The following is a 102,953-nucleotide window of genomic DNA, read 5'->3' as shown; positions in this document are numbered from 1 at the left end:
CTGCGGGTCGTTAGCTCAGTTGGTAGAGCAGTTGACTTTTAATCAATTGGTCGCAGGTTCGAATCCCGCACGACCCACCATTTCAGATAAAACATTAAGCGCCGAGAGGCGTTTTTTTGTTTTTGTACTCCGCATAAAATTCGTGTGGGATGAGAACCTGCCGCAGGTTCGAGTCGAACGAAGATACTTATCCCCTCTCCATCTTTCCTAAACTCTCCGTTTCATAGCTTCATATCACCATATCCATATCATCACCCCCAACAAAACGAGAATTCCTACAAACATAACCCAGCCTGACGAGCGCGCAGGCGTACGCATTCCCGTAGGCAACCATTCTTGCGGGATAATGCCAAACAGTGGCTTAGGGTCGATTACCGAGGTTATTTTGTTATCAGACTCGTCAGGCTTCACATTCACAACCGGGTTTTGCGCAGCCACCGCTAGATAGTTCTCTAAAGGGGAGCGAACCACGTCTGAAGTTTGAGAAGCTGGAGCCAAATTCCCTAATGCTTTATCCAATACTTGATTGACCTGTATCGCATGCTGGATTTCACTTTTACTCATCAGCGCCTTGGCCGTATCGCCAATGACAACCGGTTGATTGCTCTGGATTACCGTCGCCGTCCGCGCAGCCGTGGCCACATCAGGGCGCGTGTTTGGTACCTGATCCACTGGCGGCGTATTTTTTGCACCAGAAGCAAGCTGGCTGAGCAGAGTTCGTTCCTGCTGTAGCGACGTTAACGTTCGAATCAATGTCTCACGCTGTTGAGGCGAAATGTCTTTACGCTCAAGTAAGTTAAGAAGCTGATCAATTTTAACCGTCAGCATCTCCGCGGTGAGTTTTTCTCCCCGCGGAGTCGGTAAGGCGTCAGACCGTGCATTCACCGGAGGTATATTCATTATGCCTGCTTGAGCTTTTCTACGTTGAGCTTTACTAGGGTTTGTTTAGACCTCGAAGAAGTCTCCCTAAACGATTTTACAACAACCATCGTGCTGCTTTATATACATATACGGCAAAATGTGGGCATAACTTTAATCATATTCTCTATCATTAAATTCAATTTCACTTAGGAAAATTAAAATAGAATTTTTCATCCTCACTGAAAGTGTAATTTCACATATATTGGGATGAATCTTATTGCAAAGAAATAAACAAATAGCATCGATTACATAATAATAGCTACCTTGATGGCGTATTACTTTCGGGTAATTCAACCTTAGTACAAACTAAAGCGAATTGTGATTCATCATGCCATGAATACTTACAAACAAATCTATAATTATCATAGAGCAGCGTACTGTCTTTACCCGATGTCACGGTTGAAATTAATGAATTGGAGATTTCTTCACGTCCTTTGGTTTTCGTCAGTAAAGGAAATGAGGGTGCCATTCCATGCCAAAGCACGCCACAGATAAAACAGAGTATGCCAATTGCTACCATCATCCCCCAACGTTTTACGCTTTGATTTTCATTAATAACCGGCAGAGTAGTTTGAACGTTGTCCCTTTTACTTTCATAGTGAGATTGTGTGTTTAATTGCTGGTCTTCACGACTATCATCATGAATTACTGGTTCATGATTAACTGCCGGTTCTAAGGAAAAGAGCTCGGGATGCTCTATTTGATACCCCATCCTAGGTATAGTCTGTATCAGTGTGAAATCTTTATCTCCTAATTTGCGCCGTATCGATTTCATTGTTTGGTTGATCGTCGCATCTGCGCTGTACGTCCCACTCCATACGTGTGAAATGATTTCACGTCGTGTCACACATAACGGCGCGCGTTCTAAAAGCAGGCATAGCATCTGATATTCTTTGCTACGTAATGTGTGTTCTTCGCCATCAGCGGTAACAATTTTATGTGTTATCGTATTGATGGTTATTTTCCCTTGTGCCATATAAAACTCCCGAAAACTCCTCGCATTTTCAATATCTATACATGCAAGATAATTCCTATTTCTGCTGAAGGAAATTTTGTGATTATTTTATTGAATTCATCATATAAAAATAAAACCACATCACTGACCATGCTCATTAAACCATTCAGATTTCCATTATTATTTTACGCAGATAACGTTTTATAACAAGAGAGCAAATGGTCGCTAAACATTAACATCACATGATTATACTTTTTTTCACTCTACTATTAATTCATTGCATGGAATCATTACGCCCATTCCCTCGTTATAGAACAATTAGCTACAGTTAAAGTTTAGAGAATATTCCTAAATGAGCATTTTTGTTACTTACCCAATTCATTTTCCTAAGATTTTATTTATCTATAAATAGCTTAATGATGAAGTGCTTACTTTATTTCTGCCTCCATCGCACCGTAATCAAGTAACAACCGAAAAGGTGTCGTTTGTGATTTATTTAAGACCTCGTTGGGAATACACGATGTTTGCAGCCTATCTCATATTATCGCCCTCCCTGTGTATGGCCGACACGGAAGAAATATCGGCAGACACATTGATGTCATTAGGCGCGCCTACTCTCGCTTGGGAAAAGATCCTCATGACCCAGTCTCAAGAGAATGCATTACAAACAGCCACGATTGCTCAACATCGGCTCAGCCTTTTACTACGTTGGGGCATTGATGAAAGCCGAAACGATAACGGCTCCTTGCGTCTTGTGCCATTAAACAAGGCATTAGTTGAAGAACAGCGCTTTTTGGTCACTCATGGGCAGTCAAACAGCGCTAATCGCGTGCAACAGCAGGTTCTCGGCGATCAGATTGTTGCGCTAAGCGCAAAAGGTGACGCGAAAAACGCGATCATCCGCGCCCATCAGCTAGAACAACTCACTCCCCTTCCAGCCTATGTGAGCGCAGCACGTGGCGACGCATTCATGCAGCTAGAACAGCCAGAAAAAGCGGTAGCCAGCTATGAATATGCATTGGCTCATGCAACGCCGGGAGAAATTGAGCCGATCCCCACGCAGGAAATGCTGTTCTATGCCCTTTTAGACTGCGGGCGCTATGAGCAAGCAGAAGCCTTGCTGGCAAAATTAGAACCCAATACGCCGCAGTGGGTCAGGCTCAGTGCCACGCCGGGATTGGTGAATCAAGATTACGCCACGGTTAAAAAAATGCGCGCTCAGTACACCCTGTACAGTGGAAATGTCACGCAGGGACAGCGGCAAATAGACGCATTGGTCCATACGGCACCGATGAATGATGACCTGCGAACCACTCAGGCTCAGGCTTATTTGCTGCGTGATTTACCCACACATTCTGCACAAGCCTATCGAATTGCCCTAAACCAAGCCCCAGACAGCCTTGAGGCTCGCGCGGGTCTTGCCGAAGCGTCGCTTGCCCGACGAGATTTTGCACTTAGCCATGAGATCTACCAGCAAGTCTCTCAGGGATTTGAAGACGACAATTCTGTGACTCAATTCGTGAGTAATTATCGCTATGAGCAACTGCCTTATTTCACCACCGATGCCAGCGGCGGTCGCGGTAACGGCACGCTCAGCGATTATGATTGGCAAATAGATAGCCAACTTTACTCTTCACCTATTCATCAGAATTGGCGGCTGTTTGCGCACCAATTTACCGGCCAGGGGAAAACAGATGAAGGCGCGCCAAGACGTATACGTAACGGCACCGGCGTCGATTTTCGTGCCGTTGAGTGGCTCGGTTCGATGGAAATCAACCGCAGCAATGGCAATGCGGCGAAAACAGGCTTAGCGGCGCAGGTTAGCTATCTTCCTTCAGACCATTGGCAGTTCGACCTAGGCTACGATAACAGCAGCAACGAGCTTGCTTGGAAGGCCTACGACAGCGGCATTAGCGCTAAGCAAGCCAGTGCCGCGCTGCGCTATCAAACCGACAGCACCGCCTCCACTGAGCTGGCCTATCAAAATCAACGGCTGAGCGATGGAAACCTTAGCCAAACGTGGCAGGCCTCAGCCACAAAACTGTTATGGACACGCCCACGCCAGCAGCTTGATGCCACGCTGTCGCTTTCCACCAGCAGCAATAGCTTACCCGATGCGGAGTATTTCAGCCCTGAACGCGACTATGCGGCAGGTGTCACCCTGCTGCATCAGTGGACACCATGGCAATCAGCGCGGCGTCACTTCACCCAGCGAACCTATCTCACCGCTGGCGAATACCAACAGCGCCATTTTGGCTCAAGCCTCTTTGCTGAACTGAGATTCGAGCACCAGTGGGCGCTGAGTGCCCACTCAGAATTAATTTACGGTATTGGACTGAATAGCCATCGCTACGATGAATCACGCGAAAACCGGACTCTCTTTTATCTGTCACTGACTTTGCCTCTAGGAAGCACGCTATGACGTCTATTTTTCGTTCAATCTTAATTTTTGCTTTCAGCCTACTGTTGCTTCAAGGGGCATTCGCTGCCGGGCAGCCGTTACCGGCTATTGATATTCAACCTCCGGCCGATCCCGACGATGGCCTGACTTTTCGCGTATTGGCATTCCACGATGTACGCGACGATCTGCGTGCCAGCTTTGCCACTTATCCAGATGCCACCGCCATTGATACTAAAACGCTAGCCTCGCTGTTTGCTTGGCTGAAGGAAAATGGCTACCACATGGTATCGGTCGATCAAATCATTGCTGCCCGCCAAGGTGGCAAAAAGCTGCCGCCGCGTTCGGTGCTGCTGAGCTTCGACGATGGATATCGCAGTTTCTATACCCGCGTGTTCCCCCTACTCAAAGCCTATAGATATCCAGCAGTGCAGGCGCTGATCACTGATTGGGTCAATCACCCAGCGAATGAAAAAATAAAAATTAGCGCCACGGTGGAATTACCCGGTGATTACTTCCTTAATTGGCGTGAAGTTGCCGAAATGCAGCGTTCTGGCTTAGTTGAATTCGCTTCTCATACCCACAACCTGCACCACGGAATGTTAGCAAATCCACAGGGGAGCGAATTTCCCGCGGCTGCCGCATTACAGTATTTGGCGGATCAGAAACGTTATGAAACCGAGGCTGAATATCAAATCAGAGTCAAAGAGGATTTGGCCCATAGCTCACGGCTCATTCAGCACTATACCGGCCACGCCCCGCGCATCATGGTTTGGCCTTATGGCGCATACCATCAGCCCGTTCAGGATATAGCCCGCCAGCTCGGCATGCCTATCATGCTGACGCTGGATTCCGGTTCGAATCCGCCCTCGCAGCCGCTGTCAAAAATCACCCGAATTCTGATCGGCTTCGATACTACGACCAGCGTGCTCAAGCAGGAACTCAGAGCACCAGCCAGCTACAGTGGCGATATCTATCCGGTTGAACGCGTGGTTCAGGTCGATTTAGATTACGTTTATGACGCCGATCCTCAGCAGCAAGATAAGAATCTATCCTGCCTGTTAGATCGCATTAAAGATCTTGCCCCGACCACCATTTACTTACAGGCCTTTGCCGATCCCGACGGCAGCGGCCTAGTAAAAGAAGTTTATTTTCCTAACAGCGTATTACCAATGCGCGCCGATCTTTTCAGCCGTGTCTCATGGCAACTACAAACGCGCACCGGCGTAAAAGTGTTCGCTTGGATGCCCGTGCTTAGCATCGCTCTGCCCAAAGATAATCTAGCGGCGGATATGTGGATCACCTCAACCCACAGCGGCGCGCAGCCCAGCACATTTCCCTACCCACGCCTCAGCCCTTTTGAACCCGATGTGCGAGCGGCCATCACTCAGCTCTACCACGATCTTTCTCGTTACACCCCGCTTCAGGGCATTTTATTTCATGACGATGCCGTGCTGAGCGACGACGAAGACACTCGCCCCGCCGCCTTAGCGCAATACCAAGCGTGGGGATTGCCGGGCGATGTGGATAAAATTCGCGCAAATCCTGAGTTATTGCGCAAGTGGACAGACAAAAAAATCGATTTTCTTATTAACTTCACCCACCAACTGGCCACCGAAGTGCAGAAAAATCAGTTTGCCTCCGCAACGCAAATGACCACCCGTAATCTCTACGCCCAGCCCGTTATGGATCCTCAGGCTGAGCAGTGGTATGCGCAAAGTCTACCCAAATTCTTAGCAAACTATGATTACACCGCGTTGATGGCGATGCCCTTTATGGAATCGTCCACTATGCCCGATCGTTGGCTCACCGACCTATATGAAAAAGTGGCAGCTCAGCCATTAGGTATCCAAAAAACTATTTTTGAACTCCAAAGCTACGATTGGGAGAAAAAACGCCCCGTCGACAACGACGTGCTGCTACACCAACTAACGTTGCTGCGCGCGCTCGGTGCCCGTCATTTGGGCTATTACCCAGACGACTTCATCAACAACCAGCCGGATAGCGAAGTGATCCGCCCACTCATGTCGGCACAAAGCAACGTAATCGAACGGAAACCATTGCCTAAATGCGATAGCCGCATGGTGCGCGAAAAACCAAAGCAGTGGAGCACTCAACAATGAGCCACTTTTTTAGCATTGATATTCCAACGCTGCTGTTTGGTTTTGTTTTCTATTACCCCTTCTTTATGGCTTGGCTGTGGATGCTCGGGGGGCTGATCTATTTTGTCGTCTACGAACGTCACGATGATTTCACCCATCCTGATTTCACGCAGGCAGAAACGCCGCGCATTTCCATTATCGTGCCCTGCTATAACGAAGAACCCAACGTGCGCGAAGTGATTGCGCATCTGCAAAACTTAAATTATCCCAACTATGAAGTGCTGGCCGTAAACGATGGCAGCCACGATCGCACCGGCGAAATCCTTAATGAACTGGTCGAGAAATATCCTAGCCTGATGGCTATTCATCAGGATAAAAACCAAGGCAAAGCCGTGGGGTTAAATACCGCGGCGCAGTTAGCTACCGGCGATTTTATTCTTTGCATGGACGGTGACGCACTTCTCGATCCTAACGCGCTGCATTTTTTAGTTAGCCATTTTATTGATAACCCGCAAATGGCTGCGGTAACTGGAAACCCACGTATCCGCAATCGCACTTCATTGCTTGGGCGCATGCAGGTGGGAGAATTCTCTTCAACGGTGGGCTTGATCAAACGCTGCCAGCAGGTCTTTGGTCGGCTATTTACCGTATCTGGCGTTATCGCCTTATTCCGTAAAAGTGCGCTCGAGGAAGTGGGTTATTGGAGCGTCGATATGCTAACCGAAGATATTGATATCAGTTGGAAACTGCAGACTCACGGCTGGGAAATACGCTACGAGCCGCGCGCACTCACGTGGATATTAACGCCGGAAACGTTGATTGGGCTTTATCGTCAGCGGCTTCGCTGGTCCAAAGGCGGAGTACAAACCGTATTCAAATATTTTCCCGCCATGTTCACGCCGCGCAACCGCATGATGCTGCCTCTGTTTTGCGAATACGTGGTGAGTATTTTCTGGGCCTATTGCATGGCCTTTGCCTTTGTCTTGATGTTTGCCGATCTCTTTTTCACGCTGCCCATCAAGTGGCAAATTTCGGTTGTTCCGGTCTGGAATGGCATGGTGCTCGGTGTGACCTGCCTATTGCAGCTATTAGTCAGCTGTCTTATCGACCGACGCTATGACCGAGGGATTATGAAGTGCTATCTCTGGACGATTTGGTATCCATTGATGTTTTGGTTAATTAACGTGGTAACCAGTCTGGTTGCCGTTCCGTCCGTATTGCTTCGCCGACAAGGCGCACGAGCGGTATGGGTTAGTCCTGACAGGGGTATTCAACATGGAAAATCCGATCATCGAAATATCAGCAAAAAGCTTCCTTAACGCCTCCGCGGTGAATAAGCGCCAGCGCATGCTGCTCTACATTTGGTTTGGTTTCGGGCAACCGTTATTGATTATCGGGGTGTGGCTCGCGATTGTCTTTTTCCTTTATCGCTACATGCTTAACAGCCATGACTTGTTAAGCAATCTCAATCGGCTGGGCGATTACAGCCTGATCATCATATCGATGGGGATCATTCTGGCGCTATGGTTTGCACTACGTTATTTATGGCGGGCATTGATGCTGATGCGTAAACATGAACTGCACCAACGCATGGCAGAAACACATCCCGAACAGGCGCACCGAATTGTCAAAGTGCTTCATGATGAAGCGGGCAACATCACGCATATCCAGCCGCAATAAATAAGCATAAGGGCAGTATTTTACTGCCCTTATCGCCGCTGTACTGCGTTTAACTACGTTGACGCTTGAGAGGCTTAACTAAGCCTTCAAGACCTTCAATTTTGATAGCGAGGGTGATCTGCATTAGTTCACCCAGTTTTCCCTGCGGGAACTCATCCTTGCGGGCGAACCACAAAAGATACTCTTCCGGTAAATCAATCAATACGCGACCTTTGTACTTGCCAAACGGCATCACCATATTGGCAATTTCAATCAGGTTTTCTTTTTCCATTACATTTCTGTCCGTCATCTAGCTCCCCTCGATTGAGAGGAGCCGATCGCGTTTTTGTCATTGAAGGTTATCGTAGCGAATACGCATTACAGCCCGAGCAGCCGGATCATCTCGGCTTCATCAATCACTGGAATCCCCAACTCCTGCGCCTTAGCCAGCTTAGAGCCTGCGGCTTCTCCCGCGATAACCATATCGGTTTTCTTAGAAACACTGCCGCTGACTTTGGCGCCCAACGCCGCAAGACGATCTTTCGCTTCATCACGCGGTATCAAGCTCAGCGATCCGGTCAGAACCACGGTTTTACCGGCAAACGGACTGTCGATCTCTTCAGCTACCACCACCTGCGGCGCAGGCCAGTGAATACCAATCTCTGGGCTGATCAGTTCCTCGATCACTTTCTGATTGTGCTCTTCGCTCAGGAAATGGCGCACATGCTTCGCCACCACTTCACCCACGTCCTGCACGGCCTTCAACGCCTCGACGTCGGCCTCACGCAAAGCGTCCAATGAGCCAAAATGCGCAGCCAGATTCGCCGCGGTCGCCTCACCGACTTCACGAATGCCCAGCGCATACAGGAATCGAGCCAGCGTAGTCTCTTTAGATTTTTCTAACGCATTGACCAAATTCGTTGCTGACTTCGGCCCCATGCGATCAAGTCCGGTTAAAATACCGGCGCTCAAGCGATAAAGATCGGCTGGCGTTTTCACATACTCTTTTTCGACCAGCTGTTCGATGATCTTATCGCCCATGCCGTCAACGTCCATCGCACGACGGGAAACAAAATGCTTAAGCGACTCTTTACGCTGCGCACCGCAGATTAATCCACCGGTACAGCGCGCCACGGCTTCACCTTCCACACGCTCAACGTCGGAACCACATACCGGACACTGCAACGGGAAGACGATCTCCTGCGCATTTTCAGGGCGTTCAGCTTCGACCACGCCCACCACCTGGGGAATAACGTCACCGGCGCGGCGCACAATCACGGTATCACCGATACGCAGACCCAGACGGTCGATTTCATCGGCGTTATGCAGCGTCGCATTACTCACGATAACACCGGCAACCAGCACCGGTTCTAAACGCGCCACAGGAGTAATAGCGCCTGTACGCCCAACCTGAAACTCAACGCCGTTAACCGTGGTCATCTGCTCTTGCGCAGGGAATTTAAACGCCGTGGCCCAACGAGGTGCACGCGCCACAAAACCAAGCTGTTCTTGGATCGCGATACTATCAACTTTAATCACCACGCCATCGATATCAAAACCAAGCGTTGGTCGATCCTGCTCAACCTGACGGTAAAATTTCAAGACCTCTTCACTGCCGGTGCACAGTTTCACACGATCGCTGACCGGCAATCCCCACGCTTTAAACTGCTGTAAGCGACCATAGTGGCTGGCTGACAGCTCACCGCCATCCATCAGGCCCACGCCATAGCAGAAGAACGTCAGCGGGCGTTTAGCGGTGATGCGTGGATCGAGCTGACGCAGCGATCCCGCTGCGGCGTTTCGCGGATTGGCAAAAACTTTGCCATCTTTACGGCGCGCTTCTTCGTTCATGGCTTCAAAACCAGCCAACGGCATAAACACCTCACCGCGTACTTCAACACGGCGCGGGATATTATCGCCCTGCAAACGCAGAGGGATCGCGCGGATCGTTTTTACGTTGGCCGTAATATCTTCGCCGGTCGTACCATCACCGCGAGTAGCCCCGCGAACCAATACGCCATCTTCATACAGAAGGCTAACGGCTAAACCATCAAGTTTAAGCTCACAGCAAAAAGTGAGTGGCTCTGCGGTTTTTAAACGGTCATGGACGCGCTTGTCGAAAGCCAAGTAGCTCTCATCGTCAAAGACGTTATCCAGAGAGAGCATCGGAACTTCATGACGAACCTGACTAAACGCAGAGAGCGGAGCCGCCCCCACGCGCTGGGTCGGCGAATCGGGTGTGATAAGTTCGGGGTATTGCTCTTCCAGCGCACGAAGCTCGCGCATCAGGCGATCGTATTCAGCGTCTGGAACTTCAGGGGCATCAAGTACGTGATACTGATACTCATGATGGCGCAACGCGGCTCTAAGCTGTTCGAGTTGTTGTTGGAGTTGGGGTCCAGTCGTTGAGGTCATAATCCACCATGATTGATTAATGATAAAAAACCCCCGATATACGGGGGTTTCATTTTATTCGATTCTATCGCCGTTGCGCTATTTCGCGGTGTTATCCAAAACTTCACGGATACGCGCTTTGTAAATCTCTAGCTTCTGCGGCGTCATCATACGGCGTTCATCATCCAGCACCACACCACCGACATCATCAGCGATTCGCTGAGCAGATTGCAGCATCAGCTTAAAGTTCTGATTCGCATCGCCATAAGAAGGCACCATCATAAAGAAGGAGATCCCCGGCGTGGTGAAATCAGACATGTTGTCAGGATCGAAGTTACCCGGCTTAACCATATTTGCCATGCTAAATAACACGGGGCCACTGCCGGCTGGGTTCAGGTGACGATGGAAAATATTCATCGCACCGAACTGGAAGCCCGATTGCAACACGCTTTGCAGCAGCACTTCACCGCCAATCACGCTGCCGTGGTGTGCAGCAACATGCAGAACCAACACGGTTTCAGTGATTTTCTCAGGCTCAGGCACCACCTCAGAAACTACCTGCGGAGCTTCATCCTCATAGTCATCATCATAAGACGATGCTACGTGAGGAGCTTCAGGCTCATTCTGTTCTTCAGCGTAATGAGCGGGCTGCGGCTTCGGCTGAATAGCAGGCTCTGTAGGCTGAGAGTGACGAACCGGTTTAGTCGGACGACGATAATCATCTTCGTCATCGTCACCGAACAAGGCATCACCCAGTAACGGATCGCTATGTTCACGCTGTTCTGGAACGACAGAGCTTGGTTGCGCTGCAGGGCGTGAAGGTGCACGAGCCGTATCCAACGGATCCGGACGTTCATCCTGTGACGCGCTGAACTGACCAAATGCCGGCTCAACCGGTTTCTGCACGGGGCTGCTAGAACGCTGTACCCGAACTTCGCCCACGCCTTCATCTAGATCAGCCAGAGGCTGTTCGTCACGCTGTTTCTTTGTTTTTTTTGCTGGACGATCGCGAAATAGCGAAGAACGTTCTTTACGACTGGTCCACAAGCCGTGCAGTAACAACGCTATAATGGCGACCGCACCAACAACAATTAATATCAGACGCAAATCCTGCATCATCGCAATCTCTGTTGTTTTAATACTATTGCCGTAATGGCAAACCCTTAACGCATAACTCTATTTGGCTGTTGGTACAAGTGCAAGTCTGGACTGAAATTTACCTTAAGAAAGATGATTTTTCGCACTTTTTTGCTGATTTTTCGGTCGATTCTGAACTGGAAAGCGAATTAACTCATAGTTATGATAGCTGAGATTTTTTTTATTATAACTAACACAGCTAAAAGAGCAGTTATGAAAAACACCCCTATCGGGTCAAATGAAAGAAATATCCCTGCAAAAACCAATGGCGTTCACTACTTTTCTGAAGGCTGGCGTTTAGTTCGTCTGCCGGGAATTAAGCGTTATGTCGTTATGCCATTGTTGGTGAACATCGTTTTGATGGGCTTAGCGTTCTGGTGGCTGTTCCATCAGCTAGGCGCTTGGATCCCAAGTTTGATGAGTTACGTCCCTGACTGGCTACAGTGGCTCAGTTATTTACTCTGGCCGCTGGCCGTTATCTCGATCGTTTTGGTGTTCAGTTATTTATTCAGCACCATTGCTAACTGGATAGCCGCGCCGTTTAACGGCCTACTGGCTGAACAGTTAGAAGGCGTATTAACCGGTAAACCGCTGCCGGATACCAGCATTTGGAGCGTGGTAAAAGACGTACCGAGAATTATGGCGCGTGAATGGAAAAAGCTGGCTTACTATCTGCCGCGCGCTATCGTCTTGCTGATTTTGTATTTTATTCCGGGCGTAGGTCAAACCGTTGCGCCTGTGCTGTGGTTTCTGTTCAGCGCATGGATGATGTCTATTCAGTACTGCGATTACCCGTTTGATAACCACAAGGTGAGCTTCCCAGACATGCGCGACGCTCTGCGCCGCAATAAAGTCGATAACCTACAGTTTGGCGCATTGACCAGCCTGTTTACCATGATCCCTGTTTTAAACCTAGTGATCATGCCGGTTGCCGTCTGTGGCGCGACCGCCATGTGGGTTGATCGTTACCGCGCGGAGTATTCACGCATCCAGCCGTAACCACCGCCACACTCCCCCCAAGAGCAGCTCCGGCTGCTCTGCTTGTTTCTTGCCTCAGCTGAAGTTCAACTTCGTGAAACCTAATCGCATATTGAAATAAGCATATATGATTTCTTTACTTCCCAACGGGTTGTATTCGCGTATGCTCAATTAATGTTCCCTGTATTTCATAGAGTTAAAGGACGTGCTATGAGCAAGATTTTTGAAGACAACTCCCTGACAATCGGTCATTCACCGCTTGTTCGTCTGAATCGTATCGGCAATGGTCGTATTTTGGCGAAAGTGGAATCTCGTAACCCAAGTTTTAGCGTCAAAGACCGTATCGGCGCCAATATGATCTGGGATGCTGAAAAACGTGGCATTTTAAAACCGGGCATTGAGTTGGTTGAACCTACCAGTGGTAACACCGGCATTGCATTGGCCTTTGTGGCCGCCGCACGCGGTTATAAGTTAACGCTCACCATGCCAGAAACCATGAGCCTTGAACGTCGCAAACTGCTCAAAGCCTTAGGCGCTAATCTGGTTCTGACCGAAGGCGCCAAAGGCATGAAGGGCGCGATTGCCAAAGCCGAAGAAATTGTGGCAAGCGATCCAAAACGCTTCGTTCTGCTCCAGCAGTTTAGCAACCCTGCTAACCCAGAAATCCATGAAAAAACCACCGGCCCAGAGATTTGGGAAGATACCGATGGTCAAGTCGATGTGCTGATTTCCGGCGTCGGCACCGGCGGTACCTTAACCGGCACCAGCCGTTATCTGAAAAATACCCAAGGCAAAAAAATCATCACCGTTGCCGTTGAACCGGAAAGCTCGCCGGTTATCACTCAGGCGCTGGCGGGCGAAGAAATCAAGCCGGGCCCACATAAAATTCAAGGCATCGGCGCTGGCTTCATTCCTGAAAACCTCGATTTAAATCTGGTTGACCGCGTGGCGCTGGTTGGCAACGACGAAGCCATTGCGATGGCTCGTCGTCTGATGGAAGAAGAAGGCATCTTGGCTGGGATTTCTTCCGGTGCGGCAGTTGTTGCAGCAGAAAAACTTGCTAACGATCCAGACTTTACTGACAAAACAATTGTGGTTATTCTGCCTTCCTCGGGTGAACGCTATTTAAGCACGGCATTGTTCGCAGATCTGTTCACTGAACAAGAATTGCAGCAGTGATGCTAATGTTCTAATCATGCTAAAAAAGCACCCGATTGGGTGCTTTTTTGTGGCGCAGTTCAAAGTTTTTACCTGCCCAAACTTGCTTTTCCTGCCCGGGTCTAGTATTTAACCAAGCAATTATTTTGAAGCGCGAAATAAAGCGGAGTGTTGCGTCAAGTCAGCTGAATCGATTTACTGATTTGTCCTGAGCATCACGATAGCGGCATAATACGGAAGTTATTGGCGAACGTATTCACGATAGTTTCTATCTTGAACACATTTCCCATAACGCTCAAACTGCTACTGCTCCACGAGTTAGGCGCTAACTGAAAACAGGCTGAAGTTCAGCATTTAAGCTAAACTTTAGCCCCACAACATTAATTCAAAAATAGTTGGGGAAACCTATGTTCCAGCAAGAAGTTACGATTACCGCTCCGAATGGTCTGCACACCCGCCCTGCTGCTCAGTTCGTTAAAGAAGCAAAAGGCTTCACTTCTGACATCACTGTGACCTCTAACGGTAAAAGCGCAAGCGCTAAGAGCCTGTTTAAACTGCAGACTCTGGGTCTGACCCAAGGCACCGTAGTGACTATCGCCGCTGAAGGTGAAGATGAGCAGAAAGCCGTTGAACATTTGGTAAAACTGATGGCAGAACTTGAGTAATCCTCAGGTCCAATCCGTTTAGTTTAACCAGTCAACAGTAAGGTAGGGTTATGATTTCAGGTATCTTAGTATCGCCGGGCATTGCTTTTGGTAAGGCACTCTTACTGAAAGAAGATGAGATTATCATCAACCGGAAAAAAATCGCTGCTGAAGAAGTAGAGCAGGAGATCGCTCGTTTTAAATCTGGTCGTGATAAAGCATCTGTACAGCTTGAAGCCATCAGAGTAAAAGCAAGCGAGACCTTTGGCGAAGAGAAAGCCGCCATCTTCGAAGGCCACATCATGTTATTGGAAGACGAAGAGCTTGAGCAGGAAATCATAGCCCTCATTAAAGACAGCAAAATGACCGCAGACGCTGCGGCTCACGAAGTTGTCGAAGGTCAAGCGAAGGCTCTGGAAGAGCTAGACGACGAATATCTGAAAGAGCGTGCGGCTGACGTACGTGATATCGGTAAACGTCTGCTGATGAACATCCTTGGCATGACTATCGTTGATTTAAGCGCAATCCAGGACGAAGTTATTCTGGTTGCTACCGACCTGACTCCGTCAGAAACCGCACAGCTGAACCTGAACAAAGTTCTCGGCTTCATCACCGATCTGGGCGGCCGTACTTCCCACACCTCTATCATGGCGCGTTCTCTGGAACTGCCAGCGATTGTGGGCACTTCTGACGTGACCAAACAAGTCAAAAACGGCGATTTCCTGATCCTTGACGCCGTTAACAACAAAATCTACGTCAACCCGACGGCAGAAATCGTTGAAGAATTGAAAGCGGTACAGAACCAGTATGTGTCTGAAAAGAACGAACTGGTGAAACTGAAAGACCTGCCAGCCATCACGCTGGACGGACATCAGGTTGAAGTCTGTGCCAACATCGGTACCGTGCGCGATATCGCCGGTGCTGAGCGTAACGGCGCTGAAGGCGTTGGTTTATACCGTACTGAATTCCTGTTCATGGACCGCGATGCGTTCCCAACAGAAGAAGAACAGTTCCAGGCTTATAAAGCCGTAGCTGAAGGTATGGGTTCTCAGGCGGTCATCGTGCGTACGATGGACATCGGCGGCGACAAAGATCTGCCGTATATGGACCTGCCAAAAGAAGAAAACCCATTCTTGGGCTGGCGTGCAATTCGTATCTGTTTAGATCGTAAAGAGATCCTGCATGCTCAGCTGCGCGCTATCCTGCGTGCTTCTGCATTCGGCAAACTGCGCATCATGTTCCCAATGGTTATTTCCGTTGAAGAAGTACGTGAGCTGAAAGCAGAGTTAGAAATGCTGAAAACCCAGCTGCGCGAAGAAGGCAAAGCCTTCGACGAAACCATTGAAGTCGGCGTTATGGTTGAAACTCCAGCAGCTGCCACCATCGCACGTCATTTAGCGAAGGAAGTTGACTTCTTTAGTATTGGGACAAATGACTTAACCCAGTATACTCTAGCGGTAGATCGCGGAAACGAGCTGATTTCTCATCTCTACAACCCTATGGCTCCATCAGTGTTGACCCTAATCAAACAGGTCATCGACGCGTCTCACGCGGAAGGTAAGTGGACCGGTATGTGCGGCGAGCTTGCTGGTGATGAACGTGCTACACTGCTTCTTTTGGGCATGGGGCTGGATGAGTTCAGCATGAGTTCTATCTCTATCCCTCGCATCAAAAAAATCATTCGTAATTCGAATTTTGAAGATGTGAAGGCACTGGCAGATGAAGCTCTGAACCAGCCAACAGCAGAAGATTTAATGAACGTGGTTAACAAGTTCATTGAAGAAAAAACCATCTGCTAATTCATGCGCTGGGCGCCGCCCAACATTACTTGCTTAGGAGAAGATCATGGGTTTGTTTGATAAACTGAAATCTCTGGTTTCAGACGACAAGAAAGACACGAGCAGCATTGAGATTTTTGCTCCGTTGTCTGGTGAAATTGTCAACATTGAAGATGTGCCGGACGTTGTATTTGCAGAGAAGATCGTTGGTGATGGCATCGCTATCAAACCAACAGGCAACAAAATGGTTGCTCCCGTTGATGGAACCATTGGCAAAATCTTTGAAACAAACCATGCATTCTCAATCGAGTCAGATAGCGGCATTGAGCTGTTTGTTCACTTTGGTATCGACACCGTTGAACTGAAAGGCGAAGGCTTCAAACGCATCGCTGAAGAAGGCCAGCGTGTTAAGAAAGGCGACGTTGTGATCGAGTTCGATCTGGCGCTGCTGGAAGAAAAAGCCAAGTCTACCCTGACTCCGGTTGTTATCTCTAACATGGACGAAATCAAAGAGCTGACTAAGCTTTCTGGTACCGTTGTTGTTGGCGAAACCCCTGTTATTCGCATTAAAAAATAATGTGATTTAGCATGAAAAAACGGAGCCTTAGGCTCCGTTTTTTTTTGGAACTTTCTTGCTTGAAATCGCTCTTACAGAACAGGGATCAACCGAACAAGCAGCAAATATGTAGTCCAATTGCTTAAACCGCGCTGCTCCTCTTTTCAGGCGTACCTTCCCTATGGCATGGATTTTTTATGTCTAACGGTTTGTATGCAGTAGCAAAAACGTAGTGATGGAATACTAAAGATGATGAAAAAGGCAATGCTCGCTATGCTCGTTCCAGCCGTTCTTTTCATTGGAGGGTGTGATGACTCGTCAAAAGAAAAGGCCGATCTCGCTGTCAAACAATCCAATGAGCATAGTGCGGCAACTCAACCAAACGCTGAGAAAGGGCAAGCAACTGATGATGTTGATAAGGCCCTAAAAGAAATAGAAGAACGGTCTACGCCAGAAAAAATTGAACAATTCAATAAATTACCAGACAACGACTCCAGCAATCTGAGAGAGATTGTTGTTACGGAAATGAAGAAAAAACTGCCGCTCTTGATTGACGAAGCGACTTTAATGTCTGATGTTTCATTAGATGGAAATACATTCAGCTATAAATACGTCATAAAAGGGATTCCAGCCAACGTGATTGAAGGCGATCAATGGAAAAACAATATGCAGAAAAGCATTGTAAATCGTTACTGCTCTAACAATGCTCAAGTGACTATGTTTAGAGATTTATTTCCTGAAGGCGTCATTTACAACTATTACGTAAGCGAAAAATTGGTATACACATACAAAGCGGTTCCGTCGGTTTGCAACCAATAACCCTCTATAAAATCTGATATAGAAGCCGCTGGAATCCTCATCAGGGCATCTCAACTGCCCTGAATTTGATTTGTTTGTAACTCCATCCAGACGGTCACATCCATTAGCCAAACACGCCTGTCGATAAATAACGGTCGCCTCGGTCACAAATAATCGCTACCACTTTGCTCCCCGGATTTTCCTGCGCCACACGCAGCGCTCCAGCGACAGCACCACCCGAACTCACGCCGCAAAACAGCCCTTCTTCGCGCGCCAAGCGTTTCATGGTTTCTTCCGCCAGCTGCTGCGACATATCCATCACCTCATCCACCAGTTCTGGGCGATAAATTCCCGGCAGATATTCCTGCGGCCAACGGCGGATCCCCGGAATGCTTGAGCTTTCAGAGGGCTGTAGACCGACGATTTTCACCGTATCGCTCTGCTGCTTTAAGAAACGGCCAACGCCGGTAATTGTGCCCGTAGTGCCCATACTCGACACGAAATGCGTCACCTTACCCTGCGTCTGCTGCCAAATCTCAGGCCCGGTGGTGGTAAAATGCGCCAGCGGGTTATCCGCATTATTAAACTGATCGAGGATCATACCTTCACCGCGATCGGCCATTTGCTGGGCCAGATCGCGAGCGCCCTCGATGCCCTGTTCACGGCTAACTAAAATCAGCTCGGCACCGTATGCACGCATCGACGCCTGTCGCTCTTGGCTCATATTCTCCGGCATCAGCAGTTTCATCCGATAGCCTTTCAGCGCTGCAATCATCGCTAACGCAATACCGGTATTACCGCTGGTTGCCTCAATCAGGGTATCGCCCGGTTTAATCTCGCCGCGCAGTTCAGCCTGTTGAATCATTGACAGCGCCGCGCGATCCTTCACCGAGCCAGCCGGATTATTACCTTCCAGTTTGACCCAGACCTCACTCCCCGTGCCCGCAGCCATCCGCTGCAGCTGCACTAAAGGCGTGTTTCCAATACAAGATTCCAGAGAACTCACGGGCGGTTACCTATTTAGCCAAAAAGATGAGAAGTTTAGTGTAATGCAAAAGCAGAGATGTTGAAGGGGCATAACCTAAATCCCCGCCCTTCGAAGAAAAGGACGGGGAGAGGCCAAAGGGTCTAAGCACTTTTAGCCAGCGCTACCGGTTGCAAGGGCGTATCGCCCGCATACAAGCGCGCATTCAGCCCACCCACAAAATATCGACCACCGCGTTTGGGCGCCTGTGCACCGTTGCCTTCCAGCATCACCACGCTGATAGGTTCAGGATGCCAGCCCTGCGGCTGCACGGTAAGCTGCCAATAGTGTCCGCGTGGACTCACTTCCAAGACCTGAACGGGTAACGGACAACGTGCATTAGCCTGCAAGCTGACTTCCATTTCCCACGGGCGCAGGAACATATCGACTTTGCCTTGATGCAACGGCGAAAAGGCCAAAGGCCAATGATGTTCACCGATGTAAATCTGCGAACCACGAATTTCGCCATCGACTTTATTCACTTCGCCTAAAAACTCCAGCACAAATCGGCTGGCAGGTTCACGCCACACGTCGTCAGGCGAGCCAATTTGCTCAATATTCCCTTGGCTCATCACCACGATCTGATCCGCCACTTCCATGGCTTCTTCCTGATCGTGAGTCACAAACACGCTGGTGAATTTCAGCTCTTCATGTAACTGACGTAACCAGCGGCGCAGCTCTTTACGCACCTGTGCATCCAGCGCGCCAAACGGTTCATCCAACAGCAAAATTTCAGGCTCAACGGCTAACGCGCGCGCTAGAGCAACGCGCTGCTTTTGTCCACCGGAGAGCTGGGAAGGAAAACGATCGGCCAGATGGGCAAGCTGAACCATTTCCAGCAACTGTTCCACTTTCTGTTTAATCGCCGCCGTTGACGGACGCTCGCGGCGCGGCAGCACCGTTAAGCCAAAGGCTACGTTATCAAACACGCTCATATGACGAAACAGGGCGTAATGCTGGAAGACAAAACCCACACGACGATCGCGCGCATGCAGACGGCTTACGTCATTACCGTTAAAGCTGAGCTGTCCGCCGCTCTGCCCTTCTAAACCGGCAATAATTCGCAGCAGCGTGGTTTTACCCGACCCCGATGGGCCAAGCAGCGCCACCATCTGGCCAGACGGAATGGTCAGAGAAATGTCGTTCAGGACTTTGGTACGGCCAAAGTATTTGTTGACCTGTTTAATCTCAATGCTCATTTCACGTCCTCCCGCGCAGCGTGAACCACCTGTCGGTTCAAGCGCCATTGCAGCATATTTTTCAAGAACAACGTTACAATCGCCATCAGCGTCAACAGCGCAGCGGCGGTAAACGCCCCGGCGGTGTTGTAATCCTGATGCAGCAATTCAACCTGTAGCGGCAGCGTATAAGTTTCACCACGTATCGAACCTGAAACCACCGACACCGCACCAAATTCACCAATCGCACGCGCGTTAGTCAGCACCACGCCATACAACAGCGCCCAACGGATATTCGGCAGCGTCACACGGCGAAACATCTGCCAGCCAGAAGCCCCCAGCAGCACCGCTGCTTCATCTTCGTGGCTCCCTTGGCTCATCATCACCGGCACCAGCTCGCGAACCACAAACGGACAGGTTACAAATACCGTAACTAACACCATGCCCGGCCACGAGAACATCAGTTGAATGTCATGCGCATCCAACCAGCCACCCAATGGACCGTTCGATCCGTAAAACAGTAAATAGAGCAGCCCCGCCACCACCGGCGAAACCGCAAAAGGAATATCAATCAACGTCAGCAACAGCTGGCGACCAGGAAACACAAAGCGCGTGCACAGCCATGCCAGCAGCGTACCAAACACCAGATTGACCGGAACCGTAATCAAGGCCACCAGCACCGTAAGCCAAATCGCATGCAGCATGTCGGGATCGCTGAGATTCTTCCACACCACGCCAGCGCCTTCAGAAAACGCCAAAGCAAAGATTGAAATCATCGGCACCAGCAACAACAGCACCGAAAGCAGCACGCCGCTGCCGATCAAAAACCATTTCAACCAGTCGATCTTGGGGCGCAGTTGTTGGCTGTTGCCTTGCCATGCAGATAAGTCAGCCATTAATGCCCCCCAATACGTTTGCCGAAGCGGCTTTGCAACGTGTTAATGCTAAACAGCAGCAGCAACGATGCCGCTAAGATCACCGAGGCAATCGCGCTCGCCGCCGGATAATCAAATTCTTGCAGGCGGATAAAAATCATCAGCGACGTCACTTCCGTCTTCCATGCAATATTGCCCGCAATGAAAATCACCGCGCCAAACTCACCGAGGCTACGGGTGAACGACAGCGCGGTTCCCGCTAACAGCGCAGGCGCTACTTCGGGAAACACCACTTTGCGGAAGCTCTGCCAGCGTGAAGCGCCTAGCGTCTGCGCGGCCTCTTCATACTCAGGGCCGAGTTCTTCCAGCACGGGCTGCACGGTACGCACCACAAACGGAATGCTGGTAAACGCCATCGCGACGGCAATGCCGAGCCATGTGAAAGCGACTTTAATATCAATCATCGCCAGCCATTGCCCATACCAACCCGTAGTCGAAAATAAACCTGCCAGCGTTAACCCGGCCACCGCCGTTGGCAAAGCAAACGGCAGATCCATCAGCCCGTCCAACAGGGTTTTCCCAGGGAACTCGTAGCGCGTCAGGATCCATGCCATCAGCATGCCAAATATCGCGTTGAATACGCTGGCAACGCCCGCCGCCAGCAAAGTCACTTTATAGGCGGCCACCACTTGTGGGTTGGTGATCACATCCCAATACTGCTGCCACGTCATCTGCGCGAGCTGCATAACCAGCGCGCTTAACGGCAACAACAAAATTAAACAGGTATACAGCAGGCTACTGCCCAGACTCAGGGTAAAGCCGGGCAAAACCCTTTTCGGTGCAGCGCGAGACAACAACATTACCGGTGCCCTTCTGCTAACAGTTGGTCAAGCTCACCGCCGGTGGCGAAGTGCGTTTGCATCACTTTCGGCCAACTACCAAACTGATCCTCAACGCGGAACAGCTTGGTTTCAGGGAACTGCCCTTTGGCCGCAGCCATCGCCTGTTTGTCATACACGCGGTAGTTGAAGCTGGTGATAATTTTTTGTGCCTCAGGCGAATAGAGATAGTTCAAATAGGCCTTAGCGGCTTTTTCGGTACCGTTACGCTCAACGTTTTTATCCACCCACGCAACGGGGAATTCCGCCAGAATATCGACCGGAGGAACGATCACCTCATAGCCCGCGTCACCGTACTGTTTTTGAATGTTTTTCACTTCCGATTCAAAGCTAATCAGCACGTCGCCCAAATTACGTTCTACAAACGTCGTCGTGGCACCCCGGCCGCCGGTATCAAAAACTTCTACGTTGCCAAGAAAACGTTTCATCCACTCGCGGCTTTTGGCCTGATCGCCACCATCGCTCAAATTCGCCGCGCCCCATGCGGCAAGATAGGTATAACGCCCGTTACCCGAGGTTTTTGGATTAGGGAAGATCAGTTTCACATCGCTGCGCACCAGATCGTTCCAATCATGGATCTGCTTCGGGTTTCCCTTACGCACTAAGAACGCCATGGTGGAATAGAACGGTGAGCTGTTATTCGGCAGGCGTGCCTGCCAGTCTGCGGGGATCAGATTGCCGCGATCGTGCAGGATCTGCACATCGGTCACCTGATTGTAGGTCACAACATCCGCACGCAGCCCCTGCAAGATAGCCAAAGCCTGTTTAGATGAACCCGCATGAGACTGCTTGATGGTCAGCGCAGGATTTCCCTCTTTCTGCCATTGCGTTTCAAAAGCCGGATTGAGCGCGGTAAACAGCTCGCGAGAAACATCATAAGAGCTATTCAGCAGTTCAGCCGCCGACGCTCCGCCAGAAATCAGCAACGTCGCCAGCGTCCATCCTTTGAGCTTATTCAGTTTCATCGTTCACCTTCAGTCAGTCTGTGAAAACGACCACGCATGTCGTCTTTATGACTGTTAGTGTATTTATAACTAGAGGCTAACCTGTAACGGTTTTATATATCGTTTGGGACTCAGAAAGCATCAAATGCTATAAGGCATTTTAGAATGGCGGTGTGAGGGAGAAATTAAGGATGAATGTGAGAGGAATAACCGCCCGCGGAAGCAGGCGGTTTGATATGGATTACAGCGACATCAAGCGATCTAACGACGGCGCAAAGTAGTAGCTACCGGTTACCGCTTTACTAAAGCGCAACAGCTGATCGCGCTTGCCGTCTAAGTCACCAAACATGCTTAGCAGCTGTTTTTCGATATTATGCAAACGGCCACAATACGCGATAAACATCAGACCATGTGCGCCGCTTGCGGTGCCGTATGGCAGGCTTTGACGCAAAATTTTCAGGCCTTTGCCATCTTCGCTCAGGTCAACACGGCTAACGTGTGAGGTATCTGGGCGTGATTCTGGATCGAGCTCTTCGCTGTCGTGCTTGGTACGACCGATAATCTGCTCTTGTTGCTCAGTGCTGAAACGACCCCATTGCTTAAGGTTGTGCTCCCAGCGCTGCACAAATACGTAGCTACCGCCCGCATCGGCGTCGTCATTGCCGATAACGCCCACGATAGGACGCTGCTCGTCTTTCGGGTTTTCGGTGCCGTCAATAAAGCCGCTCAAATCGCGCTCTTCAACCCAGCGGAAACCGTGCACTTCTTCTTCAACGTGAATGCAGTTACCAAAGGCAGCCAGCGCGGCCTGAGCTAAAGAGAAGTTAATATCATGGCGTAAAGACTGAATGTGGATCAGCATGTCACGCTGGGTTGCCGGAGCTAAACCTTTGCCGAGTGGGGTAAAAGGTTTCAGATCTGGAGCGCCAACGCCTGCGGAAAGATCGCGCCAAACATCGTTACCGAAAGCGATAACCGCGCCTAAACGTTCCTGAGGATATTGCGCTTGCAGTTCTTCCAAGCTTTTGACGAAGGTTTTGCATCCTTGACGTACTGCATCAAGATCGCCTTGCACCATGGCTTCAATAAAAATACCAAAACGACAATGCTCTAATAAAATACCGCTTTGTGGCTGAGACATTAAACGTCATCTCCCTTTTTGACTGATTTGCCGCACTCAAAGCTAACGTCGTTCACTTCAGCGCGATTTAATTGCGCGTAGTTTACGCTATGCCGAGGGCGTTGCCTTGCTAAAAAGCAAGAATTCAGAACAAAAAAGAGGTATTTAGTGAGGAAAAGCGCCGGTTTTAAACATTCAAATCGGCGCTTTCAAAAGGCAGGCTGTCACGTAGAACGAGATAATTTAGATCGCGTTGGCGTGCCAAACAATCTGCGTAATCTTCCAATTTTTCAGCGTATCGTCAGACGGCATTAAGCCTTCTGGCCCATGCCATTCACCGCTGAACAGATAGCTCACGTGGCGGCTCTCTTTGGCCACACATTCCACGTCATTGGCGTTATCGCCCTGACCTTTCTGGCACTCGCCATAAGCTTTCTCATAAAGATCGCTAAACGGCGTGCCTATTTTTACGCCCCATGCCGTTTTAATCGCATCGCTCTCAACGTTAACGCGTTTCACGGTGCCTTTGTCGTCGCCGCTGATGGTCATCACCAGCGTGTCGCCGTCCAGCGCCTGATAAAACGAGGTGACGGTTCCGTTACGCGTGCCCATACCAGAACGCAGGCGATAATCATCATATAACGCCTTATTGATATCGGCTTCGTTTAGCGGCGTGCTGGCATTAATTCCCGCAACGCCCATGTCGCTCACCTCTACCGAGCTACCAAACCAGTTTAGCGGTGACAAGCTGGACCATGACATATGACTCATCGTAGAGCAGCCCGTTAATAACAACGGAACTGCCAACAACAGAGGACGAAAATTCATGCGAATGCTCCTTGGTATCGAGTCGTGGTCAGCACGCCCGAAAAAGTTTATCTGGCTGGTTGGAGTGCACATCGAGGAAAAAGTGCCGAAAACTTTTTCCTAATTTCACCTAAACGCGTCATCCGCGCCTAGGTCTCGGGTTTAAATGATTCGCTGATCTTGAAACTATCACTCAGACGGGAATTAAACAGCAAATAGGCCACCGCCAGCAGATCCAACAATAAAATAGCTAAAGAGAGCAACGTGACATCATTGCTGTTGGTCCAGAAAGGCACGGCCTGTAGCCCCATTTGCGCCAGCGTGGTGAGAATTAATACCCAACGCCAGCTTTTCCAAAGGCCTTTCCATAAATGACGTCGCCCGCTCAATAAAAAGCCCAAAGCGGCCGGAAGACCAACCAGCATCCCACTCCAAAATAAACCGCGATCGGGGTAAAACAGCGCCAACAAATCGGCGCCTTGCTGGCGCGATGACCCCGCTACCACAAACAAAAACCAGGTTTTAGCCTGTAATATCAAAACCAGCCAAAACGCCCACGGTAAGCGCAACATGCCGTGGGTATTAAAATCATCAGGGGAATAGGTGCGATGGAGCATAGCCACTCATAAGAAATAAACTAGACGTTTCAGCTCGTTATCGTGTTTTAGCAAAATAACGAGCCCAGCAAGCGCGATCAGTATTCGTGATCTTCAATCAGTCTTTTGCTCAGACACAGCGTGTCCTGCGTTTCGTAGTCCAGCTTCTCATACATGCCGATAACCGCATCATTTTCTTCACTGACCAAGATTTGAATCTTTGGACAGCCACGGGCGATCAACTTTTTCTCTAGGCGACTAATCAGCGCATTGGCAATGCCACGGCCGCGAAAATCAGGGTGAACGCCCAAATAATACGCCGTGCCACGGTGGCCGTCATAACCGCCCATGACGGTCCCCACCACCTCACCGCCGACCTCTGCGACGAGAAACAAATCCGCGTCGTGATTGAGCTTACGCTCAATATCCGTTTCCGGATCGTTCCACGGGCGCAGCAGATCGCAGCGCTCCCATAGAGTAGTAACTTCTTCAAAATCAGCTTGTTTAAAAACGCGGATTTCCATGATTCTGACCGTAATTATTTGTATTAATACCTAATTATCGCCGGAATCCTTCGATACGCAACGAAAAAGTTATCTTACTGTTTCCATGGGCTTATCCGACGGACGCTGGCAAATCGGCGAACCAAACCAGCGAATAGCAATAATGCGGATCGCTGAGCAGGAAATCTGGGCTCACGCTTGGGCTCCATGAATCATCCCCGCCAACGCCCATATGAAAGCCATCAATGTTAACCCACACGCCCTGTTCTTCATGTAATCGGTGCTGATGAGAGGTTTCCATCAGCTGTCTCTGGCTGAATCGGCTTAAGCCAAAATGGAAATTCCCCTGCCATTGCCAGCGCCCAAACTCCAGCTGGCGCGTATGACAGCGCAGTCCATTTTCGCTAGGGAAAATATAAGGGGTATGCAGTTCAGCAAGCGGTAACGTCCAGCGCCCGTGCTGCGCGGCAAGCTGCCGATCAGGGTAGTTTTCGTGTGGGCCAAGCCCCAGCCATGTGGCATCTACCACCACTTCAGCGACCTGACAGCTTAAGCCAATGCGTGCAGGTGCGGGTATGCCGTGGGCCACATCCACCTTCACGGTGATATGCAGCTTGCCCTGACGATCGACAAGATAAGTTTTTCGACTGATAAACAACACCGCTTGCTGGCTGTGGTAAGCATGCTCTGTCGTGATTTGAATGCCTTGAGAAACCACATCCGCAGTCCATTGCAACAAACGAATATCCAATGCGTACATGCCCGCTTTCTTCCAGCGTTCAACCCACGCGTTGGGATCGATGCGCGCCACCTCACTCACGCCAATATCGTTATCCAACGGCGCACGCGTAAAGTTGTCTTGCAGCGGTGTTAACAGCGTGGCTTTGCCAGCCTGCCACCACTGTTCGAGAAAGCCGGTGTGGCGGTTAAACTGCCAGCGCTGATCTTGCCAAATAACGCAATGCTTATCGCCAGACATCTCCAAGCGAGGCGCTATGCCGCACGCTTCATCAGCCGTAGGAAGAGCGAGTGGCTGCGTCAACCGCCACTGATCCCACGCGCAGCGGTGATTTTCCTCAGACCACGGCGTGGCTTCACGCTGACGTACTTCTACGTTAAGCCACAGTTCACCTGAAGACGTTACCTCAGGCATCTCGCCTAACACGATGTGCTGCGAAGCCTCCGCCAACAGATTGAGCGCGATACAGCCCGCCGCCAGAATATTTCCATCCTGCGCGACGTTCCAAAATAGCTGCTCGTTATCGCTGGTTCGAAACAGATATTCGCTGGTAATTTCTACGCTGAGCGGGTTTTGTTCAACCAAACGGAGCTGGAAAAACTGCTGCGCACGCTGGGCTTCAAACAACGCTGGATGCGGCGTTCTGTCGGGGAACACTAAACCATTCAGACAAAACTGGCGATCGTTTGGCGTATCACCAAAGTCTCCCCCGTAGGCCCAATACGCTTCGCCTTTTTCATCCACTTTAGTCAACGCCTGATCGACCCAATCCCACACGAAGCCGCCCTGCAAACGCGGATACTTACGAAATGCCTGCCAATAGCGATCAAACCCACCCAAGCTGTTACCCATCGCGTGGGCATATTCACACAGGATCAGCGGACGCGCTTCGTCCGGCAGCCCCACCCACTTTTTAATTGACCATTTGGGTACGGTTGGGTGCGGCTGATCCTGCTCCACACGCGCATACATCGGGCAAAGAATATCGGTGGCGGCAGTATTGGCACCCCCACCTTCATATTGAACGGGCCGAGTCGGGTCGTTACTTTTTACCCAGCGATAAAGCGCATCATGATGACAGCCGTGGCCAGACTCGTTCCCTAGCGACCAGATAATTATCGATGGATGGTTACGATCGCGCTGCACCATACGCGTCACGCGTTCGCTCATCGCATTGAACCAAACCGGATCGTCACTTAAACGATTCATCGGGATCATGCCGTGCGTTTCGATATTGGCCTCATCCACTACGTACAAGCCATATTGATCACACAGCCGATACCACAGCGGATGATTGGGATAATGGGAACAGCGCACCGCATTAAAATTGTGCTGCTTGAGCAAAATAATATCGCGGCGCATGGTTTCTTCGTCCATCACCTGCCCATGCTCAGGATGGTGCTCATGACGATTGGCGCCGCGTATCAGCAAAGGCTTACCGTTCAGCTTAAGCTGTCCATGGCTGATTTCTATCTGCCGAAACCCAACGTCATAGGCTTCAACGTCAACGATGCCGCCCTGCTCGTCACAGAGTGAAACCACCGCACGATAGAGATGAGGTTCTTCCGCACTCCAGAGCAGAGGTTTATCCACCCGCAAACGCAACGTGGTGCGATCGTCATAGGCTCCGCGCTCATCCACGACATCACTGACGATAGACTGCTGATGTTCGGCAACGCAGCGATCGTTTCGCCACAGCTGCACGCGGGCGCAATAGCTCGGTTCAGGACGATTCAGCCGCACCAAAACCTCAAGATCGGCGTGATAAAAGCCGGCTCCCAAATGCGTACTAATCTGAACATCGCACAGGTGTGTGGCAGGTTTATGCAGCAGCGTCACATCACGAAAAATACCGCTCATGCGCCACATATCCTGATCTTCAAGATAGGTACCGTCGCTCCAACGTAGCACCAACACCGCCAGCCGGTTTTCCCCGGTATGCAATGCATGGGTGAGATCAAACTCGGCGGGCAGGCGGCTATCCTGCGAATAGCCAATCCATTGACCATTACACCAAAGATAAAAAGCAGAATTTACGCCGTCAAAAATAACCCGTGTTTGCCCCTGCTTCAGCCACGCGTCATCCACGCTAAACGCAAGCGAATAACACCCCGTTGGGTTTTGCTGTGGCACAAACGGAGGATTGACCGGGATCGGATAGGTGATGTTGGTATAGATAGGTGCATCATAGCCCGCCATTTGCCAGTTAGACGGCACCTGTAACGCATCAGCCTCGTCTAAATCCGCATGCAGCCAAGACTCTGGCACCTGTTCAGGTTGGTTAAAATAGCTAAATGCCCAGACGCCATTCAGTGAAATCCGCTGCAACGAAGGCCGATCGTTTTGCGCATCCTGCGTGTTGCGCCAGCTATTAAAAGGCGGATGGGCCGGTAAACGTCGATATTGCGTGCAAACAGGGTTTTCCCAGTCACGACGAGAAAGAACAACAGACAGCGAGTTAACAGCGTTATCAGCAGAATTAGATTTCATCGCGATGGCCTATGCATCTTCAATATCGAATAGAACATCAAAATGAATAACAAACACAGCGCTGTAAAGCAGTAAAGTACCGTTCTATGAACAGCCTCAAACAAGGTAACAGTTCGAAATAGTTCTCAACTCGATCATTGCGGCTGCGACGCGTTACTATTCAGCCTCTGTTTGTTATCAATGGCTAATGAATCATTCATCACATGAAGAATTTCTCCCACTTCCGTTTATTGCCTAAATATACTTCCCGTCGTCAGTTCCTCCTGTCTGGATTGGCGGCAATGGCGCTGGCGGGAAGTAAAGTCGACACGGCCTCCGCCAGCAGCACAGCCTTGACGGCAAAACCGGTAAAAAAAGCACCGGGCGCACGCAAGGTCATCATGCTTGATCCGGGTCACGGCGGTATCGACCCTGGAGCGGTGGGGCATCAAGGTGCCAAAGAGAAACATGTGGTGTTAGAGATTGCCCACTACGTGCGCGACCATCTGCGCGAACATGGCAATATTGACGTTAAAATGACGCGTGAAGATGATTTCTTTATTCCGCTGTATAAGCGGGTAGAAATTGCCCATCAGCATCAGGCCGATCTGTTCGTCTCTATCCACGCCGATGGATTTACCAGCCCGACCGCATCGGGCGCATCGGTATTTGCCCTCTCCAACCGCGGCGCAAGCAGCACGATGGCAAAATATATGTCGCAGCGTGAAAACGATGCCGACAAAGTGGCAGGGGCTAAATACGCCGATGAAGATAATAACTATCTTCAGCAGGTGTTATTCGATTTAGTGCAAACCGACACCATCAAGAATAGCCTCACGTTAGGCCGTCACCTGTTAGACCATATTAAACCGGTGCACCATCTGCACAGCCAGCATACCGAACAGGCCGCATTTGCAGTTTTAAAATCACCGTCGATCCCCTCTGTGTTGGTTGAAACCTCGTTTATCACCAATCATCAGGAAGAACAGCTATTAACCTCAACGGCCTTCCGCCAGCAGATCTCGCAGGCTATCGCTAACGGCATCATGAAATACCTCGACTATTTCGATGCCCACGAGCGTCGGCGCCCGAGTTAATTTGGCAAGATAACGTGGGAAGTTAATCCCACAGGAAAGCCCCGTTTTCCGCTATACTGGCGCCCTTATTTGCATCATTAGATGCATTTTATTCCATTGAGCAATGTAGCGGAAAACGTCATGAGCAAGCCTTCTTCTGCGCAGGTAAAAGCTTTTTTGCTGAACCTGCAGGATTCTCTTTGTCAGCAAATTGCTGCCGCCGATGGGCAATCCACGTTTCGTGAGGATAACTGGCAGCGCGAGGCCGGTGGTGGCGGACGCAGCCGCGTGCTGACTCAGGGTGCCGTATTTGAGCAGGCCGGCGTCAATTTTTCCCACGTTACCGGTGGGCAGCTCCCCGCCTCGGCCACCGCACACCGTCCTGAATTAGCCGGACGCAGTTTCGAAGCGATGGGCGTGTCGTTAGTGATTCATCCGCTCAATCCTTATGTGCCTACCAGCCATGCCAACGTGCGTTTTTTTATCGCTGAAAAAGAGGGCGAAGAGCCCGTATGGTGGTTTGGCGGCGGTTTCGATCTCACCCCGTTTTACCCTTTCAAAGAAGACGTACTGCATTGGCACCGCACCGCACGCGATCTGTGTCAGCCGTTTGGCGAAGAGGTTTATCCGCGCTATAAAAAGTGGTGCGATGAGTATTTCTTTATCAAACACCGTCAGGAATCACGCGGCGTGGGTGGCCTGTTCTTTGACGATTTAAATACCCCTGATTTCGATCGCTGCTTTGATTTCATGCAGGCCGTGGGAAACGGTTTTAATGCCGCCTATCTGCCTATTGTGGCCAAACGCAAAGACACCCCTTTCGGTGAACGCGAACGTCAATTCCAGCTGTATCGTCGTGGCCGCTATGTTGAATTCAATTTGGTATGGGATCGCGGTACGCTGTTTGGCCTGCAAACTGGGGGAAGAACCGAGTCTATTTTAATGTCGATGCCGCCGCTGGTTCGCTGGGAATACGATTTCCACCCTGAGCCAAATTCACCAGAGGTCGCGCTTGAGCGTGATTTTTTGCCGGTTCAAGACTGGCTAAAGGAAGAGTAATGTCAGAAGCAAAACAAATTTGGGTCGATGCCGATGCCTGTCCGAACGTGATCAAAGAGGTGCTGTTTCGCGCCGCCGATCGCGTCGGAATTTTTGTCACGCTGGTTGCGAACCAAACCATCCGCACCCCGCCATCGCGCTTTATTCGTAGCCTGCGCGTTGAAGCCGGTTTTGACGTTGCGGATAACGAAATTGTGCGCCGCGTCAATCCCGGTGACCTAGTCATCACCGCAGATATTCCTTTGGCAGCCGAAGTGTTGGAAAAAGGCGGCGTGGCGTTAAATCCTCGCGGCGAGCTTTATACCGAAGCCAACATCAAAGAACGCCTGAACATGCGTGATTTTATGGATACCATGCGCGCCAGCGGTGTACAAACCGGCGGCCCTGCCACGCTGCATCAGCGCGATAGACAAGAATTCGCTAACCAGCTCGATCGCTGGCTGCAAAAACGCTAAGTTCGCAAAAGATATTACAGCCGCGTCACGCCTAGCGCGGCTGCCCGCAGTTTCATATCGGTACAACGCTGATATTCATTCACGGATATTGGGCTAAAGCCGCTAATCAATAAACGTGAACGCACCGCCGCCATCGACGGATCCTCCACCATTTTCTTCAGCGCATGGCGCAAACGCAGCAGACGGGCTTCATTTCCCGCTGCGGTAATCAACGGTAAGCCGGGCGCCGGTGGCGTTTCCCCGATAATTTTCAAACCACTCATGCATTGCGGCTCCGCTTTTTGCAGCAGCGCCAACGTCACGCAGTCAATGGCGGCAATATCGGCGTCGCCCTGTTTAATCGCCAGCAGCGAGGCTCGATGCGATCCCGTCTGTAACGTGCTGGCAAAAAAGCGCCCATGGTGCGCCAACGGAGCAATCACCGAGCGCAACGCATTGTAGCCAGACTGGGAATCCTCGCTGTTATACGCCGCTTTGCGGCCTAAAAACGAACCAACATCAGCGCCGGCATCCTGCTTTCTCGCCACTAAAAAACTACGATAATCGTTACCTTCACACCCTGGGGCGCGATAGCGGAACACGCCCACCACATCGACTTTTGCACTCAATGTTTCCTGTAGCGGATAGCCGCAGGTTTGGCTGAGCAATAAATCAGGCTGCTGCCAATGCGCATAGAGATCGTCCGGCCAGCACAGATTAGGCGGCAAATCCTCTTCACCCTCCTGCGCCAACCAGCGAGAAAGCCCCTGCCAGAGCAGCTCTACATCATCGCGATTGATTCCATACATCGGCAACGAAACCCGCATGTTTATCATCCCTCTGTCGACGGTGGCACCTGTCGCCAACGTGTTAAATAATTTACCCAGCGCTCGAACGCCGCGTCGGTAATCATCGCCAATAGCGCCACCAGCAATGCGCCCTGAATAACGTAAGCGGTGTTAAAACCACTTAGCCCAATAATAATAGGCGAACCTAGCGTTTTTACCCCAACCGTTGAAGCAATGGCTGCGGTACCGATATTGATAATGACGGAGGTGCGCACACCGGCCAAGATCACCGGCGCGGCTAAGGGAATTTCCGCTCGCCACAGGATCTGCCAAGGATTCATTCCCGCCCCTCGGGCCGTCTCTCGTACCGCGGCGGGCACCGATTCAATCCCGCTAATGGTTCCCTGCAAAATAGGCAACAAACCATACAGCACCAAGGCAATCACCGCAGGCTCTGGGCTGAAGCCCATCAGCGGCACCGCCACCGCCAGCACCGCCACAGGCGGAAATGTTTGCCCCACCGCAGTAATAGTTTCCACCATTGAGCGAAACTCGCGTCCGCCACGGTGAGTAACCAGTAAACCCGCACTCACGCCGATCGCTACGGCAATCAAACTGGAAATCGCCACTAACGAAACATGCGCCAGCGTGAGCGACCAAAAGCTGTCTTGCTGATAAACCGGCCGTGAAAGCTCCGGAAATAAGACGCTAAATAACTGCCCCATATGCGCCATTCCGCTATTGAGCCCAATGAGCAGCGCGATCCCCCACAGCAAAGGATCGAAGTACCAGCGCCGGGCTATCGAATGATATTGCCCCTGCATCATGCCTCCGTTTTCTTTACCAAATCGGCAAAATAGAGCACGCCGACCGGCTGCCCTGCCTCATCAATAACGGGTAAACGGTCAACTTGACGGTAAATAAAGACCGACATCGCATCACGTAAATTAAGATCGCAACGAATTGGCTCACCGTGAAGAAGCTCGCCGCGGCGCACCCGTGAAGCCACCACGTCTAATCCCAACAGCTTGATCCCAACGTCGCTATGGCCAAAGAATTGACGCACAAAATCATTCACCGGCTGATTCAGCAACGCCTGCGGTGTTCCCTGCTGGACCACCTTTCCGGCGTCCATCAGCACGATACGGTCGGCAAGGCTCAGCGCCTCATCAATATCGTGTGTCACCAAAACAATGGTGCGCCCTAACAAGGTATGTATGCGGGCGATTTCCTGCTGCAAGGTGGTGCGGGTGACGGGATCGAGCGCGCCAAAAGGCTCATCCATCAACAAAACTTCCGGATCGGCAGCCAAGGCTCGCGCCACACCAACGCGCTGCTGTTGCCCGCCAGAAAGCTGATGCGGATAACGATGGCGAAACTCGGCCACATCCAGACTGAGCATTTCCATCAGCTCCGTCACCCGCTGGCGAATTCTCGCCGCGGGCCACTTCAACAGCTGTGGCACGGTGGCAATGTTTTGCTCCACCGTCCAGTGTGGAAATAACCCAATCGATTGAATGGCATATCCCATACGCCGACGTAAAGCCTCAGGCTTAAAATGACTGATATCCTGTCCGGCGAAGGTCAGCTCACCGCTGTCATGATCGATTAAGCGATTGATCATTTTCAGCGTGGTCGATTTCCCCGAGCCTGAGGTGCCAATCAGCACGGTAAATTCCCCCTCGGCAATATGCAAAGAGAGGTCTTCTACCGCCGGACGTCCGGCAAAATATTTATTAACATGCTTGAAATGAATCATTGTCGCGTCGCTTCAATTCGAGAAACTAAAAATTTAAACAAGGTATCCACGGTAACCGCCATCACAACCACAGGAATAACCCCCAACAATACCAAGTCCAACGCGCTGCTGAGTAAGCCTTGGAAAACGATGGCACCAAATCCTCCTGCGCCAATCAGCGCGGCGATGACCGCCATGCCCACGGTTTGAACCGCCACAATTCGCACACCGCTGAGCACAACGGGCAGCGCCAGAGGCAATTCAACCTTACGTAGGATCTGACCCGGCGTCATACCCACGCCGCGCGCGGCCTCAATCACGGGCTGCGGAACCTGTTCAATGCCGGCCACCACGCTACGCACCAGCGGTAGCAGCGCGTACAGCACCAAGGCAATCAGCGCCGGCGCAGCACCAATTCCGCTAATCCCCAATTTTCCCAACCATGGCCATGCCTGAGCCAACCCCGCAAGGGGCGCGATCAACAAGCCAAATAGCGCAATTGAGGGGATAGTCTGAATAATATTCAGCGCTGAAAACATCGGCTTGCGCAGTCCTTCACAGCGCGCAGCAACAATGCCAAGCGGCACACCGATAAGTAACGCCATCGCGAGCGTGCTAAACAGCAACGTGAGATGTTGCCCCAGCGCCTGATTAAAAACATCGTCGCGGTTGGCGTATTCTTTCATCAGCGAAAGGGTATCCAGCGCACCGCTGAGTAATAAGATCGGTATCGGAGCCAAAATCAGCAGCGCTGCCAAAATGCGTATTCCACTGCGTTGGGTTAAGCGGCTCACGGCGTCGGCACCGCTCAGCAAACTTAACGCGCCGATAAACCAAAATCCGCCACCTAAAGAAACCCGCACTAGGCTATCTTCATCGCCGGCTAGCCGATGTGCTTGCCATGCAATCAAGAGCAGCAAACCCGCAAACAATGCGCCGCTGACGAGATAAATCAGCCATAGCGAAAAGCGGTTTTGTGGACAGAAGCAGAGGATAAGCAAGACAGGAAACGGCAGGATCAAAATCCATGCAAAGCCATGAATAATGTCCCTTAGCGGCATACCAGTACCAGACACCAAGCGGTTTGCCGCCTGCGTCAGCAGCGGCATTTGCCAGAGCGCTAACATCATCAGCAGCCAGAGTGTGAGCACGACTCTGTTTTTTACCAAAATTTCTGTCCCTTATAATAGTTTTGATGTGTTACGAACGCCTATCGCATCCTCTATACATTCAATTCCCTGCTGGCGTTCATGTCAGGGGGCTCGCCGCCGCCCCCTGACAACCCGGCTCGGCACCGTTATCCAGCCCGCAAAGCGGGTCCCCTCAATCAAAACTCTGGGTTTTAACGCACCACCGTAGAGGTGCTCCAAGCACCCTAAGGTTCTCGCCACATCCCTGTGGCTCGTGCTAACCCGCCGTTTTTCCTTCGGCTGGAAAACAACGTGCCATCAATATGTTTCTGCAACTCTAGGCAAACACTTTAGCCTTTCACAAATCCCTTATCTTTCAGGTATTTTGCGGCGACTTTCTTCGCGTCTTGCCCATCAACGGCAATTTTGGCGTTCAGCTTTTGCAGCGTTGGGCCATCAAGAGATTCAAATACCGGTTTCAGCACGGTCGCAATTTCAGGATGTGCTTTCAGCGTAGCCTCGCGCACGATTGGCGTTGGTGCATAGATTGGCTGCACGCCTTTAGGATCGCTAAGCGTTTTCAAACCTAATGCGGCAACGGGTCCATCAGTGCCGTAGGCCATCGCGCCGTTAACGCCTGAAGTTTGCTCCGCAGCGGCTTTAATCGTTACCGCGGTATCTCCACCGGCTAATGACAGCAGCTGATCTTGATCCAATTTGAAGCCATAGGCCGTTTCAAAGGCCGGTAACGCATCAGGACGCTCAATAAACTCAGCCGACGCAGCCAGCTTAAATTTACCGCCCTGCTTCAGCCACTTACCTAAATCTTCTAACGATTCTAGATGGTTTTGCTGCGCGACGTCGTTGCGCACCGCGATACTCCAAGTATTGTTAGCCGGCGCTGGCGTCAGCCAAACAATCTGATTTTTGGCTAAATCTAGCTGCTTCACTTTTTCATAGCCTTGCTGGGCATTTTTCCATGCGGGATCTTTTTCATCAGCGAAGAAGAAAGCCCCGTTGCCGGTATATTCTGGGTAAATATCAATTTCTCCCGCAGCGATCGCACCACGTAAAACTTTGGTGGTGCCAAGCTGGGTTTTGTTCACCGTTTTGATGCCGTTTGCATCCAAAGTTTGCACAATGAGATTGCCCAACAGTGAACCTTCGGTATCAATTTTGGAACCCACCGTAACTGCATCGGCTGCCTGCGCGGTGCACATGGCTGCCCCCATTAACGCCAAAGATGCCAGAATCTTACGTCCCACAAATACATGTCCTGCCATAACGGTTCCTCATCATTGTTATTGTGTTTATTAGTACCTGAAAACTCGGTTAACTCCTGCGCCTCTCGCCCCATTAGGGGATGCTGAGTCACTTCAACAGAGCGCCACGCATAATTTCTCCACCACTGCGAATAGCCTTGCACCACAAATCCGTGATTGCGCAGCTGATACTCGATGCGGTCTGCCAGATAGGCTTTACGTAATCCATACCAAGATAGCCCAGGCAAATCATGATGAACAAGGTGATAGTTCAAATTCAGAAAAAGCAGCCGCCAAGGCCATGCGGCTTCATTAATAATAGAACGGGCTGAGGGTTCGTCCACCGCTCGGTGCTCGTAAAACGAGCGAACCATGGCCAGTCCTAAGGCCGGATAGCTCACCGCCAGCAGATACCACCACGCTGAAATCCCCGCGAGTTGGGCGATCCAGAGCACTAACGCCAGCAACGAAAGATGAATCAACCACATGGCAACTTTTTTACCATTGCCGCGAATTATTTCCCGCAGCTCATTTTTGAGCAGCGCGCCAATGCCCAGCGCAGGGCCCAGCAAAACTCGCCCCCAAAAGGTATTTCGGCACGCAATGACGCCACGCCACAGCGCCGATGAGTACAGCCAACGTGACTCGGCAAAGTAGTAAGACTCGGGATCTTCCAGCGGATGCGTTAAAGAGTCATCGTTGTGATGGGCTAAATGAGAGTCTCGATAAATTCCATAGGGATACCAGACCGCCAGCGGTAACAGGCCAAGCAGCTGATTCACGCGCGGCCAGCGCGTTGGATGCCCATGGATAAGCTCATGCTGTAATGACATATACCAGCACACGATAAGTATCAGCAGCGGCGTTGCCACCGCTTTGCCAAGCGTCTGCCAGTGGTAAACCACCAGCGCCCATCCGCCATACACGGCGATCAGCACACACCACGTCGGAAACTCGCTGCGCCACAGACATTGACGCTGCCATAAACGAATACGGTTTTTCTGCTCGGCATGCAGATAGTGCGATGTTCGCGTTTTGCTGGTCGCTGATGTCATCTATAAACCACTCCATAAATCCAATGTGGCTCAGTATTCCTGAAACCTTAAATTCCACTAAATACTAAAAAATTAGTTTTTATTACAATAATGAATATATGAGTCATCAGAAAAGTGACTTGAATGTTACAAAATGGTTAGAGGCAAAGGCTGCTGCGGGGTATAATCGGCGCAATTGTATTTAGGAGAACAATCATGCTGAAAAAAGCAATCATCGCAGGAATGGCACTGTTAACACTGGGCGGCGTTGGCGGAGTGATTCTGGCCGGAATTATTATCTACGTTCGCTCATAATTTCTGCCAAAGATTGGCCTGAGCCGCGACTTCGCCTACTATAGGGAAATATCCCTCAGTCTTGTTAAGGTTTGTCCCCGATGGCCATTATCCCTAAGAACTACGCCCGTTTAGAAACTGGCTACCGTGAAAAAGCGCTTAAAATCTATCCGTGGGTGTGCGGTCGCTGCTCGCGTGAATTTGTGTACTCCAATCTGCGTGAATTAACGGTGCATCATATCGATCACGATCACACCAATAACCCAGAAGACGGCAGCAACTGGGAACTTCTGTGTTTATATTGCCACGATCACGAACACTCAAAATACACCGAAGCCGATCAATACGGTTCAACCGTGATTGCGGGCGAAGATGCGCAAAAAGACGTGGGTGAAGCCACCTATAATCCGTTTGCCGATCTTAAAGCGATGCTGAATAAGAAATAAGCGGCTGCGCTCTATTTTCCTTAATCGTTCAAATCGCCGTTCTTTGGCTTGAAATATGATCAGGAAAAAGAAAAGGCGCTGAAGATAAACTTCAGCGCCTGCTAGGTGGATATTAACAAAACAATTTTCACTTCTACTGCGTTGAACACCGCAGGGCTAGAAAATATGCGAACCATAGCCCCACATGATAACGGTAATCCCTAATAACAGCTCGAGTACCAAAACGCCTATTGCAAAGGTGGAGCCAGAAAATATAAACCCCTGACCTTCAGTGATACCGAGGAAATTCGGAATACCGCGATACAACAAATACCCGCTATAACATACACCAACAATAACAGCGAGCATGCACAGCCATACCATCGGATATATTGATACGATACTGCTAATAAACATGGGCGTACCGACATAGCCCGCAAACACAATACATTGATTTAAACTCGGGCAGTTTTCATATTCCCGAGCCATCCAGCGAATGACCATACCAACAAAACCAACCGCGGCGAGCATTAAGCCGTAAAACACAACTGCAATGGCTAACGCCGTCATCGGCATTACTTTAAAAACGCGGTCTCCGCCGAAATCCCAGCCAAACTGGGTGGTGCCGATAAAAGAGCAGATGACAGGAATAGCAGCCATCAGCAGCACATGGTGAGTATAGATATGCGATACCGACTCATTTTCCTGCCGTATTTGCCGGAACTCCTGTGCCGGATGCGATAACAGTCCCCAAACATGGTTACTCATGACACACCCCCTGACGCCTATCGAGGGAATAACTATCACTCACATTTTCCCCTCACTTTCAGTATAGAACCCCCTCACAAAAATACAGAAAAAAATAGGAATTTTTTTATCTCTATAAGCCCCGCCCTCATTGGGCTCAGCCTAAATTTACTTTAATTTTTCTAACCTGTCTTTTTGCCAAACATAAATTCCTTATTTTGCTAAAGTATTCCCTAATATTAGTATGATTGTTATGCGGCGGAATCATGATTGACAGCGAAATAACTCTGCGAAAATTAGAAATCTTTTTAGCCTTCATGGAAAAAGAAAATATCACCCGCGCGGCAGAATCCCTGGGGTTAAGCAGTGTGAGCGTGCATAGGGCGTTACACACGCTGGAAGAAGGATTTCGCTGCCCGTTATTTGTGCATAAAGGCCGTAATTTACTGCCGCTTCCCGCCGCGCATACGCTGGCTGAATATGCCCGCGATCTGGTGGAGCTTGCCCAGAAAGGCATCGAAGAAACCCGCATCGCCGCTGGGTTTGGTCAGCAGCGGATGAAAATTGGCACCATGTATTCGCTGACGCTGGAAACCATTCCTAAGCTCATCATGGGCGTTAAACTGCGCCGCCCTGAAGTGGAAATCAGCCTCACCATGGGCTCGAATCAGGATTTATTACAGCAGCTAGAAAATCAGCAGCTCGACGCCATTCTGATTTCTATTTCCGATAGCCAAGTGAACGAACAGTTATTCGAAACCGTGCCGCTGTTTCAAGATGATATTTTTCTCGCGGCACCCGCTTCATCGGCGCTGATAAAACCGGGCTTGGCGGATTTGCGTGATTATCGTGACGAGAAATTTGTTGCACTTGCGGAAGGATTTGCCACTTATCATGGCTTTAGCGAGGCATTTCAAATTGCCGGTTTCGAGCCTGACATCGTTACCCGAGTCAACGATATTTTCTCGATGCTCAGTCTGGTTCAGGCTGGCGTGGGCTATACGCTGATACCAGGCAGAATGAAAAACGTGTATGAAAGCAGCGTGAAACTGCTGCCGCTGTGCAGTGAATATCAGATGCGACAGACCATTGCCTTGGTATTTGCACGCAGCCGAGAACAAGACCCTAACCTGCTCGCACTCACCGCAGAAGGACGCATGTACGCACGCGCCCATCGCGCACTCAATTAAGCCTGTTTCTGATAGTGAGCCACTATATCAGTGACCGATTTCAAACCAAGCTGGCAGCGTGAAAGCGCTTCCCCTTGCTCCATCACTTTTCGGGTTAGCCCCGTGAGTACGGCACCGGGCGGCATTTCAATCGCCAAACGAACTTCTCGCTCATAGGCCGCAACCATGGCTTCATGCCAGCACACGGTGCGCGACATATTGAACGCCAAATCGTCGGCAATACGTTCAGGCTGCCATAACACCCGCCCCGTGCTACCGCTGAGATAGGCAATATTTGGTCGTTGCACTGCCACGTTTTGCATCGCCTGCGCCAGCTGATGTGCAGGCTCCAGCAACAGCGCGCAGTGTGAAGGAACGCTGACCGCCAGACGCTGGGTTTTATGTGCGCCTTTGGCCCGCGCCAGCGTCATAACCTGCTGCATGGCGGCTTCGCTACCGGCAATCACAAACTGTTCTTCCGCGTTGATGTTGGCTAAATAAACCGGCAAATCCGGTGAATTGACCTCTGCAATCAACGGCTCTAGCTGATTTAAATTCAGGCCGACAATAGCAGAAAGACCGAAACCATCGGGATAGGCATTTTCCATCAGTTCGCCGCGCAGGGCGACTAAACGCACGGCGTCCGAAAAGTCTAACGCCCCTGCGACCACCGCAGCGGGGAAAGCACCAATAGACAGACCGCTCACAAAATCAGCCTGAACGCCTGCCGTCTGAAGCTCTCTGGCATAGGCAACGCCCGCGATCAGTAAACATAGCTGAACTGCACGCGTTCTTTGCAACGCTGAGGCGCTATCTAGCGCCAACACGTCTTCGTTTAACGCGGTATTGGCCTGTTCAATCAGCGAACGTGAAATAGCATTATCAGGCAAATCGTGCAGCATTGCGGGACGCTGCGGCCCTTGACCGGGAAAAGTAAATAAGACTTTCATTATGCCTCCTCTGACGGCGACCACGGATCGCGGGTTAGCACCGGTCCGGTTGCCGTTTTCAGCATGACGCGCTTATCGCGTAGCCATTCTGTCAGAGCAAAAGCCCCGAGTGGGGTTTCAACCTGAACGTCGGTTCGGCACGGGAGCTGAACCTGAGCAATACGCTCGGCAAAGTGTGCCAGCTCTTCCGCGCTAATTTTTTGCGGACAGCGCACCACCAAATCGAGATCGCTATCGGTGTGCATCACCGGAATATCCGTCGCTAAAGCGTAACCGCAGCTTCCTGTTACTCCCCATACCCACGGCCACGGCGTTTGCATCAGCATAATCAGCACCTGAACCGGCGGTAGGGAAACAAAAGAAGATTGCAGCAACGCGATAGGATCGGCGATTAACGATTCCGGCGTGACGCATCGCACCACGCTTTGTTCATCGACCCAAGCCGCCGCGCGCTGGCTGCGCTTCATGCCACGGATCCCGACTGGAATACGCCCGCCATCTTGAACATCGCGTCGCACCACTAATGGCAATGACGTGCGCCACTGCTGTGCCACCCACTCCGGCATGGTGTCTTGCGTGGTGAGTGAGGTTACGTTGTTAATCCAGATCAAGTCATGCGGGCGTAACATACTGATTCCTTACTTAAATTCCTGCGGTCAGCGTAATAAACAGCGGCAGCGTGATGATACACAGCACGGAGCTTATCAGCAGCGTAGCTTCAGCATCAGGAGACTGCACGCCGAAACGGTTGCCGAATACGATACCGAAGAAGCCCGCAGAAAGCGCGATCATCAGAATTGCCGTGACGGCAACATCACCATGCAAGCCCATCGCCAACACGATACCCCACGCAATGAAGGGCTGAATCAGCAGCTTGGTGACGCTCGACAGCACCACGCAGGTATTGATTTTCAGTTTACGCGCAGACAGGATCACACCGGTCAGGAACAGCGCCGAAGCCGTAGCAGACAGGCCCAACGGTTTGATCGAAGCCAGTACCATTTCAGGCATGTGAATACCGATGGCTGACAATACAACCCCCAGCAACGGCCCCCACACGATAGGTTTTTTCACCGAGCGCCACATTAGAACCGGCAGCATCGTGAGAGTTGAGCCCTGAATCGCACCCGACTCACGCGCTTTTTCACGTTCGAGGATCAGCAGGCAGAACGGCGTCATCAGCACAGAACCACAGGCGATAGCCACCGCAACCGACAGCGACGTAGAAGAGCTTTCGCCCAGCACGCTGCCTAAGATCGGTAAACCCAGCGCGGCGTAGTTAGGTAACGCTACGGTTAGCGTCAGAACCGCTGCATCCTGTGGCGTTTTCTTGAAGACTTTGGTGCAGATAAAGTAAATCGCGGCATAGGTTACCCACATGCCTAATACCAGCACCACAATCAGCGGAGACTGCTGAACAATGCCGCTCCATGGGGTTTGCACCGTGGCGCTAAACAACGCTGCTGGCAGGGCAAAGTCCATCACGAAGATATTGAGCAGAGAAACATTCTTGTTATCGACCATCTTGGCTTTACCGGCATAAAAGCCGAGCAGCATGATGACGAAGATCGGTGCGAGGGCGTGAATAATTACATATGTCATAAATCACCTTGTATAAAAACAAAAAGCGTTACAGAAAAATTCAGTTAAAACGTTATTTTCTTTTTATAAAACAGTCGTTAGCGGGCAGGTGAGGACTCGCTGGGTGCGATACATTTACATCGTTCCCAGCGTTATAATTAAAACTAACGGTCGGTCTTAGTGTGTTTAAAGCATTACCACTCGGCGCGCATACGGGTGCGAACCAGAGAAGAACTTTGGCGATTGTGCGCGCCTAAGCGGTTGCTGAGATCAACACCCTGCTGGCGAGCATCCACAACGGCTTCACGCAATACGGTGGTCACGCGGGCCAGATCGTCTGCGCTGGCATTAAGCGGATCGTTGATGTCCAACAGTTGGTCTAATAAGCCCAGCGTGCTGTAATTTTTAATGTCATAGGCCATCGGCGGAATGGTCGCGGCCAATTTCTCCAGCGACTCGACGGAGCGCAGCGTGATGCGCGCCGCAGACTCTTTCCCCATCGCATGAATCATTACGCCCGCGTCATTAAACGCAATCAGACGGTTAGCCTGATAGCCGTGCGCTAAGAAAGCGCCCGACATCGCTTTACCCACGATTAAGCCAATCACCGGGTGACCCGCCAAACGCGCGTTAGCGTAAGCACCCGCGGCACCGGCTAACGCCTGATGAATACCAAACGCCTCTTCACGACGGCCATAGGCCTGACTTGGCACATCGATCACAGCCACGATGGCGCGTTTCTGGGGTTTGTTTTTATCTGCTTCGACGACTTCGCTCACCAACTGTGCCAGCGTCCAGCCTTCAAGCAGACCGACTTCGCCGTTGACCGCGCGCGGATAGTGATTATTTGCATCTGGAACCACCGCGATAAAACGTGCGGCCTGTCCATCGATTTCACCATCGGCGGCTTTAACCGATTCGCATTGTCCTTGACGCTGAGTCGCGCCCTGAGTCAGTAAGGAAAACCAATAACGGCCACGGCTGGCGGTTTGTGCTGTTGAGGTGCTCATGCGCGATCCTCCTGTGAACGGTTTTTAGCAGAGAGATGATTCTGAGAGAAAAGTTCGGCGGCCAGTTCAGCCGTTGCCTGTTGGCGAGTATCGAACCCTTGCAGTGCGGTAAGATACTGGGCGAATTTGTCTGAACGATGTTGTTCAGGAACGCCACGGGCAATACACTGATTCATCGCCTGTTTTACCGCATTTAAGCCATCAGGGACTTCGGCATCAACAAAACCATTGCGATAACGAACGTCGCCACCGGTCATGCTCCAGATGAATGGGCGGTCGCGCGAGTCATACTCTTCAATCCCCGCTTCCTGCTCAATCACCTGCGGGCCGTTGAGGCCTAAGCGCGCTTCACGGGTTACGATCAAATAGCTGCACAGCGCGGCCGCAATCGACATACCACCGAAGCAGCCAACGGTACCGGCAACAATGCCCACTACCGGCGTATAACGACGCAGATCGACAATCGCCGCATGAATATCCGCAATGGCTGCCAAACCGAGATTAGCCTCTTGCAAGCGCACGCCGCCGGTCTCTAACAGCAAGACAGCCTGCGTTGGAATACCGTTGCGGTTATCTTCCGCAGCCAGCTCTAACGCTGAGGCCATTTTGGCGCCGGATACTTCGCCCATGCTGCCGCCTTGGAAAGCCCCTTCAACCGCCACTATAACTGCCGGTTTTCCCTCGATGGTGCCTTTAGCCACCACCATGCCATCATCGGCCTGTGTCACAATGCCTTGAGGTTCTAACCATGGCGATGTGATGTGCTCAAATGGGCCAAGTAATTCACGGAAAGTACCGGCATCCAGTAAACGGCGCGCGCGTTCGCGGGCGCTGAGTTCGATAAAGCTGAGATCGTTACGCATGAGTTGCCTCCTCAAAGACTTGTTCGATACGTAGGCGAGCCACGCCCGGCGTTGCACCGAAATCATTAATCTCTAACCGCCCCGCAGGCAAAGTACGCAGGCTCGCTAAGCGCTCAAATAGGTGCTGCCAACGCAGACCACTGCCGTCCACCGACGTTTTAATCACCACGGACAGCGTGCCTGCGCTCTCTTCAGGCGCAAACAGAACTTCCATATCGCCGGAACCGACGACGCCGCTTAATGCTTTGTTCGGCAGCGTTTCGCTTGCCGGATAGCTCAGTTCAATACGTTCCATAACGTCCTCTTTATTCGTTGTCTAACAGCCGACGCGCATCTTTACGCCCCGCCTAATGGCGGCAGGTTCTATCTAAAAACAGCGCGGCTGCCAGTAAATCTGCGGCTCCGCCGGGAGAAACATGGTCGGCCAACATGCGGACTTCCAAATTAGCTAGCGCTAAGCGACCTGCTGGCGTTTGATATCCACCGTTAGCCAGCACCTCGGCGGCACCCTGTTGCATCGCGGTCAATGCTGATAAGCCGCCGCGAGAAAGTACGCAGGTATCGCTAAGCGAAGTCATGATGGCCATCAGCGCATCAATCCGGGCTTCTTGTTCCGTTGCCCCTTGCTGACGGCTGTGCCACAGCTGCGGTAAAGCCAGCGTTATCACGTGCGGGAAGCCTTGCTGTGCCTCTTCACGTGCGCCGGGAACCTGATAACGTTGAGTCGCTCTCAGCCCTTTACTGAATACTTTTGGGCTTGCGTGGTCGGGCAAACGTGCGACCTGCGCGGCCAGGCTGAGCGTTGAGTGCACGTCGCCCTTCGCCCCTTGCATGGCGACGGCGCTCACCAATAACCCCAGCGCCCAAATAGCACCACGGTGGGTATTCACGCCCTGCGTCGCCAGCATCATGCTGCGCTCACCGTCCCGCCCTATTCTTCCAATCTCCTGACGCAGCGCGCTGTCTACCGGACGCTGCCAACTTGCGATGGCGAGCTGCTGAAATGCCGGCGTTAAGCTGTGTGCCGAGCGTTCCATCAAATCCAGCGTTAAATCCTGATGCGCGCCAGAACCACGGCTATCAACCAAGCCGGGTTTAGGAGACAGACGAGCTTCGTCCAGCAGCGCTTGCGTAGCCTGTTTCGCGAGTAAACTTGCCGCATCATCGACGTCAGAATGGAGTGAATAGGGTTGGATTTTCATTACCAGCTCCGGAATTTAGCGGGTGGGTTGTATAAACCGTCAGACCACTCAACCAGATCGGATACGCTACCCGCCGCCAGCAACGAGCGCGTTGCATCGGTACGGCGGATCCCCATATCTTCAGGGAAGACCACTTTGCCTTCACGACGCAGATCGGCCACGCGTTTAGCATCAACGCCCAAACCGATATCGGTGATCCCCGCAACCGCCGCGACCATCGCACGGCGCTCTTCTAACGAGCGAGCGCGGTAGAGATAGGCAATCCCTTCTTCGGTCAGTACGTGGGTCACGTCATCGCCATAAATCATGACCGGAGCCAGCGGCATGCCGGACTCTTTCGCCACGTCAATCGCATCCAGTTTTTCAACGAAGGTTGGCTTCGCGCCGGCTTGGAAGGTTTCAACCATCTGTACTACCAGCTTGCGACCCCGCGCTAACGGATCCGGCTCTTCGATCATATCGAGCCAGGCTGGCGTCGCGTGACGGCGGCCGTGCGGATCGTGTCCCATATTTGGCGCGCCGCCGAAACCAGACAGGCGACCACGGGTGACCGTTGAAGAGTGCGCCATGCCGTCAATTTGCAGGGTGGAACCGATAAACATATCCACCGCGTACTGCCCTGCCATCTGGCAGAAAGCACGGTTTGAACGCATAGAGCCGTCATTGCCGGTGAAGAAAATATCTGGGCGTGCCGCGATGTAATCTTCCATCCCCAGTTCGCCGCCGAAGCAGTGAACAGTTTCAACCCAGCCGCTTTCAATGGCAGGGATCAGCGTTGGATGCGGATTCAGTGTCCAGTGCTTACAGATTTTGCCCTTCAGTCCTAATTGCTCACCGTAGGTTGGCAGCAGCAATTCAATCGCAGCAGTATTGAAACCAATCCCGTGGTTGAGGGACTGCACCTGATGCTTGGCATAAATACCTTTAATCGCCATCATGCCCATCAGAACATGTACGGGTTTAATCAAACGAGGATCGCGGGTAAATAGAGGTTCAATAAAGAATGGCTTATCGGCCACCACCACGAAGTCAATCCAAGAACCCGGAATATCAACGCGTGGCAGGTCAGTTTCATCATCGACCAGCTCATTAACCTGTGCGATGACTAAACCATTTTTAAACGCCGCAGCTTCAACCAGCGCTGGCGTATCTTCGGTGCTTGGGCCGGTATACAAATTGCCGTGACGGTCCGCTTTAAAACCGGCGACCAGCGCCACGTTAGGCACCAGATCCACATAAAGGCGTGAATACAGTTCGATGTAGGTATGGATGGCGCCAATTTCTAGCTGACCATCTTCAAGCAGCTGTGAAATGCGCAGGCTCTGGGTGCCGGAGAAAGCGAAGTCCAGCTTGCGAGCAATCCCTTTTTCAAAGATATCCAGATGTTCTGCACGACCTACGCTTGGCATGATCATATGCAAATCGTGGACTTTAGCCGGCTCAACCTCAGCCAAACTGCGCGATAAGAAATCAGCCTGCTTTTGGTTGTTACCTTCCATAACAACGCGGTCGCCAGAGACAATCAGTTTTTCGAGAATTGCGGTTAAATCATCGGTCGGAATCACTTTTCCGTTTATAAGCCCCTGCACGCTTTCGACGCGACGTCTTTTTTCCTGACGGCGGGTATCCCATACGCGAGTGGGTGTTTGATGAAGCGACATACCTAAACCTCCCCGGTTTAATTCATTAGCGCATCATGCGAGTAAGAATTTTTGCAGTGAGGCCAGCATAAAATTCCTAAAGTCGTCTATCAATTAACCAACTCACGTAATCGTTAGCCAAAGAGTAATGATTGAGGCGACTTATAAAACAGGCATTTACTTTGCTAAGTGGGCCGTATAGGCAGCATGATGAAAAATAATCAGCATACAAACGCAGGTGAAAAAGCGATGCTGAATAGACGTCAAAATAACCTTTCGGCAGAAGCGTTAACGTCGGCAAAAGCCATCAAGCGGAAGGTTTAGAAAAGCGATTAATATTGGCGTTGCACCTTTCTCACCCCATTGAAAAACATAAGGACGGTACTCATGAAATCTGCGTTTAACGCAACGCTATTCGTTGCGCTATTTAGCACTGCTGCATTGCTCTCTGGTTGTGATCAAAAAAGCGATCAGGCTCATCATATAAAAGTGGGTGTGATTTACGGGGCTGAACAGGATGTGGCTGAAGTGGCTCAGAAAGTAGCAAAAGAAAAATATGGCCTCGACGTGGAGCTGGTTGGATTTAGTGGTTCACTGCTGCCTAACGACGCCACCGATAAAGGTGAGCTCGATGCTAACGTTTTCCAACATCGCCCTTATCTCGCCGAACAAAATCAGGCGCACGGCTATAAATTAGTCGCCGTAGGCAACACCTTTGTTTTTCCGATGGCGGGCTACTCAGACAAAATCAAGACTGTCTCCGAGCTGAAAAAGGGAGATACCATCGCGATTCCAAACGATCCTACCAACTTGGGACGCGCATTATTGCTGCTGCAAAAAGAGAAGCTGATTACGGTTAAACAGGATAAAGGCCTGTTGCCAACGTCGATTGATATTACCGCCAACCCGCTCAATTTAAATATTATGGAGCTTGAAGGCGCGCAGCTTCCGCACGTGTTAAAAGATCCTAAAGTCACCGTGGCGATTATCAGCACCACCTATCTACAACAGACTGGGTTATCGCCGGTCCAAGACAGCGTATTTATTGAAGATAAAGAGTCGCCTTACGTCAATATCATCGTCACCCGCGAAGATAATAAAGACGCCGCAAATGTCCGAGACTTCGTGAAATCTTATCAATCGCCAGAGGTTGCCGCCGCGGCTCAGAAAATATTCAACGGCGGCGCCGTGCAAGGGTGGTAGACCCCAATATCCTAAGCATTTGCTTTTCTTAATCTATACTCAATATGACTAACGCCCATTTAGGGCGTTTTTTTCAGCGACTAAAAATAGATAAGGAACAGCAAATGAAAATTCTCTTATGGGTTATTGCGATTATCTTTATTGTGGGGCTGTTGACGATTACGGGCGTATTTAAGTTGATTTTTTAGGGGGAAAACCAGAGGGTTAAGATGCCTCCGTTTGTGATGCCTTGGTGTAGGGTTTCTTCCGCCTATCAATAACCGCTTTCACATGTAACTAAGCCGAAGGCGTACAATGAGGGGCGCAGTTCATAGCGCGCGCCCCTTCAATTCTCGCGCTTTTCTCCGAGAATTCAGATGCTAGCTGGCGTTCGAAATCTTAAGCCCTATCCAGAATGCTCGGGCTATGATTGGTCTTACCCCTTCCTCGGGAACAGCTTCCCTACGCCACTTACTACCAGCAATACAATGGCCCCTGCGATAACCCCAAACACCAAATTCAGCAGCGTAGGGCCAAGGCCTGCAATCACGGTACCTACGGTGGGTAGGTCGGCTCCGCTTTCAGCTAAATGCTCAAAGTAGTGATGCACCCACGGCAAACCGTGAACGATAATCCCACCGCCGACCATAAACATTGCCGCCGTACCTACCACAGAGAGGATTTTCATCAGATACGGCGCGGCATCAACGATCCATCCGCCCAGTTTTTTTGCCAGCGCCGAGCTTTTTTTGCTCATCCACAGGCCTAAATCATCAAGCTTCACAATGCCTGCAACGATACCGTAAACACCCAGCGTCATCACAATAGCAATACCACTGAGCACGATTACCTGCTGGATGAAAGGGGCACCGGCCACCGTGCCGAGCGTAATCGCCACAATTTCGGCAGAGAGAATAAAATCGGTGCGTATGGCCCCTTTTATTTTGGCCTTTTCGTAGGCGCGTAGATCATCAGGCACCTTCTCTTCGGCTTTTGGCTGATGTTTTTCCTCTTTGCCGTGCAACATTTTATGCGCCAGTTTCTCAAAACCTTCGTAGCACAAGAATGCCCCACCTAGCATCAGCAAAGGGGTTATCGCCCACGCGGCAAAAGCGCTGATCAGCAAGGCCAGCGGCACTAAAATGACTTTGTTGAGCAGAGATCCCTTCGCCACTGCCCACACCACCGGCAGTTCTCGTTCAGCCGAAACGCCGGTGACCTGCTCTGCGTTCAGGGCTAAATCATCGCCTAAAACCCCGGCGGTTTTACGAGCGGCCATTTTGCTCATCAGCGCAACGTCGTCTAACACTGAAGCAATATCATCTAATAACGTTAGTAAGCTACCACCAGCCACATTGAAATCCTTAAGCTTTAATCACTGAGATAATGATAGGGGTTAGGGGTAAAAATGTCGCGTTAATCTCAAAATCACCTTTATGCATAAAAAAACGGCAGAGGTTTTAGCCTCCGCCGTGCTTATCGTGTGCAGGAAAACTATCAGCACCGATTAATGCTCAAAACGATTTATTTTTGAGAGCTATTTATTATCAGCCACCTGTACGCTACCGTGCAGGCCTTTCTGTTTTTTATAGCTCAGCGCCGCCGCAGGAACCGGCGATGCTTTACCGGTTAACATCCAATCTCGCAGGCGGTTAGCATCGGCAAAATGGGTATATTTTCCGAAAGCATCCAGCACCACCAGCGCCACCTGACGACCACCGATAGTGGTACGCATCGCCAAGCAATGACCAGCCTGATTCGTAAAGCCGGTCTTAGTCAGTTGGATTGCCCATTTATCATTACGAACCAAATGGTTGGTATTGTTAAATGTTTCGGTATAAACCGGGTTTGAGAAAGTCACCGACTTCGTTTCTGTGGTGCTCAGCTCGCTAATTAACGGGTAGTTTTTGCTCGCCGTCAGCAGCTTGGTTAAATCCCTCGCCGTTGACACGTTGTTCACAGAAAGCCCGGTGGGCTCAACGTAACGCGTATGAGTCATGCCCAGCGAACGCGCTTTAGCATTCATCGCTTTAATAAAGGCGTTATAGCCGCCCGGATAATGATGGGCCAGACTCGCCGCCGCACGGTTTTCAGAAGACATGAGCGCCATTAACATCATTTGACGACGGCTGACCTCACTTCCCACGCGCACCCGAGAGAAAACGCCTTTCAGCTCTTTGGTATTGTGGATATCCACCGAAATCACTTCATCCATCGCCGGCTTAGCATCTAACGCTACCATTGCTGTCATCAGTTTAGTGATTGAAGCAATAGGCACCTGCACGTCTGGGTTACTCGAATAAATGACGCTATGGGTTTTTAAATCCACCACCATTGCACTGCCTGACGCTAATACCAAAGAAGAGGCATTATGCGTTGTTGGCGCGTTCTCACTTGCAAGCACGTTTGGAACGCAGGCCACGCTGCTGCCTAAAAGCAACAGGCTTAATAAGGAATATCGGAGTTTTACAGGCATGATCACGTATCAATCAAATGTTCGATAACACCGAGGGCAGCATAAAATGGTGTGCTTAAATCCTCGGAACGCTGCTTGCCGCGCCACACAAGGGATACAGGCCGACAAGCTGGCGATAATCATACTCTTAACGTGAATGTTTCAGCTACGAGAAGATGTAATAATTATGTTTCTGGTTGTGAGTTCAATATTCAGATCGTCATCCAGTTTTTGACTAACAATAATGAATACTATCTCCCCCCAGCATGGCTATATCGCCCCGTTCTCCACATTGCGCGCCACAATAAACAGGCGAGGAAATGCCAATAACACCTTTCCATCGGCACGTGGTGTATAGACTTGCTCGAGCTCGAATAAATAACGACGAAGAAACTCTGGTCGCTGACTCTCGTTGAGTTTATCGAGGAAGGGACGCAATCCGGTGGAACTTAACCAATCAATGATTGCAGAGGCCGATGGCATAACGTGGTAATAGGTGGTGCGCCAAATATCGACGTCACACCCCTGTAGCGCCAGCAGATCGTAATACTCCTCGGTAGTCAGCAGTTTCTTACGTACCGATTCAGCCTCACCATTCAGACTTTCCCATGGCCCTTCTGCCGCCACCTTTCGCATCAGTGCATGAGAAGGCTGGTTGAGATTGTCTGGCATTTGAATGGCCAGAACCCCATTATCCGCCAGCTGCGCGACCAAATGAGGCAACAGGGTTTCATGATCCAACACCCACTGCAAAGCCGCATTGGCATAGATGACGTCCTGCGCTTCTTCGGGCTGCCAATGGCTAATATCCGATTGTACAAACGTACACTGCGGTAATCGTTCTTGCGCTTTTTTGAGCATATTGAGCGAGGTATCTACGCCGGTCACCTGCGCCGTTGACCACGCCTGCGCTAAGAGCGCCGTGCTGTTACCTGGCCCGCAGCCTAAATCGCTAACCCGCATAGCGTGAGGATGATTAATTCTGGCAAGCAGTTCACGCGCTGGACGCGTTCTTTCCGCCTCAAAGCGCAAATACAGTTCGGGATCCCAATCGCTCATGACGTTTTCCTTTAAGCAGAATCTTCTGTTGGATAGTCAAATTTATGGTTTGCCACGCGTCTAAGCAGGCTAACAGCGCCGCCTTTCTCTTTATTCGGAACATATCCCGTTCACGGGTATCTCGCCTTGATGACTTTAGCTATAGTTTCGCATCCAAGCCAGTGAGAAAACGCAAAAAAGCGCGCCCTTTCAAGGAGTCATAATGTCCATTAAAGATATGTTATTAGCCCTGTGTGTCGTCGTTATCTGGGGGTAAACTTTGTGGTCATCAAGGTGGGCTTGCACGGCATGCCACCTTTGCTCCTCGGCGCACTGCGTTTTATTCTGGTTGTGTTTCCAGCGATATTCTTTGTACCACGGCCAAAAATCCCATTGAAAGGGATTGTTATTTATGGGCTTACCATCAGCTTCGCACAGTTTGCCTTTTTGTTCTGCGCCATCAATCTAGGTATGCCGTCTGGTATTGCCTCCGTCGTATTGCAATCGCAGGTGTTCTTTAGCGTTTTGCTTGGCGCATTGATTCTTGGTGAGAAAATCAAACGCAGTCAGGTCGTCGGCATTCTTATGGCTGCGGTAGGCATGCTGGTACTCGCTAAAGGTGGTATGACGGGAAGCTTAACCGACATTCCCCTAATCGCCCTGCTCTTTACGCTGGCGGCGGGATTCTCATGGGCATGCGGCAACATTACCAACCGTTCCATCATGCAAAATGCGGGCAAGACCAGCATTATGTCTTTGGTGGTGTGGAGCGCTTTGGTGCCCATTTTACCTTTTTTACTGTGTTCGTGGCTGTTCGAAGGACAAACCGTTATTGAAAGCAGCGTGCTGAATATTGGCATTCCGACCGTTCTGGCCCTGTGCTATATCGCGTTTCTTTCCACTCATGTTGGCTATGGACTATGGGGAAGCTTGCTGACCCGTTATGAAACGTGGCGCGTAACGCCGTTCGCTTTGCTGGTACCCGTGGTTGGATTAACCAGCGGCGCACTCATTTTAGGCGAGCGAATTTCGACTCTACAGATCTATGGCTTGCTGCTCATCATGCTGGGATTATTGGTGAATGTTTTTGGCGGAAAACTGATGGCTAAGCGAACACGCTGCCCAGCCATTGAGAAAGAGTAGTTAGCGAAAGAGTAGTTAGCGAAAGAGTAGTTAGCGAAAGAGTAGTTAGCGCTAGAGACGCTCGATGGTGCGGGCAATATCTGCTGAGGTTTTCAGCGCACGGATTTCACTGAAGACCTCTGAAGCTTCAGCATATTCTTTACGCAAATACCCCAGCCACTGCTTAATGCGAGCGACATGATATAGCCCGGTGTCGCCCTGCTTCTCAAGCCGCACATATTTTTTGAGTAGCTGCATCACCTCAGACCACGGCATTTTAGGTGCATTTTGTTTAATGACACGGCTCAGATTCGGCACGTTTAGCGCTCCACGGCCAATCATCACTGAATCGCAGCCGGTGGCCGCCATGCAATCTTGCGCGCTTTGCCAATCCCAAATTTCACCGTTCGCGATCACGGGAATACTCAGACGTTGACGAATTTCGCCAATCGCTGCCCAATTAATTTTATCGGCCTTATAACCATCTTCTTTGGTACGTCCATGCACGGTAATTTCGGTTGCACCCGCTTGCTGTACCGCATCGGCAATTTCAAACTGACGCGCGCCCGAATCCCAGCCAAGACGCACCTTCACCGTGACGGGTAAATGTGACGGTACCGCTTCACGCATCGCTTTGGCGCCGAGATAAATCATCTCAGGATCTTTGAGTAACGTCGCGCCGCCGCCGCTGCCGTTGACCATTTTCGAGGGGCAGCCACAGTTCAAATCCACGCCCCACGACCCGAGCTCAACGGCACGCGCCGCATTTTCCCCCAACCACTGAGGATGCTGTCCCAATAACTGCACGCGCACTGGGGTTCCAGAAGGCGTTAGGCTTTGATTCGCCAGTTCGGGGCAAAGACGATAATAGACTTTTTCAGGCAGCAGGCTGTCCACCACGCGCACAAATTCGGTGATGCAGAGATCGTAATCATTCACTTCGGTCAGCAGTTCACGCACCAAAGAGTCGAGAACCCCTTCCATCGGCGCTAAGAGCACCCGTTTTACTGTCTGCATAAATCAGCCTGCATAATCATCCTTATTATTAGCGCCTAAATTTGAGGCGCAAATGGTACTGAGTTCAGCCTTTGGTCGCAATGGATAACGCTCACTTAACATCAGATTTAAAGAAGCGTCTTACATTAAAAAACACTTCAGTGCTGCTAATCCTTATTAATTTTTCTCGCCATATTTTTTAACATATGCGACGGGTCTCCAATAAGTAATTGCTGACTTCCATTATAATGACCACCTACAGGTGTCAATGGAATATCACAACTCTGGTTCCAACTCGGATTCCACGCACCAGTGATACCAGCTTCAGATAAAAACCTCACTAGATAATTAACCGTCTGATGATCTTTTAATATTATAGCTTTAACATCACTCTCAAAAAATGAAGATAATTCTGAATGCGATTTACTCATTTTGTCTTGAACCATTTTAGATAAAATAAACATCGCTGGTAAATTATCTAATGTTCCCCCCGCATATGGGTTATTTGCTTCGGTGCTGTGATGAATAACGTCTTGCCCCAGCATATGGTTAATGCCCAGTGCTGTTTTAAGGCACTCAACTGTGATATTCCCGCAGTTAACTGACTCAGATTGTGCTATTTTTGCATGGTTTATTTGTCTAGGAGATTCTGCAAGTTCTCTCTGTGGATATAACGATTCTTTATCATCTTGTTCTTCTATCGTAGCGGCGTCTGAATAAATGCCAAATATGTCCAAATCTGCTGTAATCGGCAAGGAGGTCATGCATGGCGTTAAATCAATTTTTTTCCCATCAACATTTAGCACATTGCCATCCACACGACAATTTGGCAGTTTGCCTACGGCATGAAGCAAATCTCTATTAACAATGACTCCATCTTGGGATTTTTTCAAATGAACAATGCTAACTTCATTACCAATATTAAACTTATAAGCATCAGCATAATTTTCAAAAACAACTCGTTCAATATAATTTGAACGAAGAAATGACGTAATGACATTATAACTATCGTTACTGATTTTATTCTCCCAATCACGAGGATAAGACAGTATCTCAATTTTTACATCATTTTCAAAGCATTCATAGACACCAGCTATATCGGGGCATTCTTTAAAATCAATTTTAATTTCAGCGCTAGCAGAGGGGGCTGTCCAAGTAAAACCATGCGCTTCATTAACCTTCCCCCCTATTTTTTGTATCTCCTGATAAGTTACCCGCAGTGGTGTCGCAACAGCATAGTGTTTATCAATACACTCTTGAACTTGCTGACTGTATTTTTTAATCTCCTCATCTGACACGCCTTTTTTAATTCTAAGCTTGCTAAATCGCTGATCAACAGGGATCAACCCGGCTTGAGGTCCCCAGTTACTACTTTTCCCTTTGATATGAAAGTTTTTAGTTGGATATTTTTTTTCTGAAGCCAAGAATGTACCTGCTTCTTTTTCAACATTACGGATCGCTAAAACAATTTTCCGGTTGCCAACATTAAGATATTTTTGAATGTTATCAATCATTTTAAATGGAATGCCTGACTCAAGCGGTGTGCTATTTTTTATAATTATACTATTATCCTTTATTGAGTTGATAACGGTGTTTGACTCAATTCTCCTACTTGGCGCCATAGGCGTATTCAAAGAATTCATTCTTGAATACTCGCCTGAGTTACAATGATTAAAGGAACTTGGTAATTTAACAATAGATGAGTTATTCATAAGATATTTTCACTATTTAATAAAGGTTAACTAAATCTAACTCTATCTGAACTAAGATACTATTCAGGGATATTTCTTATTTTATTTAAATATATCTCAATCCACTGTTTTTGTTAAAAAAATAATTAAAAATAAAGGTTAATAAATATAGCGATTTGTTTTATTTAAAGATGATATAAAAAACATTTAGCACTAATTAGTAAATATAATTTGAGGCGCAAATGGTACTGAGTTCAGCGCTCACTCGCAACGGGAGAACAACGCGCCAGCACATTCAACAATAATTCCACCCATTGCCGTGCCATTGCTTCGCTCTCAACGTTGGTAAATCCTAATATTAGTCCGTGAGAAGAATTTTCAGCGCCATGATACCAAACGCTGAGTGCCTCCAACGCAAGCCCCTGTACCCGCGCCTCTCTTTCAACCAAAGCATCATCGAAACATTCGGGTAACCGCACCAGCAAATGCATACCGCCAGCCTGAAGCTCGGTGGTTAGCCGATAACGCGTCTGTCGTTGTAATGCCTGCACCAGCCAAATTCGGCGTTGAGCATACAAACTTCGCATTTTTTTTAGATGACGATAAAACTGCCCAGAATAAATAAACTGCGCGGTAGTAGCCTGCATGAGCGTGGGACACACACAGGGATACGTTCGCATAGTCTGATGAAATTGAGGTAGTAGAGATTCCGGCACCACCACATAAGCAATACGCAAACCCGGAAATAGCACCTTGCTAAAAGTGCCGACGTACAGCACGCGCTCCAGCTGATCTAAGCTTTTCAGCGCCGGTAGCGGATGCCCTTGGTAGTGAAATTCGCCGTCATAGTCATCTTCAATGATCCAGCTTTGCTGGCGTTGCGCCCACGCTAAAAGCTGCATGCGTCGTGGCAGGCTAAGTCCTAAACCAAGCGGGCTTTGATGTGCTGGCGTCACCAGCGCTGCGCGTGCCTGTGGATGATCGCGCACGCCTTTTTCCACGCACAACCCCTGCTCATCAACCGGGATAGGCACGGTACTAACACCAAAATCTTGCAACACATGCCACGGGAACGGAAAACAGGGTTCTTCTAACCAAACTTCATCCCCGCGTTTTAATAAGGCATTTGCAATCAGTGACAGTACAGAACGATATCCTGCCGCGATAAATATCTGATGCGCCGCGCAGCGAATACCGCGCGAGATGTGCAAATATCCGGCTAACGCCTCCCGCAGCGCAAGAAAACCTTGAGGTGCAGGATGAGAGAGCTCTTCCCGCCGGGTCTGGCGCGCGCACTGACTTAATAGACGGTTCCATTGTCCTAAAGGAAATGCATCCAAAGCAGGTGCGCCAAGTTGAAACGGCAACAGCTGTGAAGAAGGCAAAGGCATACCGGCATGGCGAGGTGTTTCTAATATCGGTTTAGGTATCTCAATGTTTTTCGCCATATTTAGCCGCCGAGAAACCCGCGTTCCGCCCTGTTGGCTATTTTCGATATATCCTTCACCGCTCAGCAATCCATAAGCGGCCTCAACGGTGCCACGGGCAACGTTTAAATCGCTGGCCAAACCACGCAGTGAAGGCAACCGCTCACCTGGAGCCAGTACCCCATCGGCAATCGCCATCTTAATACGTTGATAAATTTGGCGATAAATTGGCTCTTTTGCTGAATGGTCAACGACGAGGAAAGGATGAGGTGCCGCCATAACATGGCCTATAAAAATAGTAATAATATGGCTCTATATACTAGGCCATATTGAGCGTAAAGTCGCTTTATCAAACCATGACAGCGATGCTCTTTGGTGCTGTTCAAATGTATTTTACGGAGAATAAACATGTCACATCTGCGTCTCGCCTACGGCAAACTTTCCCCTGAGGCCTACAACGGCTTAATTCAAACCAGCATGGCATTAAGCAAAAGCTCATTAGGCCATCTGGTTGAACTTGTTTACCTGCGTATTTCCCAGATCAACGGCTGCGCATTTTGCTTGGATATGCACAGCACGGCGCTGCGTAAAGCCGGTTACAGCCAACATAAAATGGATGTTTTATCTGGTTGGCGTATGGCAGAAGCGTTCGACGCGCGTGAACGTGCGGCGTTAGATTGGGCTGAAGCTGTTACGCATATTTCATACTGCGGAACATCGGATGAATTATTTGCGACGTTGAAAGAACACTTTAACGATACTGAAATTGCTGACTTAACTTTTGCCATTAGCCTCATGAACGCCTTCAACCGTATGGCAATCAGCATGCGTCAGTAACGCCTACTTTCACGCAGGGAAATGGGTTAACACAAAGTCAACCCACGCTCTGACCCTTGGCGGCAAATCCGCCGAGGGATACCAGATATGCATGGAACGCGCTTGCGGCCAAAAAGGCTCCAGAATCGGTATTAAACGCCCACTGCGAAAGTGTTCCTCAAGATACCAATCCGCCAAACACACAATACCCATATGACTTAGCGCTGCATCCACCAAACAGTCTGGCGATGTGGCAATAAATGACGCTTGCTGCTCGTTCACGCTGCCTTCGTGATCCCACCACGTCATCAGCTTTCCGCTACCTGAATTTCGATGTATCAGGCGGCAATGCGAGAGGAGATCGCCTAGCGTTTGTGGCGTGCCAAAACGCGCTAAATACTCAGGAGATGCCGCCATTTTGCTGTAGGCCATACACATTTCACGCCCCACCAATCGGCTGTCGGTGGCGGTGCGTTGGCCAATCGCCACATCTATATTCTCACCGATAAGATTCACTAAACGCGGCTCCATCTCGAGATCGATGGTCACCTTAGGAAAGCGTTGACTGAATAGAGGGAGTAGTGGCATCAGTCGATGGCGACCAAAACCGGGGATTACGCTCACGCGAACTAACCCTGAGGGTTCTTCACTCAGCTTTCGATCGTCTAATTCCTGATTTAAAGCCTGCCATAATGGCGTTATCCGACGGCGAAAATCCGCCCCCTCTTCCGTCAGCATGACAAAATGCGTGTTGCGCGCAAATAAGCGAATATTTAAACGCATTTCTAATGCCCGAACATTCTTACTCACCGCCGCTGCGCTAATGCCCAATTGACGCGCCGCGGCGGAAAAGCTTTGCGCCTCTGCCGAGGCCAAAAAAGCGGGGATTAATCGATATACGTCTACAGGCAATGCCATGCTTTTAACCTTAGGTTGAAACAGATTTACTGTTTTACAGGCTACACCACCGCGCAAAGAAATGAAAAAATACCCACATCGCGAACGTTATCATCTCGCTATCATTGAAATCACAAGAGAAAATCTATGAAAAAAGTGCTGGTATTAGCTGCGCATCGTTTTCCCGACCAATCACGCATCAGCCATGCTGCGATTGATGCATTGAAAACTCAGAAAAACGTCACGGTGAATGAGCTTATGCGTCACTATCCTGATTACAACATCGACGTAGAACGCGAACAAAAATTGCTCGTTGAGCACGATATTGTGGTGATGCTCTTCCCCTTCTATTGGTATAGCTCTCCGGCGATTTTAAAAGAGTGGCAAGATGCCGTATTAACTTATGGTTTTGCCTATGGCAGCCAAGGTAACGCATTACATGGCAAATCGCTGATGATCGCGACCTCTACAGGAGGTAATGCGCAGGCGTACACCGCCGAGGGGTACAACCGCTACCCTGTTGAAAGCCTTTTATTACCGTTTAACAACATGAGTCATTTGGTTGGCATGCATTGGCTAGATCCGTATTTGATTCAGGGTGCCAACGATATTACCGATCAATTAATTGATACTGGTGTGAATGGATTACTGAGCAGAATCCATGAATTACAAAACGCCGACTGATTTTTAAAGCTGTCATCCTCTGCGCTGGAGGATGACAGACCAAACTCGTCTTATTCAAAATAAGCGGTTTTAAGAGGGTTTCTTCTCTTCCCATTTACCCCAAGGATTTGGCTCCGAGACTTGGGCCTCTTGGCTGGCAGCAGGAGTGTCCGCCAGTGAATCAATATACAGCTCTTCCACTTTTTGCCGAGCCCATGGGGTGCGACGCAAAAACTTCAGGCTAGATTTAATGCTGGGATCGCTTTTGAAGCAGTTAATGCTGATAATCTTCGCCAACTCAGCCCAGCCATAACGCTCCACCAGTGATGTCAGCAAAGCTTCCAGCGTGATGCCATGCAAAGGGTCTTTAGAAGTTTGGGCGTTCATGAAAATTCCTGTCGGCAATGGACTCTTTACGAGTTTAAAAAATTTTCGCACACCATACTGACTGCGGCCTGAGAGTGCAAGCCGCTGGCATATTGAAGTGCCCAGCGGCTTTATGGGTATTAAGACATCGCAATGAACTGATCGCGCAACGCCTGAATATCGTCCCTCAGGCTCGCCGCCTCTTCAAACTCAAGGTTCTGAGCATGTTTATACATCTGTGCTTCCAGATCGCGAATTTTCTGCTCGATCTGTTTTGGCGAAAGCGCTTGATAGGCCGCAGAAGACTCAGCGGCTTTACTGCTTCGCCCATGCTTCCCTTTGCCGCGTGACGATGCTTCACCCAGTTGGAGAATATCGGAAACTTTCTTATTCAGCGCCTGTGGTGTGATGCCATGCTCAAGGTTATACGCTTCCTGTTTTGCACGACGACGCTCCGTTTCACCAATCGCTTTCTCCATGGAGTTGGTGATGCGATCGCCATAAAGAATCGCTTTACCATTCAGGTTACGTGCCGCACGGCCAATCGTCTGAATCAGCGAACGCTCTGAGCGCAGGAAGCCTTCTTTGTCTGCATCTAAAATCGCGACCAGAGAAACCTCTGGCATATCGAGCCCCTCACGAAGAAGGTTGATACCGACCAGAACATCAAACTCACCGAGACGGAGATCGCGGATGATCTCCACACGTTCAACGGTATCGATATCCGAATGCAGGTAGCGAACCCGTACGCCGTGTTCGTCGAGATATTCAGTTAAGTCCTCCGCCATTCGCTTGGTCAACGTAGTGACCAGCACACGCTCATTAATTGCCTCACGAATACGAATTTCAGAGAGCAAATCGTCAACCTGTGTGGCAACCGGGCGCACCTCAATTAATGGATCAAGCAAACCGGTCGGGCGCACAACCTGATCGACAATATCGCTACCCGATTTTTCGAGCTCATAGTTACCTGGCGTTGCAGACACATAGATGGTTTGCGGTGCCAAGGCCTCAAACTCTTCAAAACGCATTGGGCGGTTATCAAGCGCCGAGGGGAGGCGGAATCCATACTCCACCAGCGTCTCTTTACGTGCTCGGTCGCCGCGGTACATACCGCCAATTTGAGGAATGGTTACGTGGGATTCATCAATCACCAACAGTCCATCAGCAGGAAGATAATCAAACAACGTTGGCGGAGCTTCACCCGGCTTACGCCCAGAGAGATAGCGAGAATAGTTTTCAATGCCCGAGCAATAGCCTAATTCGTTCATCATTTCGAGATCGAACTGCGTACGCTGCGTCAATCGCTGCTCTTCCAGCAGCTTGTTGTTGGCCAACAGCACCTTACGTCGCTCCGCCAAATCAACCTTAATATCTTCCATCGCCTGCAAGATGCGTTCACGCGGCGTTACGTAATGCGTTTTGGGGTACACGGTAAAACGCTGAACTTCTTGGATTAGCTGGCCTGTTAATGGGTCGAACAGCGATAAGCGTTCCACTTCCTCATCAAACAGCTCAACGCGTAGGGCTTCATCCTCAGATTCAGCGGGGAAAATATCAATCACTTCACCGCGAACTCGGAAGGTACCGCGCTGAAAGGCCTGATCGTTGCGCGCGTATTGTAGCTCGGATAAACGACGTAAGATGGCTCGCTGATCGATGATCATACCGCGCGTTAAATGCAGCATCATTTTCAGATAGGCATCAGGATCGCCCAAACCGTAAATAGCTGAAACCGAAGCAACAACAATGACATCTTTGCGCTCAAGTAGCGCTTTAGTCGCTGAAAGCCGCATTTGTTCAATATGTTCGTTTACCGAGGAGTCTTTCTCGATAAAGGTATCCGAGCTCGGTACATAGGCCTCAGGCTGGTAATAGTCGTAATAGGAGACAAAATATTCCACGGCATTTTCTGGGAAAAACTGCTTCATTTCGCCATAAAGCTGTGCCGCCAACGTTTTGTTTGGTGCCATGACCATGGTTGGACGGTTGAGATCGGCAATCACATTGGCAATCGTAAACGTCTTACCTGAACCCGTTACGCCCAGCAGCGTTTGATGTGCCAAACCATTTTCTAAACCTGCCTCTAAACGACGAATCGCCTCAGGCTGGTCGCCGTCTGGCTTGAATGCAGAATGCAATTTGAACGTTTTACTCATGAATCAATACCTTGCTTAAATGCATTTGTCTTTTAGAAGGGCCATGGCATTTTCGAATGCTTAATCGTCCGACATTGATTATGGAAGGCCTACCCAATTTTTCCACTGACTCTGTATATCCCTTGCTAGGGATTTCTTCACACAATCAGAAAATCACGTTCACCGTACTGCGAGAAGAGGAAAGCTATGATACTGGATATAAAACCAGCTTTAAACCTTATCTGCACCGTTTTGTATATTTCCCCACGCTATGTCACCGCCTTAAACAACTGCCAAAAACCTAAAATTACATCCGTTTTACAATTTTCACCTACCGGTGACATTTATCCCCAACGCGGCTCGCGAATTAACTTTTTTAGCCTGCACTTGTCAAGGCCGTTTTGTTGCGCAACGCGATTCTTTATCTAGTGCTTGATTTTAAATAACCCATTGAATAAAAACAGTTTTAAAATATAGTTATCATATCAACCAAAGCGTGCGAAAGCCGCTCTGGCTCTGGACTTTGAGGAGTTCTCTAAACCTAATGCACAAGGTTATCCACAGGAATAGTGGATAACTTGCACCACTCCGCTTGGCGCTTGAGTTACGGAAAAATGACAATCTGTCAGTAAATCGATGCCGGAGTCCTTTTTTTAGTTAATTTTTTAGCTATTTTTTCTTTTTGATATACTTATTCGCACTAACAAAAGTGCTTGCTAGGGTAACTTATTTCGTCATCCGAGGATTCAGCGCTTGATCTTTTATTCCCTTAATGAACTATGCTTGCACCGCTGTGTTTTTTTTGAGCACCTCCATAGTGCGGAATTTATCAGCATTTTTTTGCTCTCTTTTTAGGGTTTCATTCGCTCTTATTAAGATTGACCAACAGCGATTCAAACAATGAATCCATTCATGCTTTTGTTGTTAATGTTTTGTACGGGAAATGACTTTTTGGTTGCAGTGTTCTCAACCGCTATTTTCTTAGCCAGCCAGAAATCTCTCGCTGAAAACCGCTATCAGCTTCGTTGATGGCACGATGTAAATTGCACTGCATATTGACCGCTGCCAGCTCTAATAACCGGGGGTCTATAGTGTAGTTTTTAACATCTCTTAACCATGTCAGAACGCTAGCAAGATGCCAAATGGACGTTTTCCCCTGATGCAGAGGGGCAGGGAAACTAATCCCTCCTTGCTCCATTAATTTACGCATATTTTGGCGAGAAAAACCCAAACGCTCGGCAATATCCGTTAGGCCAACAAAATCAGGCGCAGCCTCACACAGTACGGCATGTGGCATTACGCTCAACACATCTTGAATAGCCGTCGATATCGCCTCATTGGCATCCTCGGCCGTGCGACAAAAGTTCATGGCAATACGACCAGCACCCCCTACACCGATGGTGGCATCGGTGCAACCTGCCGCGCCTAATACCTCAAGATAGTTTGCTGGTTCATCATTCTGATCTGGCAAAGAAAAAATGAGTGTAAATTCATAATCCTTCATGTTCTATCCTCAGTTATTGCTTGGCGTGATGAGCGCAATGCTCAACGATTTTTTTTAACTGGCGCGCATGGTTTTCCGCATTCTTTGGCGTAGACCAAATGCACGTAATGCAAAACTCACCGCAACGGCACTTCTCCTGCGGATAGGGGCAATACATTTTCCCCCACGCATGACTGCCGCCCACTTCAATGCGCCAGCCGTTCAACTCAACAAAATTAAGCGCCTGTTCAATTTCCTTTTTAGGATGTGCCGCTCTGCTCATTTTCTGCTCCAAGCTTAAAAAAACACCATTAAGTTGTCAAGTGACAACCTTGATTTAAGTCAGAGCAAAATACACGACATAAAAACAGACCAACAGAGGGAGTTAAGAAGACTGGAATCCGCTACGCAAAATAGTTTTGCGTAGCGTTGTATTACATTAATTCAGGGAAGAGAGATCCAAATATGCCGCGAACGCTTTCGCATCGGCGTGCGGGATATGGGGGATTTCACCCAAGCATGGCGCGGGTAATAATCGCTTGAGCGTTGCCATATATTCAGCATGGCGTTTTCCTGGCTCTACCACACAGTTAGCCACCCACCCGCCCAACCTTAAACCAGATTGCGCAACTGCCTGTGCCGTAAGCAAAGCGTGATTAATACAGCCAAGTTTTACGCCCACAACGAGGATCACCGGAAGCTGTTCTCGAATCACCCATTGCGCAAAAGACGTGGTCTCACTGAGCGGCGTGAACCACCCTCCTGCGCCCTCTACCAGCGTCCAATTCGACTTTTTGCGCAACGCCATCAGCCCCTGTGACATCACATCAAATTCGATCGGTCGATTATCATCAGCGCTAATAATGTGTGGCGACGTTGGCTCTTCAAAAGTATACGGATTCACTTCTTCATAGCTGACAGATATTGAAGAGGCCGCTTGTAAAGCAAGCGCATCGGTGTTTCGCAGTTTTCCCTCATGCCATTCACTGCCAGAAGCTACGGGTTTATATCCAACCGTGCCTTTTCCTTGCAGAGTCGCGGCTTCCAATAGCGCGCTACTGACGACCGTTTTTCCCACTTCAGTGTCAGTTCCGGTAACAAACCATGCCTCGTTTAAGCAAGGCAGGTCATATGTCTTTTCATTCACAATGCAAAACTCCGATGACCAACTGATAACTCAAAGGCAGACCTTCGGCCTGTTGAGGATAAATACGGGCAAGGTGCGCAAAACGCCCACGGCTAGTTAGCCCTGAGTCTCGACCTTGGTGTAAATGCGTAGCACCAATGCCTTTGAGTGACTTCATTAAGGTAATCACATCAGGATAAAATTCAGTCTCATGGATTAACTGTAAATCATGTGGAAATGGCTCGCAGGCCAGTTTAATGGCGTCAAATGCTAAAAACTGGTTAACATGGGTTTGGCCATCCACTTGCCGCCAAGCTTGAGCTAACTCCGTGAGGGAACCTTGGGCCAACGTTGAGAACACCACTTTTCCCCCAGGCTTAACGACGCGGCACATCTCAGTCAATGCAGAACCTAAAGAACCACACCACTGTATAGCCAGATTGCTAAAACAGAGATCGACACTGTTATCCGATAACGGAATGTGTTCAATATCAGCAAGGAGATATTCATCCGCGCTATCTAAAGCACGCGATTTCTCAAGCATACCCTCAGCCAAATCGAGAGAGATAACCTGTGAACCTGCGCGGCGGAACTCACGGCTAAAAACGCCGGTACCGCAGCCCGCATCCAGCACTTTCAGGCCTGAGAGGTTATCGAGCTGAGCTAAAAGCAATTCTCCGCACCGCCGCTGAAAACCGGCAACGGCGTCGTAGCTGTCTGCTGCGCGGCTAAATGCCGCCGCCACCGCAGATTTATTGACGCTATATGCGTGCAGTGACATGCAGCGCCTCCAATAAACGGTTTATATCCTGCGTGCTATGCGCTGCGCTGAGGGTAATTCGCAGCCGTGCGGTTCCGGGTGGAACCGTTGGCGGACGAATAGCGCTGACCCAAATCCCCTGCTCACGCAGTTGCTGAGCTAAATTCAGCGCAGCCTGATTCTCACCGACAATCACGGGTTGAATCGCTGAGCTGGAATCCATCAACGTTAAGCCTAAATCGTTTAACCCCTGACGAAGCTGCGCTACGTTATGATTTAGTTGGCTGCGTAGCTCATCACCGTCACGCACACGACGCAGCGCAGCCGTGAGCGCACAGGCCTGAGCGGGAGGCATGCTGGTGCTGTATATCAAGTGGCGCGCAAACTGGATGAAGTACTCAGCAACGGCATCAGAACACAAAACGGCGGCGCCGCTGAGCCCGAAGGCTTTGCCAAATGTCACCACCAGCAATTCCGGTTTCACCTTCTGTGCATCGCAGGTGCCGCGCCCCTGCTCACCGCACACGCCAATACCGTGTGCATCATCCACCAGCAGCCACGCCCCTGCGCGTTGACTTTGTTGATGCAGAGCCGCCAACGGCGCACTATCGCCATCCATGCTGAACACGCCTTCAGTCACCACCAGCGCTCGTCCTTCCCTATCGCTGTTCAGCAGTTTGTTGAGGGAATCTGGTTGGTTATGTTGAAAACGTCGCAGCGTTGCTGGGGATTGGATGGAAGCTTCCATCAGCGACGCGTGGCTGAGCTTATCAGCAAAGATGCCGTCGCCTTTTTGCATCAGCGCGGCGATAACTGCCTGATTGGCCGCATACCCCGAGATAAACAGCAAGGCACGCGGATAATCTAACCATGCGGCGAGCTGTTGTTCTAATTCCGCATGCGCAGTGGTGAAACCCGTGACATGTCCAGAACCCGCACTGCCTACGCCATAGCGCTCAGCGCCTTGTTGCCACGCGTTGATAACCGATTTATCGCGGCTAAGGCCAAGATAGTCGTTAGATGTGAAATTGAGATACGATCGCCCATTCACATGGATTTCACGCCCGCTGCCCGTTTCACTCACGATCCGCGAGCGATAGGCCCCAGCTGAGCGACGCTCGGCCAGCGCATTCTCGATATGCTGTTGAAAATTCATCATGATTACACGGCGGCGTTATAAAACTGCTCAGTATCGGCATGCAGCAGTTGTTCAGTGAGGTGCTGCTGTTGTTGATTGTCGCCGTGTTCAGTTTCGGTCAACTGAGGATTTAGCCCCAGTTTACGGAATAGCTGAACGTCTTTATCTTCGCCCGGATTCGGCGTGGTAAGCAGCTTGCAGCCGTAGAAAATGGAGTTGGCACCCGCCATAAAACACATGGCCTGAGTTTGCTCATTCATTTGCTCACGACCAGCGGAAAGACGCACGTAAGACGTTGGCATCATGATGCGCGCGACGGCAATGGTACGAATGAAATCAAAGGCATCCACATCGTCGTTATCCGCTAACGGCGTTCCTTTGACCTTAACCAACATATTAATCGGCACACTTTCCGGCGCTTTAGGTAAATTCGCTAGCTGTGTAAGCAGGCCGGCTCTATCACGTACGGTTTCACCGAGTCCAACAATGCCACCTGAACAGACTTTAATACCGGCATCGCGCACTTTTCCCAGCGTATCCAAACGCTCCTGATAGCTGCGGGTCGTGATAATGTTGCCGTAAAATTCTGGCGAGGTGTCGAGGTTGTGATTGTAATAATCCAGCCCCGCATCGGCTAAGCGGTTGGCTTGTTGGTCGGATAGCGTTCCAAGCGTCATGCAGGTCTCCATCCCCATTTCTTTGACGCCCTGCACCATTTGCTCAAGGTATGGCATATCGCGATCGTGCGGGTTTTTCCATGCCGCGCCCATGCAGAATCGTGTGGAACCGGCGGCTTTAGCCTGTCGCGCAGAATCAAGAACCTGCTGCACTTCCATCAGTTTTTCGGTTTCCAATCCCGTTTTATAGCGCGAGCTTTGTGGGCAGTATTTGCAATCTTCAGGGCAAGCACCGGTTTTAATCGAAAGCAGCGTGCTTACCTGCACCTGACGCGGGTCAAAATGTTGGCGGTGAACCTGCTGAGCCTCAAACATTAACTCGAGGAACGGCTTTGCAAACAGAGCTTGGGCTTGCTCTAATGTCCAGTGATGACGATCTGCCATGATGGCAACTCCCTATTCAATTTGAGGGGAAAAAGTGTCGTCAGTTTAGAAAAAAGCGGTACACTGTCAACCAAATGATCACAATTTCAGTTTACCAATACTTATTATGACCCCATCTGATATCGAGTTCGACCGCCGCCATATCTGGCATCCGTACACGTCAATGACCCAACCGTTACCCTGTTATCCCGTGACTTCGGCACACGGCTGTGAACTGCATTTGGAGGATGGACGTCAGTTGGTCGACGGCATGTCTTCGTGGTGGGCCGCGATTCACGGGTATAATCATCCCGCGCTAAACCACGCCGTGACTCAGCAACTTTCATCCATGTCACATGTGATGTTTGGCGGGATCACCCACCCTTCCGCCGTTGCGCTATGTCAGCGCTTGGTGAATATCACACCTGAAGCACTGGAGTGCGTTTTCCTCGCAGATTCCGGTTCCGTCGCCGTGGAAGTGGCGATGAAAATGGCATTGCAGTACTGGCACGCCCGAGGAGAGAAACGTCAGCGGTTTTTAACCCTGAGCAACGGTTATCACGGTGACACTTTCGGTGCCATGTCGATATGCGATCCGAAAAATTCCATGCACAGTTTGTATCAGGGATACCTTCCAGAGCACCTGTTTGCGCCGGCTCCACAGTGTGCATTTGGCGATGAGTGGAATGAAATGGACTTTGTGCCTTTCGCCCGCTTGCTGTCGGCACATCACCAAGATATTGCGGCGGTTATTCTGGAGCCTATTGTTCAAGGCGCCGGAGGGATGCGTTTCTATCATCCGCGTTATCTTAAGCTCGTTCGAGCCGCCTGCGAGCGTCATGGGATTTTGCTCATTGCCGATGAAATTGCGACGGGATTTGGCCGTACCGGCAAGCTTTTTGCCTGCGAGCACGCGGGGATCACGCCAGATATTTTATGTTTAGGCAAAGCCATAACCGGTGGCTATATGACCTTATCTGCCACTATCACCACGCGAAACGTGGCAGAAACGATTAGCAACGGCGAAGCGGGATGTTTCATGCATGGTCCAACGTTTATGGGTAATCCACTCGCCTGCGCAACGGCGGTGGCCAGCTTGGATATTCTTGCTAGCGGAGAGTGGAAAACGCAGGTCGCGGCGATAGAGCAACAGCTACAGCAAGAGCTCTTGCCGCTTAATGAACATCCTCAGGTAAAACAGGCTCGCGTCTTAGGGGCTATCGGCGTCATTGAAACCCATAAATCGGTGAATATGGCTAACTTACAGCGCTATTTCGTCGAACAAGGGGTTTGGGTACGTCCTTTCGGTAAATTAATTTATCTGATGCCGCCTTATATTATTTCTGCCGAACAGCTCACCAAGCTCACTCAGGCTGTATCCACCGCCTTAGATCAAGCCGAACACTTTCTGGAATAGCGTAATAAAAAAAACCTAGCAGTAACCCTGAAATTTCAGAGTCTCTAATTCCTGTCTACGCTTATTAGCGAGATCACTTTTTGATGATCTAATTTTTGTTTAAATAATAAGCGACATAACGATAACTCACACCTATGAGTGTGAATACGCACTAATAATCGAATTAGACAGGAGTTATAGATGAAGAAATGGCCACTCGCGCTGATGGCTTCAGCGCTTTCTCTCGCACTATTACAGGGCGCTAACGCCGCATCCATGCCCGCCGTTGAGGCCAAAAACGGCATGGTTGTTAGCTCTCAACATCTGGCATCTCAGGTTGGGGTTGATATCCTCAAGCTGGGAGGTAATGCCATTGATGCGGCTGTTGCCGTCGGCTACGCCCAAGCGGTGGTTAACCCTTGCTGCGGTAATATCGGCGGTGGTGGTTTTATGACCATACATTTGGCCAACGGCGAAGACACTTTCATTAACTTCCGCGAAACGGCACCGGCAGCCGCCAGTGCGAATATGTATCTCGATGAGAAAGGAAACGTGAAGAAAGGCGCTAGCCTCTATGGTTACCTCGCCGCAGGCGTTCCTGGAACAGTTTTAGGGCTCGACACCGCACAGCGTAAATATGGCAAACTCACACGCCAACAGGTGATGGAGCCGGCAATCAAACTGGCTCGCGAAGGTTTTATTCTCAATCGTGGCGATACCGATATTTTGGATACCACCATTGCTAAGTTTCGTGACGATCCCGAAGCCGCACGCATCTTTTTACGCCAAGACGGTGAACCCCTTCAGCCCGGCGATCGGCTGATTCAAACCGATCTGGCCAACACTCTAGAATCTATCGCACAGCACGGTCCCGATGCTTTCTATCAGGGAAAAATTCCTGAGATCGTTGAAGCTGCGGCGAAAAAAGGGGGCGGGATCCTGACGGCGAAAGACTTTGCCAATTATCGTATTGCTGAAACAGCGCCCATCACTTGCTCTTATCGCGGCTATGAATTTGTGTCAGCACCACCGCCAAGCTCAGGCGGAGTAACACTTTGCGAGATCCTCAACGTTTTGGAAGGGTACGACCTCAAAGCAACTGGCTTTAATTCGGCCCAAACCATTCATACCATGACGGAAGCGATGCGCCATGCCTATATGGATCGTAATACGTTTTTAGGCGATCCAGCATTTGTGAAGAACCCGACGGAAAAGCTGCTCAGCAAAGAGTACGCCACCGAAATTCGTAAACAGATCCAGCCTGAGATCGCTACGCCTTCGAGCCGCGTTCAACCGGGTATGGAACCTCATGAAAAACCGGAAACAACACACTACTCGATCGTCGATCATAGCGGTAATGCGGTTTCCACGACCTATACCATTAACGGGCGTTTTGGCTCCGTCGTGATTGCTCCCGGCACCGGATTTTTCCTCAACGATGAGATGGATGATTTCACCGTCAAAGTGGGTGAACAAAATATGTATGGCTTAGTGCAGGGTGCAACCAACGCTATCGCACCGGGCAAACGCCCTCTGTCATCCATGACGCCAACGCTAGTAACCAAAAACGGTAAAGTCTTTATGGTTGTCGGTTCTCCGGGTGGATCGCGAATCATTACCATCACATTGCAAACCGTGTTGAACATTATCGACCACGGTATGGCACCACAAGAAGCCGTCGATGCCCCCCGAATTCATCACCAATGGCTACCGGATGAAGTCTATTTCGAACAACGCGGCCTCTCGCCAGACACCCAAAAATTGCTACAGGAACGTGGCTATAAACTGGTTGAGCAAACACCTTGGGGGGCCGCTGAATTGATTATGGTCGGTCTACCGGGCGCTGCCGGTGTTAGCTCAGAGAGCTCGGGGAATGACTCAGCGGTATCAGGGAAAGTGCGCGAAGGATTTATCTACGGCGCTAATGATGCTCGACGCCCTTCGGGTTCTGCCGTTGGATACTGATTAGCAAATCGAGCCTACTTCCGCCCCTAGCGATTAGGGGCATCCCCCTTTGTGGCCGTTTATCTGTTAGAATACCCTTTCTTTTTTTCACGCGGATGCGCGCAGCTGCATCATTGGGTGAAAACTTCTCAACGTCTATGTGCTGTCATTTTCCTTTCAAACGATGAAGAAGAGATCAAGATAATGCCGTCAGTTTCCTATGACCGAACTCAGGTTGCTCATTGGTTAGGTCATGCGACCTTAGCCAAGGCGCGAGATTACTCGCGAGCCGTTTCGCAACTCCACTGGCAGGGCAATATGCTCACCGCCAAGGTACAGGGAACCGAAAAACGCCCCTACGCGGTGGTTATCTACTTCCACGATAAACAAAATCAGTTACGCATTGAGGGCGAGTGCTCGTGCCCCGTGGGTTTTAACTGTAAACACGTTGCTGCCGTTCTTTTAGCGGGCCTCGAAGAGCAAGAGCCCACCGCCACCGGCGCTCGGCCTGAGCTGTTACGTTGGCTAGAGGCTTTTCGCGCTCAACAGACATCTTCTGTTGTCGCTAAAAAACCCACTCAGACCTTAGTCTACGTATTAGCTTGGTCAGAACACCGACAACATCATGAAATTCGGCTCTTCAAGGCAAAGTTAGATAAAGACGGTGCCGTACGCAGCATCGATCAGCAGTGGCACAATATTGAGCCCGCGCTGGTTAAGCCACCTAAATTCGTTACACCTGAAGATTTTCAAATCCTGCGTGAACTGTGGATTGAACGACCGCGTAACGGCATGGCGGCGTTTGAGCTGCAGGGAACCAGCGGCGCAGAACTCATTCGCAAAATGATGGCCACTAACCGTTTCTTTGTGATTGATTCCAGCGAGCCTTTATATTTAGGCGAACAACGACCCGGTGAAGTTCAGTGGCAGCGTCTGCCCGATCATCGTTTACGTCCAATACTGCAGGTTCAGCCTCAGGCATCATGGGTATTGCCGACCACGCCGCCGTGGTACATCGATACTCAAAGCGGTGAAGCGGGTACCGTCGAGCTCACTCAGCCCTTCGCTCAGTTGGATGAGTTCTTGTCCATGCCCCCTATTTCACTGAGTGAAGCACCGTTAGTGGCTGCGGTGTTGGGCGAAATCGCCCCTGAACTCCCGCTGCCGCCTAGCATGAGTTCTTCAGAACTTCGCGTTATTGACGTCGAGCCCGTTCCCGTTTTGCAGCTTGATACCCAAAACGTCTACATGGGCGGTTTCGGCAACTATGGCTATCGTAATTGGCCACTCGACTTTGCAACATTTACCTTTGATTACGATGGGATTAGCGTTGCTCCTAAACAGGACACCACCCTATTCCCCGCAGACAACGGCAACGTTATCCAAATTCAACGACGTAGCGAGATTGAAAAACAGCGCGCCAAAGAGCTCAAAAATTGCGGCCTAGAACTCATCACGCTAAGCGATAAAACTCGGCCTCCTGCATTACCTGACACTATTTATGGCCTGCCAAACCCTGAAAGTTGGCCTTCGTTTGTCAGCCATACGCTTCCTACTTTGGAAAACAAAGGCTGGCGTATCGTGATGACCCATGATTCCAACTTTAATATTATTGAAATCAATGATATTAGCGGCAGCATCCAGTCAGCTGATGAAGGGTGGTTTGACGTTGAAATGGGCATTTTAGTCGGCGATCGTACCGTTCGGCTCGAACCATTACTGGCTGACCTGTTTCGTCGCGATCGCCGCTGGTTAGACGGCGAACTCGAAACTATCGACGATGATGAAGGCATTATTCTTAGCACCGAGCAAGGCGAGCGTTTACGCATAGCCGCCAATCGCCTCAAACCGGTCGTTCGCGTGCTTGTCGACCTATTCGCGCAGTTAGGTCATGGCAAAGCAGCGCTGAAGATTTCCGCGCTTGATGCAGGCCGTTTAGCCGCCCTAAGCGATACAGGGCGCTGGCAGTTCCACGGAGAAACCTCAATTCAGGCTTTGGCTCAGCGTTTACAAGATGGGCCGGGGTTGCAGCTAGTGCCGGTCCCGCTAGGCCTTCAGGCGACGCTGCGTGGCTATCAGCATCAAGGCCTAAGCTGGATGCAGTTTTTACGCGAACAAAACATATCAGGCGTGCTGGCCGACGATATGGGATTAGGCAAAACGGTGCAAACGCTGGCGCATATCCTGCTGGAAAAGGAGTCAGGCAGGCTCGATCGCCCGGCGCTTATCGTGGTGCCAACAACCTTGGTGCATAACTGGCGCGAAGAGGCCGCACGATTTACTCCCGATCTTAATGTCCTCGTTCTCAGCGGACCGCAACGAAAAGATCACTTTGATCGCATTGAGCAGTGCGACCTGATTTTGACCACCTATTCTCTGCTGTGGCGAGATCAGAAGGTCCTCACTCAGCATGATTACCATCTGTTGATCCTTGATGAGGCACAGTACGTTAAAAATGCGACGACGCGAGCAGCCACCGCATTACGTGACCTCAATGCGCGCCACCGTTTATGTTTAACCGGCACACCGCTGGAAAATCATCTGGGTGAAATTTGGTCACTTTTCGACTTTTTACTCCCTGGTTTCCTCGGCAGTCAAAAAGAGTTTAACCAGCGCTGGCGCGTACCTATCGAAAGAGACGGAGACACCGTGCGTCGTGACTTATTGGTGCGACGCATCCGCCCATTCATGCTGCGCCGCCGTAAAGATGACGTTGCCACCGAACTGCCACCAAAAACTACGCTGCTACGCACCGTTGAACTAAAGGGCTCACAGCGCGATTTGTATGAAACGGTACGTACCGCGATGCAGGAAAAAGTTCGCACCGCGATTGATTCTCAAGGCATGGCGCGCAGCCACATTATCGTTTTGGACGCATTGCTTAAACTACGCCAAGTTTGTTGCGATCCTCGTTTGGTCAATTTGGAAAAAGCGGCATTGGTTAAGGAGTCAGCCAAGCTCGAACTGCTGCTCGAACTCCTGCCTGAGATGATCGACGAAGGTCGCCGTATCCTATTGTTCTCCCAGTTCACCGGCATGCTGGATTTAATCTCACAGGCATTGGATAAGGCAGGCATAGCCTACGTGACGCTGACCGGTTCAACGGCAGATCGTCATGCGCCAGTACAGCGTTTCCAGCGGGGCGAAGTTCCCCTGTTTTTAATCAGCTTAAAAGCCGGTGGCGTTGGGCTAAATCTGACTGCGGCTGACACGGTGATCCATTACGACCCGTGGTGGAATCCCGCGGCTGAAAATCAGGCTACCGACCGCGCCCACAGAATGGGGCAAGACAAACCGGTGTTCGTTTACAAACTGATTGCTGCTGGCAGCATTGAAGAAAAAATCGTGGCACTACAGGATAAAAAAGCCGCGCTGGCTGACAGTATTTTGTCTGAGGACACCAGCGGTTCCACGAAGTTTTCGGCTGACGATCTTAGTGCGCTGTTTGAGCCGATAACTTGAACCAGCACGGTGAACCACTCGAACAGTTTTTCATTTTTCAAATCAGCGCTGAGGTGTAACATTTGCCCTTAATGAGAGCACGCTGATTGTAAATAGATTTATTATTCAATTTATTATCAAAAAACTTATTATTACCTAATAAAGGAATGCTTATGAGCTACCGCATGATTGCGCTTGATCTGGACGGCACCCTGCTAACCAGTCGTAAACAGATACTGCCTGAGTCGCTGGCTGCGCTGGATTTAGCACGCAAAGCAGGTTTAGAAGTGATGATCGTTACCGGTCGCCATCATATTGCCATTCATCCCTTCTATCAGGCGCTTAACCTCAACACCCCGGCGATTTGCTGCAATGGCACCTATCTGTATGACTATCAGGCGCGCAGCGTTCTGGCATCAAACCCGCTGACCGCGGCTCAAGCTCATCAGGTTTTAGAGCGCCTAAACGATGCTGATATTCACGGCCTGATGTACGTCGATGACGCTATGCTGTATCAGCAAACCAGCGGCCATGTCATTCGTTCTCATGCTTGGGCGGAATCTTTACCTGAAAACCAGCGTCCAACCCTTCTTCAGGTTGAAAGCCTCCAGCAAGCCGCTAACGATGTTAAAGCGATCTGGAAGTTCGCCACCTCCGATACCGATATCGCCAAATTGCGCGCTTTTGCCAACGGCATCGAAACCGATCTGGGACTCGCCTGCGAATGGTCTTGGCACGATCAGGTCGACGTTGCGCAAGCAGGCAACAGCAAAGGTAACCGATTAGCCGAATACGTCGCCTCACGCGGCATTGATATGTCTGAGGTGATTGCCTTTGGCGATAACTTTAACGACATCAGCATGCTCGAAAGCGTCGGGCTCGGTGTTGCTATGGGCAACAGCGCCGACGAAGTAAAAGCGCGTGCTAAAGCCGTTATCGGCGGAAATGAAGAAACATCTATTGCCGATTTTCTGACGCAAAAAGTTCTGTAGTTTCATTCAGCCGTCTCAGCAAGATATCTATTCGAGCCAACCGTATTCGAGTGAACCGTTTCGAGTCAACCGATGTTAAAGGGTGAGGGAGGTGTATTCCCTCACACCTTAGCTACGTTTTAGTTTGCTGCTTTTAAATATCATTGAACAGCAGTCTAATCAGCCGCATCGCTGCGACCACGAACTCTAAAACAACAATTATCGCTGATAATAGACTCATCCGTTTGCTCCCTGCATCAGGAGCATGACGCCTGCATGACTTACCTTTACATTGCCTGTCGCCACGCTGGGATCACATGTTAGGGCGATCGTGCCATACTCCAAGCCAAGGCACTGGCCAGCACCACCTGTTCCAGCTAGGACTTAAGAAATCTTTTCCATCCGCATTGGCACCCCCTAACAATACTGATTATATATACAGTTATTAACCTCTGTATATTTCGACAAACTTACAACTATCTTAAGTTATTCACGTATTGCAGATGGCCTGAACCTGTCGCTATACTCTTCTCGTTAGGGTGATCGTGTCGTACATTTTTCGCCTTCGGCAACCAACCGTTAGGCGCATAAACAAAAAACTCCGCACAAGGCGGAGTTTTTTGTTTTATTTACCTGCGGATATTAACGACTGATCGACACACTTTTAATCTGCGCATACAGCTTTTGGCCTACATGAATATCGAGGTCATCACGTGCCCACGGAGTGATTCGCGCCCATAAAATCGCCTCTCCCACCGATAGCTTTACTTCCACTTGCTCGTCGACATCCAAACACTCGGCAACCGTTGCGGTCAAAATATTACGAATGCTCGTCGACGCAGGAGGTTCTAAAACTAACGATACATCCGCAGCATTAATACGGATACGCAGTTGGCTATGCGGCGCAACATCGAGTTTCCCAACCCAAATATGCTGCTCACCCAGCGATAATGCCGTCATGGCATAGTGCTCATGATGCTTTAACACGCTGACATTGAGCACGCTGCTCTGCTCTTCCTTTTGCAGCCAAGGACGTAACGCACTGCTCGCCCAAACCTCTTCAAGTTCGCCAAACGCGCGGACTTGGCCTTGGTCAAGCAACAGCACATATTCTGCCAAGCGCAAAATTTCATCCATGCTATGGCTAACATAAAGGATGGGGATATTCACGTCTTGCGCCAAGCGCTCTAGATACGGTAGAAGCTCTCGTTTACGCGGTACATCTAGCGAAGCCAGAGGCTCGTCCATCAGCAAAACTTCGGGAGCCGTTAACAATGCTCGCCCGATTGCTACGCGTTGCTTTTCACCACCCGACAAGCTAAACGGAAAGCGGTCTAGCAACGCTTCAATACCCAGCAGTTGAACAATGTTATCAAACTGTGAACGCATCGACGCAGCCATGCCGTATTCCAGATTTCCACGCACGCGATAATGGGGAAATAAGCGCGCATCCTGAAAAACATAGCCAATGCGGCGCTTTTCCGGCGGTAAACAAATACGACGCGCAGTGTCGACTAATGCCCTGCCATTGAGCACAACAGACCCTTTTTGCGGACGAGTCAGCCCACCAATCACATTAATAAGCGATGTTTTTCCCGCGCCGGATAATCCAAAAATAGCCGTAATACCCTTTGAGGGTAGCGTTGCTTTAACGTCAAGATTCAAATCGCCAAGGCGCTGATGTATATCAAGTTCTAGCATGCGTCTTAGCCTCCTAACCGCTTCTGGCTCCATCGTGCCAGCCATTCAGACAGCAGCAATGAAACCAAAGATAAAACAATCGCAATGGCACACAGGCGAGCAGCATCCGCTTCTGCGCCCGGCGTTTCAATTAGGGTATACATCGCCAGAGGAATCGTTCGGGTTTCGCCAGGAATATTCGACACAAAGGTGATCGTTGCGCCAAATTCCCCCAGAGAACGAGCAAATGCCAGCACGGTTCCGGCGAGAATGCCAGGGAACGAAAGCGGTAGAGTAATGGTGAAAAACACCTTCCATGGGTTAGCGCCTAACGTGCGTGCAGCCTGTTCTAGCTTAGAATCAACCGCAGCCAAAGCGAGACGAATCGCACGCACCATCAGTGGAAAAGCCACCACCGCCGAGGCTAATGCCGCACCATGCCAGCTAAAACTGAAGCTAAAACCGAACCAGTCATAAAGCCACGCACCAATCACGCCCTTACGACCCATGCCGATTAATAATAAATAGCCAATAACGACCGGAGGTAAAACCAACGGCAGGTGAATAATGCTATCAAGCAGGGATTTGCCGGGGAAATTGCAGCGCACCAGCACCCAAGCAGTGAAAATACCGACGGGAAGACTAAAGATAACGGCCGTTCCTGCAACCTGTAGGCTCAGGACGACCGCTTCCCACTCATATGCACTCAGAAACATTAGCGCGGGGTAAATCCATAACGGGTGAAGATAGCCGCGGCTTCCGGCGTGCGCAGATAGTCATAAAATGCCTTCACCGCAGGCGTTTGTTTGTCTTTCACAATGGCCATTGGGTATTCAACAGGCTTATGCGAATCCGCTGGGAAAATACCAACAACCTTCACTTTTTTGCTCGCAACGGCATCAGAACCGTAAACGATACCTAAAGGTGCTTCATCGCGTTCAACCAGAGCCAGCGCCGCGCGCACATCGTTAGCACGCGCCATGAGTGGAGATAACTCATCCCACGCGCCCAGTTTCTGTAATGCTTCTTTCGCATAGATGCCTGCAGGCACATGATCAGGATCGCCCACCGCCAAACGACCACCGTTCAGCAATGCTTTCCAATCAGTTTTTTTGTCGATATTTACTTTGTCGATTTTGCTATCTTTCGCAGCGACCAACACCAATTCGTTGCCCAACAGCGTGATACGGGTATCGGCAACCATCGCTTTTTTATCAATCGCGAAATCCATCCACTGTTGGTCTGCAGAGATGAAGAGGTCTGCTGGAGCGCCTTGGTCAATTTGGCGTGCAAGCGTGGAAGAAGAAGCAAAGGAAGAAACAACTTTTACGTCTTTTCCTTTTTCATACTGTGCCGCAATATCCTGCAATGCGTTAGTTAAGGACGCCGCCGCAAATACGGTAACTTTTTCTTGCGCGATAGCAACCTGACTTACGCCAACGGCCAGAACGGTACCTACAACCAACTTATTCCATGCTTTCATCAGTGACCCCATTAAAATGATGTGATGCCCATACGTTATGTATTTGATTATATGACGCAGACAACGCCAGTGTCACTGACAATATCAGCACGATAGCGGTAAACATGAAGTGGGTTTGATTTATTGAAAAAGTTTGCAGCGTCTCAAACAAAAACGCCCAGCAATCATCGCTGGGCGTTTAATAAAAAATATCACGTTTTAGTGATTAGAACGTTTTTCATCAGAATGACCAACGCCGGAGACAATGTTAAACACCTCTCCCAAGCCATAAATCAAGCCAAGAATGGCAGCCATAACCACGGGAACCATGATTGCAGCAAAAACCAGACTCTTTAATAATTCCAACATAACAGCCTCACTCAGTGTTGGTTGCAGCAATTCAGCCACACTATCTCATACTGACTCATAATACAGAATCTCGCCGCATATATTAAACAGCTTAGCGCAAATTGTACGCCCTAAATGTGCGGTCTGAAGTTATTCACACATGCGGTTTGCGTCTTAGGGCCGTTATCAGCGAAAATGAAAGCATAACCTGTGAAGGATGAACCCTATGCAAGCCGAAATTTTACTGACGCTAAAACTCCAGCAACGCCTGTTTGCCGATCCGCGTCGGATTGAATTACTCAAACAGGTCCGCCATACCGGTTCAATCAGTCAAGGCGCAAAGCTCGCTGGGATCAGCTATAAAAGCGCTTGGGATGCCGTGAATGAGATGAACCAGCTTTCCGAAGAATCGTTGGTCGATCGCGCAACCGGCGGTAAAGGCGGCGGCGGTGCCAAAATCACCCGCTATGGCGAACGTCTCATTGCTCTTTACGACCTGCTTGGGCAGATCCAGCAAAAAGCGTTCGACGTGCTAAACAAAGACGATCTTCCATTGGATAGCCTACTGGCTGCTATCGCGCGTTTCTCCTTACAAACCAGCGTCCGTAATCAGTTTTTTGGTACCGTCACCGAACGCGACCACCAGCAGGTACAGCAGCACATCAGCGTACTGCTCGCCGATGGGAAAACCTTACTGCACGCCGCCATCACGGAACAAAGCGCCGAACGTTTAGCGTTATCACCCGGTAAAGAAGTGTTGGTGTTAATCAAAGCCCCGTGGGTGAAACTAACCACCGATGCCGCACTCGCCCATGCTGCCGATAACAACTTAACCGGCAAAGTGAGCCACATTCAGTCGGGTGCTGAAAACAGCGAAGTGTTGGTACAGCTCGACGGCGGTGTTACGCTCTGTTCTACCGTTGATAATCAAACTATGGCCCATCTAAAACTGAGCTTAGGTAAAACGGTAACGGCTCAGTTCAACGCCGATCAGGTGATTTTGGCCACCTTAGCTTAAACGCCGATACCGATAAAATAGCGCTCCCTCTTTAATCGGAGGGATATCGCACCGTTATAGTTCTTTCGTATGAAATCTCTCGCTGCTAGCCTTGACACCCTACGACGCACTCATTATCCCTAATAGCTGAAAACTTTTTAGGGAGCCGCATGCAGTATGACCTCATTAAGCTTTAGCCAAGCCCGTTTTCGCCTCGGCGATACTCGGACGCTTTTTTTACCTGAACTCACCCTTCATTCTGGCGAAAGCTGGGCGTTTGTGGGCGCAAACGGCAGTGGAAAATCAGCGCTGGCGCGAGCCCTTACGCAGGACTTACCACAGCTTAATGGCGAAGCAACGTCGTCATTTTCCCACCCTATCCGGCTCTCTTTCGAGCAGCTTCAAAAACTGCTCAGCGACGAATGGCAGCGTAATAACACCGACATGCTCAGCGAAGGCGAAGATGATACTGGTCGTACTACCGCCGAAATTATTCAGTCTGAAGTTAAAGATTCAAAACGCTGCCAACAATTAGCCGCACAGTTTGGCATTGAACCATTGCTAGACCGCCGCTTTAAATATCTTTCAACCGGTGAAACCCGCAAAGCTTTGCTGTGCCAAACGCTGATGAGTCAGCCTGATTTACTGGTGTTGGACGAGCCCTTTGATGGATTAGACGTTAACTCACGTGCGCAATTAGCACAGATATTACAAACGCTAAACGCACAGGGAGTAACAACAGTTTTAATACTCAACCGGTTTGATGATATCCCCGATTTTGTTGAGCACGTTGGCGTGCTGGCTGAATGCGAGCTCACCCTCGTCGGTAACCGCTTAGATGTCTTATCACAAACGTTAGTCGCGCAGTTAGCTCACAGCGAAAGCCTTGCAGATATGCAATTACCTGAAACCGAAGATCCTCGTCAACCAGATCGATTACCTCTCGATCAGCCGCGTATCATGCTTAAAAATGGCTGCGTTCACTATAACGATCGCCCCATTCTCAACCATCTTGATTGGCAGGTTGATCCTCAACAGCATTGGCAGATCGTCGGCCCCAACGGCGCAGGTAAATCTACGCTGCTCAGCCTGATCACCGGCGATCACCCACAGGGATATAGCAACGATCTCACGTTGTTTGGCCGTCGTCGCGGCAGCGGTGAAACCATTTGGGATATCAAAAAACACATTGGCTACGTGAGCAGCAACCTGCATCTGGAATATCGCGTTAGCATCAGCTTGCGTAACGTCATTTTGTCTGGCTTTTTAGATTCCATTGGTATTTATCAGGCCACGTCTGACAGGCAGGAAAAACTAACCGATCAGTGGCTAGAGATGCTGGGCATGCAGGCGCTGAGTCATCATCCTTTCCACGATCTCTCATGGGGTCAACAACGTTTGGCGCTGATCGCCCGTGCGTTAGTGAAACATCCCGCATTGCTGATTTTAGATGAGCCATTACAAGGACTTGATCCCATTAACCGCCAACTGGTTAAACACTGGATTGATATTCTGATGACCGATGGCAATAGCCAGCTGCTGTTTGTTTCTCATCACGCAGAAGATGCTCCCGAGTGCATAACCCACCGCCTGACGTTTGTCGCTGAAGGCGATACCTATCGCTACCAAACCGATCGTTTATAACGCCCTGCTCATCCGCTTTGCCTCTCTCTACAGGGCTTTACTTATCTTAAAGCCCGCTTCTCAGAGCAGTTAACTAATTTCTCTGTGTTATCATTCGAGCTTAAATATAAAACATAAGGGAATATCTATGTGGGGTGCTCTAGCCGCTTCCTTAGCCGTGCTTTCGTTTCAACGACAGCTATCCGCTTTTTTACTTCTTTCTGCTACAGCGCTGGCGTTCAGCCAAGGCATTCTTAATTTTAATGCTTTAGCCTTTATGGCCGTTGTCATTCTTGCTGGGCTAGCCCGCTATCGTTGGGAACATCAGCAAAAAGGCGGATTCAACAGCGAAATCTTATTGGTGTTAGCCGCAATCGTGCTGTTTCTGCACATGGTGCCCGGCTTCAATAATCCTAAAATTCTCGACAAAGTGATTGCCGGTCCACACAGCGCGCCATTTTCGATGTACTACAACTTCGACAAAGCGCTGGTTCCTTTTATTCTCTTACTTGCGCTGCCGACGTTATTCCGCACGCCGATCGCCGCCTCACGCCCAGTTTGGCAGTGGGTAGTGCTTGGCATTAGCGTTCCAGCTTTATTACTTATTGCCGTGGCGCTTGGCGGCTTGCGGATTGAACTTCACCAGCCCGCGTGGCTATGGCAATTTGCACTGGCTAATCTGTTCTTCGTCTCTTTGGCAGAAGAAGCGCTCTTTCGTGGCTATCTACAGCAACGTCTCAGCGGCTGGTTAGGCCATCTTCCCGCGCTGTTGATTACGGCGGTTATTTTCGGCTTAGCGCATTTTGCCGGCGGCTGGCTGATGGTGATTTTTGCCGGATTAGCGGGGGTGATTTATGGTCTGGCGTGGATGTGGAGCGGTCGGCTATGGGTAGCGACTCTTTTCCACTTTGCGCTGAACATCATTCACCTCTTGTTCTTTACCTATCCGATGTATCACGCATAATTATTAAATTAATCGGCCTCACGGGTCTTCGCCAGAAGGCCCTATTTTAATCACTCAAATTTTGCATTCTCCGCAGTGTAACCGCTACCACACATTCTCGATTTATCTGAACTTGCAGACAGCCTTGTCACGCCGCACAATAGACCTTTATCGGAATCTAAGCCATTTGCATTGTCGTGTAAACGATTCCATTTATTTAGCATAGATCACCTTTTTCACGGTTTTCTCATGCTACCTTTACTGTATTGAATGTTCCAAAGGAGCGAATCATGATTGTTTTAGTTACTGGTGGTAGCGGTTACATTGGCAGCCATACCTGCGTACAGTTAATCGCCGCTGGGCATACGCCGATCATCTTAGACAATCTTTGCAACAGCAAAGCCAGCGTTTTGGAACGCATCCACATCCTGACAGGCAACACGCCAACCCTTTATCAAGGCGACATTCGCGACCGCTTGTTGCTTGACCGTATCTTCGCTGAAAACCAGATTGACTCGGTGATCCACTTTGCAGGGCTAAAAGCCGTGGGTGAGTCAGTGCAAAAACCGCTGGAATACTACGATAACAACGTGAGCGGTACGCTAACTCTGCTGGAAGCAATGCGTGAAGCGAATGTCAAAAATATGATTTTTAGCTCTTCCGCCACCGTGTATGGCGATCAGCCCAAAATCCCTTACGTTGAAGATTTCCCTACCGGAAACCCATCAAGCCCTTATGGCCGCAGCAAATTAATGGTTGAACAGATCCTCGAAGATCTGCACCGAGCCGATCCTGAATGGAGCGTTAGCCTGCTGCGCTATTTCAACCCGGTTGGCGCTCATCCATCTGGATTAATGGGTGAAGATCCACAAGGCATTCCTAATAACCTGATGCCGTATATCGCTCAGGTTGCCGTTGGTCGTCGTGATTCTCTGGCTATTTTCGGCAATGACTATCCAACCGAAGATGGCACCGGTGTGCGTGATTACATCCATGTGGTCGATTTAGCCGACGGTCATTTGGCCGCACTCAACGTCATGACAAACAAACCTGGCGTGCATATTTACAACCTCGGCGCAGGCGTTGGTTATAGCGTGCTGCAAGTAGTAAACGCCTTCAGCAAAGCCTGCGGAAAACCGGTGAATTACCACTTTGCACCGCGCCGCGCAGGCGATCTTGCCGCGTACTGGGCTGATTCAACCCGCGCAGACCAAGACCTCAACTGGCGCGTCACTCGCACTCTGGACGATATGGCGCAAGACACCTGGCGCTGGCAGTCACAGAATCCGCAGGGCTATCCCGAATAAGTACCTGAATAATATTTAAAGGAGCACCGATAATGACCACGTTTAATCCGGTCGATCACCCTCATCGCCGTTATAACCCATTGACAGATCAGTGGGTGTTGGTCTCTCCGCACCGTGCCAAACGCCCGTGGCAGGGTGCACAGGAAACGCCGTCGAATCAAACGCTGCCACAGCATGATCCCGACTGTTTTCTGTGTGCGGGCAATACGCGTGTTACCGGTGATACAAATCCCGATTACACCGGCACCTATGTTTTTACTAACGATTTTGCAGCGCTGATGCCGGATACACCGGATGCGCCGCAAAACGACGATCCATTGATGCGCTGTGAAAGCGCGCGCGGCACCAGCCGCGTCATCTGTTTCTCACCCGATCACAGTAAGACGTTACCTGAACTTTCTATACCTGCCCTTGAAGAGATCGTTAAGACATGGCAAACGCAAAGTGCAGATCTTGGGAAGACCTATCCGTGGGTGCAGGTATTTGAAAATAAAGGCGCCGCAATGGGATGCTCTAACCCGCATCCGCACGGGCAGATTTGGGCTAACAGCTTCCTACCCAATGAAGCTGCGCGCGAAGATCGCCTACAGCAAGCCTATTTCGCACAGAATAAAACGCCGATGCTGCTGGACTATGCCAAACGCGAAATAGTCGACGGTAGCCGTACCGTGGTGGAAACCGAACATTGGATCGCCGTCGTTCCGTACTGGGCCGCATGGCCTTTTGAAACGCTGCTGTTGCCGAAAACACACATCTTGCGCATTACCGATCTCAACGCAGAGCAGCGTGCTGATTTAGCCATTGCATTGAAAAAACTCACCAGCCGCTACGATAACCTGTTCCAGTGCTCTTTCCCTTATTCCATGGGTTGGCACGGTGCGCCGTTCCATGAGGTTGACTGTGTACACTGGCAGTTGCACGCACATTTCTATCCACCACTGTTGCGCTCTGCAACCGTGCGTAAATTTATGGTCGGCTACGAAATGCTGGCCGAAACTCAGCGCGATTTAACGCCTGAGCAAGCCGCTGAACGTCTACGCGCAGTAAGTGACGTCCATTACCGTGAAGCCAACGCCAAATAAGGAAACGAAAATGAGTCTGCAACAACTTACTACCGTGACACAGGATATTTTTAATCGTTATTTTGGCTATGCTCCGGCAATGACGGTACAAGCTCCCGGCCGCGTTAATTTGATTGGCGAGCATACGGATTACAACGATGGCTTTGTGTTGCCCTGCGCTATCGATTATCAAACCGTGATTAGCTGCGCTAAGCGAGACGATCGCATAGTGCGCGTAATCGCGGCCGACTACGATAATCAACAAGATGAATTCTCTCTTGATGCCGCATTTGAGTCCCATCCCACCATGATGTGGAGCAACTATGTCCGCGGCGTGCTGAAATATTTGCAAATCCGTAATCCTAATTTCGGCGGCGCAGACTTAGTTATCAGCGGCAACGTACCACAAGGTGCAGGGCTGAGCTCGTCAGCATCGCTTGAGGTTGCCGTCGGTCAAGCCTTCCAAGCATTGTACGATCTGCCTTTAGATGGCGTTCAGTTGGCGCTAAACGGTCAAGAAGCGGAAAACAAGTTTGTTGGCTGCAACTGCGGCATCATGGATCAGCTGATTTCCGCGCTGGGCGAAGAAAAACACGCGCTGCTGATTGACTGCCGCTCACTGGCGACGCGCTCAGTTCCCATGCCAAAAGACGTCGCGATCGTGATTATCAATTCCAACGTCAAGCGTGGATTGGTCGATAGCGAATACAACACCCGCCGTCAGCAATGCGAAGCCGCTGCGCAGTATTTCAACGTAAAAGCCCTGCGTGATGTCACGCTGGCAGAATTCGAAGCTAAACAGGCTGGGCTGGAAGCACTGACCGCGCGCCGTGCTCGTCACGTCATCACTGAAAACGACCGAACCGAAGCGGCTGCCAAAGCGCTTGCCGCAGGCGATCTCAAACTGATGGGCACATTGATGGCGGAATCCCATGCCTCAATGCGCGATGATTTTGAAATTACCGTTAAACCTATTGATACGCTGGTTGAAATTGTGAAAGAGGTCATCGGAGAGCGCGGCGGTGTTCGCATGACGGGTGGCGGCTTTGGCGGCTGTATCGTCGCCCTGATGCCATTAGACTTGGTTGAGGAAGTTCGCGCTACCGTTGAACGCGAATATCCGGCGCAAACCGGCCTGAAAGAAACCTTCTATGTCTGCTATCCATCACAAGGAGCCAGCGTATGCTAAATTTCGCTGATACCTCCCGAGCTCCAGATGGCGAGCCGTTTCAGTTCACCACGCTAACCAACGCCGCTGGCAGCATTGCCACATTCATGGATTGGGGCGCAACATGGCTTTCATGCCAGTTCGCACTGAACGACGGCAGTTTGCGTGAGGTTTTGCTCGGCTGCCAAACGCCCGAGCAATTCACCGAACAGGGTGCTTTTTTGGGTGCCACAGTAGGTCGTTACGCCAACCGTATCGCTAAAGCACAGTATGTCTACCAAGGTGAAACCGTCGTTTTACATCCGAGCCAAGGCGAAAATCAGCTTCACGGCGGGCCAGAAGGATTCGACAAACGCCGTTGGAAACGTATTTCACACGATACCCAGCATGTGACCTATCAGTTGAACTCTGCCGATGGCGATCAGGGTTTCCCCGGAAACCTCATTGCGCAAGTGACTTACCGCCTCACGGAAGATAACCGCGTTGAAATTAGCTGGCAGGCAAAAGTTGATAAAACCTGCCCGGTGAATTTAACCAACCATGCCTACTTCAACTTAGACGGCGATGGTTGCACGACCGATGCGTTGGCGCAGAATCTGCAGCTCTTTGCCGATAAATATCTTCCGGTAGAAAGTGACGGGATCCCATGTGGCGATCTTACTCATGTCAGCGGCTCAGGCATGGATTTCCGCAAAGCAAAAACCTTGCAGCAGGACTTGTTAAAAGATCGCTGCCAGCAGCGCGTGAAAGGCTACGATCACGCCTATCTGCTGCACAGCACCTGCCATCATGCACAACACCCCGCGGCGATCCTCACCGCTGCTGATGCTAAACTGGAGATGCAGGTTTTTACCGATGCCCCAGCACTCCAGCTTTACAGCGGTAACTTTCTAGCCGGAACGCCCGACCGTCGCGGAGCGCAATATGCGGCTTATGCTGGCGTAGCGTTAGAAAGTGAGTTTTTACCTGACACCCCAAATCATCCTGAATGGCCACAGCCGGATTGCTTTATTAAACCCGGTGAGGTTTATCAAGCCGCAACGACGTATTGGTTTGTGGTGAAGGGATAGATTTGATTTATGAGATTTCAGGTACTGCCACGTTGTATGCAGCTAGAGTGAAGGCGTCCAAGTCAGGTTGTTAGGGGCGGCGATTGGCCCCTAACACGGACGCCTGCACAGTGAAAATGTAGAGCTCAACGTCCTAGGCGTATCTAATCTTGCACCTCAGTCAAATAAAATTGACACGAACTTGTATCATTTCAGTAACCAAAAAGTTAAATCAACTCCCTGATTACCCGAAATATCTTCTCCTGACAGTTCTTTACCCATCATTCCTTGTGAGCGCACAATGCGAAACGCTACACTGAAAGCCGTTTCATTTAGGGTGACTGTCAATTTCCATGTTTATGAGCAGCAAGCTACAGCAACGAATGCATAATCTACGCGTGAAAAACGTGTGGGCGATTGTATTGGTTGCTTGTTGGACGCTGCTTAACGCACAGCTCGCCATCGCTGGACATCAATGCAACATGAACGTTGATGGCCCTGCGCCAATGGTGCAGCACATCACGCATATGCAAGGCGCGCCCGACGTTGTGGCGCATCACATGCAAGTGTCGGAAACCATGTGTGAAAAGCACTGCTCTCCTGACAGCATGAAACAAGACAATGGTGAAGCCCAGCTAACGCTGCACGCGATCCCAGTGAGTTCTGAACTTGCTGCTATTGATATAGCCGCTGTGGAACTACCTTGCGATACGGAATGGCGCCAGCCCCCTTCTATCGGCCCTCCAGCCGAAATACGCTTTTGCCGCTTTAGAGAGTAACTCCTGACGTAAAACCTTTATTCGATTTTGCTGCGTGGCTTCGCCTATGCGCAGCGGGTTTTCGTTATTTTTACAGGAGTTAATTTTATGTCTTACATCCAAAACATCCGTACCCTATTCGCTACCGCCGCTGTTCTTTCTGCCTTTGCTTTCGCTACGCCAACTATGGCCAACAGCGATCACGACATGAGCGCGATGCATAACATGAGCGACATGCCGCATCATGAATCAACGGCAACGTCTTACCGCGCTACCGGCGTGGTAAAAAGCTGGAACCAAGCAAGCGGCGTCTCATTAACGCACTCCCCGATCCCTGAACTGCATTGGCCTGCCATGACCATGACCTTTGCGCTGCCCTCTTCTTCTGTCATCAAGCCACTGGCGGTGGGCAGCAAGGTGAATTTCAGCTTTATCCAAACCGAATCCGGTTATCAATTAACTGAAATCACCCCAGCTCAGTAACGGAGAAACATCATGCAAAACCGAAAGCAGCGCCGCATTGCGGCGTGGCTGGCGGCGATGTTTTTCCTGCCTGCCGCCTCACAGGCGGCAAGCCTGAGTTTGGATGAAGCCCTGAACGCTGCACAGAAATATTCTGCGGCGCTCTCGGCGAACCAGCATCAGGTTAATGCACTGGAAAACATGGCTGACTCTGCCACGCAACTTCCCGATCCAAAATTAAAATTTGGCATCGAAAACGTCCCCGTCGGCGGGGACAACGGTCGTCGTCTCACGCGTGAAGGGATGACCATGCAGCGTATAGGGATCATGCAGGACTACGTCAGCAGCGAAAAACGCGAACGTAAAGCAGACACCTTACGCGCTGAAGCCGCAAAAACGGCGGCCAATTCGCTCGCGATCCGCGCTCAGCTCCAGCGTGACACCGCGCAAGCGTGGCTCGATCTGGCCTTGGCGCAACGCAGCGAAGAGCAGGCGAAAAAATTGGTGAGTGAAGGCCAGCGTCAGGTTCCTTTGCAAAATACCAGCGTGGCCAACGGCAGCGCGCCGAGCAGCGCGATTGATGCAAGACTCACGCTCGCCGCCATGCAGGACCTCGTCACCGATGCCAACCGCGATGTTCAGGTTGCTCAGGCGCGTCTGATGCAGTTGACCGGCGAAAACGATGTGCGAACCGCGGGCTCGCTGCCGCGTTATCAGCGCTTACCCGCCGAGCGCGATGTTTTAATTCAGGCTATCGATGAGCATCCTGAAGTCCTACAGGCCAAGCGTGAATCAGATGTTGCGCATGCTCGTTCCGAGCAAACCGCACTGGCTGCAATCCCGGACGTCGGCGTTGAGGTCTATTACGCCAAGCGCGGGGACGACTACGAAGATATGGCGGGCGTGATGTTTACCGTCGACCTCCCGCTGTTTAAATCTAAACGTCAGGATAAAGACTACGCCGCCGAAGTTTCCCGCAGCATGGAAGCAAACGACCAGCTTACATTACTCCAGCGCGATCACCGTGCTCAGTTAGATACGTTAATCGCTCAGTATCAGGCCGCCCAAAGCCGCTGGCAGCGCCAGCAGCAGGAAATCGTGCCGCTACAGCAACAAAAAATCCGTCTGCTAGAAGCACAGTATCGTGCAGGCAGCAGCTCCTTAGCCGAGGTAATGAGTGGTCGCCGCTCCCTGTTAGAAAGCGAGTTGGCATCCGTCGCGGCTGAACGTGAAATGGCCAAAATTTGGGCCTCGATCCGCTATCTCATCCCGCAGGAGTTTGCCCAATGAATAACAAATTTACCCTTAGCGCCATTGTCATTGCCTTACTTGCTGTGGGCTGGGGCGGATACAAATTAGGTTCACAATCCCAACAAACCCATGGTGCAGTCCCCACCAAACAGACCGCCGAAGCGGGACGCAAAGTGCTGTACTGGTACGATCCGATGGTGCCCGGCCAGCGATTTGATAAACCGGGTAAATCTCCGTTTATGGACATGGAGCTTGTACCACGCTATGCCAGCGAATCAGGACAGGAATCGGATACCGGCGTCAGCATTAGCGCTCGCCAGCAGCAAAATCTCGGCATTAAAACGGCACCCGCCGAGCGTCATACGTTTAGCAGCAACCTGAAAGCCTATGGCACCGTCGCCGTTAACGAACGCACGCTAAGCACGCTCTCTGCGCCCAGCGCGGGCGTTATCGAACAGCTGAAGGTGAGAGCGCTACAGCAAAGCGTTAAAGCCGGTGAAACGCTGGCCGTTATCTGGAACCCTAGCTGGAGCAGCGCTCAGCAGGAGTATCTGGCTATCCGCGCCGTGGGCGATTCGGCGCTAACGCAGGCGGCCCGTCAACGCTTAGCACTACAGTTTATGCCCGAGAGCGTTATCCAAGCCGTAGAACGTAGCGGCAAAGTGCAGCCGCGAATGACCATCACCGCACCGCGCAGTGGCTACGTATCTAAACTGGAAGTGCGTGAGGGACAGCAGGTTGCCACCGCTCAGCCGCTATTTGAACTGGCAAGCCTCGATCCGGTTTGGGTGGTTATTGACTATCCGCAGTCGCAGGCCGAGAGGATCCGTTTGGGCGATCGCGTTACCGCCACCAGCAGCGCATGGCCTAGCGTCAGTTTTGATGGGCGCGTGAGCGAGCTTTTACCCGAGCTCGATGCCACCACCCGCAACCTGAAAGCCCGCATTGAGCTCAGCAATCCCCACCAGCAACTCAAACCGGGGATGTATTTAAACGTTGCTAGCGCCAGCAATCACCAACGCAGCGCCTTGGCAATTCCGCAATCCGCATTAATTACCACCGGTGAAAACAGCCATGTGCTGCTCAGCGATGGCAATGGGCATTTCACTCCGGTGGCGGTGCGTACCGGCGAGGCCCAAGGCGATTGGATTGAGATCTTAGACGGTCTTAAAGAAGGCCAGCCGGTCGTAACATCCGGTCAATTTATGCTGGATTCAGAAGCCAGCCTGCGTAACGCGCTGCCGCAGTTTAGCGAGGCGAAAACGTCTACTGAAGCTCAAACCAAGCAAGAACCGGAGGAGACCCAATACTCCACCACGGGCGTGATTAAAGCGATGACTGGCGAGAGCTTAACGATCAGCCACGAAGCTATTCCGGCTTTGAAATGGGGGCCCATGACTATGGATTTCACCCTGCCAGGCGGCAAGCTCCCCGAAGGTATTCAAGCGGGATCGCATGTCAGTTTTAGCTTCAGCATGGATGACAGCGGGATTGTCATCCGCCACATCATGCCCGCAGACATGAACATGGACATGCCGGGAGGTCGGCCATGATTGCCGCCGTTATTCGCTGGTCGCTCAAAAACCGTCTGTTGGTATTGCTGGCGGCTATCGGTTTAGCCGTCTGGGGGCTGTGGGCAGTACAAAAAGCGCCTTTGGACGCACTGCCCGATCTCTCTGATACACAGGTGATTATCCGTGTCAGCTATCCTGGTAAAGCTCCGAAGGTGGTCGAAAATTTAGTGACCTATCCACTCACTACCACCATGCTTTCGGTGCCTGGTGCAAAAACCGTGCGCGGTTTTTCGATGTTTGGTGACTCCTATGTATATGTGCTTTTTGACGACGGCACCGACCCATACTGGGCACGCTCGCGCGTTCTCGAATATCTCAGCCAAGTACAGTCAACGCTGCCGCCTGAGGCTAAAGCCTCTCTCGGCCCCGATGCCACCGGCGTTGGCTGGGTATATGAATATGCGCTCACGGATACCACCGGAAAGTACAGTTTGGCCGATCTTCGCGCATTACAAGATTGGACGCTGAAGTATGAATTAAAAACGGTGCCGAACGTATCAGAAGTTGCCAGCGTGGGCGGCATGGTGCGTCAATATCAGGTCGTTTTGCAGCCAGAAAAAATGCGTGCGCTTAACATCACGCATGAGCAAATAACGGCGGCCATTAAGGCGGCAAATCAGGAGGGCGGGGGCTCGGTTTTAGAACTTGGCGAAGCAGAGTATATGGTTCGCACCTCCGGTTATCTGCAATCCTTGGATGATTTCCGCAACGTAGTTATCGCCAGCCGTAATGGCGTTCCCGTGATGCTCTCGGATGTGGCAACGCTGCGTTTAGGGCCTGAGATGCGCCGCGGCGTTGCCGAGCTTAACGGTGAAGGCGAAGTCGCTGGCGGTATCATCGTGATGCGTTCGGGGAAAAATGCCTTAGAGACCATCAACGCGGTAAAAGACAAACTGAACCAGTTGCAAAAAAGTCTACCGCCGGGCGTGCAGATCGTCACCACTTACGATCGTTCTCAGCTCATTGAACGCGCCATCGAAACCCTTTCACATAAGCTGCTGGAAGAGTTCGTGGTAGTCGCCGTTATCTGCGCTCTTTTCCTGTTCCATTTTCGTTCGGCGCTGGTGGCAATTATCAGCCTGCCGCTGGGAATACTCGGCGCATTTGTGATCATGCATTATCAGGGTGTCAACGCCAATATTATGTCACTTGGCGGGATCGCGATCGCCATTGGGGCGATGGTGGATGCGGCGATCGTGATGATCGAAAACATGCATAAAGTACTGGAACAGTGGCGACACGATCATGAAAACCGCACGCCAAACAATGCAGAATATTGGAAGATCGCCGAGAAAGCCGCAGTCGAAGTGGGTCCTGCGCTATTTTGTAGCTTATTAATTATTACGCTGTCCTTTATTCCCGTGTTTGCACTTGAGGCGCAGGAAGGGAAAATGTTCTCCCCGCTGGCGTTCACGAAAACCTATGCCATGGCGGTTTCTGCCGGTTTAGGGATTACGCTCGTCCCCGTGCTGATGGGCTATTTTATTCGTGGAAAAATACCGGATGAAAATGCCAACCCAATAAACCGCTGGCTGATTAAAGCCTATCACCCGTTATTAGATTGGGTGTTGGCACGCCCAAAAACTACGTTGGTGATTGCCGCTGCGCTGCTGCTGGCAACGGCGTATCCTTTAAGCCGCTTAGGCAGCGAGTTTATGCCGTCGCTGGACGAAGGCGATTTATTGTATATGCCTTCCGCATTGCCCGGTATTTCAGCACGCGAAGCCAGCCGACTGTTACAGCTCACCGACCGCCTGATCAAAACCGTGCCTGAAGTTGACACCGTATTTGGCAAAGCAGGCCGAGCGGATACAGCAACCGATCCCGCCCCGCTCACCATGTTGGAAACCACCATTCGCTTCAAACCTCGTGACCAATGGCGCGCGGGGATGACGATGGACAAACTGATTGCCGAACTGGATGCTCGCGTACAGGTTCCCGGCATCGCCAATATCTGGGTACCGCCGATCCGTAATCGTTTAGATATGCTGTCTACGGGGATCAAAAGCCCGGTGGGCATCAAGGTCAACGGCAACAACTTGCAGCAGATCGGCGAAGTGGCTGAGCAGATCGAACGTGTGGTGCAAAAAGTACCCGGCGTCACGTCGGCTTTGGCCGAGCGCATGACCGGTGGGCGCTACATCGATATTGATATTAACCGCACCGCAGCCGCTCGCTATGGCGTCACGGTAAAAGAGCTTCAGTCTCTGGTTTCAAGCGTTGTCGGCGGTGAAAATATTGGTGAAACCATTGAAGGTCGCGAACGTTTTCCTATCAATATTCGCTATCCACGAGAAGTGCGCGATTCAGTCGAAAAACTACGCGCGCTGCCGGTGGTCACGGCGAGCGGCGCTCAGGTTACGCTGGGAGATTTAGCTGAAGTGAGGATCAGCGAAGGTCCACCGATGTTAAAAAGCGAGAATGCGCGCTTATCAGATTGGGTATACGTTGATCTGCGCGGGCGCGATCTGAAATCAGCGGTGGAAGATATGCAAAAAGCCGTGGCTGAACAGGTAAAACTACCGGAAGGTATTTCTTTAAGTTGGTCAGGACAGTTTGAGTATATGGAACGCGCTAGCGCCAAATTGCAGATGGTTTTACCGTTAACGCTAATGATCATCTTCGTGCTGCTCTATATCACCTTCGGCAAAATTCGTGATGCTTTACTGATTATGGGTACCCTGCCCTTTGCCTTAATCGGCGGCGTTTGGCTGCTTTACTTATTGGGCTATAACCTTTCGGTCGCCGGAGCCGTGGGCTTTATCGCACTGGCGGGGGTGTCGGCAGAGTTTGGCGTCATTATGCTGCTGTACCTCAACCACGCAGTAGCCAAACATCAGCAAGGCAATCAGCCGCTCACCCGTCAGCAAATGCTGGCAGCGTTGCACGAAGGCGCGGTGCTGCGCGTTCGACCAAAAGTGATGACGGTAGCCACCATTATGGCGGGCTTATTACCGATTATGTGGGGAGGCGGAACGGGGTCAGAAGTTATGCAGCGCATTGCGGCGCCAATGATTGGCGGGATGGTCAGCGCCCCACTGCTATCGATGCTAGTCATCCCTGCGGTGTATTTGTTGCTTCATCCGGTTAAAGCGGATCCCAAGCAACCACATTAAAATTAACGCTTGAAGTCAAAACACAGCCTATCCCGGCTGTGTTTTTTTTGTTTATTCTTCTGAGATTTATCCGTTTCTCTCTGTTTTAAAGCGCTTTTTATAAAAGTCTCATTCCATTTCTGCTATTTGCCATCTACGCTTATTACGTAAATGAATGGATCAGTAAAAATTCATCTAAAGAGCGACATTTCGGCAAATAAGGAAACATTTATGTTCATGCGCAAGATTCTCCCTTTAATGGCGGGTTTACTGCTGGCTGGCAGTGCTTTAGCGGCAGAACCGGCATCTACAGATGCTAAAGCAGTAAAGGCCCCTTCGGCGAAGCAGCTTGCTCAACAAAAGAAAATGACCGACTGTAGCCAGCAGGCAAGCAGCCAGTCATTGAGCGGTGATGCTCGTAAAACCTTTATGAGCACCTGTTTAAAAGCGGAAACGAATCCAACCGCCACCACGCTAACGCCACAGCAGCAGAAAATGAAAACCTGTAACGCAGAAGCCAAAGGCAAAACCTTTAAAGAAGGCGAGCGTAAAACCTTCATGAGCGACTGCTTGAAGAAAAAATAATTCTGCACTCTGACTCGCGTCTTTCACGTTATGGGAAGACGCGAGCCTGTTTTCCCATAAACCTATATACATAACGTATAGCATCTCGCACGAATCCCCCCACTGAACACATACACATACGCGCAGAAATTAGCTATGTTTAGACTCAGCTATTGCTGTTTGCTGCACGATGGCAATATAATGATAATAGTTATCATTTAATAAATTACGCTAAGGAGTTTACCCATGGCTGTGACTAAATTAGTTTTGGTGCGACACGGTGAAAGCGAGTGGAACAAAGAAAACCGCTTCACTGGCTGGACGGATGTTGAGCTTTCTGACAAAGGACGTTCCGAGGCAAAATCGGCGGGTAAGCTTTTAAAAGAACAAGGTTTTTCTTTTGATTTCGCCTACACATCGGTACTGAAACGTGCGATCCATACATTGTGGAATGTGCTGGATGAGCTGGAACAACAATGGCTGCCGGTCGAAAAATCATGGAAGCTGAACGAACGTCATTACGGTGCGTTGCAAGGGCTGAACAAGGCTGAAACAGCACAAAAATATGGCGACGATCAGGTCAAACTATGGCGTCGTGGTTTTGCCGTTACACCTCCTGAGTTAACTAAAGAAGATGAGCGTTATCCTGGTCATGACCCTCGCTACGCCAAACTCAGCGAACAGGAACTGCCGGTGACCGAAAGCTTAGCCACCACTATTGACCGTGTTATCCCTTATTGGACCGATGTGATTAAGCCACGCATTGCAAGCGGTGAGCGCGTCATTATTGCAGCGCACGGTAATTCTCTGCGTGCATTGGTTAAATATTTAGATAATCTATGCGAAGATGAAATTCTTGAGCTGAATATTCCAACCGGCGTACCGTTAGTTTATGAGTTTGATGAAAATCTTAAGCCTTTAAAACGTTACTATCTTGGCGATGCAGATGAAATTGCCGCCAAAGCCGCTGCGGTGGCCAACCAAGGCAAAGCGAAATAATTGCCTTTGTATTTTTTATTAATAAGCGCCTTCGGGCGCTTTTTTCTTACAACTAGCAAGCCGTGAATAATTGCGAAAATTCACACAATCAATAAACTCAAAAAATACATAATTAAATATTCTATGTTTACGAGTTCACACACTTCATTACAACACTAATTAATAAATAGTTTACAGTTATTCAGATTAAGTCTTTTTCTCACTTTATGGAATTACATTGATGAACAAATTTTCTAAATTAACTCTTGCGGCTTCAGCGCTTGTTTTTTCCGGTCTCGCACTAGCATCCAGCAATACTAACGCAAACACTCAACCTGAGGCTCAGCAAGATCCAATGATCCAGCATCTGCATTTAAATTCATCTCAGGTGGATAAAATCAAAGCCCTGCGTGCTGAAACAGATAAAAAAATGGCCTCTATTGATACTAAAGACATTCAGAATGGCCTGCTTATCAATATAATCGATTCAGGCAAATGGGATGAAACTGCCGTTAAGAAGCAAATTGCAGCTTTCGGTAAAGCACAAGAGCAGGCTCGCTACTATCGTATGCAGTATTTCTTTAATTTGAGCAAAATCTTAACACCAGAACAAAAAGCACAGGTTAAAAACGATTTAGCACAAGAAATGGAACAGCAGCAGTAAAAATTAGTATCGGATTTTCTCTAGTAAAAAGCCCACTCCATGAAGTGGGCTTTTTTATAAAAACGAAATTAACCGCGACGCGCTTTCACAGCTCGAGCTAATTGGCGCAGTACCGTTTCAGTATCATCCCAACCAATACAGGCATCGGTTACGCTTTTGCCGTAAACCAAAGGCTCTGCGCCTTCTAGATTTTGGTTACCTTCTTCGAGATGACTCTCGATCATCACGCCCATAATAGCTTTATCACCGGCTTCGAGCTGGTGACAAACGTCAGTGCAGACTTCCAGCTGTTTTTTGAATTGTTTACTGCTGTTTGCATGGCTGAAATCAATCATCACCTGCTCGGACAAACCGGCTTTCTTCAGCCCCGCTTTCACTTCCTGCACGTGTGCAGCGCTGTAGTTCGGCTCTTTGCCACCGCGTAAAATAATATGGCAATCGCCGTTACCGCTGGTGTTCACAATCGCAGAATGGCCCCATTTGGTGACCGACAAGAAGCAATGCGCAGCGCTTGCCGCATTGATTGCATCAATAGCCACTTTGATAGTGCCGTCGGTGCCATTTTTAAATCCAACAGGACAAGACAGGCCTGAAGCCAATTCGCGGTGCACCTGTGATTCCGTAGTACGCGCGCCGATAGCGCCCCAGCTCATCAGATCCGCCAAATACTGTGGCGTGATCATATCCAGGAACTCACCCGCCGTTGGCATACCGATATCATTAATATCCAGCAGTAATTTACGCGCAATACGCAAACCGTCGTTGATCTGATAACTGCTATCCATATGCGGATCGTTGATTAATCCCTTCCAGCCCACGGTGGTGCGTGGTTTTTCAAAATACACACGCATCACAATCTCAAGTTCACCGTCGAGTTCTTGGCGCAGCTTAAGCAGGCGCTGCGCGTATTCTTTGGCGGCTTCAATGTCGTGAATCGAGCATGGACCGATAATCACCAGCAGGCGATCGTCTTTGCCTTTGAGGATTTGATGAATTGCACCACGGGCCTGCGACACCGTCTCTGCTGCAAACGCCGTTGCCGGAAACTTCTCTAACAGGGCAACAGGTGGCAGGAGTTCCTTAATTTCTTTAATGCGTAAATCGTCGTTCTGGTAATTCATAACTATTCCGTTGGTGTCGAAGGGGATTAATAGGCGAATCTCCAATCTAGCCGTTTTACGCGGCAATTGTAAACGGGCATTGTTCAACAATTTCTTGATTTAACTCCACCGCAGCCTAGCAACCACGCTCATATCTTCATCATGGGCCATCGTTGACGATGATTTTAAACACATTAATCAGCGTAGGTGGATATTGAACAGCCGGACTAAAACGACTCCCAGCAACAAAATTTCTGCCTAACATAAAAACCTTTGCCGCATAAAATAGTTTCATTGTGTTACAAGTAATCTGTCGTGCAAAAGATTTATAGCACACTCATTCATTATTATTATTTTTAATAAAATTCTTAATATATAATTCAGCTACGGTTTCAGGTTGGATGCTTGCTTAGTTTTCCATGCCGCATTTATAATCAGATACAAACATCATAGAGAAATACAGTGCAATGGACAGCAAGACATTAGATAAAATAACTCAATCGTTTATATGCTTTAGCATTTTTATACTTTGGTATTTTATTTCTTATATTTCACTATTTCTTAGTAACTATAAAGCTCTCTATCAAAGTGGATATCTTATTCCATTTATGAGCTTTGCACTTTGGCTGCCATTTTCTTACATTGTCGTAAAAAAATACTCTATTCACTACAAAGACATCAAAAAAGGCAGCGTCGACATTAAAAGCACCGCGCTTTTTATCTTATTTATCTTCATATTGAGATTCGTATCGGTATTTTATGACAAACCAGAGGTTTGGGTTGAATCAATTACCTCTTACTCAAACTTATCTTTTTTCCTATTTTCTATTTGCGTTTGTTTGTTCTCACCTATTTATGAAGAGATTATATTTCGTGGTTTTCTTCTAAATGCATTTCTTTTGTGGGGACCTAAAGCAAAAATCTGTGGGATCGTATTGACATCTATATTATTTAGCCTTGTGCATACTCAATACAACTCCCCCACAACCTTCATCGAACTATTCACTTTTTCCGTCATATTATGTTATGCCAGAATTTACAAAAATGGATTACTATTCCCTATATTACTGCATTGTATTTTCAATTCATTTGCAACCCTATTGATCATATTAAGCAGATAGATGGAAAATATTTTTGACGCTCCTTTAGGTAAAAAACATCCGAGCATGTTCCGTATCAGTCGTCCTGTGCTTAAACTATAGTTAAAATCTGAAGTGCATTAAGGACAAAAGATGCCAGATCATCAACATTCTCACTCCCCCCAAAGCAGCGACAGTAAGCGCTTGATACTGGCTCTGGCTGTCACCGCCATCTTCATGGTAGTTGAAGTTATCGGCGGGCTTATTTCAGGCTCATTAGCCTTACTCGCCGATGCTGGGCACATGCTAACAGACACTGCGGCCTTGTTTGTTGCAGTTATCGCCGTACGCTTTGCAGCTCGCTCACCAACCCTGAAACACTCATTTGGATTTCTGCGTTTTACCACGCTTGCGGCATTCGTTAACGCCGCCGCGTTGGTGGTGATTGTTTTCATCATCGTATGGGAAGCGGTTAAACGCTTTATGTCACCCGAGCCCGTGATGGGCGGAACAATGCTAGCCATCGCCATCGCGGGTTTGCTGGCGAATATTCTCTCATTTTGGCTACTTCATCACGGTTCTGAAGAGAAAAACATCAACGTTCGTGCTGCCGCGCTGCACGTTATGGGCGATCTTTTAGGCTCTGTTGGCGCTATTGTGGCGGCGCTGGTCATCATGTGGACGGGATGGACGCCCATTGACCCTATTCTTTCCGTCGTGGTCTCGTGTTTGGTTCTACACAGCGCATGGAATTTGCTGAAAGAAAGCACTAACGAGCTTTTAGAAGGTACGCCAGAAGATGTCGATGTACCGCAGCTACAGCGAGCGCTGTGCAATGCATTTCCCGAGGTGCGTAATGTACATCATGTGCACATTTGGCAAATTGGCGAACAGCGCTTAATGACGCTGCACGTACGAGTGATTCCGCCTCACGATCATGACGGGCTCTTAGACCAGATTCAGCATTATCTTGCAGAACATTACCAGATTGAGCACGCAACCATTCAAATGGAATATAACGGCTGTGAGGAGCATGACTGTGATCTTATGACTCATGTGAAAATGCCTTCAGGACATACCCATTCACATAGCCATTCGCATACCACCGGGCACACGCACGAACACACAGACTAAGTAAGCGATCACAAACATCGTTGAAAGAAGCAAAATGAAAAAAGGGAACCTCGCCATATCGCTTCGAGGTTCCCTTTTTTATCGTTATATCATCCCTATCAGGCCACGCTCATCGTTGGCTGCTGGGTGGGACTCAATGCACGCATGGCTTTTAACGCCTCTTCAGCGCGAGTCAGCACTTGCTTACATTGTTCTGCCGTAATGGTCAGCGGCGGTTCTATACGAATAGACTTGGAGTTATTCAACGTCCCTGCAACCAACACATTGCGCTGGAACATCTCACGAGAAAACGCATAGCCTACTTCGCTTTTGATAAACTCAATCGCCTGCATGAGTCCCTGTCCACGCACTTCCATCATAAACTCAGGATACTGCGTGGCTAAACGACGGAACCCATCCATTAACTGCTGACCACGCTCGGTTGCTTTCGCGGGGAGATCTTCAGTTAACAACACGTTGAAGGTCGCCAGCGCTGCGGCACAGGACAATGGATTGCCACCGAAAGTGGTGGTGTGTAGGAACGGGTTATCAAACAAGACAGAGAAGACTTTTTCGTTCGCCACCGTTGCACCAATTGGCATCACGCCGCCGCCAAGGGCTTTTGCGAGACACAAAATATCAGGAGTGACATTTTCATGCTCACAGGCAAACATCTTGCCAGTGCGGCCCATGCCGGTTTGCACTTCGTCGAAGATCAGCAATGCGCCATATTCGTCACAAAGCGCTCTTACCGCCGGTAAATAACCTTTCGGTGGCAAGATAACCCCGCCTTCACCTTGAATAGGCTCTAGCAGAACAGCCGCTACATCATCACCGGTCTTCTTGCACTCACGCAGTTGGGTACGTAGCGCTTCAATATCCCCAAAAGGAACATGATGGAAACCGGGTAACAAAGGCATAAACGGACGGCGGAAAATAGACTTCGCGGTTGCGGACAGCGCGCCTAACGACTTACCGTGGAACGCACCGGTCGCAGCGACAAAAGTATATTTACCATGTGGCGATTGATACGCTTTAGCAAGCTTCAGCGCGGCCTCAACGGATTCTGTTCCGCTATTGCAGAAGAACGTATATTTGAGATCGCCCGGCGTAATCGCCGCCAAGGTTTTCGCCAACATAGAACGTAGTGGATCAAGGAGTTCTTGGCTGTGCAGCGGCTGCTTCGCCAGCTGACTTTCTACGGCGGATATGACTTTTGGATTACGGTGCCCTACATTAAAAATACCGAATCCACCCAAGCAATCGATATACTCGTTCCCCTGAGTGTCGACAAGCGTGTTTAGACCGCTCGCTTGCCATTCTACGGCTCCGTAATCCCCGCCTGCCGTGACTGATTTCCGATATTCCAAGAAACCAGGATTAACGTACTCCCTGAAATTGCTCAGGACTTCTTTATTTAAAGCCACCATTTCATCATGCGTTAGCGACTTTTTTTCAATCCAGTTCAATGCCTGCTGAGTACACTCTAGCGGGTTAAGTACCACGTTTGTTCGAGACAAAATGTGCTCCTGAATTCGTCGACATCACATGACGTCAGTTTAAATATTGCACAAATTGCACCAAACGCAGCCCGCTAACGCATTTCGAAAGAAAATAGTTATTTAATAGAACCAACAGGATTAACGCTGTTTAAGAAAATGAATACTGGCAGAAAAAATCGACACGCTAAATAGTCTAACGGCATGAAATTGCCAATCGGAGTGTGTGCTCACCATCACAGTGCAAGCATGAACTATAGCAGTGCATTTTGGGTTTCGCTCTTTTTGGAAAGCATGTAAATAAAAATTCATAAAAAAGCCTGAGACACAGTGCTCAGGCCATAGTTAATACTCACATTTTGCAACTGTCGTTTAGGTACAACGTCGCCTAGGCATTACCTTTCACTTTGAGCTTAAGATCGCTGGCAAACTGTAACATGCGATCCAAAGGCATCAGAGCGCGCTCACGCAACGCGGCATCAACATTGATTTCATGCATGCTCCCGCCCTGTTCTAACCCCGTAGCAATCGCCTGAAGGCCATTCATCGCCATCCATGGGCAGTGGGCACACGTCCGACAGGTTGCGCCTTCACCTGCAGTTGGCGCTTCTAACAAAATTTTATCTGGGCACGCCTGCTGCATTTTGTAAAAAATTCCGCGGTCCGTCGCCACTATCATCTGTGGGTTAGGCAGCCGCTGAGCAGCTTGAATCAGTTGGCTGGTCGAACCGACTGCATCAGCCATGTCGACGATACTCTGAGGTGATTCAGGGTGAACCAGAATGGCAGCATCAGGATAAAGCAGCTTCATTTGCTCTAATGCTTGGGTTTTAAACTCATCATGAACAATGCAAGCCCCCTGCCAACACAGAACATCCGCGCCGGTTTGGCGTTGAACATAGCGTCCTAAATGGCGATCGGGAGCCCAGATAATTTTTTCGCCCAAGCTATCCAGATGTTCGATCAGCTCTACCGCAATACTGGACGTGACAACCCAATCGGCCCTCGCTTTCACTGCCGCTGACGTATTGGCATAAACCACCACGGTTCGATCAGGGTGCGCATCGCAGAATGCACTAAACTCATCGACTGGGCAGCCAAGATCGAGCGAGCATTCCGCCTGAAGCGTAGGCATTAATACCTGCTTTTCAGGGCTGAGGATCTTTGCAGTCTCCCCCATAAAGCGAACACCGGCGACAAGCAAAGTTGTAGCAGGATGATCACGACCAAAGCGCGCCATCTCTAACGAATCGGATACACAGCCACCGGTCTCTTCTGCCAGCGCCTGTATTTCAGGGTCAGTGTAATAATGTGCGACTAGAACCGCATTACGTTGCTTAAGCAGCGTTTTGATTTTCTCGCGGTAGAAGCGTTTTTCATCTGGAACCAGCGGTGTTGGCTTGGGTGGAAAAGGGTATACCGCAGCATTTGGGTCAAACATCGCGCTATAGCTCATCTTGGAGGATTGATTGTTTGGCGAGTATACAACAAATGATTAACACAGGTGAGTGCTAATTAAGCTTTTTGTTTTGTATACTAAACATAGTTAGTCGAGATAGGCCAAATTGAAGCTAAAAATAATAAGTTAGTGTGAGATTGTTTAGTATTGGTGAGAAATGGCACTAAAGTGATATTCGGTCGGGATTACTCGGCTACGCCTCGCCCTTCGGGTCGTCGCAGGCGACGCTCAAAACACTAACGTGTTTTGTCGAACCTGAACGCAGGTTTTACTCGTATCATCCTGATACTCGCCCTTCGGGCCAACGCAAGCGTTGTTCAAAATTGTTCCCGACAATTTTGTCACCCACACGACAAGTGCATTCTATGTGTATTTAGGTTGTTTGAAACGATGAGGGTACTAAAAGAAATGGTGGGTCGTGCGGGATTCGAACCTGCGACCAATTGATTAAAAGTCAACTGCTCTACCAACTGAGCTAACGACCCNCTTGTAAAAGTCGGTAGGTGTAACTCTCTTACGAATGGTGGGTCGTGCGGGATTCGAACCTGCGACCAATTGATTAAAAGTCAACTGCTCTACCAACTGAGCTAACGAC

The 102,953-nt window shown here is 50.0% G+C and carries 91 protein-coding genes, 2 tRNA genes and 1 pseudogene; 41 read left to right on the top strand and 53 right to left on the bottom strand.

The features are described from left to right. Positions 1-4: 4 nt before the first annotated feature. Positions 5-80, top strand: a tRNA-Lys gene (locus BN1044_RS07155). 154 nt (positions 81-234) lie between these two features. Here the strand turns inward: BN1044_RS07155 and BN1044_RS07150 are convergent. Continuing rightward, positions 235-900, bottom strand: a complete 666-nt coding sequence (locus BN1044_RS07150) for a hypothetical protein (RefSeq protein WP_072308117.1) — start codon at positions 898-900, stop codon at positions 235-237. Between the two features lie 280 nt (positions 901-1,180). After that, positions 1,181-1,897, bottom strand: coding sequence for a winged helix-turn-helix domain-containing protein (locus BN1044_RS07145; protein WP_072308116.1), 717 nt, complete (start codon positions 1,895-1,897; stop codon positions 1,181-1,183). A 466-nt stretch (positions 1,898-2,363) separates the two neighbouring features. Here BN1044_RS07145 and pgaA point away from each other — a divergent pair, with 466 nt between their 5' ends. Genes pgaA through BN1044_RS07125 form a run of 4 tightly spaced genes read left to right on the top strand, consistent with a single transcriptional unit; the run spans position 2,364 to position 8,056 of the window. Then, positions 2,364-4,298 carry a poly-beta-1,6 N-acetyl-D-glucosamine export porin PgaA gene (gene pgaA, locus BN1044_RS07140; RefSeq protein ID WP_139130911.1) on the top strand — a complete coding sequence of 645 codons (1,935 nt, stop codon included), beginning with the start codon at positions 2,364-2,366 and terminating at the stop codon, positions 4,296-4,298. Then, positions 4,295-6,397: a poly-beta-1,6-N-acetyl-D-glucosamine N-deacetylase PgaB gene (pgaB, locus tag BN1044_RS07135; RefSeq protein ID WP_072308114.1), complete on the top strand. Its 2,103-nt coding sequence runs from the start codon at positions 4,295-4,297 to the stop codon at positions 6,395-6,397. Before pgaA ends, pgaB begins: the two co-directional genes overlap by 4 nt. Continuing rightward, positions 6,394-7,695, top strand: a complete 1,302-nt coding sequence (gene pgaC / locus BN1044_RS07130) for a poly-beta-1,6-N-acetyl-D-glucosamine synthase (RefSeq protein ID WP_072308113.1) — start codon at positions 6,394-6,396, stop codon at positions 7,693-7,695. The genes pgaB and pgaC overlap by 4 nt, the downstream gene beginning before the upstream one ends. Next, positions 7,652-8,056: a hypothetical protein gene (locus BN1044_RS07125; RefSeq protein ID WP_072308112.1), complete on the top strand. Its 405-nt coding sequence runs from the start codon at positions 7,652-7,654 to the stop codon at positions 8,054-8,056. The genes pgaC and BN1044_RS07125 overlap by 44 nt, the downstream gene beginning before the upstream one ends. A gap of 49 nt (positions 8,057-8,105) precedes the next feature. Here the strand turns inward: BN1044_RS07125 and BN1044_RS07120 are convergent, their stop codons facing one another. From BN1044_RS07120 to zipA, 3 genes are all read right to left on the bottom strand, one after another. Further along, positions 8,106-8,327 carry a DUF3820 family protein gene (locus tag BN1044_RS07120; RefSeq protein ID WP_025800774.1) on the bottom strand — a complete coding sequence of 74 codons (222 nt, stop codon included), beginning with the start codon at positions 8,325-8,327 and terminating at the stop codon, positions 8,106-8,108. 86 nt (positions 8,328-8,413) lie between these two features. Then, the gene (ligA, locus tag BN1044_RS07115) at positions 8,414-10,450 is read right to left on the bottom strand and encodes an NAD-dependent DNA ligase LigA (RefSeq protein ID WP_072308111.1); all 2,037 of its coding nucleotides are present in this window, start codon (positions 10,448-10,450) and stop codon (positions 8,414-8,416) included. Positions 10,451-10,528: 78 nt separating this feature from the next. Next, positions 10,529-11,548 carry a cell division protein ZipA gene (gene zipA, locus BN1044_RS07110; protein ID WP_072308110.1) on the bottom strand — a complete coding sequence of 340 codons (1,020 nt, stop codon included), beginning with the start codon at positions 11,546-11,548 and terminating at the stop codon, positions 10,529-10,531. A 231-nt stretch (positions 11,549-11,779) separates the two neighbouring features. Between zipA and cysZ the strand changes: the two genes are divergently transcribed. From cysZ to BN1044_RS07080, 6 genes are all read left to right on the top strand, one after another. Beyond that, a complete protein-coding gene (gene cysZ, locus BN1044_RS07105; RefSeq protein WP_072308109.1) occupies positions 11,780-12,565 on the top strand; it encodes a sulfate transporter CysZ in 786 nt (261 codons plus the stop codon). Positions 12,566-12,754: 189 nt separating this feature from the next. Further along, positions 12,755-13,723, top strand: coding sequence for a cysteine synthase A (gene cysK, locus BN1044_RS07100; protein ID WP_072308108.1), 969 nt, complete (start codon positions 12,755-12,757; stop codon positions 13,721-13,723). 386 nt (positions 13,724-14,109) lie between these two features. Then, entirely contained in the window at positions 14,110-14,367 is a 258-nt protein-coding gene (ptsH, locus tag BN1044_RS07095; protein WP_002441228.1) for a phosphocarrier protein Hpr, read from the top strand. Positions 14,368-14,417: 50 nt separating this feature from the next. Continuing rightward, entirely contained in the window at positions 14,418-16,145 is a 1,728-nt protein-coding gene (gene ptsI, locus BN1044_RS07090; RefSeq protein WP_072308107.1) for a phosphoenolpyruvate-protein phosphotransferase PtsI, read from the top strand. Positions 16,146-16,191: 46 nt separating this feature from the next. Further along, complete coding sequence (gene crr / locus BN1044_RS07085) at positions 16,192-16,701, top strand: PTS glucose transporter subunit IIA (protein WP_025800768.1); 510 nt, start codon at positions 16,192-16,194, stop codon at positions 16,699-16,701. 228 nt (positions 16,702-16,929) lie between these two features. Next, entirely contained in the window at positions 16,930-17,499 is a 570-nt protein-coding gene (locus BN1044_RS07080) for a protein K (protein WP_072308106.1), read from the top strand. A gap of 103 nt (positions 17,500-17,602) precedes the next feature. Here BN1044_RS07080 and cysM read toward each other — a convergent pair whose 3' ends face one another. From cysM to BN1044_RS07030, 10 genes are all read right to left on the bottom strand, one after another. Then, positions 17,603-18,484 (bottom strand): cysteine synthase CysM, encoded by an 882-nt coding sequence (gene cysM / locus BN1044_RS07075; protein ID WP_072308105.1) that lies wholly within the window; start codon positions 18,482-18,484, stop codon positions 17,603-17,605. 122 nt (positions 18,485-18,606) lie between these two features. After that, the gene (cysA, locus tag BN1044_RS07070) at positions 18,607-19,701 is read right to left on the bottom strand and encodes a sulfate/thiosulfate ABC transporter ATP-binding protein CysA (RefSeq protein WP_072308104.1); all 1,095 of its coding nucleotides are present in this window, start codon (positions 19,699-19,701) and stop codon (positions 18,607-18,609) included. Continuing rightward, positions 19,698-20,576, bottom strand: a complete 879-nt coding sequence (gene cysW / locus BN1044_RS07065) for a sulfate/thiosulfate ABC transporter permease CysW (protein ID WP_046449816.1) — start codon at positions 20,574-20,576, stop codon at positions 19,698-19,700. Before cysW ends, cysA begins: the two co-directional genes overlap by 4 nt. Beyond that, positions 20,576-21,415 (bottom strand): sulfate/thiosulfate ABC transporter permease CysT, encoded by an 840-nt coding sequence (gene cysT, locus BN1044_RS07060; protein ID WP_040045762.1) that lies wholly within the window; start codon positions 21,413-21,415, stop codon positions 20,576-20,578. The genes cysW and cysT overlap by 1 nt, the downstream gene beginning before the upstream one ends. Then, positions 21,415-22,419, bottom strand: a complete 1,005-nt coding sequence (locus tag BN1044_RS07055; RefSeq protein WP_025800763.1) for a sulfate ABC transporter substrate-binding protein — start codon at positions 22,417-22,419, stop codon at positions 21,415-21,417. Before BN1044_RS07055 ends, cysT begins: the two co-directional genes overlap by 1 nt. 220 nt (positions 22,420-22,639) lie before the next feature. Next, positions 22,640-23,539 carry a Dyp-type peroxidase gene (locus BN1044_RS07050; RefSeq protein ID WP_072308103.1) on the bottom strand — a complete coding sequence of 300 codons (900 nt, stop codon included), beginning with the start codon at positions 23,537-23,539 and terminating at the stop codon, positions 22,640-22,642. 222 nt (positions 23,540-23,761) lie between these two features. Then, a complete protein-coding gene (locus BN1044_RS07045) occupies positions 23,762-24,346 on the bottom strand; it encodes an RpoE-regulated lipoprotein (protein ID WP_072308102.1) in 585 nt (194 codons plus the stop codon). A gap of 128 nt (positions 24,347-24,474) precedes the next feature. Then, a complete protein-coding gene (locus tag BN1044_RS07040; RefSeq protein ID WP_072308101.1) occupies positions 24,475-24,942 on the bottom strand; it encodes a DUF2919 domain-containing protein in 468 nt (155 codons plus the stop codon). Positions 24,943-25,019: 77 nt separating this feature from the next. Next, positions 25,020-25,445: a GNAT family acetyltransferase gene (locus BN1044_RS07035; protein WP_025800759.1), complete on the bottom strand. Its 426-nt coding sequence runs from the start codon at positions 25,443-25,445 to the stop codon at positions 25,020-25,022. 91 nt (positions 25,446-25,536) lie between these two features. Beyond that, positions 25,537-28,653, bottom strand: coding sequence for a beta-galactosidase (locus BN1044_RS07030; RefSeq protein ID WP_072308100.1), 3,117 nt, complete (start codon positions 28,651-28,653; stop codon positions 25,537-25,539). Between the two features lie 203 nt (positions 28,654-28,856). Between BN1044_RS07030 and amiA the strand changes: the two genes are divergently transcribed. The 3 genes from amiA (at position 28,857) to BN1044_RS07015 (ending at position 31,222) form a co-directional block, all read left to right on the top strand. Then, complete coding sequence (amiA, locus tag BN1044_RS07025; protein ID WP_072308099.1) at positions 28,857-29,729, top strand: N-acetylmuramoyl-L-alanine amidase AmiA; 873 nt, start codon at positions 28,857-28,859, stop codon at positions 29,727-29,729. Between the two features lie 120 nt (positions 29,730-29,849). Further along, positions 29,850-30,767, top strand: coding sequence for an oxygen-dependent coproporphyrinogen oxidase (gene hemF, locus BN1044_RS07020; RefSeq protein ID WP_072308098.1), 918 nt, complete (start codon positions 29,850-29,852; stop codon positions 30,765-30,767). Further along, positions 30,767-31,222 (top strand): YaiI/YqxD family protein, encoded by a 456-nt coding sequence (locus tag BN1044_RS07015; protein ID WP_025800755.1) that lies wholly within the window; start codon positions 30,767-30,769, stop codon positions 31,220-31,222. Before hemF ends, BN1044_RS07015 begins: the two co-directional genes overlap by 1 nt. A 14-nt stretch (positions 31,223-31,236) precedes the next feature. Here the strand turns inward: BN1044_RS07015 and BN1044_RS07010 are convergent, their stop codons facing one another. The 6 genes from BN1044_RS07010 to BN1044_RS06985 form a co-directional block, all read right to left on the bottom strand. Further along, a complete protein-coding gene (locus BN1044_RS07010) occupies positions 31,237-32,028 on the bottom strand; it encodes a phosphate/phosphite/phosphonate ABC transporter substrate-binding protein (RefSeq protein ID WP_072308097.1) in 792 nt (263 codons plus the stop codon). A gap of 5 nt (positions 32,029-32,033) precedes the next feature. Then, positions 32,034-32,813, bottom strand: coding sequence for an ABC transporter permease (locus tag BN1044_RS07005; protein ID WP_072308096.1), 780 nt, complete (start codon positions 32,811-32,813; stop codon positions 32,034-32,036). Beyond that, the gene (locus tag BN1044_RS07000; RefSeq protein ID WP_046458133.1) at positions 32,813-33,748 is read right to left on the bottom strand and encodes an ABC transporter ATP-binding protein; all 936 of its coding nucleotides are present in this window, start codon (positions 33,746-33,748) and stop codon (positions 32,813-32,815) included. Before BN1044_RS07000 ends, BN1044_RS07005 begins: the two co-directional genes overlap by 1 nt. Then, positions 33,745-34,899, bottom strand: coding sequence for an ABC transporter permease (locus BN1044_RS06995; RefSeq protein WP_072308095.1), 1,155 nt, complete (start codon positions 34,897-34,899; stop codon positions 33,745-33,747). Before BN1044_RS06995 ends, BN1044_RS07000 begins: the two co-directional genes overlap by 4 nt. A gap of 308 nt (positions 34,900-35,207) precedes the next feature. Then, entirely contained in the window at positions 35,208-36,140 is a 933-nt protein-coding gene (osmF, locus tag BN1044_RS06990) for a glycine betaine ABC transporter substrate-binding protein OsmF (protein ID WP_072308094.1), read from the bottom strand. Next, the gene (locus BN1044_RS06985; protein ID WP_072308093.1) at positions 36,089-37,174 is read right to left on the bottom strand and encodes a fatty acid desaturase; all 1,086 of its coding nucleotides are present in this window, start codon (positions 37,172-37,174) and stop codon (positions 36,089-36,091) included. Before BN1044_RS06985 ends, osmF begins: the two co-directional genes overlap by 52 nt. Before the next feature lie 374 nt (positions 37,175-37,548). On the opposite strand from BN1044_RS06985, the gene yajD reads away from it, so the two are divergent. Beyond that, on the top strand, positions 37,549-37,893 hold the full coding sequence (yajD, locus tag BN1044_RS06980) for an HNH nuclease YajD (protein ID WP_004096236.1): 345 nt from the start codon (positions 37,549-37,551) through the stop codon (positions 37,891-37,893). 156 nt (positions 37,894-38,049) lie between these two features. Here the strand turns inward: yajD and BN1044_RS06975 are convergent, their stop codons facing one another. Beyond that, positions 38,050-38,640 carry a Yip1 family protein gene (locus BN1044_RS06975; RefSeq protein WP_043491956.1) on the bottom strand — a complete coding sequence of 197 codons (591 nt, stop codon included), beginning with the start codon at positions 38,638-38,640 and terminating at the stop codon, positions 38,050-38,052. 245 nt (positions 38,641-38,885) lie between these two features. On the opposite strand from BN1044_RS06975, the gene BN1044_RS06970 reads away from it, so the two are divergent. Then, on the top strand, positions 38,886-39,809 hold the full coding sequence (locus BN1044_RS06970; protein ID WP_072308092.1) for a LysR family transcriptional regulator: 924 nt from the start codon (positions 38,886-38,888) through the stop codon (positions 39,807-39,809). Here BN1044_RS06970 and mdcH read toward each other — a convergent pair. The 8 genes from mdcH to mdcA all read right to left on the bottom strand — a co-directional run bounded on the left by mdcH (position 39,806) and on the right by mdcA (position 47,055). Then, on the bottom strand, positions 39,806-40,738 hold the full coding sequence (gene mdcH, locus BN1044_RS06965; protein ID WP_072308091.1) for a malonate decarboxylase subunit epsilon: 933 nt from the start codon (positions 40,736-40,738) through the stop codon (positions 39,806-39,808). The two genes, BN1044_RS06970 and mdcH, sit on opposite strands and share 4 nt — an antisense overlap. Further along, positions 40,738-41,367: a malonate decarboxylase holo-ACP synthase gene (locus BN1044_RS06960; RefSeq protein WP_072308090.1), complete on the bottom strand. Its 630-nt coding sequence runs from the start codon at positions 41,365-41,367 to the stop codon at positions 40,738-40,740. Before BN1044_RS06960 ends, mdcH begins: the two co-directional genes overlap by 1 nt. 13 nt (positions 41,368-41,380) lie before the next feature. Next, positions 41,381-42,340, bottom strand: a complete 960-nt coding sequence (locus BN1044_RS06955; protein WP_072308089.1) for an AEC family transporter — start codon at positions 42,338-42,340, stop codon at positions 41,381-41,383. 173 nt (positions 42,341-42,513) lie between these two features. Beyond that, on the bottom strand, positions 42,514-43,329 hold the full coding sequence (mdcE, locus tag BN1044_RS06950) for a biotin-independent malonate decarboxylase subunit gamma (protein WP_072308088.1): 816 nt from the start codon (positions 43,327-43,329) through the stop codon (positions 42,514-42,516). Further along, positions 43,326-44,192 (bottom strand): biotin-independent malonate decarboxylase subunit beta, encoded by an 867-nt coding sequence (locus BN1044_RS06945; RefSeq protein WP_072308087.1) that lies wholly within the window; start codon positions 44,190-44,192, stop codon positions 43,326-43,328. The genes mdcE and BN1044_RS06945 overlap by 4 nt, the downstream gene beginning before the upstream one ends. Then, the gene (mdcC, locus tag BN1044_RS06940) at positions 44,185-44,487 is read right to left on the bottom strand and encodes a malonate decarboxylase acyl carrier protein (RefSeq protein WP_072308086.1); all 303 of its coding nucleotides are present in this window, start codon (positions 44,485-44,487) and stop codon (positions 44,185-44,187) included. The genes BN1044_RS06945 and mdcC overlap by 8 nt, the downstream gene beginning before the upstream one ends. 52 nt (positions 44,488-44,539) lie before the next feature. Then, a complete protein-coding gene (locus tag BN1044_RS06935; RefSeq protein WP_072308085.1) occupies positions 44,540-45,394 on the bottom strand; it encodes a triphosphoribosyl-dephospho-CoA synthase in 855 nt (284 codons plus the stop codon). Next, positions 45,394-47,055 (bottom strand): malonate decarboxylase subunit alpha, encoded by a 1,662-nt coding sequence (gene mdcA / locus BN1044_RS06930; protein ID WP_072308084.1) that lies wholly within the window; start codon positions 47,053-47,055, stop codon positions 45,394-45,396. The genes BN1044_RS06935 and mdcA overlap by 1 nt, the downstream gene beginning before the upstream one ends. A gap of 366 nt (positions 47,056-47,421) precedes the next feature. Here mdcA and nlpA point away from each other — a divergent pair, with 366 nt between their 5' ends. Continuing rightward, complete coding sequence (gene nlpA, locus BN1044_RS06925; RefSeq protein ID WP_072308083.1) at positions 47,422-48,237, top strand: lipoprotein NlpA; 816 nt, start codon at positions 47,422-47,424, stop codon at positions 48,235-48,237. Positions 48,238-48,652: 415 nt separating this feature from the next. On the opposite strand, the gene BN1044_RS06920 is transcribed toward nlpA, so the two are convergent. The 3 genes from BN1044_RS06920 to tam form a co-directional block, all read right to left on the bottom strand. Continuing rightward, positions 48,653-49,570, bottom strand: coding sequence for a DUF808 domain-containing protein (locus BN1044_RS06920; protein ID WP_072308082.1), 918 nt, complete (start codon positions 49,568-49,570; stop codon positions 48,653-48,655). A gap of 183 nt (positions 49,571-49,753) precedes the next feature. Further along, the gene (gene pbpG, locus BN1044_RS06915) at positions 49,754-50,692 is read right to left on the bottom strand and encodes a D-alanyl-D-alanine endopeptidase (RefSeq protein ID WP_072308081.1); all 939 of its coding nucleotides are present in this window, start codon (positions 50,690-50,692) and stop codon (positions 49,754-49,756) included. 249 nt (positions 50,693-50,941) lie between these two features. Next, positions 50,942-51,730: a trans-aconitate 2-methyltransferase gene (gene tam, locus BN1044_RS06910; RefSeq protein WP_072308080.1), complete on the bottom strand. Its 789-nt coding sequence runs from the start codon at positions 51,728-51,730 to the stop codon at positions 50,942-50,944. Positions 51,731-51,932: 202 nt separating this feature from the next. Between tam and BN1044_RS06905 the strand changes: the two are divergent. Further along, a pseudogene (locus BN1044_RS06905) lies at positions 51,933-52,852 on the top strand (EamA family transporter). 51 nt (positions 52,853-52,903) lie between these two features. Here the strand turns inward: BN1044_RS06905 and dusC are convergent. From dusC to BN1044_RS06890, 3 genes are all read right to left on the bottom strand, one after another. Next, entirely contained in the window at positions 52,904-53,848 is a 945-nt protein-coding gene (gene dusC / locus BN1044_RS06900) for a tRNA dihydrouridine(16) synthase DusC (RefSeq protein ID WP_072308079.1), read from the bottom strand. A 146-nt stretch (positions 53,849-53,994) separates the two neighbouring features. Next, positions 53,995-55,539, bottom strand: coding sequence for an anthrax toxin-like adenylyl cyclase domain-containing protein (locus BN1044_RS06895; RefSeq protein WP_081329552.1), 1,545 nt, complete (start codon positions 55,537-55,539; stop codon positions 53,995-53,997). Positions 55,540-55,772: 233 nt separating this feature from the next. Further along, positions 55,773-57,224, bottom strand: coding sequence for a MocR-like pyridoxine biosynthesis transcription factor PdxR (locus BN1044_RS06890; RefSeq protein ID WP_072308077.1), 1,452 nt, complete (start codon positions 57,222-57,224; stop codon positions 55,773-55,775). Between the two features lie 129 nt (positions 57,225-57,353). On the opposite strand from BN1044_RS06890, the gene BN1044_RS06885 reads away from it, so the two are divergent. Beyond that, positions 57,354-57,782, top strand: a complete 429-nt coding sequence (locus tag BN1044_RS06885) for a carboxymuconolactone decarboxylase family protein (protein ID WP_072308076.1) — start codon at positions 57,354-57,356, stop codon at positions 57,780-57,782. Between the two features lie 9 nt (positions 57,783-57,791). Here BN1044_RS06885 and BN1044_RS06880 read toward each other — a convergent pair whose 3' ends face one another. Beyond that, on the bottom strand, positions 57,792-58,679 hold the full coding sequence (locus BN1044_RS06880) for a LysR family transcriptional regulator (RefSeq protein WP_072308075.1): 888 nt from the start codon (positions 58,677-58,679) through the stop codon (positions 57,792-57,794). Between the two features lie 126 nt (positions 58,680-58,805). Here BN1044_RS06880 and BN1044_RS06875 point away from each other — a divergent pair, with 126 nt between their 5' ends. Continuing rightward, positions 58,806-59,342, top strand: a complete 537-nt coding sequence (locus BN1044_RS06875; protein ID WP_072308074.1) for an NAD(P)H-dependent oxidoreductase — start codon at positions 58,806-58,808, stop codon at positions 59,340-59,342. A 69-nt stretch (positions 59,343-59,411) separates the two neighbouring features. Here BN1044_RS06875 and BN1044_RS06870 read toward each other — a convergent pair whose 3' ends face one another. From BN1044_RS06870 to bioB, 8 genes are all read right to left on the bottom strand, one after another. Next, positions 59,412-59,708 (bottom strand): VF530 family protein, encoded by a 297-nt coding sequence (locus tag BN1044_RS06870; RefSeq protein ID WP_072308073.1) that lies wholly within the window; start codon positions 59,706-59,708, stop codon positions 59,412-59,414. 119 nt (positions 59,709-59,827) lie between these two features. Next, complete coding sequence (uvrB, locus tag BN1044_RS06865; RefSeq protein ID WP_025797538.1) at positions 59,828-61,846, bottom strand: excinuclease ABC subunit UvrB; 2,019 nt, start codon at positions 61,844-61,846, stop codon at positions 59,828-59,830. Between the two features lie 952 nt (positions 61,847-62,798). Next, the gene (locus tag BN1044_RS06855; RefSeq protein ID WP_072308071.1) at positions 62,799-63,329 is read right to left on the bottom strand and encodes a helix-turn-helix transcriptional regulator; all 531 of its coding nucleotides are present in this window, start codon (positions 63,327-63,329) and stop codon (positions 62,799-62,801) included. Between the two features lie 13 nt (positions 63,330-63,342). Further along, positions 63,343-63,591 carry a hypothetical protein gene (locus tag BN1044_RS06850; protein WP_072308070.1) on the bottom strand — a complete coding sequence of 83 codons (249 nt, stop codon included), beginning with the start codon at positions 63,589-63,591 and terminating at the stop codon, positions 63,343-63,345. 156 nt (positions 63,592-63,747) lie between these two features. Beyond that, positions 63,748-64,455, bottom strand: coding sequence for a dethiobiotin synthase (gene bioD / locus BN1044_RS06845; protein WP_072308069.1), 708 nt, complete (start codon positions 64,453-64,455; stop codon positions 63,748-63,750). After that, positions 64,448-65,215 carry a malonyl-ACP O-methyltransferase BioC gene (bioC, locus tag BN1044_RS06840; RefSeq protein ID WP_072308068.1) on the bottom strand — a complete coding sequence of 256 codons (768 nt, stop codon included), beginning with the start codon at positions 65,213-65,215 and terminating at the stop codon, positions 64,448-64,450. Before bioC ends, bioD begins: the two co-directional genes overlap by 8 nt. After that, complete coding sequence (gene bioF, locus BN1044_RS06835; RefSeq protein WP_072308120.1) at positions 65,196-66,350, bottom strand: 8-amino-7-oxononanoate synthase; 1,155 nt, start codon at positions 66,348-66,350, stop codon at positions 65,196-65,198. Before bioF ends, bioC begins: the two co-directional genes overlap by 20 nt. A 5-nt stretch (positions 66,351-66,355) precedes the next feature. After that, positions 66,356-67,393 carry a biotin synthase BioB gene (bioB, locus tag BN1044_RS06830; RefSeq protein WP_072308067.1) on the bottom strand — a complete coding sequence of 346 codons (1,038 nt, stop codon included), beginning with the start codon at positions 67,391-67,393 and terminating at the stop codon, positions 66,356-66,358. 106 nt (positions 67,394-67,499) lie between these two features. Between bioB and bioA the strand changes: the two genes are divergently transcribed. The 4 genes from bioA (at position 67,500) to BN1044_RS06810 (ending at position 75,145) form a co-directional block, all read left to right on the top strand. After that, entirely contained in the window at positions 67,500-68,789 is a 1,290-nt protein-coding gene (gene bioA, locus BN1044_RS06825; protein ID WP_072308066.1) for an adenosylmethionine--8-amino-7-oxononanoate transaminase, read from the top strand. Positions 68,790-68,969: 180 nt separating this feature from the next. Then, a complete protein-coding gene (gene ggt / locus BN1044_RS06820) occupies positions 68,970-70,733 on the top strand; it encodes a gamma-glutamyltransferase (RefSeq protein WP_072308065.1) in 1,764 nt (587 codons plus the stop codon). A 183-nt stretch (positions 70,734-70,916) separates the two neighbouring features. Then, positions 70,917-74,174, top strand: a complete 3,258-nt coding sequence (locus BN1044_RS06815) for a DEAD/DEAH box helicase (RefSeq protein ID WP_072308119.1) — start codon at positions 70,917-70,919, stop codon at positions 74,172-74,174. A 152-nt stretch (positions 74,175-74,326) separates the two neighbouring features. Further along, positions 74,327-75,145, top strand: coding sequence for a pyridoxal phosphatase (locus BN1044_RS06810; protein WP_072308064.1), 819 nt, complete (start codon positions 74,327-74,329; stop codon positions 75,143-75,145). Positions 75,146-75,766: 621 nt separating this feature from the next. Here BN1044_RS06810 and modC read toward each other — a convergent pair. From modC to BN1044_RS06790, 4 genes are all read right to left on the bottom strand, one after another. Next, on the bottom strand, positions 75,767-76,825 hold the full coding sequence (modC, locus tag BN1044_RS06805) for a molybdenum ABC transporter ATP-binding protein ModC (RefSeq protein ID WP_072308063.1): 1,059 nt from the start codon (positions 76,823-76,825) through the stop codon (positions 75,767-75,769). 5 nt (positions 76,826-76,830) lie between these two features. Next, the gene (gene modB, locus BN1044_RS06800) at positions 76,831-77,520 is read right to left on the bottom strand and encodes a molybdate ABC transporter permease subunit (protein WP_072308062.1); all 690 of its coding nucleotides are present in this window, start codon (positions 77,518-77,520) and stop codon (positions 76,831-76,833) included. Beyond that, positions 77,520-78,287, bottom strand: a complete 768-nt coding sequence (modA, locus tag BN1044_RS06795; protein WP_175421592.1) for a molybdate ABC transporter substrate-binding protein — start codon at positions 78,285-78,287, stop codon at positions 77,520-77,522. The genes modB and modA overlap by 1 nt, the downstream gene beginning before the upstream one ends. 198 nt (positions 78,288-78,485) lie before the next feature. Continuing rightward, a complete protein-coding gene (locus BN1044_RS06790) occupies positions 78,486-78,635 on the bottom strand; it encodes an AcrZ family multidrug efflux pump-associated protein (protein ID WP_040045565.1) in 150 nt (49 codons plus the stop codon). Positions 78,636-78,840: 205 nt separating this feature from the next. On the opposite strand from BN1044_RS06790, the gene modE reads away from it, so the two are divergent. The 15 genes from modE to BN1044_RS06715 all read left to right on the top strand — a co-directional run bounded on the left by modE (position 78,841) and on the right by BN1044_RS06715 (position 96,108). Continuing rightward, positions 78,841-79,632, top strand: a complete 792-nt coding sequence (gene modE, locus BN1044_RS06785) for a molybdenum-dependent transcriptional regulator (protein ID WP_072308061.1) — start codon at positions 78,841-78,843, stop codon at positions 79,630-79,632. 156 nt (positions 79,633-79,788) lie between these two features. Then, positions 79,789-81,255 (top strand): molybdate ABC transporter ATP-binding protein ModF, encoded by a 1,467-nt coding sequence (modF, locus tag BN1044_RS06780; protein ID WP_072308060.1) that lies wholly within the window; start codon positions 79,789-79,791, stop codon positions 81,253-81,255. 127 nt (positions 81,256-81,382) lie between these two features. Beyond that, positions 81,383-82,198: a CPBP family intramembrane glutamic endopeptidase gene (locus tag BN1044_RS06775; protein ID WP_072308059.1), complete on the top strand. Its 816-nt coding sequence runs from the start codon at positions 81,383-81,385 to the stop codon at positions 82,196-82,198. A 269-nt stretch (positions 82,199-82,467) separates the two neighbouring features. Then, a complete protein-coding gene (gene galE / locus BN1044_RS06770) occupies positions 82,468-83,484 on the top strand; it encodes a UDP-glucose 4-epimerase GalE (RefSeq protein WP_072308058.1) in 1,017 nt (338 codons plus the stop codon). Positions 83,485-83,516: 32 nt separating this feature from the next. Further along, positions 83,517-84,566, top strand: a complete 1,050-nt coding sequence (gene galT / locus BN1044_RS06765; protein ID WP_072308057.1) for a galactose-1-phosphate uridylyltransferase — start codon at positions 83,517-83,519, stop codon at positions 84,564-84,566. Between the two features lie 10 nt (positions 84,567-84,576). Next, positions 84,577-85,734 (top strand): galactokinase, encoded by a 1,158-nt coding sequence (gene galK, locus BN1044_RS06760; RefSeq protein WP_072308056.1) that lies wholly within the window; start codon positions 84,577-84,579, stop codon positions 85,732-85,734. Then, positions 85,728-86,783, top strand: a complete 1,056-nt coding sequence (galM, locus tag BN1044_RS06755) for a galactose-1-epimerase (protein ID WP_072308055.1) — start codon at positions 85,728-85,730, stop codon at positions 86,781-86,783. The genes galK and galM overlap by 7 nt, the downstream gene beginning before the upstream one ends. A gap of 332 nt (positions 86,784-87,115) precedes the next feature. Further along, on the top strand, positions 87,116-87,541 hold the full coding sequence (locus BN1044_RS06750) for a hypothetical protein (RefSeq protein ID WP_072308054.1): 426 nt from the start codon (positions 87,116-87,118) through the stop codon (positions 87,539-87,541). Positions 87,542-87,628: 87 nt separating this feature from the next. After that, on the top strand, positions 87,629-88,003 hold the full coding sequence (locus BN1044_RS06745; protein ID WP_072308053.1) for a copper-binding protein: 375 nt from the start codon (positions 87,629-87,631) through the stop codon (positions 88,001-88,003). Positions 88,004-88,015: 12 nt separating this feature from the next. Further along, the gene (locus tag BN1044_RS06740) at positions 88,016-89,272 is read left to right on the top strand and encodes a TolC family protein (RefSeq protein ID WP_072308052.1); all 1,257 of its coding nucleotides are present in this window, start codon (positions 88,016-88,018) and stop codon (positions 89,270-89,272) included. Next, on the top strand, positions 89,269-90,786 hold the full coding sequence (locus tag BN1044_RS06735) for an efflux RND transporter periplasmic adaptor subunit (RefSeq protein ID WP_072308051.1): 1,518 nt from the start codon (positions 89,269-89,271) through the stop codon (positions 90,784-90,786). The genes BN1044_RS06740 and BN1044_RS06735 overlap by 4 nt, the downstream gene beginning before the upstream one ends. Then, entirely contained in the window at positions 90,783-93,923 is a 3,141-nt protein-coding gene (locus BN1044_RS06730) for an efflux RND transporter permease subunit (protein WP_072308050.1), read from the top strand. Before BN1044_RS06735 ends, BN1044_RS06730 begins: the two co-directional genes overlap by 4 nt. A 210-nt stretch (positions 93,924-94,133) precedes the next feature. Further along, positions 94,134-94,487 (top strand): PsiF family protein, encoded by a 354-nt coding sequence (locus tag BN1044_RS06725; protein WP_072308049.1) that lies wholly within the window; start codon positions 94,134-94,136, stop codon positions 94,485-94,487. 225 nt (positions 94,488-94,712) lie between these two features. After that, positions 94,713-95,465 carry a 2,3-diphosphoglycerate-dependent phosphoglycerate mutase gene (gpmA, locus tag BN1044_RS06720; RefSeq protein WP_072308048.1) on the top strand — a complete coding sequence of 251 codons (753 nt, stop codon included), beginning with the start codon at positions 94,713-94,715 and terminating at the stop codon, positions 95,463-95,465. Between the two features lie 220 nt (positions 95,466-95,685). Continuing rightward, positions 95,686-96,108 carry a Spy/CpxP family protein refolding chaperone gene (locus BN1044_RS06715; protein ID WP_072308047.1) on the top strand — a complete coding sequence of 141 codons (423 nt, stop codon included), beginning with the start codon at positions 95,686-95,688 and terminating at the stop codon, positions 96,106-96,108. A 68-nt stretch (positions 96,109-96,176) separates the two neighbouring features. Here the strand turns inward: BN1044_RS06715 and aroG are convergent, their stop codons facing one another. After that, entirely contained in the window at positions 96,177-97,229 is a 1,053-nt protein-coding gene (gene aroG / locus BN1044_RS06710; protein ID WP_072308046.1) for a 3-deoxy-7-phosphoheptulonate synthase AroG, read from the bottom strand. Positions 97,230-97,675: 446 nt separating this feature from the next. Here aroG and BN1044_RS06705 point away from each other — a divergent pair, with 446 nt between their 5' ends. Together BN1044_RS06705 and zitB are read left to right on the top strand one after the other, a co-directional pair. Continuing rightward, positions 97,676-98,329, top strand: a complete 654-nt coding sequence (locus BN1044_RS06705; RefSeq protein ID WP_072308045.1) for a CPBP family intramembrane glutamic endopeptidase — start codon at positions 97,676-97,678, stop codon at positions 98,327-98,329. A gap of 111 nt (positions 98,330-98,440) precedes the next feature. Beyond that, a complete protein-coding gene (gene zitB / locus BN1044_RS06700) occupies positions 98,441-99,421 on the top strand; it encodes a CDF family zinc transporter ZitB (RefSeq protein ID WP_072308044.1) in 981 nt (326 codons plus the stop codon). 98 nt (positions 99,422-99,519) lie between these two features. Here the strand turns inward: zitB and ygjG are convergent, their stop codons facing one another. From ygjG to BN1044_RS06685, 3 genes are all read right to left on the bottom strand, one after another. Continuing rightward, the gene (gene ygjG / locus BN1044_RS06695) at positions 99,520-100,920 is read right to left on the bottom strand and encodes a putrescine aminotransferase (RefSeq protein ID WP_040045733.1); all 1,401 of its coding nucleotides are present in this window, start codon (positions 100,918-100,920) and stop codon (positions 99,520-99,522) included. A 367-nt stretch (positions 100,921-101,287) separates the two neighbouring features. Continuing rightward, positions 101,288-102,355, bottom strand: a complete 1,068-nt coding sequence (gene nadA / locus BN1044_RS06690; protein WP_038502059.1) for a quinolinate synthase NadA — start codon at positions 102,353-102,355, stop codon at positions 101,288-101,290. Positions 102,356-102,767: 412 nt separating this feature from the next. Beyond that, positions 102,768-102,843: transfer RNA gene (locus BN1044_RS06685), tRNA-Lys, on the bottom strand. Positions 102,844-102,953: the final 110 nt, after the last annotated feature.

It is taken from the genome of Hafnia alvei, from assembly GCF_900095695.1.
Lineage (GTDB): Bacteria > Pseudomonadota > Gammaproteobacteria > Enterobacterales > Enterobacteriaceae > Hafnia > Hafnia alvei_B.
Note: the sequence above shows the minus strand (reverse complement) of the source record. Positions and strands in the feature narration are given on the sequence as shown.

Coding starts and splice junctions, on each gene's coding strand:
- BN1044_RS07150 (WP_072308117.1), bottom strand. CDS start 900: ATGAATATACCTCCGGTGAATGCACGGTCTGACGCCTTACCGACTCCG.
- BN1044_RS07145 (WP_072308116.1), bottom strand. CDS start 1,897: ATGGCACAAGGGAAAATAACCATCAATACGATAACACATAAAATTGTT.
- pgaB (WP_072308114.1), top strand. CDS start 4,295: ATGACGTCTATTTTTCGTTCAATCTTAATTTTTGCTTTCAGCCTACTG.
- pgaC (WP_072308113.1), top strand. CDS start 6,394: ATGAGCCACTTTTTTAGCATTGATATTCCAACGCTGCTGTTTGGTTTT.
- BN1044_RS07125 (WP_072308112.1), top strand. CDS start 7,652: ATGGAAAATCCGATCATCGAAATATCAGCAAAAAGCTTCCTTAACGCC.
- BN1044_RS07120 (WP_025800774.1), bottom strand. CDS start 8,327: ATGGAAAAAGAAAACCTGATTGAAATTGCCAATATGGTGATGCCGTTT.
- ligA (WP_072308111.1), bottom strand. CDS start 10,450: ATGACCTCAACGACTGGACCCCAACTCCAACAACAACTCGAACAGCTT.
- zipA (WP_072308110.1), bottom strand. CDS start 11,548: ATGATGCAGGATTTGCGTCTGATATTAATTGTTGTTGGTGCGGTCGCC.
- cysZ (WP_072308109.1), top strand. CDS start 11,780: ATGAAAAACACCCCTATCGGGTCAAATGAAAGAAATATCCCTGCAAAA.
- cysK (WP_072308108.1), top strand. CDS start 12,755: ATGAGCAAGATTTTTGAAGACAACTCCCTGACAATCGGTCATTCACCG.
- ptsH (WP_002441228.1), top strand. CDS start 14,110: ATGTTCCAGCAAGAAGTTACGATTACCGCTCCGAATGGTCTGCACACC.
- ptsI (WP_072308107.1), top strand. CDS start 14,418: ATGATTTCAGGTATCTTAGTATCGCCGGGCATTGCTTTTGGTAAGGCA.
- crr (WP_025800768.1), top strand. CDS start 16,192: ATGGGTTTGTTTGATAAACTGAAATCTCTGGTTTCAGACGACAAGAAA.
- BN1044_RS07080 (WP_072308106.1), top strand. CDS start 16,930: ATGATGAAAAAGGCAATGCTCGCTATGCTCGTTCCAGCCGTTCTTTTC.
- cysA (WP_072308104.1), bottom strand. CDS start 19,701: ATGAGCATTGAGATTAAACAGGTCAACAAATACTTTGGCCGTACCAAA.
- cysW (WP_046449816.1), bottom strand. CDS start 20,576: ATGGCTGACTTATCTGCATGGCAAGGCAACAGCCAACAACTGCGCCCC.
- cysT (WP_040045762.1), bottom strand. CDS start 21,415: ATGTTGTTGTCTCGCGCTGCACCGAAAAGGGTTTTGCCCGGCTTTACC.
- BN1044_RS07055 (WP_025800763.1), bottom strand. CDS start 22,419: ATGAAACTGAATAAGCTCAAAGGATGGACGCTGGCGACGTTGCTGATT.
- BN1044_RS07050 (WP_072308103.1), bottom strand. CDS start 23,539: ATGTCTCAGCCACAAAGCGGTATTTTATTAGAGCATTGTCGTTTTGGT.
- BN1044_RS07045 (WP_072308102.1), bottom strand. CDS start 24,346: ATGAATTTTCGTCCTCTGTTGTTGGCAGTTCCGTTGTTATTAACGGGC.
- BN1044_RS07040 (WP_072308101.1), bottom strand. CDS start 24,942: ATGCTCCATCGCACCTATTCCCCTGATGATTTTAATACCCACGGCATG.
- BN1044_RS07035 (WP_025800759.1), bottom strand. CDS start 25,445: ATGGAAATCCGCGTTTTTAAACAAGCTGATTTTGAAGAAGTTACTACT.
- BN1044_RS07030 (WP_072308100.1), bottom strand. CDS start 28,653: ATGAAATCTAATTCTGCTGATAACGCTGTTAACTCGCTGTCTGTTGTT.
- amiA (WP_072308099.1), top strand. CDS start 28,857: ATGAAGAATTTCTCCCACTTCCGTTTATTGCCTAAATATACTTCCCGT.
- hemF (WP_072308098.1), top strand. CDS start 29,850: ATGAGCAAGCCTTCTTCTGCGCAGGTAAAAGCTTTTTTGCTGAACCTG.
- BN1044_RS07015 (WP_025800755.1), top strand. CDS start 30,767: ATGTCAGAAGCAAAACAAATTTGGGTCGATGCCGATGCCTGTCCGAAC.
- BN1044_RS07010 (WP_072308097.1), bottom strand. CDS start 32,028: ATGCGGGTTTCGTTGCCGATGTATGGAATCAATCGCGATGATGTAGAG.
- BN1044_RS07005 (WP_072308096.1), bottom strand. CDS start 32,813: ATGCAGGGGCAATATCATTCGATAGCCCGGCGCTGGTACTTCGATCCT.
- BN1044_RS07000 (WP_046458133.1), bottom strand. CDS start 33,748: ATGATTCATTTCAAGCATGTTAATAAATATTTTGCCGGACGTCCGGCG.
- osmF (WP_072308094.1), bottom strand. CDS start 36,140: ATGGCAGGACATGTATTTGTGGGACGTAAGATTCTGGCATCTTTGGCG.
- BN1044_RS06985 (WP_072308093.1), bottom strand. CDS start 37,174: ATGACATCAGCGACCAGCAAAACGCGAACATCGCACTATCTGCATGCC.
- yajD (WP_004096236.1), top strand. CDS start 37,549: ATGGCCATTATCCCTAAGAACTACGCCCGTTTAGAAACTGGCTACCGT.
- BN1044_RS06975 (WP_043491956.1), bottom strand. CDS start 38,640: ATGAGTAACCATGTTTGGGGACTGTTATCGCATCCGGCACAGGAGTTC.
- BN1044_RS06970 (WP_072308092.1), top strand. CDS start 38,886: ATGATTGACAGCGAAATAACTCTGCGAAAATTAGAAATCTTTTTAGCC.
- mdcH (WP_072308091.1), bottom strand. CDS start 40,738: ATGAAAGTCTTATTTACTTTTCCCGGTCAAGGGCCGCAGCGTCCCGCA.
- BN1044_RS06960 (WP_072308090.1), bottom strand. CDS start 41,367: ATGTTACGCCCGCATGACTTGATCTGGATTAACAACGTAACCTCACTC.
- BN1044_RS06955 (WP_072308089.1), bottom strand. CDS start 42,340: ATGACATATGTAATTATTCACGCCCTCGCACCGATCTTCGTCATCATG.
- mdcE (WP_072308088.1), bottom strand. CDS start 43,329: ATGAGCACCTCAACAGCACAAACCGCCAGCCGTGGCCGTTATTGGTTT.
- BN1044_RS06945 (WP_072308087.1), bottom strand. CDS start 44,192: ATGCGTAACGATCTCAGCTTTATCGAACTCAGCGCCCGCGAACGCGCG.
- mdcC (WP_072308086.1), bottom strand. CDS start 44,487: ATGGAACGTATTGAACTGAGCTATCCGGCAAGCGAAACGCTGCCGAAC.
- BN1044_RS06935 (WP_072308085.1), bottom strand. CDS start 45,394: ATGAAAATCCAACCCTATTCACTCCATTCTGACGTCGATGATGCGGCA.
- mdcA (WP_072308084.1), bottom strand. CDS start 47,055: ATGTCGCTTCATCAAACACCCACTCGCGTATGGGATACCCGCCGTCAG.
- nlpA (WP_072308083.1), top strand. CDS start 47,422: ATGAAATCTGCGTTTAACGCAACGCTATTCGTTGCGCTATTTAGCACT.
- pbpG (WP_072308081.1), bottom strand. CDS start 50,692: ATGCCTGTAAAACTCCGATATTCCTTATTAAGCCTGTTGCTTTTAGGC.
- tam (WP_072308080.1), bottom strand. CDS start 51,730: ATGAGCGATTGGGATCCCGAACTGTATTTGCGCTTTGAGGCGGAAAGA.
- dusC (WP_072308079.1), bottom strand. CDS start 53,848: ATGCAGACAGTAAAACGGGTGCTCTTAGCGCCGATGGAAGGGGTTCTC.
- BN1044_RS06895 (WP_081329552.1), bottom strand. CDS start 55,539: ATGAATAACTCATCTATTGTTAAATTACCAAGTTCCTTTAATCATTGT.
- BN1044_RS06890 (WP_072308077.1), bottom strand. CDS start 57,224: ATGGCGGCACCTCATCCTTTCCTCGTCGTTGACCATTCAGCAAAAGAG.
- BN1044_RS06885 (WP_072308076.1), top strand. CDS start 57,354: ATGTCACATCTGCGTCTCGCCTACGGCAAACTTTCCCCTGAGGCCTAC.
- BN1044_RS06880 (WP_072308075.1), bottom strand. CDS start 58,679: ATGGCATTGCCTGTAGACGTATATCGATTAATCCCCGCTTTTTTGGCC.
- BN1044_RS06875 (WP_072308074.1), top strand. CDS start 58,806: ATGAAAAAAGTGCTGGTATTAGCTGCGCATCGTTTTCCCGACCAATCA.
- BN1044_RS06870 (WP_072308073.1), bottom strand. CDS start 59,708: ATGAACGCCCAAACTTCTAAAGACCCTTTGCATGGCATCACGCTGGAA.
- uvrB (WP_025797538.1), bottom strand. CDS start 61,846: ATGAGTAAAACGTTCAAATTGCATTCTGCATTCAAGCCAGACGGCGAC.
- BN1044_RS06855 (WP_072308071.1), bottom strand. CDS start 63,329: ATGAAGGATTATGAATTTACACTCATTTTTTCTTTGCCAGATCAGAAT.
- BN1044_RS06850 (WP_072308070.1), bottom strand. CDS start 63,591: ATGAGCAGAGCGGCACATCCTAAAAAGGAAATTGAACAGGCGCTTAAT.
- bioC (WP_072308068.1), bottom strand. CDS start 65,215: ATGTCACTGCACGCATATAGCGTCAATAAATCTGCGGTGGCGGCGGCA.
- bioF (WP_072308120.1), bottom strand. CDS start 66,350: ATGAATTTTCAACAGCATATCGAGAATGCGCTGGCCGAGCGTCGCTCA.
- bioB (WP_072308067.1), bottom strand. CDS start 67,393: ATGGCAGATCGTCATCACTGGACATTAGAGCAAGCCCAAGCTCTGTTT.
- bioA (WP_072308066.1), top strand. CDS start 67,500: ATGACCCCATCTGATATCGAGTTCGACCGCCGCCATATCTGGCATCCG.
- ggt (WP_072308065.1), top strand. CDS start 68,970: ATGAAGAAATGGCCACTCGCGCTGATGGCTTCAGCGCTTTCTCTCGCA.
- BN1044_RS06815 (WP_072308119.1), top strand. CDS start 70,917: ATGCCGTCAGTTTCCTATGACCGAACTCAGGTTGCTCATTGGTTAGGT.
- BN1044_RS06810 (WP_072308064.1), top strand. CDS start 74,327: ATGAGCTACCGCATGATTGCGCTTGATCTGGACGGCACCCTGCTAACC.
- modC (WP_072308063.1), bottom strand. CDS start 76,825: ATGCTAGAACTTGATATACATCAGCGCCTTGGCGATTTGAATCTTGAC.
- modB (WP_072308062.1), bottom strand. CDS start 77,520: ATGTTTCTGAGTGCATATGAGTGGGAAGCGGTCGTCCTGAGCCTACAG.
- modA (WP_175421592.1), bottom strand. CDS start 78,287: ATGAAAGCATGGAATAAGTTGGTTGTAGGTACCGTTCTGGCCGTTGGC.
- BN1044_RS06790 (WP_040045565.1), bottom strand. CDS start 78,635: ATGTTGGAATTATTAAAGAGTCTGGTTTTTGCTGCAATCATGGTTCCC.
- modE (WP_072308061.1), top strand. CDS start 78,841: ATGCAAGCCGAAATTTTACTGACGCTAAAACTCCAGCAACGCCTGTTT.
- modF (WP_072308060.1), top strand. CDS start 79,789: ATGACCTCATTAAGCTTTAGCCAAGCCCGTTTTCGCCTCGGCGATACT.
- BN1044_RS06775 (WP_072308059.1), top strand. CDS start 81,383: ATGTGGGGTGCTCTAGCCGCTTCCTTAGCCGTGCTTTCGTTTCAACGA.
- galE (WP_072308058.1), top strand. CDS start 82,468: ATGATTGTTTTAGTTACTGGTGGTAGCGGTTACATTGGCAGCCATACC.
- galT (WP_072308057.1), top strand. CDS start 83,517: ATGACCACGTTTAATCCGGTCGATCACCCTCATCGCCGTTATAACCCA.
- galK (WP_072308056.1), top strand. CDS start 84,577: ATGAGTCTGCAACAACTTACTACCGTGACACAGGATATTTTTAATCGT.
- galM (WP_072308055.1), top strand. CDS start 85,728: ATGCTAAATTTCGCTGATACCTCCCGAGCTCCAGATGGCGAGCCGTTT.
- BN1044_RS06750 (WP_072308054.1), top strand. CDS start 87,116: ATGTTTATGAGCAGCAAGCTACAGCAACGAATGCATAATCTACGCGTG.
- BN1044_RS06745 (WP_072308053.1), top strand. CDS start 87,629: ATGTCTTACATCCAAAACATCCGTACCCTATTCGCTACCGCCGCTGTT.
- BN1044_RS06740 (WP_072308052.1), top strand. CDS start 88,016: ATGCAAAACCGAAAGCAGCGCCGCATTGCGGCGTGGCTGGCGGCGATG.
- BN1044_RS06735 (WP_072308051.1), top strand. CDS start 89,269: ATGAATAACAAATTTACCCTTAGCGCCATTGTCATTGCCTTACTTGCT.
- BN1044_RS06730 (WP_072308050.1), top strand. CDS start 90,783: ATGATTGCCGCCGTTATTCGCTGGTCGCTCAAAAACCGTCTGTTGGTA.
- BN1044_RS06725 (WP_072308049.1), top strand. CDS start 94,134: ATGTTCATGCGCAAGATTCTCCCTTTAATGGCGGGTTTACTGCTGGCT.
- gpmA (WP_072308048.1), top strand. CDS start 94,713: ATGGCTGTGACTAAATTAGTTTTGGTGCGACACGGTGAAAGCGAGTGG.
- BN1044_RS06715 (WP_072308047.1), top strand. CDS start 95,686: ATGAACAAATTTTCTAAATTAACTCTTGCGGCTTCAGCGCTTGTTTTT.
- aroG (WP_072308046.1), bottom strand. CDS start 97,229: ATGAATTACCAGAACGACGATTTACGCATTAAAGAAATTAAGGAACTC.
- BN1044_RS06705 (WP_072308045.1), top strand. CDS start 97,676: ATGGACAGCAAGACATTAGATAAAATAACTCAATCGTTTATATGCTTT.
- zitB (WP_072308044.1), top strand. CDS start 98,441: ATGCCAGATCATCAACATTCTCACTCCCCCCAAAGCAGCGACAGTAAG.
- nadA (WP_038502059.1), bottom strand. CDS start 102,355: ATGAGCTATAGCGCGATGTTTGACCCAAATGCTGCGGTATACCCTTTT.